Source organism: Blautia liquoris, assembly GCF_015159595.1.
In the GTDB taxonomy this organism is placed as follows: domain Bacteria; phylum Bacillota; class Clostridia; order Lachnospirales; family Lachnospiraceae; genus Novisyntrophococcus; species Novisyntrophococcus liquoris.
On the sequence record NZ_CP063304.1, the window covers coordinates 1,153,433 to 1,268,775 of the forward strand.

The following is a 115,343-nucleotide window of genomic DNA, read 5'->3' on the forward strand; positions in this document are numbered from 1 at the left end:
CATCTGGTTTGTGTCTGTTTCAGGCGATTGAGATTTTGAATATGGCCACTGATGACTCTTTTGAATCTATTTATCAGGTTTCAAAGATTAAAAATATTGCTGAGTATAGTATGAATATGCATATTGCAGATAGTTTTTATGCAAACTTTTCGGATTGTTCTCCAACCCCCGGGCGTTCCGGAGTAAGGGAATTCCTTTATGGGAAGAGAACTGGAAATCAGGAACTGATGCAGTTTGCAGCCGATGACCACAGAAAAGAAACCGAAATCACAATGAAGGCATCTGAGAATTTATATTATCGGCTTCAGGCAGCTTTTACTGAACAGGAAATCAGGGATTTTGATCTCAAGAGGCCTGCAAGAACTAAAGATATTTATTATGATAGCGTTGGAATCTTAATAGCCAGAGATGAGAAGCTGTTTCTTGCCGTAAAGGCAGGATGTAACGATGACAGTCATAATCATAACGATACTGGAAGCATTACTGTGTATAAGAATGGAAAACCAGTTTTGATAGATGTCGGAGTGGAGACCTATTCGAGAAAAACATTTTCTGAAAAACGTTATGAGATCTGGACCATGCAGTCGATCTATCATAATGTTGTAAATTTCGGTGGAACAGGACAGCTTCCGGGAAGAGATCGAAAAGCTGTAGTAGATCATGTGATGTTAAACGACAAGACAGCTGAGATTTCTATGGAACTTTCATCTTGCTATCTGAAAGGAGATATAGACAGATATACAAGGACAGTTACTTTTGATAAAGGAAATCAGATTAAAGTTGTGGATCAGTGTAGTCCAAAGGAATCAGAGGCAGTACTTACGCTTATGACACTGAAAAAACCAGAGGTTTTGTCAAATGGAGATTCAGGGAAGAAACAGCTGGCGGTCAATGATTCTGTTATTTCTATCAAGGATGTCAAGTCCCTGGATACGGAAACGATTGATTTAGTCGATCCAAAACTACAGGCAGAGTGGGGAGATAGGATTTATAGAACAGTGATTCGGTTGAAAGACGGACGCTGTACTTTTTATGTTGAATAAGAACATGTGTAAAGGAGCTGTTTTAATATAAAGAGAGGGATTACATTATGGGGAAAAGAAAATGGAACATCATACTTGGAACAATGATATTGGGGTTTGGTCTTATCTTAACGGGATGTGGAGAAAAGCAAAAAAAGTCAACTGACACAGGAGATCAGAATTCGGAGAAAAAGTTGACGGTTGCAATACAAACCAGTAGTTTTGTTACTGATTATGAGGATAATTTTTTTACAAAATATCTGGAGAAGAAAACAGGAATTGATTTGACCTTTTATCAGATGCCTGCCGATGCATCTGAATTTCGCACAAAAGTTTCTCTGATGGTGACAAATGGAGAGGAAATGCCAGATGTAATTATCTGTGATAACTGTCTTACGCCAGAGACAATACTCGATTATGGGTCGAAAGGGGCATTCATCCCCTTAAATGATTACATATATGATGAAAAGAAATCCCCAAATTTCAATAAGATTCCAAAGGAAGATCAAGATGTTATTCTTCAGGCAATTACAAACGCAGATGGGAAGATTTACAGTCTTCCCAAATATGAACCTGAGACATGGAACCTCACTCCCTATCGTATGTATATCAATGGAAGCTGGCTAAAGAAACTGAATCTTCAGCCACCTGAAACAACAGAAGAATTATACCAGGTTTTAAAAGCATTCCGCGAACAGGATCCAAATGGAAATGGACAGAATGATGAAATTGGGGCATATGGTTTCTTGAATGGCGGGTATGGGGAAGCGTCACCTTGGGCGTTAATGAATTCATTCGTGTTTTATAATGGCGGCGGTCAAAACGGAGGTCTTTCACTTGATGAAAATGGAAAGGTCATAGCACCATTTACAACGGAGGAATGGAAAGACGGACTCCGTTACATGAATCAGTTATATGAAGAAGGCCTGATGCCGGCATCAGTATTTACAGATGATGACACGCAGTTTAAAGCTACGCTCAATGCTGAAACGAATGTCGTAGGATTTGTCAGTTCAGGGAGTACTAGTGTATGGGGTGATGCAACGAAAAGTATAAATTTCCAGGAGATGGATATTATTAAACCTTTGAAAGGACCCAAAGGAGTAGCGTATACACCATATAGCTCTTATTCTCCGTCGAATGCATTCTTCATAACCTCTGCCTGTAAAGATCCTGATTTAGCCTTTTTATTAGGAGACACATTGCTTGACAATGAGACTGGACTGGTAGCCAGATATGGAGAAGAAGGTGTTGATTGGTCCAGAGAAGAATCCGATATGGAAGGAAATTCATCTGTGGCGGTGTATTCTGGAATGTATGATAAACTTTCCCTTGTTACGACAAGTAATCTGTGGGTTGAACAGCAGAATCAGACATGGAGAAATGTGAATCCGAGATATGCTTCACTAAAGCAAGGAACAACGGTTGGCAATAAACTGATTCCATTCGATCCGGACTCCAAGAACGATCAGTTGGGACTTGTAAACCTTGAGAACTATTATCCTGCACATCCTGAGGAGATTTTGCCATTACTTCATTATAGTGAAGAAGAGGCGGCTGCGGTAACTCAGGCCCTTACAAGTATTCCAGACTATATCAAGCAGTCCACTTCGGAATTTGTAATTGGGCAGAGAAATATTGACAGTGATTGGGAAAATTATAAAAAAGAGCTAGACAGTATGGGCTTAAGTGAATGGATTAAAAACGCACAGTCTGCATATGAGAGAATGAAGAAACAAGAAGCGAAATAAATGGTATCTTGATTCAGGGACAGACTATTGTTTAAACAATAGTCTGTCCGGTTAAATTCCACAAGAAGGAGGCGTATCAGAAATGAATAACACTTTAAAGAAGATCAAAAGCAGATGGCAGATTTATCTGATGTTGTTAGTCCCACTTGTCTGGCTGATCATATTTGCATATGTTCCCATGGGTGGATTGATACTCGCGTTTAAAAAATATAATTTTCAGCTGGGAATATTTAAAAGCGAATGGGTAGGGCTAGATAATTTTGTGAAGTTTTTTCAGTCTTTCAAATTTCCAATTATACTGAGAAATACACTTACCTTATCTATCTATAGTTTGCTTGCTACATTTCCCATTCCTATTATTTTTGCACTTTTTCTTAATTCCATGCTTGGAAAGAGATATAAGAAAATAATACAAACAGTCACTTATATTCCTTATTTCATCTCAATCGTGGTTATGGTGGGACTGTTATTTCAACTGCTAAACAATCGAATTGGAGTATATGGAAATCTGTATCGTCTTTTTACTGGACACTCTGCGCCCGATATTCTGGCTGAGGGAAAGAATTTTAAACATATATACGTTTGGTCGGGAGTGTGGCAGAATACGGGGTACAGTGCAATTATATATATTGCCGCACTTTCCGGTGTTGATAGTTCTCTTCACGAAGCTGCAATGATAGATGGAGCATCAAGGTTTCAGCGAATGATCCATATTGATATTCCAGCTATTTTACCTACTGCAAGCATTATGCTTGTTTTAGCGGTAGGCAATATAATGAATATAGGATTTGAAAAAGTGTTGTTGATGCAGAATAATCTAAATTTGAATTACAGTGAAATAATATCTACTTATGTTTATAAGGTTGGATTGGCAAGTGGAATCAATGACTTCTCACTTTCGACAGCAATTGGACTTTTTAACTCTGTTATCAATTTCGTTCTCCTGGTTATTGCCAATACAACAAGTAAGAAATTAAGTGGAAATGGAATTTTCTAATAATGGGAGGAAAGATATGAAAAATTTCAGGAATTACAGTCGTTCTGACAAGATGTATTATATTCTGACAACAGCATTTTTAACTCTTTTCTTTATTATCGTTCTATATCCATGTATATTTGTAATTGCAGCATCGTTTTCATCCGGAGATGCCGTTCAGGCCGGAAAAGTATTTTTTTGGCCCGTTGATTTTTCACTGGAAGGATATAAATCTGTGTTTGGCACAAAGACAGTATGGATTGGATTCCGTAATTCTCTCTTTTATATGGTTGTCGGCACTATTATAAATGTCTGCATGACAATGGTAAGTGCCTATTGTCTTTCAAGGCCAGACGTTCCCGGAACGAATGGTATCATGTTACTATTTACTTTTACAATGTTTTTCAGCGGCGGAATGATACCGAGCTATCTGTTGGTTCAAAAACTTCATCTGCTTAATACCATGTGGGCACTGATTATTCCCGGGTCTATCAGTGTATATAACTTAATTGTTGCCAGAACATTTATTAAAAGCAGCATTCCTATAGAATTAATGGAAGCTGCAAGAATGGATGGATGTAGTGATTTCAGATATTTTATAAAGATAGTTCTGCCATTATCGAAAGCAATTATAGCTGTGTTAGTGCTTTTTTATGGTGTGGCACATTGGAATTCCTTCTTTAATGCAATGATCTATTTGAACAAACGAGAGTTGTTTCCCCTGACCTTATTCCTGCGTGAGATATTGATGGCAGATCAGATTGATCCTTCTGCCATTCAAGATCCGGAATTGCAGGCACAATTTGCAAAGGCCGCAGGGGTAATAAAGTATGCCCTGATTGTAGTAAGTTTGATACCGGTAATGGTTATATATCCTTTTGTACAGAAATATTTTGTAAAAGGTGTAATGATCGGTTCTGTTAAAGGATAGAAAAAAGAGAAACCTGCGGGGGGATGCAAATGGAAAAGTTAAAAAGAACGCTGCGGTCGAAATCGTTACTTAAGTATTTTCTAATCTATCTGTCTTGTTTTATGATGATCCTTGTTATTTTTCTTGGTATGATTCGTGAATCGTATCGTATCCTTAAGAAAAATGTGATGAAGTCTAGCAACAATTATCTTGAGGAAAAGATAACGAGATTAGAGAATGACATCTCAAAACTTAGTAAATCCTCAGATGCATTATACAGAAGTCAGTCTTTTGCTCTATTGCAGCATACAGACGGCTCAATGGATAAAGCAAATATTCTGGCTGTCAAGAATGTGCATGATCAGTTTCGGAGTCTTAAGGAAGCAATCTCCTCCGCGTCACAAGAGCAAATGGTTCCTTATGGGCTCCTTTTGTTTCGATCAAATGATATTATCGCCGATACTGAACGATGTTCAGATCACTATAAACTGTATTATAATACATTTTTGACGGTTGAATACAACAGTAGACAACTCAACGCAGAAGAATTTAAAGATCTTCTTTTTGAACCCACAGATGATTTTAGAAGGTATATAAAACTAGATTCTATTACATTCCCCAATAAAGCAGGTAAAATATTGACCATAAAAGAAGGAATTTTGATACCTATTGGAAACTTGTCAGACAGAAATACGGCAATGTATATTCTAATGTCTTCTGATGCACTATACCATTCATTCATGGAGCAATATATAACTGGCGGTTATATTCGGGTTTTATATAAGGGGAATACACTTGTAAATAAAGGAACAGGAAACGAAGCAGATAAGAATTCAAAAGAAAAAAATGACTACATTTTTAAGAAGAAATCAACGGTTTTAGGCTGGGATATTGAGATGGGCCTTGATGAAAAGATCATTGATAATCAGATGATTCATATAAAATATATTCTTGGCAGTTATATTGTTCTGGGTATCGCCGGAATGTTTCTTTTAGCGTTTTTAATGAGTTATCGCCAATACTTAAGTATTCAAAAGTTATTCGATTCCTTCGATGGAATTCCTGATAATTCTGGAGGGGGAAATGATTATATTCGACTCGGAAACATGATTGAGAATATTTTGACGCAGAATGACAATTATCAGCAATTGGTAGAAGAGTCAATTCAGGAAAATGAAATTATCCTGATGCAGGACTTGATACTACGAGGGGTCAGTTCTCCAAACATTGTGAAGTTGATAAATAAACATTTTAATAATAGTCTGGAATTCTTTTGTGTTGTGGTTATTCAAATGCCCCGGAATATGGATCGAGTTCAAGTTCTTCATATGTACCTTGATGAGAAGATCAAACAATTTTCAGACAGGGAATATGATATTGTACAAACTTCAGAGGGAGAGTTAACTCTTATATTATCTATGAGCGCTGGTGAAGAGCCAACCACTTATCTTGTAGAGAAGCTGCTTACCGATATTATGAAAGATCTGACTGACATAGGAACAGATGAAACGTATCAATTTGCAGTCAGTTCCATAGGGACATGTATCAAAAACATTCATACATGTTACAATCAGGCAAAACAGATGCTGATTTACAATATCAACAAGAACCAAAGTTTTGTGGTGGCCTACAAAGTTGATGATAATTCTATGCGGGATAACAATGTTAATATAGAGAATCTGAATAGCTTTTATAGAACACTTATCAATGGAGAAAAAGACCAGGCACAACATATACTGGATAAATTGATTTCCAATTATAAAAAAATGCCATTTCGATTCGAAAATAGTAAGCAGACAGCTTTTTATTCCGTTTATAATACGATTCAATCTGCAAGCCAGAATTATCCGGAAAAGTATTTTGCAGACCTTGAAGTTTGTCACCCTTGCGACGATTTTGATATTAATGAGTTTGAAAACATGTTAACCAATTTTGTAGAAAAGTATTTTCGCGCGATAGCAAAATATAAACTGGATTCAGATAATAACTTGGAGAAACGACTGGTTTCATACATCGATAATAATTATCAGCGCGCAGATCTTACGATTTCCATAGCATGCCGCGATAATTCAATAACCCCAACATTGATGAATGAGACTTTAAAAAAATATTGTGGGATGACTTTTGCGGCCTGCCTTGAAAATAAAAGAGTGCAGGAAGCAAAATCCTATCTTAAATACAGTGATTTTTGCAATGAAAAAATAGCCGATAAAGTTGGCTTTGGGGCAGTAAACACCTTTTATCGGGTATTTCAGAAATGTACATATATGACGCCGGGACAATATCGAGAGCCACATACAGCAGAGAATCAGCACAGTAAATAGGTAAAAAACATTACTCTCAACAACGCTTAGGAGAATAGCATAGTGGAAAGAAGAATACCCTGTCGTTTAATGAAAGATTCATTCAGCGGCAGGGTATATATCTGTCCTTATGCATGAAATAAAGAAAGACATATTTGTTGGCTGCAGTAGTTTTTTTGACATTATGCCAGTAGTGATATAAGATAGAAGTAGAAACAGAAGACATACCGCCGCAGGGAATTGCGAAAGACCCATTATGAATAGGGGATAGGGGTGAAAGTCCTATCCTCCGCAAGAGATAGGAAGGAGAGTATGATTATATGTTTTTACAAATATCATACAGGATATAAAAATGAGGGTAATTGGAAAAGAAGTCAAACACAAAGCCTTTGGGCAGGGAACAATAACAAGTCATTCAGGAAATATCGTTACAGTCTCCTTTTCAAAAGAAGATAAAAAGTTCATATATCCTGATGCATTTGACAGCTTTTTAACGTTTAAAAACCAGTCTGATCAAAATGAAATAAGTATCATATGTAACAGCAAGTTAGAGAAGGAGAATGCGCAAAAAAAGGTATTGGAGGAAAAACAGGAGCACCGTCAAAGGCTTCTTTCTCTAAAGATCACACCAAAATCTCAGGCGGCTTTTAACATTGATTTGAATGATTTAAATGAAATCTTTTCATCAGGCACTATCTCAACCGGATATTATCTAAGTGGTCATTCAAAGGGGGAACCGCGCATTCCAAGTAAGCTAAGGCCTAACTCTGCCTGCTTGCTGACCGGACGCTCTTCTAAAACTACGGAAAAAGAGCGGCGGATACTGGGAGTTATTATGGTAAAGGATGACTTTTGGGGAGATTCATGTAAAAATGGAATTGTAGAATTACACGACAAGTATAGAATACGCTTGGATCCAAAAAAAAGTATGCTGTATTGGGACTATTTTGATGGTAGTGATCCTCTTCCACGTTGGGGAAATACAGCATTCAAGTATTTTTCAAACAGTACGATGCAGCGAATTCTGCTGGAAATAAAGAAAAAATCCCGGAATGCCGAAAACGAGAAGGAAATTAACGCATTCTACCAATATTTCAGTGACATTAATCATTTATAAAAAAGAAGTCAGAGACTGTCCGGCGTATAGCAGGTGAGCGACTTAATGCAGTGCGCTGGGGAATTAAACATGTTAGAATGGTTATAGACTATGATGTTTCGAAAATATATTATGGGGCAGCAAGGCTGCCCCATAATATATTAACAATATCAGCATCCATATAGATAGGATTTTGTGCCTTTATCAATGTAAGCCCTCCAGATTGCAAAATTGTAGGGGCAATTCCAGTCAATTTGTGTCTGTGGATTTTCAAAAACTTGGTTTAATTTGTTATGGTTAAAGATAATTGATCCATGTTGATCAAAAGATACCCCGTCTACCCACATCATCCAGTCATCAGAAACAATTTCACGAAATTCGCAATTTCTGGTATTATAAACTCCAATTCCTTTCTTTTCTTCCATGGTATAAAAGATATTTCCACGATTATCACCGCACATGCCATCGGTTGTCGTTCCTTTGCTTCCCAGAGCGCAAACACGGCAGTCGATCTCTTCTAGAGGAGTCCCGTAATCACGCAGCAAAGCAGTGTCGATGGCATATAGATTCCTGGACGGAACCGAGCAATAATATAGTGTGCAGTGGTCAGCGGATAAGGCAATGCCATCAACTCCAAATTCGACAGGTTTGTCACTATATACACGTCTGGTGTCAATATCGAACTGGAAACCGGGAAGCGGCTGTGTGCTTGGCTGTTTATTAAGTACTCGCCGGAATGTTTTTGTTTTCATATTGTAAATGATAATTCCGCCAACAATCGGATGATTCTGCCATCCGCTGCCTGAATCTGTAATATAGACAAATCCGTTCTTATTGTCCACAACAAGGTCATTTAAAAAAGATGTTCGGTAAGGGGCTGCTTTATCGGGAATGATTATCGAATCTATCATCTTATTCGAGTTCAGATCCCACAAAAGCAATTTTTGTGAGCCTGGTTTCGATGGCTGATAGGCAATTTTTCCCTGATCTAAGATCCACATTCGGTTGTACTCGTCAATCTCATAACCCATGACAGACTGCAGTGCATCTACATTTCCTGCCTGGTTCCATTTCCAGCTTGGAAACGGCTCCAGAATAGCTTTGCCATCTTTCATAGCGATATAATTCAAAGTTGAGGGTATTCCATCTGTCCAGCGTGGAACAGCAGCGTAGAAGACGCCATTTTGATCAACCTTTATCCCAGTCGGAATAGCATGTTTCCAATATTGATTCTTTTCAAATTGTGCTTTCGTGGATTCGTTAGTAAAATTCCAGTATAACCGGTTCCAAGACAGTAACATTTCATAATTCATATAGCATATTCTCCATAATATACGCTGATTCAAGAACGTATGGTTCCTTTATAAGCTATGATATGCAAAATGGGATTATGATTTATCAAATATTATTATCTAAAGAATATGATGATTTTATTTGCATTTGTATGCGATGATTGTCACTTTCCCCTTTCCAGGATGCTTCTTGATCATGTATTTCTCGGGAAATGCTTCGAGTAGTTTGGTCAGTTTGATGAAGCCAAAGGTTCTCACATCAAAATCTGGTTTGGCTCTTTTGATATACTGACCGGCAAGGCTTACATTGACATATCCATCATCGTCCTGGAATTTATCTGACGCAATTTTTAACAGCTTGTGTATTTCATTGATATCATTTGTGCTGTCATTGTTATCGATTGTTTCTTCGGCTTCAGGAGCATTCCCTTTTGCTTTTTCATTGCCGGCATCTCCTTTTTTTGCGGATTTCTCTGATTCTGTATTGAGATTTTCCAAAAAAATAAATTCATCACAGCTGTTTCTGAATGCCTCTGGTGTTTTCTTTTCACCGACACCTATGACGTATACACCGGATTCATGCAAGGTGATCGCAAGTGGGGTATAATCGCTGTCACTTGCAACAATCACGAATCCATCATAAAGGTCTTTATGCAGCAGAGAGATGGTGTCAATGACGAGAGCCATATCCGTTGCATTCTTTCCGGAGGTGTAGTCAAATTGCTGCTGAGGTCTGATTGCCAGCCGCATGATTTCGCTTTCCCAGTTTTTTAAAGTATTCTTTTTCCAGTTTCCATAGGCTCTTTTGACTACAATACGGCCATGTGTTGAGATTTCCTGTATGACATCTTCCAGCTTTGACAATTGTGTGTTGTCAGCATCAATTAAAAGTGCAATTCGCTTTAAATTTCTCATGTTTCTCCTATTCCAAATAATAAATGATTGTTTTTGCAAAAGCTGCTCCATTTGAGCAGCAAGCTTACCCTTATTGTAAATGACAGCGATACGAAAAGCAATAAATAAATTTGTAAATTGTCAGCTTCTAGCTGGAAAGAAATGCAGTCAATATAGGTTGCTTTTATATAACACAATCTATTTGGGTTGCATTTATATCTTACTGTGTTATACTGTCCATGAGGTGAAGGTATGGAAAAATATTCTGCATTAATTATAGATTTGAAGAAATCCAGATCATATTCGCTTAATGATCGGAATTCACTACAAAAGTACATTCTTAAAGTGATAAAACATTTGAACAGCTTGTTTTCTCATTCGCTTGTAAGGGAGATTGAGTTCAGTGCCGGCGATGAGGTTCAGGGGCTGTTTATTTCTCCGGAGGCGTCGTATCTTTATTACAGATTGTTTGCCATGATTGTTTATCCGGTTGAAATCAGGGCCGGAATTGGTGTGGGTGAATGGAATGTCCAGATTATACATGCAAGTACTACAGTACAGGATGGACCGGTATATCATAATGCGCGGCATGCAATCAAACATGTAAAGGACACACAGGGATATCCGGTGCTTTTATATTCGGGCAATGAGAATGACAGATACGTCAACACAGTCATTAATTCCCCTTTTGCATTTACTGATAAGAATACAGAGTATCAAAATGATATGATGTTGATGTTGGAGCTGTTGTATCCGATAGACTGCAGTCATTCCATAGACTGCAGTAAAATCGCTCCGATCTTTCCACTTTTAGCATCAAAAAAAGAAATTGATTATTATACAAGGTTTCGAAAGGAAAAAGCTGTCAGAAACTATCCCTTTGATGTGGCCGAGAGCACACATGACAGCCCCATTTGTACAGATGCCGCAGAATTGACAAGTGGCTTTTTTACTACTTCCGGAAAAAAACGAGGAATGACAATTCAGCTTTCAAGAATGCTCCTTGTGAGCAGACAGAGTGTGGATAAGACTATAAAAACGGCTAATGTCTATGAAGCACGAAATTGTACTATTACGGCACTACAGTTTATGAATCAATATTTCTGAAAGGCTGGGTTTGATTATGATGATATATATTTTACTGGCGGCATATTTTCTCGCTGATTTTTCTTTTCAGCCTGCGAAACTGGCCATAAGAAAAAGAAAGAACTTCAGTTATCTGGCAGTCTATTCTGCTGTCTATGCAGCTGTATTTTTTCCGATTCTATTTGTTCTGGTGAAAGTTCGATATGCCTTTTTGGCGTATTTTTTCATAGTGATTTTACATCCGTTGATTGACAGAGGTAAAATATTGCTGGAAAGAAAATATGAGGATAAAACCTGTAAGTTTATATTATTTCTTGTGGATCAGGTCTTACATATCTTGCTTATCTCGGTAGTCTGCTTTACTTTTCAACTGGAGGAGCATACAAGTCTTATTTACGGAAAGCTGATGGAGTGGAATCATTTCAGGGAACTTGTTATCTACGTTTTGATTTTTGCTATTATATGGGATCCAGCCTCCGTATTCATAAAGAATTTGTTTCAATACTTGGATCGTTCAAATAGTGGTATTGCAGCGGATGAAGAGCCACAGATAGGAAGAATCATTGGAAAACTCGAAAGACTTATCATCTCCATCTTGATTCTGTGCGATCAGTTTGGGGCAGTTGGATTTGTGCTGACGGCCAAGAGCATAGCAAGATTTAAACAGTTGGAAGATAGGGATTTTGCAGAGAAATATCTGGTCGGTACATTGACCAGTACGGTAATTGCCTTTATCGTTACCCTTGTTTTGGGGCTGGCGATATGATTGCTGCCAGGGTCCTGAACATAAATTCTGCCATCCATGCCGGATGGCAGAAAGTGTCTGCAATATTTACTTTTTGTTTCGACCACAGATCGCATTGACAATCCAAAGAAGGATTACCGCGCCTAGAATGGAGACGAGCAGACTCCAGATGTTGAATCCGGTAATCCCCGTTCCTCCAAAGAAGTTCATAATAAATCCGCCGATAAGGCCTCCGACAATGCCGACGATAATGTTGGCAAGAGCACCCATACTTGCGTTATTCCCTGTTATCATACTTGCGAGCCAACCTGCAAGAGCTCCGATGATAAGCCAACTGATAATGCCCATAAAATCACCTCACATTCTATTTTCATGGTTATCATTTCCAAAAAATTACTTTTTGATTCACAGATATTTAATTTATTGAATTTTCACTTTACGCATGCTATAATCAGAAAACACAATATTCATCTATATCTCAATTTCAGGAAAGGATTATAAAGAAGCTATGAAAATAGCAATATTGGGTTACTCAGGAAGTGGAAAGTCAACCTTGGCTCATTTTTTATCAGAAAATATAAGAACGGAATGTCTCCATCTTGATCAAGTGCACTTTTCAAATAACTGGATTGAACGCCCGGATGCAGAAGCCAAATCGATGGTCAGTGATTTTATGGAGAAAACAGATTGGATCATAGATGGGAATTATACAAATCTTTACCATTCGAAACGACTGGAGGAAGCTGACCAGATTATTTTACTGCTTTTTTCCAGATGGGCAGCACTCAGACGTGTTCTTGCACGATATAATAAATTTCGTGGACAGACACGACCGGATATGGGCGATGGATGCAATGAAAAAATAGATTGTGAATTTATCTGGTGGATTTTGTATAAGGGACGCACAAAGCATAAGCAAGATCAATACAATAATATCCAGAAAAAATATCCTGATAAAACCATTATAATTCGAAACCAGAGGGAACTGGATAAACTATATCAGGAAATGAAAAATCGAAACCAGACCTAAGGCTTACATGAACAGATTTCAACGGATGTAAGTCTTTTTCATGCTTTTATATCCCCCCCATAGGCTTGTGTATACTCAATAAACAGGATACTATATAGGATGCAGGGATTGTTACGCACTTGTGCTCTCACAATCCTGAAAACATCTATGGAGCGAGGAAAAAATGAACGAAAATTATAATCAGGTTTTATATCAGGAAGAGGATCCGAAAGCATATATTGAAGACTACTGGACAAAACGATCCGAAGGATTTGCAAGTCTTCGAAAAAACGAATTACATAGTGACAAATATCAAAGATGGGAGAAGGAGATACTCACACAGCTGCCTACAGGAGATAATCTCAAGATACTGGATATCGGCTGTGGGGCCGGCTTTTTCTCTATTATCCTTGCCAAACACGGTCATCAGGTTGTCGGCATTGATCTGACAGAAAGTATGATTGCGGATGCTAAGATACTTGCTGCAGAGGAAGGGGTAAAGCCCACTTTTTGTACGATGGATGCTGAGAATCTGGATTTCGACGATGAGTCTTTTGACGTGGTGATATCAAGAAATCTCACGTGGACCTTGCCTCATCCACGAGATGCATATAGGGAGTGGATGCGAGTGCTGAAAAAAGACGGAGTTATGCTTAATTATGATGCGGAGTATGCCAAAGATCAGAAGACATCGAAACTGTCGGGCAGACATGCTCACGACGATATTTCAAAAGAGCTGATGAATCAGTGCAACGAAATCTATCATATGCTGGACATCAGCGAAAAGCACCGCCCCGAATGGGACCGTCTGATTCTGATGCAGATGGAGGTAAGTGAATGTGAAGTGAATCCGAACGTGGGGCAGGATATCTACAAAGAGAAGGATATGTTCTATATCCCAGTGCCTATGTTTCGAATCCGTGCGGTAAAAAGGGGATAGAACTTATGCTGCGCTATATTGGAAAACGCATGCTTTCATTGATACCGATTCTGATCGGGATCACGTTTCTTTCATTTGCGCTGATGCACACGACATCGGCGGATGCAGTGGATATCATGGAAAACAATACAGGAATGGTTTTGTCGGAGCAGGCGAAAGAACAGGCAAGAAAGGATATGGGCCTTGATAAGCCGTTTCTGGAACAATATATGATATGGCTAAAGAACCTTTTATCAGGCGATATGGGTAATTCGTATGTATCAGGAAAACCAGTGCTGCAGACAATATTGTCGAAACTTCCGGCGACGCTTTTACTGACGCTGACTTCCATCCTCACAACAGTCTTTATTTCAGTGCCTCTTGGAGTTTTGTCGGCTGTAAAAAAGAATTCTGTCTTCGACTATATACTGAGGTTTTTCAGCTTTATCGGGAATTCTATGCCGGGATTCTTTGTGTCGTTGCTGTTGATTTATTTTTTCTCTGTGAAAATGAAGCTTTTCCCGGTCATGGGAAGTCAGGAAGGACTTAAAAGCATCATTCTTCCGACACTTACGCTGTCGATTGCCATGTCCTCAAAATATACAAGACAGATTCGAGCGGTCGTATTAGAAGAGATGAATAAAGATTATGTTCTCGGGGCGAGGGCAAGAGGCGTGAGTGAAAAGACAATTCTTTTTGCCAGCGTGTTAAAATCCTCTATGATGACGGTTATCACACTGCTATCACTGTCTGTCGGTTCTCTGCTTGGAGGAACAGCGATTGTTGAGACGATCTTTATGTGGGATGGGGTTGGAAAGATGGCAGCTGATGCAATTATGATGCGCGATTATCCAGTGATTCAGGCATATGTAATCTGGATGGCAGCGATTTATGTGATTGTAAATCTTGTAAGTGATATCTTCTATCATGCCTTGGATCCGCGTGTTCGACTGGCAGGGGAGGAAACATGAAGCAAAAGATGAAAATATCAAGATCAGTTTCCAGTCAGAAAAAGAATCATGTCAAGCTGATTATTTTGTTGATCCTTCTTGGGCTTATGCTGTTTTGTGCTGCATTTGCAAAATATTTGACGCCATATGATCCTTATGAACAGGACTTATCGCAGGCACTGAAAGCACCGAATAGCAGTCATCTGCTCGGCACAGACCGCTATGGCAGAGATATGCTCTCCAGAGTGATTTTGGGTTCGAGGAGTACAATTTTTTCTACTCTTGCCCTGGTTAGCGTGATCAGTATTGTGGGAATCGCCGTGGGGACCTTCTGCGGATATGTCGGAGGCAGGGCAGACTCCGTGATTATGAGAATTTCGGATGTTTTTTTGGCATTTCCCGGGATGGTATTTGCCATCGCAGTTGCTGGCGTCCTGGGCGGGGGCATCTCAAATGCCGTGATTGCCCTGGCCTGTATCTCATGGCCGAAGTATGCCAGACTTGCAAGAGGTCAAGTACTGACACAAAAGAATATGCCTTATATTGAGGCGGCAAGGCTCTCAGGATGTGGGACGACAAAGATCATCTTTCGTCATCTGGTTCCAAATGTTCTGGGACCGATTGTGGTGACGGCCTCTCTTGATGTCGGGACGATGATGATGGAAATCGCCGGCTTGTCATTTCTGGGTCTCGGGGCAGTTCCTCCGGCAGCGGAATGGGGATCTATGATGAGCAACGGCAGGAGTATGCTGCAGACATCACCATGGGTAATTCTGGCTCCTGGATGTGCAATCTTCCTCACGGTTGTACTGTTTAATCTTCTTGGAGATACTGTACGGGATATTATGGATCCACGGGATGCACAGACATAAGTGAGAACGAAAGGTTTGGGAGAATCAATATGATAAAAAAGAAAATAACAGGAGTATTCCTCCTGACAGCTTTGATAACATCGACTCTTTTGGGGTGCGGGAGTGGTGAGCCTTCAAAAAGAAACGAAAAGACGGAGGAATCTGCTTCCAATCATACAGAATCCAAGAATGGAAAAAAAGTCTTTAATTATGGAACAACCGCATACGGAGTTGAGATGGGCAACACGGGTTTAAATCCGCATGACAACTATTCCGGATGGTCGACGGTTCGGTATGGGGTTGGAGAGACTTTGTTTAAGTTTACTGAAAACATGGAACTAAAACCGTGGCTTGCAAAAAGCTATGAGCAGGTGGATGAAAATACTGTGAAGATCACGCTGAAGGAAGGAATCAGATTCAGCAGCGGAAGATCTCTGGATGGACAAGCAGTAAAGGAATGTCTTGAGGATCTGATTGCCGTCAATGACCGTGCACCGGAGGACCTTAAGATATCATCGATCACGGCGGACGGACTTGATGTGACCATTTCATCTAAGGAGAAAGTACCGGCACTTTTGAATTATCTTTCGGATCCCTATGGTGCGATCATTGATATGAAATATGGGGTGACAAAGGATAAAAATGTTGCCGGCACAGGGCCGTTTATTGCCACCTTTGTCTCGGACGAGCAGATCAGTCTGAATAAAAATCCCGATTATTGGGGAGGACAAGTAAAGATGGATGAAGTCAATGTAAAGGAGATCGTGGATGGCGATACGTTGACGATGGCGCTTCAGTCCGGTGAGATTGATGCTGCCCAGGGACTTCCATATGCAAGTCTTGAGCTGTTTCAAAACAATGATGATTTTAAGATCAGCACGGCTGATACTTCACGTACTTTTTTTACACAGCTAAACCAAAAGACACCGGCACTTCAGGATCCGGATGTGAGAAAAGCGATCGCTATGGGAATTGACAAAGAGGGATTTACGAAGACTTTGCTTCAGGGAAATGGCTCTCCGGCAACGGGTCCTTTTCCGTCGAATTTTACATTCGGTGACGAGCAGGTGACGGCAGAGAAGTACAACCCTGACAAGGCGAAGGAGCTGCTTACAAAAGCAGGTTATGAAGATTTTGATGGTGACGGATATCTGGATAAAGATGGAAAGACTCTGACTCTTCGGTGGCTGACTTATCCGGGACGCCAGGAACTTCCTCTTTTGGCCGAGTCCGCTCAGGCGACTTTGAAGAAGATCGGAATTAAAGTAGATATCAATAACACCCAAAACAGCCAGGATTTTCTGGATAAAGGGGAATGGGACATCTATGCAAGTGCATTTGTCACTGCTCCGACCGGAGATCCGGAGTATTTCTTCACGACACATTGTCTGAGGGAATCCGCAAAGAACAGGGGTGATTATTTTAATGATGAGCTTGAACAGCTGGAAGGACAGCTTCATAATGAATTTGATGTAGAAAAACGCGGGGAATTGGCGGTTTCGATGGAGCAGTTGATTTTAAATGATAACAGCTTTATCTTTGCATCTCATCTTAAGATGTCATTTGTGATGAAATCCAAGGTGAATGGGTTTGAAGCACATCCTTCCGATTATTATGAAATTACGAAAGATCTGGATTATAAATAAAAGGAGTCAAGATGGATCCGATCCTTAATGTCAGACATCTGGAAATTAAATATGGGGAAATGCCTGCTGTATCTGATGTAAGTCTGGAGCTGATGCCGGGTGAGGTCCTTGGTGTCGTGGGTGAATCAGGAAGTGGGAAAAGCACACTCATACGTGGAATCATGGGACTTTTAGGTGCGGGGTCCCAAATCACAGAAGGTGACATCTGTTTTCAGGGAAAAAAGCTCCTGGATCTCGAACAGCGAGAACGCAGAAAACTTATGGGTCAGCAGATGATGATGATTTTTCAGAATCCCCAGGCTTCTCTTGTTCCGATACGGACAGTGGAAAAGCAAATTTACGAGGCAATATCAGAAGGAAGCAGGAAAAGAGCGGGTGTTTTAAACCGCAAAAAAGTCAGGGAGCAGGCTCTTGAGGCATTTGCAAAGATAGGACTGAAAGGTGGAGAACAGATTTTGAAATCCTATCCTTTTCAGTTGTCCGGTGGTATGAATCAGCGTGTCTGTATTGCGATTGCAATGATGCAAAGACCTCAACTGCTCTTTGCGGATGAGCCGACCAGTGCACTCGATGTCACAGTACAGTCCCAAGTTCTAGATGAGCTTGTAAAACTTAAAAGCCTTTCTGGAACAGCAATCGTAATTGTAACCCATAATATTGGTATCGTAGAGCGTATCGCGGACAAAGCAGCCGTGATGTATCAGGGAAGATTGGTTGAATACGGCTCGAAAGATGAGGTAATACAACATCCCAGAGAAGAGTATACGAAAAAACTATTAAACGCAGTTTTGCACTTGGAAAGGGAATAAGATGAAGACGGTTCTGGACGCAAAAGATCTGGTAAAGACTTATCATAAAGGTAAATCAATGCTATGTGCTGTTGATCATGTCAGTCTTACAATCCATCAGGGAGAGTGTCTTGGACTGGTGGGGGAGAGCGGAAGTGGAAAAAGCACACTTGCCAGGATGATCACCAGCCTTGTCGAGTCGGATCAAGGAACGATTCTCTTGAATGGAAAAGTCCATATGGTATTTCAAAATCCGCAGGATTCCTTTGACCCGAGACGCACATTGGGGGATGGCATTATGGAAGTGTTCAGGAATCACGGTGTTTCAAAGGCAGATGCCAAACAGCAGATGAACAAACTTCTTTCGATTGTGGAACTTCAAAGCGAGATGACTTCCAGGTATCCACATCAGGTAAGCGGTGGACAATGTCAGAGAGCTGCAATTGCACGGGCGATCGCCATGCATCCGGATCTTGTCATCTGTGATGAGGCAACGAGCGCACTGGATGTCACAGTTCAGGCTCAGATCATAAGGCTGCTTAAAAAATTGCAGAAAGAAAGCGGGATTTCCTATCTGTTTATCAGCCACGATCTTGCCCTCGTACAGGCAATGTGTTCAAGAGTTGCCGTGATGCACAAGGGAAAGATTGTGGAGCAGGGAAGTGTTTCCAAGATCATAAAACATCCAAGGTCGGATTATACCAGAACACTAATTAATTCTGCAATTTAAATAAAAACCGAAAAATTTTAAAAAATCTCTTGACAATGATATATCGGACGTATATAATACAACATAATTCAATAAAAAAAACAAACCGTTGAAGCGAAGATAACAGCTTATCGTGCATTCACAGAGAGCCTGAGGTGGTGGGATTCAGGTAAACGCAGTTTGCTAAATGGATCGCTGAGGGCATGAGGGAAAGAGCTGTAAGGCTTTAGTATAGCATGACGTATGGGCGTACGTGAGTCGCCGGAGATATGATAGTATCTTGCTAAGCGCACAAGGGGGATTTTTCTCTTGTGAATCAAGGTGGCACCGCGAATTGACTTTTCAATCCGTCCTTGACATTACTTAAATTGGTAATGTCAAGGGCGGATTTTTTGCTCTGACAAGAAGGGAGGGTCTATGAATGAGACACAGATGACAGAAGCTAAAAGGTTGGCAGCAACTGGAAGATATCATGTGATGCCGGTGACAGAAGAAATGTTGTCAGATCTTTACACACCGGTTGGGGTGCTGAGGACACTGCAATATGTGAGCAGTCACAGCTTTATACTTGAAAGTGCTGAGGGTGAGAAAACCTGGGGACGCTACAGCTTTCTAGGATTCGAGCCAAAACTGGAATTCTGCTGTAAGGATGGGATCTGTCGGACACGGGAACTGTGTCCGACGGGTGAGGGACGGGTAAGCATTCAGACTTCATGTCCCGAAAGGTTAATCCGGGAGCTGATTGCGAAGTATCGGTCTCCCAGGATCGAAGGCCTCCCCCCTTTTACCGGTGGTCTGGTCGGGTATTTCTCCTATGATTATATCCGGTATGCCAAGACAGGTCTTGATATAGAAGCCGTTGACGATGCGAATTTTAACGATGTGGATCTGATGCTGTTCGATCAGGTTATTGCATTCGACCATTTGAAACAGAAAATTATTTTGATGGTTGGGATGTCGCTGGATGGCGATATTGATAAGGACTATGAACATGCGAAAATCCGTCTGGAAAGGCTGAAAGGGCTGGTACGAGGCCGCAGGGAGAAACATCCGGAGACCTTGAAACTTTTGACACCCCCCCAGGCACTTTTCACGAGAGAAGAATATTGTGAGATGGTCTGTGAAGCTAAGAGATATATCTATGAGGGGGATATCTTTCAGGTAGTGCTTGCCAATCGGATATTTGCAAGGAAGGAGGGGAGCATCTTCGATGTGTACCGTCTGCTTCGGAGCTCGAACCCTTCTCCCTACATGTTTTATTTATCCGGAGATGACATTGAACTGGCTGGGGCCTCGCCGGAGACACTGGTCAAACTGAAAGAGGGAATCCTTCATACTTTTCCTCTGGCAGGTACCAGAAAGCGAGGCGAGACAAGAAAAGAAGATGAGAAATTGATGCAGGAACTTCTTTTGGATGAAAAAGAACTTGCTGAGCATAACATGCTTGTAGATCTCGGCAGGAATGATCTGGGAAAGATCAGCAAGGTCGGCACCGTATGTCTTGAGAAATATCAGAGCATCGAACGTTTTTCTCATGTGATGCATCTTGGATCCACAGTGAAAGGAGAAATTGCTGAGGATAAGGATTTCATGGATGCGATTGGCGCTGTACTGCCGGCAGGAACGCTTTCCGGAGCTCCAAAGATCAGAGCCTGTGAGATTATCGATAAGTTGGAAGGACACCGGAGGGGAATCTATGGCGGAGCTGTTGGATACATCGACTTTACCGGAAATCTGGATATGTGTATTGCAATCCGTATGGCTTATGCAAAGAAGGATGAACTTTATGTGTGTTCTGGAGCAGGAATTGTGGCAGAAAGTGTTCCGGAGAATGAGTACCAGGAATGCCTGAATAAAGCGATGGCGGTTATGGAGGCAGTGGAAGATGCGGGAAAGGAGATGGATGTATGATTCTTTTGATTGATAATTATGACAGCTTTACCTATAACATCTATCAGATGCTGGCCGATAAAGATCAGGTAATTGTGATCCGAAACGATGAAAAGACAGTCGAGGAAATAATTGAAATGAAACCGGACGCCGTTGTTCTGTCACCCGGACCTGGGAGACCTGAAAACGCCGGAGTTTGTATCGATGTGGTGCAAAAGTTAGCCGGTAAACTTCCCATTCTGGGTGTGTGTCTCGGACATCAGGCCATCTGTCAGTCATTTGGAGGAATAGTCACACACGCGAAACACCTCATGCATGGAAAGTCCTCGGAGATTATCGTGGATCCAAAAAGTACGATTTTTTATGGCTTATCAGATAGATTGTTGGTGGGAAGATATCATTCTCTTGCAGTAAAAAGAGAGGGACTGCCAAAAGAGCTGAAAGTGACCGCATATTCCACAGACGGCGAGGTGATGGGTGTGGAACATCAAAGATTTCCGATATATGGACTTCAGTTTCATCCGGAGTCTATCCTGACACCAGATGGAAGCAAAATGCTCCAGAACTTCTTGAATGTCGGATAACTCTTGTTGTGCGACAGGTGAATAAGAAATCGATCGTCATTGAAATCAAACAGAAAAAGAGAGGAGTAGGAAATTATGATCAAAGAGGCGATATTTAAACTAGTTAAGCGGGGTGACTTATCCTATGAGGAGGCACATCAGGTGATGGATGAGATTATGGAGGGAAAGGCAAGCGATGTACAGATGAGCTCCTATCTGACGGCACTTAGCATGAAAGGGGAAACGATTGAGGAGATCACTGCATCGGCGGCTGGAATGCGAGAGCACTGCATCAGACTTCTCTCTGATGTAAATGCTCTGGAAATCGTGGGAACGGGCGGAGATGGTTCGAATTCTTTCAACATATCCACCACGTCAGCACTTGTCATCGCCGCAGCGGGTGTTCCGGTTGCAAAACATGGAAACCGAGCGGCTTCGAGTAAATGCGGAGCAGCCGATGTGCTCGAAGAACTGGGTGTGAATATCTGCATTTCTCCTGAGAAAAGTGCCAAACTTTTGGAGGAAATCGGGATTTGCTTTCTCTTTGCACAAAATTATCATTTTGCGATGAAATATGTGGCACCCGTAAGAAAAGAGCTGGGAATCCGGACCATTTTTAACATACTCGGCCCTCTTGCGAATCCGGCAGGAGCAGACATGGAGTTGATAGGGGTCTATGATGAAACTCTTGTCGAACCGATCGCTCATGTGCTGAAAAACCTTGGGGTAAAAAATGCTATGGTCGTGTATGGACAGGATAAACTCGATGAAATATCTATGAGTGCCCCGACTTGTGTGTGTGAGATCCGTGATGGCAAATTCAATTCTTATACGATTACCCCGGAGCAGTTCGGATTTGTCTTTTGTACAAAAGATGAACTGACAGGCGGAACGCCGGCAGAAAATGCTCGAATTACCCGGCGGATCTTATCCGGTGAGGAGAGGGGAGCGAAACGAAATGCCGTGCTTTTAAATGCCGGTGCCGCACTCTATATTGCAGGAAAAGTGCAGACGATGAAAGAAGGCATATTCCTTGCGGCAGAGATAATTGACAATAAAAAAGCTTTTGAGAAGCTGGAGCAGTTTATTCAATCTTCCAACGAAGGAGAGGAGGATAATGCAGCGGAATGATCTTAGATGAGATTGCAGAGAAAACAAGAATAAGGATTTCCGAGAAAAAGAAACAGGTACCGCTAAGCGAAATATGCAGGGTAGCTCAAAAAAGGACAGCTGTGGAAAAGGGAGCAAACGGCGGCTTTACATTTCCGTTTGAAAAAGCGATTGGCAGTGGCGGAATCTCTTTTATCTGTGAAGTGAAAAAGGCGTCCCCATCAAAAGGTGTCATTTCTGAAGATTTTTCCTATCTTCAGATTGCAAAGGAATACGAGAACGCGGGGGCCGATGCTCTTTCTGTGCTGACAGAGCCATATTACTTTCAGGGAAATGACAGATATCTGCAAGAGATTGCAAAAGAGGCAAGAATTCCAATTTTGAGAAAAGATTTCACAGTAGACCCATATATGATTTATGAAGCGAAACTGATGGGAGCCTCGGCGGTACTTTTAATCTGTGCCTTACTCTCAGATGAAGAGTTGAAAAATGATATCAAAATCTCACATGGTCTGGGGCTTTCCGCATTGGTTGAAGCCCATGATGAAAAGGAGGTATATCGTGCGATTGCCTGCGGGGCCAGAATCGTCGGTGTCAATAATCGCGATCTGAATACGTTTCAGGTAGATCTGAGTACAAGTGTTCGCCTGAGAAGTCTGGTGCCAAAATCCGTTTTGTTTGTGTCGGAAAGTGGAATAGCGAACCCATCGGATATAAAAAAACTGAAAGAGAACAAAACAAATGCGGTTTTGATTGGCGAGACGATGATGAGAAGCCAGGATAAAAAATCGTTGATAAAAGATCTGCGGGAGGTGTGAACATCCAATGAAAATTAAGATTTGCGGTTTAAGCAGAGAGGAAGATATTGATGCTGTGAATACTGTTCTTCCGGATTATGTTGGATTTGTATTTGTACCGGGAAGCACAAGATATGTCAATTATGAGCATGCCCAAGAATTAAAAGGAAAACTTTCAAAGAAGATTTCTGCGGTAGGGGTATTTGCTGATGAGGAACCTGAGATGATCGAATGTATGGCAAGAGACGGAATCATCGATCTGATACAGCTTCACGGAGATGAAGGGGTAAACGATGTTGAAACGTTGAAGAGAGTATGTGGCATTCCGATAATTAAGGCTATATCCATGAATTCTTATAAACATCGGGAGAGCATAAGAAAGTTTGAAGAGAGCAGCGTGGATTACCTGCTTTTGGACAGTGCAAAGGGTGGAAGTGGTCAGATGTTTGATCACAGGTGCATATCTAATATAAAAAAGCCGTTCTTTCTCGCCGGAGGACTTACATCTGAAAATGTCGGTGAAATATTAAAGGATGTTCCAATCGTGCCATATGCTGTGGATATGAGCAGCGGAGTGGAGACGAACGGCAGAAAAGACAAGGAAAAAATTTGTAAAGCAGTCAGGAGGATGAGAGATGTCGAGAGGTAGATACGGTGAATTCGGAGGACAGTATATTACAGAGACACTGATGAATGAATTGATTAAATTGGAGAAGAATTATGAGTATTATAAGCAGGATCCTGCATTTTGCGGAGAACTGACAGAGCTGTTAAATAATTATGCAGGGCGTCCGTCCCGTCTTTACTATGCAGGTAAAATGACGGAAGATCTGGGTGGGGCGAAGATCTATCTGAAGAGGGAGGATTTGAATCACACAGGATCTCATAAGATCAACAACGTGCTCGGACAGGTGTTACTCGCGAAACGGATGGGTAAGACGCGTGTGATTGCAGAGACTGGGGCGGGGCAGCATGGTGTGGCTACAGCGACGGCGGCAGCTCTTCTGGATATGGAGTGTGAAATCTTCATGGGAAAGGAAGATACCGATCGTCAGGCATTGAATGTCTACCGAATGGAACTTCTGGGTGCAAAGGTTCATCCGGTTATCAGTGGTACGCAGACCCTAAAAGATGCGGTCAATGAGACCATGCGAGAATGGTCGACAAGAGTGGAAGATACCCACTATGTTCTGGGATCTGTCATGGGACCACATCCATTTCCTATGATGGTGAGAGATTTTCAAAGTGTAATCAGCCGCGAAGCAAGAGAGCAGATCTTAAAAGCAGAGGGAAAGCTGCCAGCGGCCGTGCTCGCTTGTGTAGGCGGCGGAAGTAATGCGATGGGTATGTTTTATAATTTCATAGCGGATAAAAAGACCCGTCTGATCGGATGTGAGGCGGCGGGAAGAGGGGTGAGTACCGGACAGACTGCAGCGACAATGTCCGTTGGGACCATCGGTGTTTTCCATGGGATGAAATCCTACTTCTGTCAGGATGAAAATGGGCAAATCGCACCGGTTTATTCAATATCAGCAGGGCTCGATTACCCTGGTATAGGGCCTGAGCATGCTCATCTTCGAGATATAGGAAGAGCGGAGTATGTGCCAATCACCGATGACGAAGCCGTTGATGCGTTTGAATATCTGGCAAGGACAGAAGGGATTATCTGCGCAGTAGAGAGTGCTCATGCAGTGGCTTATGCTAGAAAACTGGCACCGACAATGGATAAAGATACTAGTATGATCATCTGTCTGTCCGGACGTGGAGATAAAGATGTTGCAGCGATAGCGAGATATAGAGGGAAGGAGATTTATGAGTAATATAAAGGATGCATTTTTAAATGGAAAAGCTTTAATCGCGTTTTTGACAGCGGGAGATCCATCACTGGATAAAACAGTGGATTATATACTGGCGATGGAACAGGCAGGTGCTGATCTGATTGAAATTGGAATTCCATTTTCTGATCCGACGGCAGAAGGAGTGGTGATTCAGGAGGCGGATATAAGAGCTCTTAAAGCAGGGATGACCACGGATGGAGTATTCGAGATTGTAGAAAAAGTACGGGAGAAATGCAAGATTCCGCTAGTATTGATGACGTATCTGAATCCTGTCTTTCATTATGGCTATGAAAGATTCTTTGAAAAATGTGAGGCTTTATCGGCTGATGGAATTATTGTTCCGGATCTTCCCTTTGAGGAGAAGAAAGAGGTATCTGAGGTTGCTGAAAAACACGGCGTGGATGTTGTATCCATGATCGCACCAACTTCAAAGGAACGAATTCAGATGATTGCAGAGGATGCAAAAGGATTTCTCTACGTTGTCTCATCTATGGGAGTGACCGGGGTGAGAACGAATATTGAAACAGATCTATCATCTATTATGGCATCGATCCGGGAGGTGACAGACCTCCCGGCAGCAGTGGGATTTGGCATCAGCACACCCAAGCAGGCCCGTGAGATGGCAGCGGTATCCAATGGGGCGATCGTAGGAAGTGCAATTGTGAAACTGATTGAAAAATATGGGGAAGATGCACAAGAACCATTGAAAGAATATGTCAGAGAAATGAAGGCAGCCATGAGAATGCAGCCCGATTAGAAGGGATTTGAATTCGAGATGTTAAAATAATGCATCTGCTATGATCTGTTTTATTAATAAGCAGGACATAAAGTGATTGTGAGAAATAATGGATACAATGAGAATCCGGAAGCTCATCTTCGGGTTCTCACTGTATTCAGGGATGTAAATTAAGAGTTTATCCATCTCCGGGTATTTTCTATCATCCACTTACCTAGCTGGCCCATGCCTTCTCCTGTTTTTGCGGAGATGAAGATAATTTCTATATTTGGATTCCTCATTCTGGCGTTTTTGATCAGCTGTTGTTTGTCAAAGTCAAAGTAATCCATGACGTCAATTTTATTGACGATCAGCAGATCACATTTTTCATACATCAAAGGATATTTTAATGGTTTGTCATCACCCTCTGGCACGGAGAGGATTGTAGCGTTTTTCGCTGCACCAGTATCGAATTCAGCCGGGCAGACAAGATTTCCTACATTTTCCAGGACCACCAAATCCATATCTTTTGTGCCGAATTCTGACAGACCCTGTCTTGTCATATCAGCATCGAGGTGGCACATTCCTCCGGTATGTATCTGGATCGATGGAATTCCGGCATCTTCCATAATTTTGGCATCGACGATAGAGTCAATGTCTGCCTCCATCACGCCCATATTTAGTTGACCTTTTAGCTCTTTTGCAAGAGCCAGTAAGGTTGTTGTCTTTCCGGAACCCGGTGAAGACATCAGGTTGAGAAGAAATGTCTTCTCCTCTTTCATCTGCTTTCTTAATTTTATTGCATCCTTGTCATTGTCTTCAAAAATACTTTTTTTGACTTCGATAACACGAATACGGTCTTTTGTTATTGCATCACTCATGTTAGTCCCCCCTATTTCGCCTATGATTGACGAACTGATTTATCTTACAGCGGTTCATATACCTGGTAAGGCTGAGCACTGTATACTATTGTTTCCTTAATAATAACATTCAAACCCAGTCTAATCAACCATTGTAGAAGGATTTTGAGTATAAAGATTGTGAGAAAGAGGGAAATTAACACACACATCATCTGGTAATGTGTTATAATTTTATGTAAGATTATATAGAAGAGCGAGATAAAGGATTAGAATGAACAATATAGTATTAAATCTTGAAAATGCAGTGTCAACGGGACTTTTTGATCAGTCGGTTCGATCCGATGACACTCTTCGTCCCCGACTACTCTACAATGATATACACAAAGGAAACAACATTTTAGTCGAACTGGAACAAAATCTTCTTGATTGTGATTCCTTCTGGTTTTCAGTGGCATTTATCACAAAAAGTGGATTGGTTGTACTGAAGGAAACACTTCGTGAGCTGGATAAAAATAATATAAAGGGACATATTTTGACGACGGACTATCTTTCATTTAGTGAGCCAGATGCCTTCCGTGAATTGCTTAGATTTTCTAACTTAAAGGTCAGGGTTTATACCAGAGAGAATTTCCATACGAAAGGCTATATGTTTACCAAGGACGGCTTGCGGACTTTTATTGTTGGAAGCTCGAATCTGACACAAGGTGCGCTGAAGGCGAACAAAGAATGGAATCTGAAGATCACATCTCTTGAACAAGGAAAGCTGATACAGGAGACGGAAGATGAGTTTCAGGTCATGTGGGATCAGTCCGTGACTTTGACAGAGGAATGGATTACGGATATCTATGAACGGGTTTATATTAATAGGAAGAAAGAACGAAAAGCTCAAAAGATAGAACGTATTCGTACTTACACACTGGAGCCAAATATGATGCAGCGTGAGGCAACAAAGGCTCTGATAAACCTTCGTAAAGAGAATTCGAAAAAAGCGATATTAATCAGTGCAACTGGCACAGGGAAGACATATCTCTCTGCATTTGACGTGAGAAATTTCAAGCCTCATAAGATGTTGTTTTTGGTACATAGAGAGCAGATTTTAAAGCAGGCAATGGAGAGTTTTAAAGACGTTCTTGGAGAACATATCGATGCCGGTTTATTGTCGGGTAATTATCATGATTTTAAATCAGATTATCTCTTCTCAACAATACAGACGATGTCAAAGAGTGAAATGATGAAACGCTACAAGCCGGATTATTTTGATTATATCGTGATTGACGAGACTCATAAGGCAGGAGCGAATTCGTATCTGAAAATTATCGACTATTTTAAGCCGAAGTTTTTGCTTGGCATGACAGCAAGTCCGGAACGCACGGATGGATTTGATATTTTTTGTCTGTTTGACCATAACGTTGCATATGAGATTCGTCTGCAGCAGGCGATGGAGGAAGACCTTCTCTGTCCGTTTCATTACTTTGGAGTCACTGCTCTTACAGTTGATGGAAATACGATTGATGATAATACGGAGTTTCGTTATCTGGTTTCTGAAGAACGTGTCACCAATATTATCGAAAAGGCAGAATTTTACGGTTTCAGTGGAGATCGCGTGAGAGGGCTCATTTTTTGTAGTAAAAATGAAGAAGCAAGGGAATTATCTCATTCGTTTAATAAAAAAGGATATCAGACAGTTTCCCTTTCCGGTGCTGATAGTCAGGAAAAGAGAGAGATCTGTATAGACCGTCTGGAGAAGAGGGAGAGGGAAGGCGGACTTGATTATATCTTTACCGTAGATATTTTCAATGAAGGTGTTGATATTCCACAGGTGAACCAGGTGATTATGCTCCGACCGACGGAATCGTCGATTATCTTTGTACAGCAGTTGGGACGTGGTCTTCGAAAAGCAGAAGATAAGGAATATGTGGTAGTCATTGATTTTATCGGAAATTATCAGAAGAACTTCCTGATTCCGCTTGCGTTATCAGGAGACAGAACGTATAACAAGGATAGTATACGAAAGTATGTGGCTGAGGGAAATCGTGTCATTCCAGGATGTTCTACAGTCCATTTCGATGAGATTACAAAAAAGAGAATCTATTCGGCGATTGACGCTGCCAATTTCAATGATATTCGTTTCCTTAAAGAAAATTATCAGCAGCTGAAATATCGCCTTGGCAGAATTCCAAAGATGATTGACTTTGACAAATACGGTGAAATGGATGTCATGCATATCATAGAAAATAAGTCCCTGGGATCCTACTATAAGTTTCTGATGAAATACGAAAAGGATTATGAGGTTCGCTTAAATCCGAAAGAGGAGAAAACCATAGAGTTTATTTCTAAGAAATTTGCTTCTGGAAAGCGTATTCATGAGTTGCTGCTCTTAAAGAGGATGATATATTATCCAAATAACCTGTTTGCACTTTTGAAAAGAGATCTGAAACAATATTATCAAATTGAAATGGAGGAGAAGACAGTAGTTAATATAGAAAACATTATGACTAACGAATTTTCCACTGGTTCTGCCAAAAAGACATATCAGGATTGTGTGCTGATTCGACCAGATGGAAAAGATTTTTCCATATCGGAAAGTTATGCCGAGATGTTGGGAAATCCGAATTTCCATCATATTGTGGAAGAAATCATTGATTTTGGAATCACAAGGTACAATGCGGGATATTCTGACCGGTATATGGATACGAATTTGCAGTTGTATTGTAAATATACATATGAAGATGTCTGCCGTCTGCTGGATTGGAAAAAAGGAGAGGTCCCTTTAAACATTAGTGGATATAAGTACGATGAAGATACGAAAACATATCCGATATTCATCAATTATGATAAGGAAAATGATATTCAGGACACCATTCGGTATGAAGACCGCTTTCAGGACTCATCGACATTGCTTGCGATTTCAAAATCAGGGCGCACGATTGAGTCAAAAGATGTTACGATTGCGTTACATGCAAAGGAACTGGATGTTGATCTGGAACTCTTTGTCCGAAAGAACAAGGACGATAACATTTCGAAGGAATTTTATTATCTTGGAAGAATGTATGCAACTGGTAAAGTGAAAGAATTCACCATGCCAAATACCAGCAAAACGGCTGTAGAGATTCAATATAAATTATGCACACCTGTACGTGATGATCTGTACGAATATATAACAGGTTGAGACGAACGCACGAATATGAGGGTATGAATTATGGCTGAGAACGAAGAAAAAGTTAAAACAACAAATTACAGAAAAAACAAATATAGGATTTATATCGGAACCTATGACAAACCTCTTATGACAGGTGACGGCTCTATATTCCTCGGAAAGGGAGACGGAATACAGATTCTTACCATGGATGCAGAGGCAGGCAGGGTTATTTATCAGGGTCGAAACCGGGAGACATCGAATACTTCCTGGATTAATTGTGCTGTAGATGGGAAGATACTATATGTGGTGAATGAACTGGACGAATTCGAGGGAAAAGAGACTGGGGCAGTCAGCTCGTTTTCCCTGGAGGATAATGGGGAGATAAACGTGCTTCAGACAATTTCCTCAGAGGGACGGGCTCCCTGCCACTTAGGGGTTAGTCCAGACGGACATGGGATGGCCGTGGCAAATTACAGCAGTGGAAATATTGTGCTTTATCGGTTAAAGGGTGATGAAACGTTTGAACATTCGCAACAGATTCAGTTGGATGGAAAAGGACCGAACAGCATACGACAGGCAGGTCCGCATGCACACTGTGTTCTGTTTGACCGAACCGGGTCACACCTGCTGGTCACGAATCTGGGGAATGATACCATTCGTGTATATACATATAGAAAAGATTTAATTCAGATAGATGAAAATTCCATCTTTGTTTATAAAGGCAAACCTGGATCAGGACCGAGGAGTATGGATTTTTCTGCAGATGGGAAGTATCTGTATGTGACCAATGAATTGGACGGATCGATATCGGTTCTCTCTTATCAGGAGACTTCAGGGCAGCTGACATGCATACAGAATGTACCTGTAAATGAATGGAAAGATGAAAGCGAAAAGGATGCCGCAGGCCTTGCTATTTCACCGGATGGTCGGAATCTTTATATGACAACACGTAATATCAATCAACTGATGGGGTTTCACAGAGACCCAAAAACTGGTTTGCTAAAGCATATTCAGTCCATTGAAACCGCAGGCGCCAACCCCAGAAGTCTGGCAATTTCGCCAAATGGGAGATGGTTAATTGTGGGAAATCAGGATACGGATAACATTACAATTTATGAAAGAGATCCGGTGGATGGAAGACTACATATTACAGAGAAACTACAGGTTAATACGCCTGTATGCGTTCAGATCTTTTAAAATTATGAGAAAGGGGAAGATATATTATGGACTTGAACAGTCAGCGAGTAAGAGCACTGGCACCTGAAAATGATCCCTTAAAGATGGGGATGGGTTGGAGTGCCTGCGATTTGAATAAGCCACAGATTATGGTGGAGAGCACATTTGGCGATAGTCATCCCGGAAGTGCACATCTGAATAAGTTTGTGGATGAGGCGCTAAAAGGAATCTCCGATATGGGAGGAAAAGGTGCCCGGTATTTTGTTACGGATATCTGTGACGGAATCGCTCAGGGACATGATGGAATCAACTTTTCACTTGCTTCCAGAGATATGATTGCAAATATGATTGAAATTCACGGAAATTCGACTGGTTTTGACGGCGGTGTCTTTATCGCCAGCTGCGATAAGGCAGTTCCTGCTATCCTGATGGGACTTGCTCGACTTGACATGCCGTCGATCGTGATCACTGGCGGTGTCATGGATGCGGGTCCTGACTTACTTACGCTGGAGCAGATCGGCGCATATTGTGCTATGTATCAGAGAGGTGAGATATCAGAGAAAAAACTCACCTATTATAAACAGCATGCCTGCCCATCCTGCGGAGCTTGCTCATTTATGGGAACGGCTTCGACAATGCAGATTATGGCGGAAGCACTGGGACTTATGCTTCCGGGATCGGCATTGATGCCGGCAACCAGTGAAGATTTGAAAAAGATGGCTTACAAAGCGGGTAAACAGGTTATGAAACTTGCTAAAAAACATGTCAAGGTAAGTGATATTGTGACGATGGATTCCTTTGAAAATGCAATTATGGTACATGCGGCAATTTCGGGCTCTACGAATTCACTGCTCCACATTCCGGCTATGGCCCATGAAATGGGATTTGAAATTGATTCCGATACCTTCGACCGCATGCATCGTGGTGCACATTATCTCCTGGACATTCGCCCTGCGGGGAGATGGCCAGCCGAATACTTCTACTATGCCGGGGGTGTACCTGCAGTCATGGAAGAAATCAAGTCTATGCTGCACCTTGACGCCAGAACGGTGACCGGAAAAACGCTTGGAGATAATCTGGAAGAACTAAAGTCAAATGGATTTTATGAAAGATGCAGGGATTATCTCAAGAAAAAAGGACTTGTACGCACCGATGTCATCCGGACATTTGGCAATCCAATCGGAAGAGACGGAACCGTGGCGATCCTAAAAGGCAATCTTGCTCCGGAGGGCTCTGTGGTCAAACATTCAGCAGTTCCGAAAGAGATGTTTCAGGCAGAGCTTCTTGCCAGGCCTTTTGATTGTGAAGAAGATGCAATTTCAGCGATACTCTCTGGAAAGATCAAGCCGGGTGATGCTGTCTTTATCCGCTATGAGGGACCAAAAGGTTCCGGTATGCCGGAAATGTTCTATACAACAGAGGCTATTTCCTCCGATCCGGAACTGGGACGCAGCATTGCACTGATCACAGATGGAAGATTCTCCGGGGCATCCAAAGGTCCCGCAATCGGCCATGTATCTCCGGAAGCGGCCGCAGGCGGACCCATAGCGCTTGTTGAAGAAGGAGATGTGATTCAAATCGATATCCCCGCACGTTCCCTGAACATTATCGGAGCAAAAGGCAAAAAACTTCCGAAGGAAGAGATTACAAAGATTCTTGGAGAGCGGAAAAAGGCATGGGAGCCAAAAGAAGAAAAATATAAAAGTGGTGTCCTGAAACTCTATTCACAGCACGCAGTATCGCCTATGAAAGGCGGATTTATGAAATGATCCAACATCAAAAAACAGGGTTTTATCATACTTTTTTTAAACTTAGTTTTTTTATAATTCTTCAGAATGTTGTGACGATCAGTGTGAACCTATTGGACAATGTGATGCTGGCTCGTTTCAGTGAACCCGCTATGGCGGGTTCATCCATTGTAAATCAGATACAGTTTGTCTATCAGCAGGCGATCACGGCACTTGCTGAGGCTGCGGTTATTATAGGAAGCCAGTATTGGGGAGCGAAGAAAGAGAAACAGAATCGGGACATCGTCCGCTGTGCTCTGAGAGTGGGAATAGTGGTTTGTATCGTGATGTTTGCAGTAGTCAGTATCTTCGATCGACAGATTTTGTCATGCTTTACGAAAGACACAACGATTTTGTCTGAGGCAGAGAAGTATCTGTCAATTATACGAATCACGTACATATTTTCCATGATCTCTACGATACTCCTTGGATTCTTAAGAAGTAGGGAGATCGTGAAGATCGGATTTGTGGTTTCTGTGGCTGCACTTTTGACAAATGGTTTTCTCAATTATCTGCTGATTTTTGGAAAGGCGGGTTTTCCCCAAATGGGTATCAGGGGCGCTGCAATTGCTACGCTGATCTCACGTATTGTCGAGCTTTTCATCGTTGTGATTTATACGATAAAGAAAATCCATAAATCAGAGAATCAGTCATCTGTTCATACGTATGATGTGTACAGTAATCCGATTACCCCAGGTCTTTTAAACGATTATGTGAAATGCTTACTACCTCTTATGGGCACAGCAGTTTTATGGAGTCTGAGTTCAGCTCTTCAGACGGTGATTCTGGGTAATATGAGCAGCGTGGCCCTTAGTGCGAATGCAGTATCCTCAAACCTCTTTTTAATGGTAAAGGCGGCTGCGACAGGAACGGCACTTGCCGGCGGAGTTATGATCGGAAAAGCAATCGGTGAGGGAAATGAACAGGCGGTGAAAGTGACTTCAAAAAAATTACAGATTGCATTCTTCTTAACAGCGCTTGTCGGGGCTTTAGCTCTCTATCTGATCCGAATTCCGGTACTCAGATTCTATCATATCTCTCCTGAGACGAAACATCTTGCAGATCAGTTTTTGATTCTTATGAGCATCATCTATATCGGAATGGGATATCAGATGCCTGCCAGTGAAGGCATTATTAAAGGCGGCGGAAGTCCTTCTTTTATTCTGGTTATGAATCTGATCAGTATATGGGGCATTGTACTGCCGCTTTCCTGGTATCTGGCATTTGAGAAACAGGCTGCGCCAATTGTAGTATTGGCAGTACTCAATTCAGATCAGGTATTCAAGTGTATACCGGTTTTTATCAAGATAAATTATGGACATTGGATGAAGAAATTGACGAGAGAGGAATCAATATAATTTCAACAGTTCCGTAAGGTCATTCAGGTCTTCCTGTATCTGCTGTCCGATATCGGTATCTTTCACCATCACGCGTTGCTTTTCTTCTTCTACAATAACGGAATCAGAGTCGATATCCAGATTTTCCGTGATGGCCTTTTGCACGCTCTCGAAAGGTTGGTGGGCCTTCAGACGAAGACCGTGTGAGTTATAGATCAGTGTGTATCCTGCGATTCCTGTCGTGTCATGGTAGCGTCTGCAGAAACCACCATCGATTACAATCAGCTTTCCGTTTGCGCGGATCGGAAGTTCTCCGTCTTTCGCGCGGACGGGGGTATGACCATTGATGATATGTGATTGATCGGAATAAAGTCCAAAATCGCGCAGAATCATATTACATGTCTTCTCATCTTTATAAAATGAATAGTAGGGATTCTTCTCCTCGTCCCACGCCGTCGAATCAAGCAGCCAGGTTCGCTCGAAAGTTCGAATTCGCCGTCCTGTTAGAGGTGATTTAATGCTGCCCCAGAGAAACCACATGAAATCAATTGCATTTTTATTCCCATTCCATGCTTTTCGAATCATGGAGTCAACATAATCAAAGTAGTCTTTTCCTTTATATTTCTTTCCATACAATTCAATTATATCGAAATTCCCCTGATCATCCAGCGGAACACATCCGTGATAGAGTAAATTCTGATTATAGACTTTGTAGACACTGCCTTTTTCGTATAAAAATGTCATGTGTTCCTTTAACCTGGAACTGTGCAGAAAATCCAGACGCAGATTTTCCATAATTTCATCTTCCTTAAGCGTCAACTGATATGGATTTGACTCGTCAAGTGTCGGAAAGTCGGTTTGACGCATGTTATATGTTTTGCCGTCTTTTGAAAAGTCTCCCATATCGGGATTGATATATTCGAGCAGCAGACGGTCGGCCATGCCGTATTCGGGATGATCTTTCAAAAGAGAACCTTCCAGTTTGAATAAAATAACTGTCATTGCCTGAAAGGAAGCCTTCATCGGATCAGATTCCCGATATGTTTTCTGCGCAAAAATCACAAGTTCCCTCAGGCAGATGCCGTATTCATTTTCAAGAATTGAAGGGTTCTGATACTTCAGATTGCTTTGAATAACCTGTGCTGCACAGACAGGATTGCCACAGGCGGCCCCCATCCACAGAACATCGTGATTTCCCCACTGAATGTCTATGGAGTGGTGAGCCATCAAAAGATCCATGATCTTGTCAGCACTTGTGCCGCGATCGTAGATATCGCCGATTATATGCAGATGGTCAACGGCCAGCCGTTTAATCAGATCGGCGAGAGCAATCAGGAATTCATCTCCATTATGTATCATCAGGATCGTATCCATAATTTTTAGATGATAATGTACTTGATTATCGTCTTCATCTTTTTGCACATGAAGCAATTCATCAATAATATATGAAAAATCGGCAGGCATGGCCTTACGGACTTTCGAGCGGGTATATTTAGATGACAGCAATTTAGCAATCTCAATCAGCTGGTATAGTGTCATGCGGTACCAGTCATCGGATAAAGCCTTCTGATTTTCAAGCAATTGGAGCTTTTCTTTTGGATAGTAGATCAATGTACACAATTCCTGCTGTTCCAATTCACTTAATTTGTCATCGAAAAGATAACGGATCTTTTCTCTGATCACACCGGAGCAGTTGTTGACGATATGATAAAATGCCTCGTACTCCCCGTGCAGATCACTCATGAAATGTTCTGTTCCTTTTGGCAGATTCAAGATAGCATTCAGATTTATGATCTCGCGGCAGGCAGCCTGCCGTGTGGGATATTTTTCAGCTAAGACTTTTAAAAATTTATTTTTTATATCCATGTTTTTCCTCACTACATGTATTTGTACGTATTTGTACTTATTTCTTCATTATACCTTTATACGCTATACAATGGTAGAGATTATTGATTTTTTAATGGAAATACTGTAAAAATGCATAAAAGCATTTATAATGTATTTAGATTGTGTGAGCACTAAGTGCAAAGTAATCGCAGTCTCATAATATAAAAGGGTGCAGGGAGGAAGCAAAGATGTATCGTGTATTATTTGCAGAGGACGAAATGTTGGTCAGGCTGGGTATGAAGAATTCAATTCCCTGGGACGAGTTTGATATGGAGCTGACAGCTGAGGCAGATAACGGGGAAGACGCCTATGAATTATTCCTGAAAATCAGGCCCGACTTAGTGATCACCGATGTGCGGATGGACAAGATGGACGGTTATGAATTGATACAAAAAATAAGAGCAGTTGATGAAGAGTGTGCGATTCTTGTTGTGACATGTCTGGATGATTTTGAGACAATCCGAAAGATGATTCCGTACCATATTATGGGATACATATTAAAAGCAAGCATGAATATGGACGAGATCTTTGAGGCATTGAATAAAGTCAGAGAATACTTGATCAAGATTGGGAGAATTGGTGTAAACGAAAAAAAGGAAAAACTACAACCAGAAGAGCAGATTAAAGAATTCTTGGCAGGGAAAACAGAGAGACTTTTATGGCCGGGTGAAAATCGGATGAAGGAAATGATGATTTTCTCTCTTGAGGAAGAGGAGCAGCAGAAGATAAATGAACTGGCAATGAAACTTATCCGTGAACTGATAGAACGTCAGATCTCGGATAGTATCCTGATCGAAACAGGGGACAAAGGCCTGTGCCTGTTTTCTGAGAAGCAAGTGGAGGATTTTGGACGTGTTTCAGAACTTATGATTCGTTCTATAGAGACTTTTCTGGGAGTTCATTACAAAATAAAAGAAGGAAAACGGAATAAAGATGAAAATTTAAAAGACTGGTATCATAGATTGCAGCGAAAGAGTGAAGACCATATTGAAACAATCAAATGCGATAAATTAATTAAGGATGCGGTCGAGTATATGCACAAGAATCATGAGCAATCGCTCACCCTGAACGAAATATCAAAAATTATGGGAATTAGTCCCAGCTATTTTTCTCATCTGTTTAAAAAAGTAACTGGAAAAAATTATATCGAATATTTGAATGACATTCGTTTGCAGGAAGTGAAAGCCGAGCTGCTCGTCAGTGATCAAAATATTTCAGTAATAGCGGAAAACCACGGATTTCATAATTTAGAGTACTTTAGTCGATATTTTAAAAAAGCTGTGGGTATCTCTCCGGCAAAGTGGAGGCAGCAGAATCGATGAGTAATAAAAATAAGACGGACTGGAAATTGAAGTTAATGTTATCAATTTTGATAGGAATGATATCGGTAATTGTTTTGCTTTTCGGGATCACATATGGATATTTTGTGAAAAAATTGTCCGCTAATAATGAGCGTATTGTTAATATGTCCTTTAAAGAAACAGAAAAAAATCTGAAGGAGATGATTGAAAATTCAGAGCTGGAATTAAATCATCTGATCAATAATCCGCTTATGTGGGAGTTCTCCGAGTATAACTTTTCTGATGTCCTAAAAAAATCGATTAATACAAAAAATGTCATTCATGAATTTGATGAAATCCTGTCAAAAAACTCGGATTACTATGGTGTGGCAGCTCTCTGCGGTGACGAACGAACGGTGGTATCGACCAGTGAGAAAAAAAGCAGATCAGGTCAGACGTATATAACGGAGGAGCTGAAGCAGATGATGAAAGAATGTAAACATACCTATCCGTATGCTGTCTGGGTAAGTTCCGAAGACTTGAGGATACCAGATCATAGCCCTCTGCAGATGATCATCAATCGTCCTGTGCTTTTGGGTATGAAAGCTATGGAAGAGAATGATACAGTAGAAAAAGACAGTTATCTGATCATTGCAATAGACGAGAATGAGGTCCAGAAAAGTTATGAACCGGTTGTATATAATCATAGTAAGGCAGTTCTTACAGACAGAGAAAATAAAATTATATCAGCTACGGATAAGAAAATGATCGGAACAGGATTTAATCCAGATGATGCAAGTCAAAATATAGAATATCAGCTTTCGTATATGGGGTGGAAATTAGTAAACATGATTCCGAAAGAAAGTTATCTAAAAGATGCTCATGATCTGAGAAATTTTGGCCTTGTGATCATTGTATTGGCTTCAATCGGAGTGTTGATTGTTGCCATTATATGGTCAAAAAAATACAGTACACCGATTGAATGGCTGATGATCCAGATGGAACAAGTTAGAAACGGTCAATTAAATATTGAGAAACCAGCAGCAAAAGGATGGCCGGAACTGGATCGGCTGAATGATGAATTCTACTACACAATCGACAAGCTAAAAAAATATATTGAGAAATTAAAGGTGGTGGAACAGGAAAAAGCAAAAGAAGAGCTTCTGGCCTTACAGTATCAAATTAATCCCCATTTTTTGTACAATTCATTGAACTCGATTCGATGGATGGCTATGATGACAAATAATACAAAAGTAGCAGATTCTTTGGTTGTTCTTACAAAGATTATTATGCCGATTATGAAAGATCCAAGTTTTACCTGGAAACTTTCCGAGGAACTGGAATTTATAGAAAATTATATGGTTATGATGCAGCTGAGATATGGAGATACCATGGACTATCAGCTTGACTGTTCAAAGGGGTTGTATCATGAAATGTTTCCTCGTTTTATTCTTCAGCCGGTGATAGAAAACTGTTTTGTACACGGAAGTTCCCCGGATAACATACTTCATATTCATGTTTCTGTAAGGAAGACGGAGATGTTTTATATATGCGTATTTAACCGCGGGGCATCTATGAGTAAAGAACGTGTTGACAAAGTTAATCAAATGCTTGGGAACAGCCAAAACTCAATAGAAAACATTGGGTTGTCTAACATCAGCAAACGTCTGAGACTACTTTATGGATATAGTGACGTATGGATTGAATCAGATGTAGAAGGCGTTCGGGTAAATATTCGTTTTTGACTTATTTATTCATCATAATTACTGGGAATCGAAAAATAAGTCAAATAAAAGTGACAGATTAACGAACTTCTTAAGATAGGACAAATGTATGGAAAGAAAAATCATGTAAAGTTCCGCCATAATAAGATATTATGATACCAGAGTCAAAATATTATGTGATTTAGAGACTTAAGAATCTAAAACTTCGTTTGGGAAGAAAAAGGAGGATTTTATGAGAAAAAGAAAAGCAGCTTTGGTATTGTTATGTTCTGTAACACTGGCAGCTGGTTTATTGGCCGGATGTGGATCGGATACGGGTGGGAAGAAGTCAGCAAAGACGGATAAAAAGACGGATGATTTATCAAAACATGTAGATCTGACACTGGGCGGTATTGGAATGACTGACTCTGATTCGATAGACGGATGGCCTACAGAAGTTGTAGAAAAATTAGAAAAGAAATTCAACGTGACTTTGAAAGAAAAGCAATATGATAACGAAAGCTTGAATCTGGATTTGTCTGGTGGAACAACAACGGATATCGTCATGATCAATGATGATCATATTTCGGGAGTGCTAAAAGGAAAACATGCGGTTAACCTGGAAGAGTATAAAGATACTCTGGCAAAGAACATTTTTTCTGATAATATGGAATTTCGAAATAAGATTATGCAGACCTATAAGAGTGATGGGGATAACAAACAATTTTTTGTTACGCCTCGTGTGACGTTCGGCGATACGACAGCAAATTACGGGACTGTTTTGAATAATGGTTATGTTGTGCGATGGGATCTGTACAAACAGATTGGCTGTCCGGAAATTGACAACGATGACGACTACATAGATGCACTGAAAGCTATGAAAGAAATATATCCAGAAACAGAAGATGGTCTGCCCGTCTATGCAATGAGTGCTTACAATGATTCTCAACTTCATACATACTTTTATAAGGGATGTCTGGCAGAAGGATTTATTAACCTCGAAGGAGGAATTTACGTACAGAATGCACAGACAAATGAGTTGTATCCCGACATATATGATGTTGACAATCCTGAAGTTCTGACTCCTTTCTGGTCAGGTGTGAAGTTTTATAATAATTTGTATAAAGAGGGGCTTTTAGACCCCGACTGCTTTATTACAAAAACTGAAGATTTGAATGAGAAGTATACAAAAGGACAATATCTTGGCGGCAATGTAAACTGGCATTATGGAAAATATAATGATAATCAAAGAGCTTTGGATTCGGAAACATTAAAAGAGTACGTCACACTCCCCGCAAAACTCGGATGGGCTAATGAAAAGAACCTCGCCGGGTGGTTCGGAAAATACTTTTTTGTCTCTTCTCATTCGCCAAATGTAGATCGGGCCGTTATGGTTTTGGATTATCTGCAAAGCGAAGAGTTCTCGAGGGATGTTGATTCTGGTGTAGAGGGACGATGGGAAAAAGGTGAAGACGGGAAGCCTGATTTAACAGAAGATACGATTAGCATGAAAACAGATGGCAGCAGATTAGATGAATGGAAGAAGGCAGGGATCGGAACACTTGGTGACACTTGCGGTGAAGATTATTATAATATTGCCTCCGATGGAGGAAGAATTGATCTCTGGTTTGAGGATGACGTTCTGCCAAAAAGTATGACGTTTGCAGAAAAGGATATGTGTCAGACCTTAGAATTAAATTTGCCCAGTGATACATTAAAAAAGAAAGTTGAAGCAGGAACAAGTATTGATCTCGGCAATTGTCTGAATGCAATTCAGATGGGAATGGAGACAACACCAAAAGACATTGTTCGAATTGACAGCAATTGTGAGGAGATTACGATGAATGCAATTCCTAATCTTGTTCAAGCGAAGACAGATGAAGAATTTGAGTCAGCAAAAGCAGATCTTATGAAAGAATTGGAAGGTGCAGGTGTGAAGGACTCCGTCAAATGGTGGAGCGATGGATGGGAAAGTGCCAAAAAAGGTATCGAAGAATTAAGAAAATAATATCAGGGCTGCAAGAGTAACTGCCCCAGGTTATAAAGTAGGAAGGAGAGCGTTGTAATGCCTAAAACAGCCAGAACAGTGAGAAGACCAAAAAAGCAGTACAAATTGTTGTTGTTGGTTCTTCCTTTTATGCTAATTGTACTCCTGTTTAATTATGTTCCTATATTCGGATGGATATATTCTGTGTATGACTATGTGCCCGGTTTGCCCATATTTGACTGTGATTTTGTCGGATTGGAATACTTCAAGATGATCTTTCGGGATGCAAATGTACTTCGGACATTAAAGAATACGGCTATATTTGCAGCGATCAGCATCATCTTAACACCTTTGCCAATGATATTTGCTATTTTGTTAAATGAAGTAAAAAGTGGTCCGATGAGAAAGTTTGTACAAACGTTTACCACTCTGCCGAACTTCATCAGCTGGGTAATTATCTTTTCACTGGCATTTGCGTTGTTTTCTACAGATGGACTTTTGACTAGTCTTATGGGAAAAGCAGGGCTTATTGGTGCGGGAAAGTCAATATTGAGTTCTAAGAAATCTGTATACTGGTTTCAGACATTTCTTGCACAGTGGAAGACGCTGGGCTGGAATTCGATTATCTATCTGGCAGCGATTGCAGGCATTGATCAGGAGCAGTATGAAGCAGCCCGTGTGGATGGTGCAGGATATTTTCGATGTGCGCTTCATGTCACACTGCCGGCAATGATGGAAACTTATGTGGTGCTGTTTATCCTGAATATTGGGAACTTCCTGAATACGGGTTATGAGCAGTACATGCTTTTCAAGAATTCAGTTACCGCACCTAATATTGAAGTATTGGATTTATATGTTTATCGCATTGGACTGGAAAACATGGACTATTCTTATGGTGTGGCGATTAGTATTGTAAAGTCAGTGGTAAGTATCGCACTCGTTGCCATTGCCAATTTGGCAGCAAAGAGAATACGTGGAAATACAGTGATTTAGGAGGGATTGTATGAAGAAAAATAAAATCAAGACAACTCCATCCAGAAAGGTATTCCAGTTTTTTAACTATATCTTTTTGCTGATGGTTACATTAATCTGTATTTATCCATTTTGGTATATTATTATTTATACATTTAGTGATCCTGGCATTGCAGATGTAAATCCCCCAGTATTGATACCGAGAGGCTTTTCACTGAAAAATTATAAAGATATTTTTGAATTGAAAGGTTTCTTTCACGCTGTTTTTATTTCTGGCTTAAGAACCGTTATCGGAACGGCAGCCTCTGTGGTTGCCTGTTCTTTTTTGGGATATCTTTTTACAAAGGATGAGATGCCGGGAAGAAAGTTTTTATATCGATTTTTAATTATGACGATGTACATTAGCGGAGGGATGATTTCTACATACATTGTTATAAAATCATATGGCTTATTGAATAATTTCTGGGTATATATTCTTCCTATGATGATATCAGCATACAACATTGTTCTGATCAAGACCTTTGTTGAGCAGCTTCCTCCATCACTGGAAGAGTCGGCCCGACTGGATGGAGCGGGATATATTACTGTTTTTACCAAGGTGATCATGCCATTATCAAAACCAATCATTGCGACTGTTGCAGTTTTCGTGGCCGTGGGCCATTGGAATTCATGGTTCGATAATCATATTTATACAAGAGGGAATCCGCAATTGACTACACTGCAGTATCTCTTGTATAATTATCTCAATGAGGCACAAAGACTTGCCGAACAAATTAAAAATACATCAAATTTAAATGGTTTGAGCCAGATGGTGTCATCAATTTCGCCAAAAGGAATACGCATGACGATTACTGTTCTTGCAGCACTTCCAATCTTTATGGTGTACCCTTTTATGCAAAAATACTTTGTGAAAGGTATCATGGTTGGTGCGGTTAAGGGCTAGGTGCCTCAAAAAAATTTTGATGAGAAGGAGTTTCAGAAAATGTATATTTTACCGAAACCGGCTGTAATTGAAGAAAAGGATGGGGCTTTTTTACTGAATTATACGGCATATCTGGTGCTTGACGATGAATGCTCCAGGAGAAATTGGCGGCAGACGCAGATGCTGGCGGAGAAGATAGAGGAATACACAGGGTTTTCGCTCCATCTGACAAAAGGCCAGTCGCGGAAAGGTGATATCCAAATTGGCATGTTGCACGAAGAAAATAATCCGGAGGGATATTATAAGCTGCTGATTGAAAAGGACCGGGTTCAGATTCTCGGGACGGAGGCAACGGTGCTTTATGGCATACAGACTCTGCTCCAGATCATTGAGCAAAGTGGTGCATTACTCCCATGTCTGGAAATCCAAGATTATCCGCAGCTTGCAAATCGTGGATTTTATCATGATGCCACCAGAGGCCGGGTGTCGAAGTTATCATACCTGAAGAAACTGGCTGACCAGATGATGCGTTATAAACTCAACCAGCTGCAGCTTTATATGGAGCATACATATCTGTTTCGTGATTTCAGTGAGGTCTGGAGAGATGATACACCATTGACACCGGAAGAGATTATGGAATTGGACGATTACTGCTATGATCGTGGAATAGAACTTGTTCCGTCCATCTCTACCTGTAGCCACTTGTATAAATTACTGCGCACAAAGCAGTGGCAGGATCTGTGTGAACTCGATAATCCTGATCAGGAGCGCTACACGGGATGGGGGAAACAGACGCATCACACTATAGACATTTCAAATAAAAAGAGTCTGGATCTGATCAAGAATATGATCAGCGAATATCGCCCACTTTTTAGAACAGAAAAGTTCAATATTTGTGCGGATGAGACGTTTGATCTCGGAAAAGGAAAAAGTAAAGAGTATTGCGATCAAATGGGCCTTGGAAAGGCTTATGTGGGATACGTAAAGAAACTTTGCGAACATGTCCTCTCACTTGGCTGCACACCTATGATGTGGGGGGATGTGATTCTGAATTATCCGGAAATGCTCAAGGAGTTCCCGACCGAGACTATTTTTCTAAACTGGGCTTATCACAGCAATGTGACAGATGAGAATACCAGGATATTTGGGGACAAGAACGTAAAATTTTATAATTGTCCTGGAGTCAGCGGATGGTGCAGGCTTTGCAACGATTATGAAGGTGCCTACGAGAATATCCGGCGTATGGCTGAATACGCGAAAGAAAATCATGCGATCGGACTCTTGAATACGGACTGGGGTGATTATTACCATACAGTTCACCCGGAATTTTCACTGATTGGGATGATCTATGGTGCACAGTTTTCATGGTGTGAAAATAAAACCAGAGAAGAATTAAATAAAGAGATATCCAGTCTTGAATTTGGGATTTCTGACAGAAATTTGCCTGAGCTTTTGACGGAGATCAATAAGAATGCGCTTTTTCAGTGGAATGAACTTTGCATATACCAGGAAAATGCATATGATCCATCGAATCTGGCTTTGGCGAAAGATGCAAGAGAGAGGATTTTGAAAAAATCGGTTGAACCCAAACAGTTTAACCATGCACAGGAACGTCTGCTGGAGATTAAGAGACAGCTTTCAAGGATTATGGCAGAGGTAAAGCCTGAGCATAGACAATTACTGGCGGCCTATGAGATTGCAGTGGATGGATGCAGATATCTAAACCAGCTTGGCAATTCTATTCAGATACGAGAAGATTTAAAAAATGAGGAAACAGATAGTGAAATAACTAAGAAGGATCGTGAGAACTTAAAAGTTAAAGATCAAGAACTGGCTACAGAGTTGGAACAGTGGTTCTATTATTATAAAAGGTTGTGGAGAAGTGTCAGCGAAGAATCGGAATTATCCAGAATTCAGGCCATTATGGATGAGTATTGCGATTATTTACGCAGTTGATTCTTCATTCAGATGAACCCGCTGGATCTACGATGAGAGGGAATCTGGCAGTTTTTGATGTGCACAGACTAAGGATGTAAAGGGGGATCTTATATTGTTGAAATATTTACATGAAGCGGCGAATGTGAAGCCGACGAAGAGACAGCTGGGATGGTTTGAGATGGAGATGTATGCATTTATCCATTTTGGACCGAATACATTTACAGACAGAGAATGGGGTGATGGAACGGAGAAGGAATCCGTCTTTAATCCAAAAAATCTGGATTGCAATCAATGGGTCCGGGCAATTAAGCAAGCCGGTATGAAAGGCATGATTTTGACGGCGAAACATCACGATGGATTCTGTCTGTGGCCTTCAAAACACACGGAGCACTCTGTGAAAAACAGTCCTTATCAAGGGGATGTAGTGCAGGAAGCAGCCGAGGCCTGCCGGCGCGGCGGTATTAAATTTGGCTTTTACCTGTCCCCATGGGACAGGAACAGTAAATACTATGGAACACCCGAATATAATGACTATTTTTGCAGCCAGCTCGAAGAGTTGCTGACGGGGTATGGAGATATCTTTTGCGTGTGGTTTGACAATGCCTGTGGAGAAGGGTTAAATGGCAAAAAACAGGTCTATGACTTTCCAAGATATATTAACCTGATCCGGAAATATCAGCCGGAAGCCGTGATTTTCAATGATTTCGGACCAGATGTCCGCTGGTGCGGAAATGAAGTCGGAACGGCACGTCATGCAGAATGGGCAGTTGTTCCGTCCGAACTTTGCTTTCATAGTGAAGTCCAGACAGGACCGGGACCGATGGCAGAAGATGGAGATCTTTCGTATCTCTATAATACAGACCAATATCTCGGTTCCATGCCAAATATCCTATATTCCAGGGGCCTGACATTTACTCCCGCGGAGATTAACATGTCGATACGGCCTGGGTGGTTCTGGCACGAGAATGAGGGACCACATTCTCTGCAGAGACTATTTTCGACGTACCTGACCAGTGCAGGTGCAAATAGCTGTCTGAATCTGAATATTCCGCCCAATCAGGATGGACTGATCGATGAACGGGATGTGGAGCGTCTTCGGGAATTTGGTGATTTGATATATCGGGAATTTGGTCAGGAACTTCTCTGTGATGTAAAAAAGGAAGATGAACCGTTGACACAGCCGGTATATACGATCACACTGGAACATCCGGCCGATGAAATACGATATGTGGTTCTGCGCGAAGAGATTTCACAGGGACAGAGGGTGGAAAACTTCCGTATTCTGGCAGAATCCGCAGGAAAAGGTCAATATCCGCTCTATCAGGGGACCTGTATCGGACATAAGAAAATCTGCCAGCTGCAGGATCCTTTTGCAGGACAAAATCCTCTGCTGGATGACAGTGAAGAAAAGATAACTAAAATTAAGGTGCAGATTACAGCTGCAAGAGATGAAGTATTCATAAGAGACATCAAGGTATACGGATGATACGAGGATTGCACAAGTAAAGATTCAGGCATAATGGAGGAATGGATGATAGAAAAATCTGTAAGGCCGGTAAAACTATCGAATATTAGAATTAATGATGAATTTTGGGGCAGTTATATCAAGCTGGTGCGAGAGCAGGTGATTCCCTATCAGTGGGAAGCTTTAAATGACCGCGTTGAAGGAGCCGATAAAAGTTACTGTATTCAGAACTTTCGGCGCGCAGCGGGTATCGAAGAAGGAGAGTTTAACGGATTTGTATTTCAGGACAGTGATCTTTACAAATGGATCGAGGCGGCAGCGTTTTCTCTGGAAATGCAGCCGGACAGTGAGCTTGAAGAGTGGGCTGACAGTGTCATTGATCTGATGGAAAAGGCACAGCAGCCGGATGGATATCTGGATACCTACTATATATTAAAGGAACCTGATAAGAGATTTACGAATCTGATGAATAATCATGAATTATATTGTATGGGACATATGGTCGAGGCAGCTGTCGCATATCACAATGCAACCGGCAAAGATCAGATGTTGAATATCGCCAGACGTTTTGTAGAGTGCGGCATGACCCATATTGGACCGGAGAGGGGGAAAATCAAAGGGTATCCCGGTCATGAGGTTCTGGAACTGGCACTAATTAAGCTATACGATCTGACAAGAGACACCCGTTATAAAGACTTTGCAAAATATTTGATTGATCAGCGTGGACAAAAACCCTTATATTTCGAAGAAGAAATACAAAAAAATAAAAATGATTTTGGGTGGCAAAACAGTTATAATAAATTTCAATACTATCAGGCAGGGCTTCCGGTACGCGAACAGAAGGTGGCCCAAGGTCATGCTGTTCGTGCTGTTTATCTCTATTCGGGCATGGCGGATGTCGCAGCGGCAAGCGATGATGAAACGCTTTTTGAGGCCTGCCGGACGCTCTGGGACAATATCGTAAACAAGCAGATGTACGTGACAGGCGGAATTGGAGCAACTTCGAATGGTGAGGCATTTACCTTTGATTATGATCTGCCAAATGACACAAATTATGCAGAGAGCTGTGCATCAATCGGGCTTATATTTTTTGCGAGAAGAATGTTTGAAATTTCAAAAGATGCCAGGTATATCAATGTAATGGAACGAGTCCTCTACAATGGTGTGATCAGTGGAATGTCACTGGACGGGAAGAAATTTTTCTATGTCAATCCACTTGAAGTGGATCCAAAAGCATGTGAACAAGATCCCGGAAAGACTCATATTAAACCGGAAAGGCAGAAATGGTTTGGCTGTGCTTGTTGTCCTCCAAATATCGCAAGGCTGCTGTCATCAATTGGAAATTATGCATATGAACAGGACCGCAATCGACTGTATATGAATCTTTTTGTGGGCGGCGAGATACACACGAAATTAAAAAATGCCGATCTTGAGTTTAAAGTGGAGACGAACTATCCCTGGGACGGGAAAATATCAATTACAAACAATAAACCGGCCGATTATGAGCTTGCCATCAGGATACCTGATTGGTGTGAAGCCTTTACACTTACCTCTTCGGGAAAAAGTATCCCATATGAGACGGAAAGAGGATTCGCTGTCATTAAAAAAGAATTTGATTTCGGTGAGACAATAGTTCTTGATCTTGTGATGGAAACGAAGCTGATCGCTGCAAATCCCCGCATACGTGAGGATATCGGAAAAGCAGCAGTGCAGAGAGGGCCACTCGTCTACTGTATTGAGGAGAACGACAATGGTCCTTTGCTTCAGGATATTTATCTTGATCCAAAGGAAAAGATCCATGTCGTATATGAACCTAAGCTCTTGGGCGGGGTGAACGTTCTGACGACAATAGCGAAACGTATTTCAGTTGAAGATTGGGGCGATGAGCTTTACAGGACATATAAAGAATATACCTATAAGGATCAGGAGCTCCGGATGATTCCGTACTATGCATGGGCAAATCGCGGGATTGGAGAGATGATTGTGTGGGTGAAGACATTTATGTCTAGGGGGGATGTTATTTAATGGATGCGGCCAATGGAGAAAATTATCCAGAGGCCGCATTCTTGATTCAAACCACGCGAGTAGGCTATGAGACTATTTGTAATCTGGAGTTATTTCACCGACCCGGTAATTCCTTCAGTGAAACTCTTCTGGAGACAGAAGAATACAATTGCTGTAGGAATAGTACAGATAAATACCCCGAGCATCAGCACTCCATAGTCTGTTTTATATCCTCCCTGCAGGTTGGAGACCAGCATCGGCATTGTGATAGAGGAATCATTTTGCAGGACGACTTTTGGCCACAGATAGTTATTCCATGCGTTCATAAAAGTAATTGTCATTGCAGCGGCGTAGGTTGATCGCATGGTCGGGATAAACATGCGGAAGAAGATTCCGATTTCACTGAGGCCGTCCATGCGGGCTGCCTCTATGATATCGTGTGGAAAAGATCTTGCACTCTGTCTAAACAACATGATTAAGAATGGTGTTGATATTGTTGGCAGCATGAATGCAGCCATTGTATTGACAAGTTTCATCTGTGCAAACATGCGAAACAGTGGGATCATAATTGCTGCAAAAGGAATCATCATAGCCATCAGAAGTATTGTCATCACGACATCCTTTCCTTTGTCATGGAAAATTTCAAAACCATATCCGGCTATGGAACAAACCAGCAAAGCCAAAGCGGTGAGAATTACAGCGTTTCGAAAAGAATTCCACAGAGCTCTTCCGAGGTTTTGATTGGCAATTAGGTTTTGAAAGTTTTTCAGCAGATAAGTTCCTGGGATCAGCCGTCCCGTGACTACATCTGTGCTTTTGTTGGTTGCGCCGCAGAGCATATAATAGAGCGGAAAAACAGAAAACAGGGACACAATCGTAAGAATAGTATATTGAGCGATTTTTTTGCCTTTACTCATCTCTTGTCACCTACTTTCATTTGAATGACTGCCAGAATAGCTACCATAATCAGTATAATGATCGACATTGCAGCAGCGTAACCAAACTTTGGTGTCTGGACAAATGATGTGTTATAAATATAATGCGATAAAGTCATGGTGGATTTTCCGGGGCCGCCCTTTGTCAGATTTATGGACTCATCGAATAGCTGCAATGTTCCATTGGTTGACATGATGGCAGTTAGTAATATAGTAGGTTTTAAGAGCGGTACCGTAATCTTAAAAAATGATTGTATAGGGTTGGCTCCGTCGATTCGGGCTGCTTCATATATAGAATATTCAATATTTTGCAGACCAGATAGATAAAACACCATATTGTAACCCGTCCATCGCCAGATCAGTGCAATAACAATGATGATTCGAGCTGTCCATGCATTGGAAAACCATCCGACAGGAGCTGCACCAATCTTCTTTAAGATAGTGTTGATCAGACCATCGTTTGCAAACATGGCACGAAAGATCATAGAGTATGATACGAGGGATGTTGCACAGGGGAGAAAAATTGCTGTACGGAAGACGCCCTTAAACTTTAAATCTTTGTTGTTAAGCATAGAAGCAAGAGCCAGAGCCAGAATCAGCATGACCGGGACCTGTATAACTAAATAAAAAAAGGTGTTAAAAAGGGTTTGCTTAAAAGTTGGATCTCTCAGAATTCTGGCATAATTTCGGATCCCATTGAACTTTAAGTTAACTCCGATGCCAGATTTCAGTGAAAGAATGAATGCCTGTATCATGGGATAAAAGCTCATCCAGCAGATCAGAAGCGCCGCCGGGAGAAGGAATCCCCATCCGATCAGGTTTTTCTTTTGTTCTAGTGTGAGACTGCGTTTTCTGTCGTTCATATAGTACCTCCTATCCTTCCATGTTGAATTCAGCTGTTTCTTGGGCGGTGTCTATCTCAGTATCAAGATCTGCCCCCTGCTGTGTGACATTAGATAAAGCAACACCAACTGCATCTCTTGCATCATAGTAGAAAGGACCTGGATAATTAGACGGTGTCTGCGTGCCATAATCTACAAGCATAGAGTTGACTTTTTGTCCACTGAAAAAATCAGATTCTTCTGCGTATGCATCTGATTCTCCGGCCGGTGCCCAAGTTGCCACGGCACCTTTTTGGATAATGTCATCGTAAAGTTCCGTGCTGCCGGCAAACGTTTCACTAAAAAAATCAAACGCCAGTTTTTTGTTCTTACAGTTTGATGTGACTGCCCAGGAAGAGCCTCCGTTGTTAGAGTGGTTTGTCGCATTCTCCACATCATCTAATCTGGGCATCGTGGTGAGCTTCCATTTTCCAGCCTGATCTTCCTGATCAATAACAGATGCCATGATCCAACAACCATTAATTGTAGATACAACGGATCCGTTATTCAGGGAACCTATGTATTGGTCATTGTCTGTTACTTCCCGAAGTGTTCCGTCTCTTACCATCTGTGCGTAGATTTCCATACTTTGTTTTAGTGCTTTGTTTCCCTTTATATTTACACTGCCATCTTTTTTAAATAATGACTGTCCGCAAGACTGAAGCATCATCATGATAATATCCGGTGATCCGGCTTGAAGTGTTAACATGGGAAGCCCGGTCTTTTCCTTTACTATTTTTGCTTTTTCCAGATAATCCGACCATGTGATATCTGTGAAATCATCGAGAGTATATCCTGCCTGTTCCAAAAGATCAGTTCTCATGGCATTTATTACGGTTGCATTGTCAAAGGGAATCCCCAGGTGTTTATCATCTATAGTGGAATAGGCTGTTTTTGCCTTGGCAAACTGGGAAAAATCAATGCCTGAATCTGTCAGGTCGGTAAAGATATCAGGATAGTTAGAAGCGTACTTTTGAAACGAATTATCCTGCATTAAGAAGACATCAGGAAGTAGTTCCAGTTCATTCGATGAAACAAAAGTCGTAAGCTTTGTCTCGATGTCTTCTGATTGGATTTCAGAGACATTAACTTTGAACCCTTTGTGATCTCGCTCATAAATTTCAGCGGCCTTTTTCATTGCGTAGATATTAAAGTTCGGGTCCCAGCACCATACGTTTAATGTGTTTTTGTCTTCTGCTGCACCCTCTGTGGCACCTCCGGAACCAGAGCTGTTTCCGCCGCATGCAATTAAAGAAAGAGACAACACGGTAATCAGAGCTGCTGCAATAATTTTATTTTTCATGTGCTTTTCCTCCTGGTATTGCTTTCTATATATTTTGGCCAAAAATATATGCAAAGTTTAAAATGACAATAAATTAACATTAAATTCTTTCCATAAATGAAAAAAATACTTAGTATTAAGCAGAAAATAAAAAAGTATATGACATAGTATATAATGTTATCTGAATAAACGCAAGATAAAAAGACAAATATACTATATTTCGTTTGATGATTTTCTTCTTTAAATATATAAAATCTATAGGCAATCTATTCTTAATTAATTGAGATTAGACAAAAATCTACGATACTAAGGATATACCCTTGACTATCTCTTAAAACGTGTTATACTAAAGATAAAGCAAGATACCCATTGGGGGTATATGACGAATGTAAGGAAAGGAAGTTTAGATGCTATGCAAAAAGAATATTATGACATCACGGGTATGTCTTGTGCGGCCTGCGCTAACAGGATTGAGAAAAGTGTAGCTAAGCTGCCAGGAATGGATGAAGTTTCCGTCAACCTGTTAAAAAACAGTATGATGGTTTCATATGATAAATCTGTAACTGGATCTGAGGCAATTGTTCAGGCTGTTGAAAGTGCAGGATACGGGGCAGCACCTCGAGTAAAAATCGATACGGCTGCAAAACAAAGTACCTCAAAGCCGGCAGCAAATGAAGCACAGAAACAATATAGTAATATGAAGAAAAGACTAATATGGTCTTTGATTTTCACAATTCCGCTGTTCTATATTTCGATGGGACACATGTTCGGATGGCCGCTTCCGTCAGGGCTTTTGGGAATGGAGAATGCGATGACATTTGCATTTACCCAGTTTTTGCTTTTAATTCCGATTGTATTCATCAATTTCAGTTATTATAAGAATGGTTTTAAGACATTGTTCCATGGGGCACCAAATATGGATTCGCTGATTGCTCTTGGATCTGGAGCTGCTTTAGTCTATGGAGTATATGCGATCTTTAAGATTGGATATGGACTTGGTCATATGGATATGAAGATGGTTGACAGCTTCATGATGGATCTTTACTTTGAATCAGCAGGAATGATTCTGACATTGATTACATTAGGGAAAACGATGGAGGCCAGAGCAAAGGGAAAAACATCAGATGCAATCACAAAACTCATGGACCTGGCTCCAAAGACTGCAGTTGTTGAGCGAGACGGCAGAGATATGGAGATACCGGTAGAGCAGGTTCAGTTGGGAGATATCCTGATTGTAAAGGCAGGAGTCTCCGTTCCGGTTGACGGTGTGGTTGTGGAAGGAAATTCTGCTATAGATGAATCGGCATTGACTGGAGAGAGTATTCCGGTAGAAAAAAATGAAGGTGATACAGTAATCGGAGCTACAATCAATAAATCCGGATACCTGAAGATCAAAGCAACAAAGGTCGGAGATGATACGGCACTGGCACAGATCATACAACTTGTGGATGAAGCGACAAGCTCAAAAGCACCAATTGCTAAAATGGCTGATAAAGTCAGTGGAGTGTTCGTACCAATTGTAATCACAATTGCAGTCATCTCAGTGATTGCATGGCTGATTGCCGGATACAGTTTTGAATTTGCATTATCAGTCGGTATCTCAGTTCTTGTGATTTCCTGCCCCTGTGCACTGGGTCTTGCGACACCAACAGCAATCATGGTCGGAACAGGAAGAGGAGCAACACATGGAATCCTGATCAAATCAGCTGAGGCGCTGGAGATGGCACATAAAGTTAATACCGTGGTACTAGATAAAACAGGAACAATCACACAGGGAAAACCGGTTGTGACAGATTTGGTCACAAGTGAGAACGTATCCGAATCGGAACTTTTACAGATGGCTGTATCACTGGAAAAACTCTCGGAACATCCATTGGCAGATGCGATTGTAGAGGATGCTGCAAAGAAGAATATATCTTTGCTTTCTGTAACTGATTTCGATCAGATCGCCGGACAAGGGATCACTGGCAGAATAGACAACAAGATCTGTTATGCCGGAAACAGACGGATGATGGAAGAAAACCATATTCAGGATCAGGGGCTGTTTGAAAAGGCTGACCAGATGGCTGAGGACGGAAAAACACCTTTATTCTTTTCAAAAGATGGAAAACTATTAGGTGTGATCGCAGTGGCCGATGTAGTCAAACCTACCAGCAGACAGGCAATTGAAGAACTCAAATCTATGGGGACAGAAGTTGTTATGCTGACAGGAGACAATAAGAAAACTGCTGAGGCTATCCGACGTCAGGTGGGCGTTGATTGTGTGGTATCGGAAGTATTTCCACAGGATAAAGAGAAAGAGATCCGCCGTCTGCAAGATGAAGGCAAAAAGGTTGCGATGGTTGGCGACGGTGTCAATGATGCACCGGCACTTGCAAGATCTGATGTTGGAATCGCCATCGGTGCGGGCACAGATGTGGCAATTGAATCCGCAGATATTGTCTTGATGAAGAGTGATCTGTTGGATGTTTCTACGGCGGTACAGCTGAGTAAAGCTGTTATCCGAAACATCAAACAGAACCTGTTCTGGGCATTTATCTATAATATCATTGGCATTCCGATTGCTGCAGGAGTATTCTACACAGCATTTGGTCTTAAGATGAATCCGATGCTTGGAGCACTGGCTATGAGTTTCAGCTCAGTATTCGTTGTCTCGAATGCATTGCGGCTTCGCTGGTTCAAGTCAAAACACACAGCGGCTGCAGGTGGACAGACAAGTACGCAGCAGAGTTCCTTTCAGAAGCTTAATACGCCAAAGAGCAGTGACCAGCAAAATACAAACCAGGAATGCGATGTACAACATAACAGGAAAAAAGAAAACGAACAATCAACTAATCAAACAAGTAAAGGAGATTCAGAGATGAAAAAAGTAATTAATATCGAAGGAATGTCATGTAATAACTGTGTAAAACACGTGACAAAGGCATTATCAGGAGTAGACGGGGTGAAAAATGTTTCAGTAAGCCTGGAAGATAAGAAGGCAGATGTTGAGGTATCCGCGGATGTCTCAGACGAAGCACTTAAGAGCGCTGTTGAAGAAGAAGGATATGAAGTTGTAAGTATCCGGTAAATATGCGACAGAATAATCTCTGCTAAAATCTGTTACACTTCTTGGTTGAGAAGGCTTCAGAATCAAAGACCTAACGGTAAAGGGTTCTGGAGTCTTTTCTTGTGAGGAGTTATCTGAATAAATGCAAATGCCTCTTTTAGAGGTATTTGTTTTTTTTGCAAATAACAAGCATGAATTAGAAGTGTTGAGCATAAATCTATTGTAGTACTATAGGTTGGACAACCTTTAAAGTCAGAGGAGAAGGAGTATATTATGAAAAGAAAAGTATTGGCTATGGTTTTGACAGCTGCTATGGCAGTTGGCATGATGACTGGTTGTGGGGAATCTTCTGGAGAAAGTAAAGATACTGGTGATAAATCAGATATATCGAAATCAGCATCTTTAGAATCGTCAAAAAGCAAATCTGATGAAAACGAAGACGAAGACGTAAATGAAGATGGTACGGTTAATAACCCGGAGGCTGTTAAAGTGGATAAAAACAAGCTTGTTTTTTGGTCCCTTTTCAGCGGAGGCGACGGTGGGTTTATGGACAAGATTATTTCCGACTATAATGGGACAAAGCCGACAAAAGAAGTGCAGTCTATTATGTTGGTATGGGGAGATTACTATACAAAACTTCAGACAGCAGTAGCAGCAAAGAAAGGACCAGATATTGGAGTTTCACATGCGTCGAAACTTCCGGAGTTAGTAGATCAAGGTGTTGTGGAACCAATTGACTCTTATCTGAAGGATTTGAATGTTGATTTAAGCTCCATGTATTCCCAGAATTCTCTGGACTCGGTTACTTTTGACGGAGAAATTTATGCAATACCTTTGGATACGCATGCCGAGATCCTTTATTTTAATAAGGATATTCTTGAAAAAGCCGGAATTAGTTTAAATGCTGACGGACAGCTAGATATTAACAGCGAACAGGAATTCAAAGATATATTAGAAAAATGCAAAGCAGTTATGGGAGATGGAGAGTCAACGATTGCCCTGACCAATAATGGCGATGACCCTTACCGTATCTGGTGGGCTTCGTATTTCCAGATGGGCGGGAAGCCTTTAGTTAACGAGGATGGAAGCAAGGTTACTTTGGATAAGGATATTGCTGTAAAAGCGGCAGAATTTGTAAAATCTCTTTATGAGGATGGATATGTCGCGGAGGGAATTGATGATCATCAAAAGTTCTTTCAGAGTGGGAAAGCAGCATTTCTCTTTGGAGGAACCTGGGCGACGGGAGCTCTTGAACAAACAGAGAATCTGAATTTTGCTGCCCAGCCGTGGCCAATGCTTTTTGAGAGTGATGACTGTTGGGCTGATTCACATACCTTGATTCTTCCAGTTAATCAAAATAGATCGAAAGAAGATACAAAGGCGGCAGTTGAATTTATGGTGGGTGCGTCCAAAGACGGTGGCCTTACCTGGGCAGGGTCCGGGCAGATTCCCGCTAACAAGAATGTTCTAGACAGTCAGGAATATAAGGATATGCCTTACAGAAGCAGCTATATGTCAGAACTTGACAAAGCAGTTTTGCCATCCAAAACCCCTCATTTCTATAGTATGAAATCCGGGATGATAGATAGCTTAAATACATTATGGTCCGGGCAGACAGATGCAAAATCAGCGATTGATGCTCTTTATGATCAGCTGAACTCAAGCTTGGAATAAGTACTGTTTATTTCATGGGGGGAGCCTTGTGGCTCCTCTGCTTTCTTTAAGAACAGGAGGGTATAGGATGAGTAAAGCTAGGAAAAGAAAGTCATTATTGACAGCAATGTTTTTCATACTTCCTTTTTTTACTTTATATACAGTATTTACTATCTGGCCGGTGATTCAGGGGTTTTATGTGAGTTTACATAAATGGGGTCTGATGGGGAAAATCAAGTATATAGGTTTCGATAATTATTCAAAATTTGTGGGAGACAAGTTCTTCTGGGCAGCATTGAAACACACAGCATTTTTTGCGCTCATCACAACACCGATGTTAGTCATTACATCTATGGTATTGGCACTCTTGGCAAACCGGGCGACTAAGATGAAGAAGGGTCTTCGAATTATATTCTATCTTCCAAGTGTACTATCTGTATCAGTTGCATCTTTCATTGCAAAGTATACATTTACTCCGTACACTGGGCTTGCGAATGGGATTCTTCATTCCTTGAGAATCTTACCACAATCAAAAGAATATCAGTGGTTTCAGAATCCGCATCTGGTATGGATTACAATTTCCATCATGACGGTGTGGTGGACGATTGGCTTTTCAATGATGCTTTATATTTCAGCACTACAGGATATATCTGCGAATGTCTATGAGGCATCAGCAATCGATGGAGCTACAAAAACACAGCAGCTATTTAAAATTGTACTTCCTTTGTTGAAACCGACAACATGGCTGATTCTGCTCCTTCAGGTTATAGCCTGTTTTAAGGTCTTTGGACAGATTTATATGATTACCGGAGGCGGACCGGCGTCAAGTACAAGACCTTTAATTCAGTATATCTATGAACATGCATTTCAGAAAAATAATATGGGATATGCTGCGTCTATGTCTTATGTTCTGTTTGGTATTCTTTTAGTGCTTTCATTGGCACAGATGATATTGCAAAGAAAGGGGGACAATTGAGATATGAGAAAAAAGACTATTGGTTACTGGATCTTAAATGTTATTTCTGTTCTTTTATCTGTCGTCTTTCTGGCACCGATTGTCTGGGCTTTGTTTGTTTCATTTCAGCATGAAGGAAAACAGATTCAATCTGTCACAGACTGGTTTTTGCCACCTTATACAGTAAAGAATTATCCGGAAATTATACTGAATTCTAATGTTCCTACCTGGCTTTTGAACAGTGTATTCATCGCCGTTATTGTAACTTTTTTGACAGTAGTAATTTCGGCATTGGCTGCCTATGCAATTGCGAAGATTCCATTTAGAGGGAGTCACGGGCTTTTCGTCTATTTTCTGTTAGGACTTATGGTGCCTGGTGAGGCTACTATTGTTCCTTTATTTATCACAGTAAATAACATGAATCTGATCGACACTTATATGGGGATGATATTACCCTCGATTGCAGGTTCCATGAACTTGATTATAATGGTGACTTTTTTTAAAGGGATTCCAAATGAATTATTGGATGCGGCCAAAATTGACGGAGCGGGAGAACTTGCTACGTTCATTAAAATTGTCATTCCGCTTTCCAAAACAATTATTTCTACAGTCAGTATTTTTTCGTTTGTAGGAAGTTGGAATAACTATCTGTGGCCGTTGCTGTGTGCGATGAGCAGTGAACTTTTTACGTTGCCGATTGGCATTCCCACTTTTGCAGGCACCTATACGGTTGATTATGTAAAACCAATGACGGCAAGTATGGTTGCTTCTATACCTGTAATAATAATTTATATCATTTTTGAAAAACAGATTGTTGCGGGAATCACCAGTGGTGCCATTAAAGGATAATTTATTGACGCTTTCAAAAAACAAGCTTATAATGGTTCCTTAGACAACTTTTATGAGGAGACATTATTTTGGAAAATTTGAAAAAGAATTTAAAGCTCGGTGATTATCTGGTGATCGGATCTATGTTATTTGGTCTGTTTTTTGGAGCTGGTAATTTGATATTCCCGGTTCATCTGGGACAGGTGGCAGGGGGGAATGTCACATGGGCGAACCTGGGATTTTTGGTGACAGGTATTGGACTGCCCTTTCTCGGTGTCGTTGCGATCGGCATTTCTCAAAGTGAGGGTGTATTTCAGCTGGCTGAACATGTTGACCGTCGTTATGCGTATATATTTACGATTTTGCTCTATCTCGTAATAGGACCGCTCTATGCAATCCCCAGACTGGCGACAACTTCGTTTGAGATTGGCCTTGCACCTTTTGTATCGGAAGGAAAGTCGGTGCCTGCACTTGCCATATTCAGTTGTGTCTTTTTTTTCGCAGCATGGCTGCTTGCAAGAAAGCCAACAAAACTGTTGGATTACGTTGGAAAGATCATCAATCCACTATTTTTGATATTGCTTGGGATATTATTAATTATGACTTTTGTTCATCCGATGGGACCGACTTTGGGGGCAAAGGTTCAGCCTGATTACAACGGGAATGCCTTTTTTAAGGGTTTCTTGGAGGGATACAATACACTGGACGCTCTGGCATCCCTGGCATTTGGTATTATCATCGTTTCGACCATCCGCGGCCGAGGTGTGGAAAAACCGGGTGAGATCGCGCTTGATACAATTAAATCAGGTATCATTAGTATTATTGCGATGGGAGTCATCTACAGTCTGCTGGCATATATGGGTACGATGAGCCTTGGAATATTGTCTGTCAGTGAAAATGGCGGAATTGCCCTTGCTCAGATTGCAAATAATTATTTTGGCACATATGGAAACATCATTCTGGCTTTTATTGTTATCTTGGCCTGCCTGAAGACTACAATTGGATTAATCTCAGCGTTCTCAGAGACGTTTACGCAGCTTTTTCCCTCGCAAAATTATATTGTTTTTGCGACGGGGGTAAGTCTTTTATCCTGCTTGCTTGCGAATGTTGGACTGACAAAGATTATCAATTTCTCGATTCCGGTTTTGATGTTTATCTATCCCCTTGCGATGACATTAATTTTACTATCCATTATCGGAATGTTATTTAAAAATGATTCACGCGTATATAAAGTGACAAGTTACTTTACGTTGTTTGCTTCGATTATAGACGGTCTTAATGCGAGTCCGGATGTCATTCGTCAGACTGGATTTGCACAGGCACTGATACATTTCGGAGAAAAATATCTGCCCTTTTTCAAGATTGGAATGGGATGGGTTCTTCCGGCACTCATTGGGTTTTCCATCGGACTGATTTGGCACAGGATAAAAATAGATAGGCGGTTGGCTCATTAGAGGTCAAAAAGCAGTGAAACTGAGAGGTATGATTCAGTGTTCGCTGCTTTTTTCTCGACTGTCTCCAAAATTCCACTGTGAATATCCGTGGATACCGTTTGCAATCAGAGCCTGCATCAAAATAAGGATTTCATCTGAATCTGTTTTTTGACCGGTTTCATGCCAATAGCTGATGATTCCGCTCATACTGGAAATGATGAATGTGAGAAGATACTCTAGTTCATCTGAATCTTTTCGGAGATCTAATATATCGGCGAAGGAGCCCTTTATTTTTTGCCTTAGTTTCTGCTGAAACGATGGATCACCTCTCTCACTCAATAATATAAATATCTTATCGTTATTTTCAAAAAAGAAGGGTGATAATTCATGAGCAAATTCTTCAAATTTAATTTTCTCTTTTTTGTGGACTTTTGAAGCCAACCAAGCTGCAATTTCATTTAGAAGATCATTCTCTATTTGATCAAGCAAATCGTATACGTCATTGAAATACTCATAAAATGTTCCTCGATTTAGATGAGCGTTCTTTGTGATGGAAGAGACTGTGATCTTTTCAATTCTTATATTTTTATAAACTTCCCAAAAGGCATCCATGATTTTTTTTCGTGTTTTTTCCCGTAATTCCGGTTGCTTTTTCATTTCGCAGCTCCTTTTGTTCCAACAGTAGATGACAATTTGTTGGTTGATAAATATTTGAAAATCAATATAATAATATCGTACAACAAGTTGTTGAATAATACAAGACAGGAGGGATACAAATGTCGATCATTGATGTGTCAAACCTGACAAAAGACTACGGGCATGGAAGAGGAGTATTCGACGTTGCGATATCCGTAGAAAAAGGAGAATGTTATGGATTTCTTGGACCCAATGGGGCTGGGAAGACAACAACGATTCGTCATCTCATGGGCTTTTCAAAGCCGCAGAAGGGCAGCACTTCTATCATGGGAAGGGACAGCTGGAAAAATTCAGCCATGCTGCAGAAGATGATTGGATATCTTCCAGGTGAAATAGCACTTCCCCAGGGAATCACCGGTACGGGGTTTCTTAATATGATGAAACGAATGCGTGGATTAGGGGATGACTCCTATTTGAAGATGTTATTGGAGAAGTTTGAACTAGACCCGAATATTGGAACAAAACAGATGAGTCTTGGAGTAAAGAGAAAGCTTGCCGTTGTCACTGCTTTTATGCATGATCCTGATATTCTGATTCTGGATGAGCCAACCTCAGGGCTTGACCCAATTATGCAGCAGATTTTTATCGACTATATTGAAGATGAGAAGAAGCGTGGAAAGACGATTTTTCTTTCTTCTCATATTTTTCATGAAGTTGATGCGACCTGTGATAAAATTGCAATTATCAAGGATGGAAGGGTGATTTCCAAGTTTGTAGCGAATGATCTCAAAAATAAGAGTGATAAAGTTTACAGAGTTACATTCAAAACCATAGAGGATTATAGGAAATTTGAGAAGCTTCCCTACCAGTTTGCTTCAAAAAACCCCGATAAACTGCGGCTTAGAGTACATGTTCTCGATGATGATGTTAATCAGCTTATCACTGACATCTCGAATCTGGGTATTGCCGATTTTCATGAATTTCCCACAACGCTGGAGGATTACTTTATGAAATTTTATAAGGAAGACCGTGTATTTGAGGGGGTGAAGTAATGGAAGACACCATTATTCAAGTACGGAATTTGTCAAAGGATTACGGACATGGAAGAGGAATTTTTGATATAAATCTCAATATTGAAAAAGGTAAGGTATATGGTTATGTTGGAACCAATGGATCCGGGAAAACCACAACGATACGAAATATGATGGGATTTATAAAACCTGACCGGGGAAATGTCACAATCCAGGGATTGGATTCATGGAAGGATGCAACAGAAATCAAGAAATCTGTCAGTTATGTTCCTGGTGAAATTGCTTTTCCATCGCTGGCAACTGGTACAGATTTTTTGAAACTGCAGGCAGACTATCTAGGGATACATGATTTAACATATATGAATCATATTATTTCTATGCTGCAGTTGGATCCTACTGCAAACTTAAAGAGAATGTCAAAGGGAATGAAACAGAAAACTGCAATCACCGCTGCACTGATGGGAGATAAGGACCTATTAATACTTGATGAGCCGACAACTGGATTGGATCCGCTGATGAGGGATTCATTCATTGAGTTGATTCGTGAAGAAAAAGAAAAGGGAAGAACAATCTTCATGTCCAGCCACATCTTTGAAGAAATAGAACATATATGTGATCAAGTGGCTATGATCAAAGACGGCAGGATTGTCGATACCATTGATTTATGGAGTTTGAGACATTGGAAGACAAAAATTTTTGACATTCGTTTTAAAGGACTGGATGATTACAAAAAGTTTCTTGCCAAGTTTCACCAAATCAAAGATACAGATGAGGATGAGCTGCTGTGTCAGGTGGAAATGCCGGTATCTGAAATAGAGCAGCTATTTTATGTTTTGAAGAAGTTTTCCGTTGCATCTATCAAAGAAGAACATATTACTTTGGAACAGTATTTTAGAAAAGTTTACGAGAAAGGACGTGGTTGACATGAAGGGAAAAGTGACAAAGTTCTATTCGGGACCGCTGATGAAACAAAATATTAAATCTAATTATATTCTCACAATTGCTATTGTTGCAGTTATGTGTATGATGAGTGTCGTAAGCACATATGCGACAAGTATTATGGAAGAGAGTAATAAAAGAATGGACACGCAGGAAGCGCAGGCCGATTTTTATTCCTATCTTTATATTATGGCTTCCTATAATGAGGCAGCAGGAACAAACCTTTCTTATGATGATTTTGAAAAGGCGGATGATACAGCCTCATATGAAGCTGCATTCGAAATGGCGAATCAGCAGTCAGATAAGATGCATCTTACAACGAAGGGACTTAAAAAGGCTGCCGCAGCACTTAAAAAGACAGATGTTTCCATTGATACCTATGTTCATGAATTTGAGTACACTTATGCATTAGGACAGGTGAAAGGGTGCTTTACAGGGAAGGATCTGGACATGGAGGATCTGGTTTCCACAATGTTTGAGACTATGGGAATTGACCCGGATATGATGGATACTCTTGCGAATATGGACACGACAGCTATGTTTAACCAGATGGATTACACAATTATGGGATTATTGCCTATCTTTATTTTCATTGTAGTCGTTGGGAATTCTCTTGTAGTTGATCAGGTAGACCGTGGATCTATGGCTTATGTTCTTTCAACACCGACAAAACGATCAGCGGTTGCTAATACCCAGGCTATTTTTCTGATTGCAACTCCTTTTCTCATGATTGCAGTGACATGTGCTTCAAGGCTGATTGCTTCGCATATTTTTCTGGATAGTGTGAATACAAAGGTTGTACTTGTCATGTACCTGGGCATGTATATATTGGTTGAAGCGATCTGTGGAATCTGCTTTCTCGGTAGTTGTATCTTCAATCAGAGCCGAAAGGCTATGGGATTTGGCGGTGGAATAACAGTCTGGTTTTTCATTGCTTCTCTGCTAGGACTGTTTGGATCGAAAGATATGGTCAAGATGGGGTTCGGAGCAAAACAGCTGGATTACTTCAATAACATGACATTGGTCGGATTATACGATGTAAAAGCGATTTCAACGGTCGGAAACGGTTCGGTTAATCATGCATTTATCTGGAAACTTGCTGTATTGGCAGCTATCGCAGTAGTATGTTATATGGCAGGAGCCATTAGATTCCAGAAGAAAGATTTGCCACTTTAAGTATCTTCCGTTCGCATGGGAATCTGAAAAGAAATACAGGTTCCCATATTCTTTTTACTCTGTATATGAAGAGCGCTGTCTGGTCCGTAATTTAATATCAGTCTGCGGTTAATATTGGTGAGGCCGATATTCCTGCTTTTTGTGTTCGAAATTCTCTCATATAATTCATGGATTTCAGTTTGAGACAGTCCGATGCCATTGTCAAGTACAGCAAATAAAACTTTATCGTTACGCTTGTGGATTTTGACCTTAAGATAACCGATGGAGTCAATTCCTGAGATTCCGTGGCTGAGACTATTTTCCAGTAAGGGCTGAAGCATGAGACGGAAAACGGGAAGTGTCATCGAGTCTTCTGCAACCTCATAATAGATAATAAACCTGTCACCCAGACGTTCTTTCTGTATCTCCATGTATTTCTTCAGATGATCCAGTTCATCCTTTAAAAGTACTGGGGTTGAAGGATCTTCCAGGGAGTATTTCAATATATCGGATAGATTATGCAGCATACGGTTCAGTTTGCAGGGGCCTCCAGCAAGTTCTAAGGCTTCAAAATCTAATACCTGCAAGGTGTTAAACAAAAAATGAGGATTAATCTGGTGCTGCAGGGAAGCAATTTCCGTCATTTCCTGTTCATGCTGACGTTCACTTAGCTGATGCTTCAACTGTGTGGAATGAAGATAGACAGATATCACATTATTCATAATGACATCATATTCATCGTGAACAGCAGAGGAAGGCATAGGAGGAATTTGCCCTTTTTCTGCCTCATCAAAAGTATGTATAATTGCATTGATCTGCTGAAAATTTCTTTTTGTCACCTGGTAAGCCAAAAATAAACTGATCAGACAGTTTGAAATCACAGCGGCAGTCAGGACGATGAGTGTAGGGAGAAGCTGCCTGCACACATACTGGAACGGCACATAGGATGAGAATGTAATATTGAAAGAAGGCGATGTTACGGTTTGTGAAAGATAAAAAGAGTCCTTATATTTCGTCCATCTGGATCTTTTCTGTCCGGAAATTAATTTGTCCGGCAGAATATCTCCCTGATTACTAGCCAATACATTGCCTTCCAAGTCGGATAAAAACAAGAGACTGCCATCTAGTCCGGCACTGCTAAGGAGTTTTTCAAATTTGCTGCAGTCGATATTTACAACAATAACACCCTTCACATTTGACATTCGCTGAAACATGGTAATATATCGCGTGGGCTTCCTGCTCCGATAAGGTGAAAACTCTCTTTTTTCAATCCATAGATGTTTTCCGCTATTTTCTGACAGATACATATCTTTCCATTCTTTGTCCTTATTTGCAGACAGGCTCGTGATTCCAGCTTCTGATGAGAAGTAATTATCATACCCATCCAAGTATAAATAGACGCAGTCAATATAGGTGTGTGCCTGTGCAATTGCACTTAAAGAGGCCTTTACACTGTTCAGAAAGATTACGTCAGTATACTCAAATTCTTCATTATTCAATAGTTTTTCCATAGAAAGTACCATGCGAGGATTATATGTCAGCAATTCGTACTGGTAGGTGGAGGTAGAAAGTACCATCTCCAGGTTGTCCCTGACAACTGTAAGAGAATCACCAGATGCCTGTATAATGGATTTTGTATTTTGTCTATACAAGAAAATCGTTGAGATGATCGTTAAAATTATAATTGGAATCAGCATGATCAGAAAAAAAGATTTGCATCTTTTGATCAGAAACCTTTTCATCATGATAGTGGCACCCCCTTCTAGTGTAAGTATTTCTCTCTGTATTCTCTGGGAGATATCTTATAATATTGTTTAAATGCTCTCGAAAAGTTCTTTGGATTATCATATCCAATGCGATAGGCAATTTCGTAATGTTTATATGTAATATCGCATAACATGTCTGCTGCTTTCTTCATTCTCAGTTCAACTAGATATTCCGAAAAACCCGTTCCGGTTTTTTCTTTAAACAGCTTGGAAAGGTAATTCGGACTCAAGTTTACTTGAACTGCGGCCTCTTCGAGAGTTGCATTTTGATAGTTGTTTTTCAGATATTTTTTTACATTTGCAATTATTTTTCCATAGTAAGAAGTCATTTCCTGAACTTGACTCTCTTTGTGATAGCGCAGATCGAGATCCGATCGAATTCGCTCAAAGCAGCTATATAATGCCTCATACTTGACTGGTTTCAGAAGATAATCGAAAGCATGGTTGACGATCGCAGTATGAAGATAAGAAAAATCCTGATAGCCAGTCAGAAAGACAAATATGAGATCGGGAAAATCGGAACATAGATGATCACTAAGTTCAATTCCTGACATAACAGGCATACGTATATCGGTCAGCACGACATCGATGGTATGCGTCCGGATAAAGGACAACGCTTGTTGTCCATTCGAAAATTGCCCGGAAATTTTAAAGCCATTCTTCTCCCATGGGAATAAATTTACAAGTCCCTCACTTATTTTGTTTTCATCATCTACGATAATCAGTGAATACATACGAATCCCTCCAAAGCATTTGTCTCAGGCTGATAAGTTAAGTATACTATATCGGAGAAAATATGAACAGAATGATATTTTGAATCGTAAGAAATGAATACATAAAGTAACATATGTGGAATTGCACGGTGTAGTTTGTAATAAATGAAGAAATATAGTAATTGAAAGGATTGGAAGAACACATATTTTTCGATAGAATAATACGTAGAACTTGTAGAAGAAAATATTCAATATGTATGGAGGGATAAGGATGAAGAAGAAAAAAGTAATGGCGATGATGTTGTCAGTTTTGATGGCAGCCACACTTATGACTGGCTGCGGAGGATCCGATGATGCAAATGGAGGTAAGTCAAAAAGTGAAAAGTCAGACAAGGGGGAGCAGGTCACACTGAGATTCAGTTGGTGGGGCGGAGATGAGAGAAATGAAGCAACACTGCAGGTAATTGATAACTATGAAAAGGAACACCCAAATATCAAGATCGAGCCTGAGTTTGGCGGAGATGAAGGGTATCTGGAAAAGCTTTCTACATCGCTTGCAGGCGGACAGGCTGCAGATATTATCCAAAACGGAACGGGTTGGATGCCGGGATTCGTAGAAAAAGGAGACTTTTTTGTCGATTTTAATGACTATAAAGATGATATTGACTTATCCGGATTTTCTGATGAGTATCTGGACAATACCTGTGTCTTTGATGGGAAGCTGCTTGGACTTCCAAGCGGTGTTGCCACCACGGCACTCCTGGTCAATAAGACATTGGCTGATGAAACAGGTATAGATCTCACAAAAGATGTGACCTGGGAGAGTCTGATTGAGATGGGAAAGAAAGTGCAGGAACATGATAACAGCCAATATCTTTTGAATATAGACACCAGTTTTCTTGTGACAAATGTCTTTCGGCCATATATTATGCAAATGACAGGAAAACCGCTGATTGATGATGATACAAAAAAACTCACCTGTTCTGAAGAGCAGCTTGTATCGGTATTGGCATATATTCAGTCTCTTTACGAAAATCATGTGACTCAGCCAGCTGGTGAGACAGCGTCTTTTGAAGATGCACTTCAGACGAATCCGAAATGGATCAACGGAGATTATGTGGCGGTTATGACGAATTCTTCTCAGATCAACAATTTGACAGCCGCAAATGAGAATGTCGAATATATAGTAGCTTCAATGCCTGAGATGAGTGACAAATCCGTACAGAAGAATGATGGGTATTATGCGAATCCCCCTCAGTTGATGTGTGTGAATAAATCCGGTAAACATGTCAAAGAAGCTGTGAAGTTTTTGGACTACTTTTACAATAATGAAGATGCAGCTAAGATTCTAAAGGATTTGAGATCTGTGCCACCGACTGAAAATGCAAGAAAAATCTGTGAGGAAAACGGACTAATCGGCAGTCTGGTGACCGATTCAGTTAATAAAGGTCTTGAAAAACATGGGGTCAATGAGATGGGTCTTACAACAGACTCGGAGGTGGAGTCTGTGATAAAAACCATGATTGAAAGTGTCAAATATGGAGAAAGTACACCTGACAAAGCCGCATCTGATGGAATCTCTATGTTAAATAACATTCTCTCAGAGAAATAAGCATTAGGTGAGATTCAGCTGCCTCGACCGCTGATTTCTAGCGATCGGGGCAGCTGATCAGAAAGGTATCGTATTTCATGAGACTAAAAAAAATAAAAAAATATAGAAAAAAAGACTATATGGGGCTGGTATATATTGCCCCCTGGCTGATTGGCTTTTTACTGCTTCAGCTTTATCCTTTCTTGAGTTCTTTATACTATTCGTTTACAGATTATCAGTTTTTTAATGATCCGTCATGGATCGGGATCCAGAATTATAAAAAACTCTTTACAACAGATCCAGAGTTTTACAACTCGCTTAAAGTCACAATAGTGTATACACTTTATACAGTACCCGGAAAACTGATTATGGCATTGTTTATCGCAGTTTTGCTGAACCAGAATCTGAAGCATATCGGTGTTATCCGGACTATTTATTATCTGCCTTCTCTTTTTTCAGGAAGTGTAGCTGTCGCAATCTTATGGAAACTTCTTTTTATGGATGAAGGAACGATCAACAGTTTACTGACAAGTATTCATCTTCCAAAGGTGCAGTGGTTAGGGACAACATCAACGGCATTGGTGACAATATGTCTTCTTGAGATCTGGCAGTTTGGGTCATCAATGGTGATGTTTCTTGCGGCTTTAAAACAAGTTCCCGTTTCACTATATGAAGCAGCCTCTCTGGATGGTGCCGGAGCAGTTAAAAAGTTCTTTCATATTACAATTCCTCAGATTTCACCGATAATCTTTTTCAATATTATCATGCAGTCGATTACCGCTCTTCAGAACTTTACATCCTCATTTGTAGTAACAGGAGGCGGACCCAATAAAGGAACCTATGTCCTTGGAATGAAACTTTATACAGATGCGTTCACTTATTTCAAGATGGGTTATGCAAGTGCAACTTCCTGGGTGATATTCGGGATGATTCTGGTGATTACGCTTTTATTGTTCCGATTTTCTTCAGGAAAAGTGTATTATGAAGATGGAGGAGACTTTTAAGAGAGAGGAGTTTGCATGAGAAAGATAAAAAAGAATAAGGTTTTGATATATTTGATCATAGCACTGGTTGGTGTTCTTATGATCTACCCCATTCTCTGGATGTTTCTTGCGGCGTTCAAGACAAACAGCGAAATCTTCGGGTCTGTAAAACTACTTCCTGGAAGTTGGTCGTTTGATGCATTTGTGAATGGATGGAAGGGAACAGGAAGATATTCATTCGGAAAATTTTTCCTGAATACATTTGCCATTGTTGTGCCCACGACATTGCTGACTGTTGTATCTTGTATGATTGTTGCATATGGATTTGCCAGATTTAATTTTCCCGGAAAAAAACTGCTGTTTGGAATTCTGATTGCAACATTGATGCTTCCAAATACTGTGATTATTATCCCACGTTACACGCTTTTTAATAAGTTTGGATGGCTGAACACGTACCTGCCTTTTTATATACCGGCACTTTTGGCGTGCTATCCGTTCTTTATTTTCATGTTGATGCAGTTTATGCGCGGTATTCCCAGGGAACTGGACGAATCAGCGTATATGGATGGATGCGGAACCCTTAGAACGTTTATCAGCATTCTATTGCCGTTGTTGAAACCAGCGTTGTTTTCAGCAGGGTTATTCCAATTTCTGTGGACATATAATGACTTCTTTAACTCCCTGATTTATATTAACAGTGTTGAGAAGTACCCGATATCACTCGCACTTCGATCAGCGATTGATGCAGAAGCAAATGTGCAGTGGGGACAGATCATGGCGATGGCTTTCATCTCTGTCCTGCCGCTTATGATTTTGTTCTTTGTCGCACAAAAGTATTTTGTAGAAGGTGTGGCGACGAGCGGGCTGAAAGGATAATATATATCAGATATTGCAAATGAATACTTAATGATTTATGATAGGATATAAGGGGTAAAAGGTTATGCGTTTCATGAATAAGACACTTAATCTAGGTATTTCTAAAAACATTGAAAGCAGGAGGATTTAAAATGGCAGTAAAAATGATCCCAAAGACGATGACAGGTGCTGTTCTGCCCGGAGACAGTTCCGTGGAAATGAAAGAATTCGAGATTCCGAAGCCGGGTTATGGACAGGTTTTGGTGAAGACAAAGGCGACAACGATCTGCGGCAGTGACATTCGATGTATATATCGCGAACACACAGGTAAAGGTCCGGAAGCTTATATTCCCGGCACGATTGCAGGACATGAACCCTGCGGCCTGATCGTGGAAGAAGGGGAAGGTGTACGCAGATTTCACAAAGGTGACCGTGTAATTGTTTATCATATATCAGGATGTGGGGTATGCTATGACTGTCGCCGTGGCTATTACATATCCTGCAAGAGTAAATATCGCAAGGCTTATGGTTGGCAGAGAAATGGCGGGATGGCTCCGTACATGCTTTGTGATGAGAAAGATCTGATTGCACTGCCAGATGAGCTTACCTACAAAGATGGTGCTCAGGTGGCCTGTGGATTCGGTACAGTCTATGAGGCAATTGAGAAGATAGGAATTTCTGGAAATGATGCAGTGCTTGTGACAGGGCTTGGGCCGGTGGGTCTTGCAGCGTTGATGCTCGCAAAGGCACTCGGCGCGAATCATCTGATCGGTGTGGAGATGAATGACTATCGAATTGATCTTGCGAAAAAGCTTGGTCTCGTAGATGAAGTTTTTAAACCTGACAAAAACACTCTTGAGAAGATATTGAAGGTGACTGGCGGGCATGGTGTGGAAAGAGCTATTGATGCCAGTGCCAATGATTCAGGAAGACAGCTTGCAATTCGTGCGACCAGAGATTGGGGAAAGATTGCATTTGTAGGAGAAGGCGGAACTTGCACATTTAATCCCAGCCCCGACATCATTCATGGTCAGAAATCAATCTATGGATCCTGGGTCACAAGTCTTTGGCGTATGGAAGAATTAGTCGAGAAATTAGTCCGCTGGAATATTCATCCGGAAGACCTGATTACGGATGAATTCGCAATTGATCATGCCGGCGAAGCATATCAGCTGATGGCAGGAGGACAGTGCGGAAAAGTTGCGGTAGTATTTGGTGATCAGGATGAGCGCTAAAGAAATTAAAGTTCCTTCAAAGACTTTATACACGGGTGCCAAGATGCCCGCCATCGGTCTTGGAACTTTTGGATCTGATAAGTATTCTTCCGATGATATTGCCAGAGCAGTATACGGTGCGGTAAGTGCGGGCTACCGTCTGATAGATTGTGCTTCTGTCTATGGAAATGAAGCAAAGATCGGGGTGACTTTGGAAAAACTCTTTCAAGATAAGATTGTTTCAAGGGAAGAGCTTTTTGTCACAGGAAAAGTCTGGAATGATATGCACGGTGATGGACAAATCGAAAAATCATGTAAGAATAGTTTGAAAGATCTAAAAATTGATTATTTTGACTTGTATCTTGTACATTGGCCGTTTCCCAATTATCACGCACCGGGCTGTGATGGTGATTCCAGAAATCCAGATTCTCGTCCGTTTTCTGTGGAAGAATTTATGAGTGTCTGGAGACAGTGTGAGTCACTAGTTGACAGGGGACTGACAAAGCATATCGGTATGTCGAATATGACAGTGAAGAAACTGGAAGAGGTGTTTCCACTTTGCACAGTGAAACCGGCAGCAATTGAGATGGAGCTGCACCCTGGTTTTCAGCAGCCTGAATTGTTTCAATTTGTCACAAGTCATGGGATTGTACCGATTGGGTTCTGTCCGCTGGGGTCTCCTTCCAGACCCAAACGTGACCGGACGCCGGAAGATGTTGCAGATACACAGATGCCGGAGATTGTAAAAATAGCAAACACTCATAATATTCATCCGGTGGAAGTATGTTTAAAATGGGCGGTCCAGCGGGGACAGATTCCGATTCCGTTTTCCGTAAAAGAGAAGCAATATGTATCAAATCTAAGATGTATTACAGAAGATCCGCTGACTGATGAAGAAATGGATGAGATAAGACAGGCCGATAAAAATTGCCGTCTCGTCAAAGGACAGGTCTTTCTCTGGCCCGGGGCCAAAAGCTGGGAAGAGATCTGGGATCTTTAAAGCAGGAAACAAGGGACTGACTTTCATGGTCGGTCCCTTAAGTGGATTCTATGTTATGATTTATTAAGAGGAAGTTATTATGTTAAAAAATGTAGATCTATATTATTTTAGCCCCACAGGAGGGACAAAGAAAGTCGCCCTGATGTTTGCTAAGGGGCTTGCTAAAAAAGTGAATCTGATAAACTTAGGAGATAAAAAGGTATTGAAAGAGCCGGAGAGTGATCTGATCGTGGTGGCGGCACCTGTATTTGGCGGGCGTATTCCAGCTCTGGTCTCGGATAAGATCCGAACGCTTGACGCTGCCGGGAAAAAGGCGGTTTCTCTGGTTGTATATGGAACGAGAGCATACGAAGATGCGCTGCTGGAATTGAATGATGCATTAAAAGATATTCAGGTCCAGATAATTGCCTCAGGCGATTTTGTCGCACAACATTCAATCGTGTCTGAAGTTGGAAAAGGAAGACCGGATAACAAAGATATCGAAGAGATTAAAACATTTGCAAAAAATGTCCTGGATAAGATGGAAGATCGAAACAACGATAACGACACTGAAAAAGAGATCAAGGTACCAGGAAGCCGACCATATAAAACTGCAATGAAGATTACAGACACGCCAATATCAACGAGCCGCTGTACATTATGTGGAACATGTGAAGAAGCCTGTCCTACAGGTGCGATCTATATCGATGGAAATGAACTGACGACTGATCTTAGAAAATGCATTCTCTGTATGGCATGCACATATGTCTGCCCGGAAGACGCCAGGGTGCTTCCAAAAAAGTTACAGGAAAGCGATGATGAGATGCTGAAACCTCTTATCGGGATATACCGGGAGAATGAAACTTTTTTATAAAATACTGCAGAGTGTGAAATGGAGAGAAAATTTATTATGTCAAAATGTTTGATTGTTGTAGACTACCAGAATGACTTTGTATCGGGGTCTCTGGGATTCGAAGGAGCGGAACTTTTAGACGCCCGGATCGCAGAGAAAATCAAGCAGTATCGTGCATCGGGTGACACTGTGATGTTTACCTTTGATACACATACGGATGATTATCTGAATACTCAGGAGGGAGAAAATCTCCCTGTACCACATTGTATCAAGGGCACGAAAGGACATGAGTTTTACGGGGAAACCGCGAAATTGATTCGCGATACGGACAAATGCTTTTACAAACCAGGTTTCGGGTCAGATGAGTTATATGAGTATTTAAAGGATATACCCTTCGATAGTATCGAACTGGTCGGACTTGTGACAAACATCTGTATCATATCCAATGTTGTTCTTGCAAAGACTGCACAGCCAGAAACACCTATTATCGTGGATTCCACATGCATCGGCTGCAGTGATCCAAAACTTAATGAGGAGACACTCCATGTGATGAGGGGACTTCAGGTAAAGGTGATTGACTGATCCATAAAGGGAGGACGGGAAAACCCGCCCTCCCTTTATGGTATTTAAAGTCTGCATTTTAACTGGCAAAGAGCTTCTTGAATATCTTTGACTGCTGCTCTGTTGTCACAGATGCTGTTATCGATATCTTTTAATGCACATCTGATCTGATCAGCAGCACACTCCGTATTTTCAAGAGAACGAACAGCGTTGGCAAGAGCTGCCTCCATTCTGGCTATTTCATCGTATCCGCATGTACAGCCACTTCCACGGGAATATGCAGGACCGTATCCGCGATTATTTCCACAATTTGACATCTTTTAAATCCTCCTTCATAAATTAATGAGAGACCAAAGGGTTTCGAATTTCATATAAGGAAGAACCTGAAGGGTTCTTTCACTATATTATATGAAAGGTGATGAAAAAGTGTGTATTATGTCAAAAAATGTTATTTTATGATTCTTTCCAGAAGATATGGAATCGCCTCTTCAAAGTTAACGCCATACCAACTTCGATTATCATCGTTTACCGTGAGCTGGATACACCTGGCTGTGTAATCGGCAGCAATTGGGATGGCCTCTTTCCATGTTTTTTCTCTGGAAAGTGCGCCGGTAAATGTGCTGGAGAAGATATCGCCAGTGCCGTGGAATACCGCATCAATTCGTTTGTTTTCATAATAAAAGTATTCATCTTTCTCACGGTCGTATCCCATGACTCCAATTTTATCTTTATCAAAGCTGACTCCGGTCAGGATAGATAGTCTGGCACCGAGTGCTGAAAGCTTTTTCATCATTTCGCGGATGTAGCTCTCATCGTAGTTTTCTTTGTAATCCATTCCTGTCATGAAGGATGCTTCTGTGATATTTGGGACGATAATATCCGCTTTTTGACAAAGTTTTGCCATATTAGCTGAGAATGCCTTGTCAAATCCGGGATAGAGTTTTCCATTGTCGGCCATGACCGGATCGACGATGATCAGATTATCAGTTGTCTTAAATTCTGAAAACAAATGGGAGATCAGATCGATTTGTCTTGCAGAGCCTAGATATCCGGTGTAGATGCTGTCAAAAGTAATTTTCTCTTTCTTCCAGTGTTCGGTGATAGGAACGATGTCATCCGTCAGATCACGGAAGGTAAAGCCGTCAAACATCGTATGGGCAGAGAGTACAGCAGTCGGAAGGACTGCTGTCTCTACGCCGAAAGCAGAGATAATAGGAAGCGCAACGGTAAGTGAACATTTTCCAATACACGAGATATCCTGAATGGTAAGAATTCTTTTCATGATATTTTTCTCCTTAGGGTGAGTAGCGCACCGATTGCCATGACAACAGCAAATACGATGAGGAAAGCAATGACAGCGGTTTTATGTGAGATGCAGGCAGCAATAATCATAAAAACACAGCTTGCCAGAGAAATACAGGGCATAATAAAACGTTTAAAAACACTTAGATCCTTTTCTTTTCTGATAAAGTTGATAAAGATCGGAATGTACAGTGCATATACTGTGACAATCGGAAGCTCAGAGGAGTCAAAATCAAAGAATCCAAACCACCCATCTGTCAGGTTGGCACCGTAAAAGTAAAAAAGCCATATAGCACATAACAGAACACTAAAGATTGCTGAGTTGACAGGCATGTTAGTCGTGGGGTCGATCTGGCTGAAAATTTCTGGTTTTGGTCCATTTCCTCTTGCCGCCAGTGAGTAGATTCCACGGCTGCATCCCATCATCAAACCGTTCAATGTACCAAGGCAGGAGATGACAACCAAAACAAAGAGAAGTGTTCCGCCTGCGGATGAGAAGACCTTCTCGAATGCAAGCTTTGCACCTTCTTCACCTCCGGCCATCATTACTTCATTCTTTACAGTTCCGGCGATGCCAATGTAGTAGAGAACGTAAACTGCCATGATTACGAAAGTACCTGCAACAAGAGCAAGCGGAAGGTTTTTCTTGGCATTTTTAAGCTCCGCGTTAATACTTGTCGCTATGATCCAGCCTTCATAGGCAAAACTTGCAGCGATAATCGCCGCAAATAGTCCGCCAGATGAACTTTTGTTTACGTAATGTGTAAAGTTATATTTCGTCATGCCACTATGAAGACCAATAATTGTTCCGACGATTGCCATCAAAAAGATTGGAATGAGCTTAATCACAGTGGTGCTTACCTGGAATTTTCCGGCCAGTACCGGAGACAGTGAGTTCAACGCAAAACTTGCAACCAGATATACACATGCGATCGTCATACATTCTCCGCCAGTAATCGAAAAACCTAATAAAACACAGGTATATCGGGCAGAGGCCCAGGCGAGAACAGAGGTGATGGCAGGATAATATATTATCGCCATGAACCATCCGACGTAATAGGCGTATTTTGTGCCCATCGTGGCTTCAGCATAGTCAACCAGTCCGTTGACATACTGATACTTTGTAGCCATAACGGCAAATGTGTAGGCACAGGAAATCATGATAACTCCGCCGATCAGCCATGCGAGAATGCCCTGCTTCAGATTGCCTCCTGTAGCTGTCAGGATTTTTTCTGCTTTGAAAAATACTCCGCTGCCGACAACGGTACCGATTACCATCGTGACAGCTGTAAAAAAGCCGTATTTTTTTTCCAGTTTTGGTTCCATAAAAATAGTCTCCTCCAGTTTCTATAGTAAAATCCTCTCACTTTCTGAGGTATAACCCCCTTTGAGAGTTGAAAATAGAAATTCTTTTGATTGTACCATAAAATGAAAGAAATTTCATCTGTTTTTTATTATAGTCTTAATTCGGATTGAAATGCTATCATACAAATCATTGATGCAACCTGCAGTTTACATTTGGAAACCAAAAAATGGTGGGCATTTTCCTGAAAATCAGGTATGATAAGAGCGCTAATACGAATTTATAACGGAGGTCGCATGTATGACAACGGGAGAAAAAATCTCAAAGCTTCGCAAGGAAAATAACTATACACAAGAACAGTTATCCCATATCCTTGGAGTTTCAAGGCAGTCAATCAGTAAGTGGGAAAGTAATATTGCGTATCCCGAAACAGATAAACTAATACGCATAAGTGAACTCTTTGTCTGCTCTTTGGATTATCTTCTGAAAGAGGAAATGGAAGACGATAGCAGACCACAGGAATCGCAAATCTATTCCTCATATCTTCTCAGGAGAACGATTCGTGAAAGAAAAAGTAAGAAAACGATATGGGGATTACCTGTATGGCATATCGGAAAAAATGCAAAAGGGATTATTTCTATTGGCTTGAATGCGAAGGGATTGATTGCCATAGGATTGAGAGCTCAGGGGCTGATCTCTATTGGAATGTTGTCACTGGGTGTTTTCTCTTTTGGAATGTTATCTTTAGGTCTTATTCTTTCCATTGGATCAGTTGCTCTTGGTATTTTCTCAGCAGGCGCTTTTGCAGCAGGTGTTTTTTCAACAGGTGCGATCAGCTTTGGTATCATATCTCTCGGATCAATCGCAATTGGTGATTTCTCTGTTGGACCACTGGCAATTGGAAAATACTTTGCAGCTGGTGATCATGCCAGAGCAATGATTGCGTTAGGAGAAACGAAGGCATATGGAAGTGCTTTTCGGAAGATCGGAAAGTTAAGTTCAACAGAGATTACAACGGTTAAAGCTCTGTTAAGTGCTAATGTTCCCTCATATCTTATATGGGCCAAAAATATGATCCAGGTGTTTATCAGCTGAAAAATTACGATAGAGAATTATAATAGTGAAGCCTCCGCTTGACACTTTTAACCAGTCATGTTAGATTATTAGTATCATTAACAAGAAAGAGGTGAAAGCATGATTATTATTTCTTGCAGATAAGAACAACTTTAAACGCATGTTCTGTGACGAGCAAAGATTTTCGGGCATTGAGTCTGCTATACCATGAGACATCTGTTCCGATTGTATCTGTTTGTGGGCATGCACTGCAGGAAATATACATGCACTTACTTCATCCTATAGTTATTTTCAAGGCGGGTTATACTGCTTTGAGGACGACGCACCCTCATGGCGCGGAGAGTATATATGTATACTTTCTGCGCTGTTTGTATATGTGAGGAGAAAGTTATGGCACAGATAGATGTACAAAATTTGACTTTTTATTATGAAGGGAGCACAGATGTAATCCTTGATCATGTTTCCTTTCAGATTGACACAGACTGGAAACTGGGGTTAATCGGAAGGAATGGAAGAGGAAAAACCACATTTTTGAACCTTCTGCTTGGAAAGTATGACTATCAAGGCACGATCAGCTCCAGTGAAGTCTTTGATTATTTTCCCTATCCCGTAAAGGACAAGACCAGAAATACAATTGATGTCATAGAAGACACAGATCCCATGTATGAGCTTTGGAAGGTTTGCAGAGAATTGAATTTGCTGGAGATTGATTCGGATGTTCTTTATCGACCGTTTGAGACATTGAGCAATGGAGAACAGACAAAAGTTCTGCTTGCGGTCTTATTCGCAAGAGAAAATCATTTTTTGTTGATCGATGAGCCCACGAATCACCTGGATATGGAGAGCCGCAGGAAACTTATGGGTTATCTGAATTGTAAAAAAGGATTTATTTTAGTCTCTCATGACCGTGCTTTCCTGGATGGATGTATTGATCATGTTTTGTCGATCAATAAATGCAACATTACAGTCACAAAAGGAAACTTTACCACTTGGTGGGAGAATAAAGAGCGGCAGGATATCTTCGAACTGGAGCAAAAGGAGAGGCTGAAAAAAGACATTCGGAAGCTGGAAAAAAGCTCGAGAACAACCGGTGAATGGGCGGGAAAGGTAGAAAGATCTAAAAGGGGAGCGGCGGATAAAGGCTATGTCGGACATAAGGCTGCTAAAATGATGAAACGGTCCAAAATTCTGGAACACCGGGCAGATCAGGCACTGGAGGATAAATCATCACTTCTTAGAAATATCGAGGAAATGGATGATCTGAAGCTTTGTCCGCTTATGTATCACAAAGAAACATTGATTCGTATGGAGGACATTCGGATTTCCTATGGTAATTCTAAACCTGTTTTGGAAAATTTCCATATGGAAGTGAAAAGGGGTGAGCGAGTAGCCTTGCAGGGAAGCAATGGCTGTGGGAAATCAAGCATTTTAAAAATAATTATGGGAATAAATCCAAATTTTCAAGGCCGGGCGGAACTGTCATCGGGAGTGGTTCTATCCTATGTTCCGCAGGACACGTCTGGGATATCCGGTACCTTAGGTGAGTTTGCCGAGTTAAACGTACTGGACGAAACAATATTTTTTACGGTTCTTCGAAAGCTTGGTTTTGAGAGAACACAGTTTGAAAAGCAAATCGAGGATTTTAGTGAGGGGCAGAAGAAAAAGGTACTGATCGCAAAGTCATTAAGTCAGCAGGCACATCTGTATATCTGGGATGAACCGCTGAATTATATTGATATTTATTCGAGAATGCAGATTGAACAGCTAATTCTTGAGTTTCGACCTGCAATGCTGATGGTGGAACATGACAGTCATTTTATTGAATGTGTAGCGACGAAAGTGATTCGAATGTAGCTGGTAAAGATATTGGGATGGAGATAAAGGAATTGAAAAAAAGACAAGAGGTATTGAGTTATGGCATGAAATTTACAGGAGCATATCTGGATACACCGTTCCACGACGATAACTGGGTATTGGTCAGATACAGACCGAATAAGCGGGCTTTTGTCTGGACATATGAACGTCTTGGGAATATTTGGGTGAATGTCAAAGTAGAACCACAGTGGAGGGATTTTTGGAGAAATGCCTATGAGTCTGTGTTTCCCGCCTATCATCAAAATAAGGAACATTGGAATTCAATCATACTGGACGGAAGTATTCCAGATGAAGAGATTAAACGCATGATTGCAGAGAGCTACGATCTTATTATGAAAAAATAACGGGAAAATTGACTGCATGTGTCGTAATAGCGCTTCACGACTTTCGTTGGGATTTCAGTTTAATGAGTTAAGGATTGGCTTTATTTCATTCAGAGAATCAATAACGTAGTCTGGTTGAACATCGGAGGTATTTTTAATATGATCATGATTAAACCAGATGGTTTGAATCCCGGCATTAATCCCACCTTGGATATCAGAGGTTAAGCTGTCACCTATGATCACAGATTTGTCCTTACTAAAAGCTGGAATCTTTGCGAAACAGAAGTCGAAGAACTCTCTTCTTGGCTTATTGAATCCAATCTCTTCAGAGATAAATATATCCTGACAATAGTCTCGAAGTTTGGCACTTTGAATCCGGCCTTTTTGTACATCTGCCATTCCGTTCGTAACTATGTAAAGTCGGTATTGATTGTGCAGAATCTGAAGCAGTTCTTCGGCGCCATCCAGATAGTAATGTCCGATGCCGAGATTCTTTTCATAGATTGATTCTGCAAGATCGGCAGAGCAATCAATTTCGAATTCATCAAACAACAGAGCATAACGGCCTGTTTTGACTTCATCGCGGGTAATCTTTCCACGTTCAAGCAGTTTCCATTGAGCAAGATTGATTTCACTGTATCTTTTCATAATCTGTTCTGTGGGTTCAATATTAAGAGCGCGGAATGCTTTAGTCAGCGCTATTTCTTCGGCTTTATCAAAGTCCAGAATTGTATTATCTAAATCAAATAAAATAGTGTCGATCATCGTTATACTCCTTTGTAAAATAATAGGTTTTCTTTCTGTTACGAATTAGATACAAGACTCATTATAACTTTTCTTTATAATATACACAAGCAAAATGAGCAATCAGGTAGCCCAAAATGCAGAATTGTGGTATTATAAAAATAAAAATTACGGTGTTCTGACACCTTATATTTATATTTTTTTGGAGGTGTTTATGAGTATCAAACGATGCAGCTGGGCTGACAAGTCCAAATTAGAGCAGGAATATCATGACAATAAATGGGGAAGACCTGTTCATGATGATCATGAATTATTTAAAATGCTGATCCTAGAGGGACAACAGGCCGGGCTTAGCTGGTCTACAATTCTAAAAAAGATGGATGCACTCTGCGATGCCTATGATGACTTCAGACCGGAAAAACTAGCCTTATTTGATGAGGCAAAAATGAAAAGGCTGCTTTCAAATAGTGGGATTATAAGAAATCGGCTGAAAGTAAATGCTGCCGTAAATAATGCCAAGATGTATTTTAAACTCTGTGACAACTATGGATCGCTGGATCATTTCTTATGGTCTTATGTGGATGGCCGTCCGATTCTAAATCACTGGGAAACGATGCAAGAAGTGCCGGCAAATACGCCGCTCTCTGATGAAATCAGCATACAACTGAAAAAAGAGGGGTTTAAGTTTGTCGGGAGCACCATTGTTTATTCACTTATGCAGTCAGTTGGAATGGTCAATGACCATCTGGCATCCTGCAGTTTTCGATTTCCAGAACTTAAAAAACTATGAAAGTATGATATCGCAGGGGTTATATACTTTATGAAAATCAAAAATCGAGGAAACAAAGAATGATCAGAAAAGCATTGATGAGTGATGTAGCAGAAATTCAGAAGGTTTATGATAGTGCCAGACAATTTATGTATTCTCATGGAAACAAGACACAATGGGGCGAAAATTATCCTGGAGAAGATTTAATAATTCACGATATTGAAAACGGAGATTTGTACGCCTATGAAACTGATGGAAAAATCCATGGTGTTTTCGCATTTTTCATTGGGCAGGACCCAACTTATCAGAGGATAGAACAGGGATCATGGCTGTCCGACACCCTCTATGGGACGATTCACAGAGTTGCAAGTGACGGTGCCAAAAACGGAATTATGCAAAAAACTGTATCTTATTGCGAGAACAAGATACCACATATTCGGATAGATACTCATGAAGATAACAAAATAATGCAAAATCTGATTCAGGAAAATGGTTTTAGGCAGTGTGGAATCATTTATACGGAAGATGGAAGTCCCAGAATTGCGTATGAAAAAATTTAATAATATGGATCACGAAGTATCAGTTTGTATATATTCTGACAATTCGACGGTGATCTGATACTATTGTAAAAATGACATTTCCGTGATATACTGAATAAGTAGTAATTGATTATGCTTTCTTAAGACAGATCAACCGAATACTTGGCTGGCGAAAGATGAAAGAGGTGAAAGATTATGAAAGACTTAAAACTGTATTTTAAGCATTCCTGCCCGTATTGTCAGAAAGTTCTCCGGTACATGGATGAACATGATGTAAAAGGGGTACAGCTGATGGATATCAAGGCGGATCAAAAAAATCAGGATGATCTGGTGAGACTTGGGGGGATGGATCAGGTTCCTATGCTTTTGATTGACGGAAAACCGATGTATGAATCTGATGATATTATACAATATATGAAAGACGAATTGCAGGACTCCTAAGATTTTACCGTTTAGTGAGTCAATGGGATGGCTTCTTTTTGTGGAATGCTAAAAGGCTTTTTCTGCAAAAAGAAGCTCTTTTCTTAATTTGTGCTTTATCTGGTATTTATCAGGGAAATCATGTATAATTTAGAAATAACGAGAAGGAGGTATTATTTATGGTACTTTGGATTGTACTTGCAATTGTGGTAGTTTTAGTCATTTGGTTTGTAAGTTCCTATAATGGATTTATAAAACTGAGAAATAAAACGGAGGAGGCGTATTCAGCGATGGATGTGTCTCTGAAAAAGAGATACGACTTGATACCGAATTATGTGGAAACAGTCAAAGGATATGCAAAACATGAATCAAAAACATTGGAGAGTGTGATGACTGCAAGAAATGCGGCATTGAACTCAACAACAGCCGAAGATCGGATTGCGAATGATAATATCTTAAGTGGTACGCTGAAATCTTTGTTTGCGGTCTCTGAGGCTTATCCGGATTTGAAGGCGAATCAAAACTTCCTACAGCTTCAGGATCAGCTGCAGAGAATTGAGGAAGAGATCGCAGGGTCCAGACGATATTATAATGGAGTAGTTAATCGTTTTAACACAAAGACAGAGACTTTCCCCGGAAATATTGTTGCAGGAATTTTTAACTTTAAGAGAAAACCACTGTATGAGGTGAGCACAGAAGAGCAGAGAGAAAATGTTGAAGTGAAGTTTTAATCGCTAAAAGGAGTCTTCATGAAGATAATTAAAAATATATTTTCACGACCTTTTCTTCTGGGAGTTCTTATATGGATCGTTTTGCTGTTCATTTCCGGTGGGCTTCATAACTTTTCTTCAGGCAACAAATTAACGGAAGATTTGGCAATAAAAACAGAGAGATTCAATACGGATATCATAGTTGGCGAGGATCAAAGTTATGAGGTGAACGAAAAAATCGCTGTGAATTTTCAGGATACAAGACATGGTATTTTTCGATATGTTCCTTATAAGGGAAGTGTCCTCTCATTTGACAAGAATGGGAAGAAACGCAGGGTTCCTTATTTTGCCAAGATAACAGATGCAAAAGCGGATGACGTTCTGGAGGTTTCCAGAGAATCAGGTTCCTGGGTGGGGCGTCTGGGGGATGAAGATGAGGTACAGTTTGGAGAGTGCAATTACCATCTTTCCTACAAATTCATCCCGAGATTCCAGATAAAATCTTATAACAATGCTTACTATAATGTGTTTCCGAATCAGTGGCAGAATCCTATTCCAAAGGGAAGCAGGTTCACAGTCACATTTCCAAAGAGTTTTGATCATAGTATTTTGAAGTTTTACTATGGACAGCAGGGTGAGAGCAGGAATGCTGCAGAAATACTTGATATCTCCTGGGAGGGTGATAAAGTGACTGGGACACTGCTTGCAGATTTAAAGCTTGGTGAGGGTGTTACTTTTTATGCACCTATGAAGGCTGACTATTTTTCGAAGACAAGGAATGTGAATTTCCTATCTGCATCGCTTTTACTACCGGGAATTATCATCTGTTTGACAGTAGTTTTGCTGTATCTGTTATTTGGCAGAGATGAAAATATCATTCCTTCGATTCAGTACCAGCCGCCGGAAGGATTGGACAGTGCTGCGGTGGGATATATGATAGACGGCCAGGTTGATAATGAGGATGTAATTTCCCTGATTGTCTACTGGGCAGACAAAGGATACCTAAGGATTGAGGAGAAGAAGAAGCATGGTCTGGTTCTGGTTAAACGAAGGGAATTACCAGAGGATGCACCAGCTTATCAGATTACAGTCTTCCGTAAGTTATTTGAGAAGGATGAACAGACTAAGATCAGTCGTCTGAAATATAAGTTTGCAGGTACCATGGAGATCGCAAAGGATCAGATTAGAGAACGTTTCAGTGATGCATCAAACCACGGTGTCTTTACAAGAGCATCAAAAATTTCAAGAATTATCGCGATGGCTATCTGTACTCTTCCTTTCGTTTGGTTCATGCTGCTGACCGGATATTATTCTTTACTGGGAACAGGCAGGCTCATAGTATATGTCCTGTTGTGCTTCCTTCTCTTTGCAGGGATGATTGTAATCTGTCTGGGAGTTGATAAATGGTATGCAAAGTCATCAAAAAGCAGAAAACATCTGGTATATACGGGAATAGGAATGTGCGTTGTTTCAACTTCACTCTATACGGGAGATTATCTCTCACGTGCAATGGAAGATGAGATTTTTAATTATACCTGGCAGCTGGCTTTTATTCTTGTGATGACGATAATTAGTATCTGGTTGGCTGTATTCATGAAGAAGAGAACTGAAAAGTCGACGGAATGGATGGGAAGAATTGTGGGACTCCGCGATTTTATTGAGACCGCCGAACTGGATCGCATGAATGAACTGGCAAAAGGCAATCCGGAATGGTTTTACCACATTATTCCTTATGCATATGTATTTGGACTTTCCAATGTCTTTGCAGAGAAATTAAAAGATCTCTCACTTCCGGCACCTGAATGGTATGTACCAAGAGGAAAATATACGTATTTTGATTATTATACGTTTAATCGGTTGATGACGAGATCTCTGAATGATGCAACGACAACACTTACTGTTCCTAAGCCCAGCAGTACATCTGGCAGTTCCGGCAGTAGCGGGGGAAGCTTTGGAGGATCCTCTGGTGGAGGCGGATTTTCCGGGGGTGGCTTTGGAGGCGGAGGCGGAGGAAGCTGGTAACTTAATAGGGTCTGAGGTGATAGGATTGGGAAGAGGAGGAAGGCATTATCGATATCATAGTTAAATTTTTTCAGATGAGAATGGTGACAAATATTGTCGCCGGAATTGTTTTACTTTATGTGCTGCGCAGATTCCTTAACTGGATCTTAGAGATGAGAAGCATAAGAGAAGTTAAAAAGGCAAATGAAAAGATCAATTTTTTGTTGAAACCTTATGTTTCCGGCGGAGCATTCCCTCCTCCGGAGACATACTATGCGATCAAAGAAACAGTAGCTTCAGATTATCATGTGGCGGTCCAAGAACTGAATACATTTGCCGAATGCATCAGAGGTTTTATTGAAGAAATCTTTGAGGATGCGTATATTCCCGCAGATCAAAAGATGGAATATACGAACAATCTGCAGGTGCAGCTTGAGGCATACGAAGAATTATCATCCGGCGAGGAAATCTTGCGGATTTCCGGCACATCAGCGCCAGGCAATGGTATCTTTGACGGTGACAATCAGCTGAATATTTGCCTATTGCTTTCGGGCTTTTTAGTAGCGCTTTTCGGATTCTTAAGTGGCACTTATAATATTTTTCAATCTTTTGGTATTTTTCTCGGCGTTTGCTTTGCACTTGTAATTTTTACGGACTTGTGTTTAAAGAAGAAAAGATATCTGGAGATTCCGAGATGGTGGAGCAATGCAAAACAGAAGATGGCAGTTTCATGGGAAAGTATTATGAATAATCACAGAAGAACAAAGAAAGAGCGAGAACAGGATGAAGTTGTTCGCCTGAAAAAACAGCTGAAGGAAGAAAAGGACAAACTAAATCAATGGTCAGATGAGCTATTGCAAAAACAAAGAGAACTGGAAGCAAAAGAAAAGAATTTATCCACAGACGGCAGGGAAACCTCTGGGCAAAACAATAAAGAAAAAAGAAAATACCAGTTTAAAACGAGACTTGAGACTCAAAGACTTATTTTGAGACCCTGGGAGGAAAGTGATGCCGAAGAGTTGTATCGCTATGCCCAAGATGATAGAATTGGACCGTCTTGTGGGTGGCAGGTACATACCAGTATGGACAACAGTCATGAAATTATTCGCGATGTGCTTTCTAGTGTGGGAAATTATGCGATTGTCTTAAAAGAGACAAATCTGGTAGTCGGAAGCATTGGACTGATGATTGGAGAAAACAGCAATCTTGGTGTTTCAGATACGGAGGCGGAAATCGGTTATTGGATCGGAGTTCCATACTGGGGACAGGGACTGATTCCCGAGGCAGTATGTGAACTGATGCGTTATGCATTCGAAGAGCTGGGCCTTAAAAAGCTCTGGTGCGGATATTATGAAGGGAATACAAAATCCAAAAGGGTACAGGAAAAGTGTGGATTTCATTATCATCATACAAATGTAGGAGTATATGTAGACCAGATGAATGAGGAACGGACAGAACATATTTCCTGTATCAATCGGGATGAATGGGAAAGTAAGTATCAGAATGCTTCTTGACAGAACAAAAAGAAAATGGTAAACTCAAGATAGTTAGTGAGTACTAACTAATTTGTGTGAAGAAAGGCGATGGTTCTCATGGCAACAGCATTGATTTGTCTGGTGCTTATTGTTATAGCTGTATTTGGAATTAGAAGTTACAGAAAAAAGCTCACTTCCGGATGCTGCAGTCCCTCGGATGACACGGCTGTAAAAAAAACGAAAATAAAAGATAAAAATATTTCACATTACCCATACCATAAGGTCTTGAAAGTGGATGGTATGACCTGTGAAAATTGTGCCAATCGAGTGGAGAATAGTTTGAATCAGCTAGGGAATGTATACGCGCGTGTTGATCTATCGAGTGAGAGTGCGGATGTCTACATGAAACAGGACATTGATGAAAGCAGATTAAGAGAAACTGTGAACAATGCGGGATACAGAGTTTATCAGGTAATAAACAATCCGTAGTTATAGTATTATATAATCAAGATACCTTTTTTAATCTGTCATCATATAAAAAGCTATGTTTATATTCGATCAGAGAGGATCGATAAACATAGCTTGTACTTTTTTATGCAGGCATGAAACGTATAAATGAAACGCATAACCTTTTGATCCATCATCATATGGGGTCAAAAGTAATTTGACCCCATATGATACACGGATTGTTACGCTCTTCGAGCTCTCACAAGTCTCCGCTCCGCTTCGGTCCGTGCTAAACGAACATCCACTGGATGTTCAGCACCCTACAAACATTCGAAATACACCCTAATCGGGTTGCTTTTTCATGTTTGTTCGGGTCCCAAAGTTATGCTTTTTCATGCAAGCATGAAACGCAGGACCTTTTGCCCCTGGTATCATAAAATTGTATTAATAAAGATTGAGTTATTCTTCAAAATAGTTTATGATATAGGGTGTAAACATTAGTAGTACCTATAAATCATGAGAAGGAGAATGAGGTATGGAAAAGTTTTTCAAATTGAAAGAGAACGGCACTACGATCTCTACGGAGATCCTCGCGGGGTTGACAACTTTCTTCGCCATGGCGTACATCTTGTTTGTCAATCCATCGTTACTTTCACAGACGGGAATTCCCTATGGAGGTGTATTCCTTGCTACAATCTTTGCCGCTGCAATTGGAACTTTGGTGATGGCTTTGTTTGCAAATGTTCCCTACGCGCAGGCACCCGGTATGGGGCTGAATGCATTCTTTACTTACACAGTTTGCTTCGGACTCGGATTTACCTGGCAGGAGGCACTGGCTATGGTGTTTATCTGCGGAATTGTCAATATTATTATCACGGTTACGAAAATTCGTAAAGAGATAATCCGTGCAATACCAGAGAGCCTTCAAAATGCAATCAGCGGTGGTATTGGTGTGTTTGTTGCCTATGTTGGGATCAAGAATGCAAACCTTTTAAGTTTCACTGCCGATCCCGGTACATATACACAGACTGAGGGAGGGAGTGTAATCACCAATGCCAGTATCGTTCCGGCTCTTGCCAACTTTAATAAAGCCGGTATCATTCTGGCAGTGATATCACTTATTATCACTGTGATTCTTGTCCTGAAAAATGTTCCCGGTGCTATCTTTATAGGCATCGTTGTTTCAACAATCATTGGGATACCTCTTGGCGTTACCGATGTCAGTCAGATCGGCGTGGAAAATAACCTTTCCAAATCTTTTTCAGAGCTTGGCATGACTTTCGGTGCAGCCTTCAGTTCAAAAGGAATGGGGTCTTTGTTCAGTGACCCTGGAAAGATTCCGTTGGTTCTTATGACCATCTTTTCATTCAGCTTATCAGATACATTTGATACATTGGGTACATTCATCGGAACCGGAAGAAAAACCGGGATCTTCAGTGAAGAAGACCAAAAAGCTATGGATAACTCCAGTGGGTTCAAGTCAAAGATGGATAAAGCCTTGTTCGCGGATTCTATTGCTACTTCCGTAGGAGCAGTTTTGGGTACATCCAATACGACGACATTTGTTGAGAGTGCTGCAGGTATTGGAGCAGGCGGACGAACCGGTCTGACTTCTTTTGTAACGGCATGTATGTTCCTGCTCAGTATGTTTTTTGCACCGATTATTGGCATTGTTCCGGCAGAAGCTACGGCACCGGCTTTGATCATGGTAGGAATTATGATGTTATCTTCGTTCAAGGATATTGAATGGACAGAACTTGAAGAGGCAGTTCCTGCTTTCTTTGCTACAATCTTTATGGGTCTGTGTTACAGCATTTCCTATGGTATCGCGACCGGATTCATCTTTTTCTGTCTGGTTAAGATACTGAAAAAAGAAACAAAAGACGTTCATCCGATTCTCTGGATCAGCACGATCTTGTTTATTCTCAATTTTATATTGCTCGCATATATGCAGTGATGCAAATCATGAATCACCCATATTCATAATTCGTGAAAAGGGCACCACAGACAATAGTCAGATTGTCTGTGGTGCCCTTTGCGTGGTGGTCATTATCACGATATCCGATTATGTACTATATCTAAAACATAAGGAAAATGTATTGTATCATAAAAAGAGAGTAGTATAATCTACGATAGAGTATTTTGAATTTATAGATTGAAGAAAGGAGATGCAAAGGACAATTTTTTCCTAAAGGTCACTTTGCTGTAATTGTATGGAGTTGATTACATTATTGATCTTATTTCCACTGCTGTCTTCTGTTTTGGTGTTTTTTGTAAGAAATGAAAAATTTAGAAATGGTATTATGAGGAGTGGAGCATTGGTGACAGCTGTATTGACAGTGCTGACGGTTGTCAAGTACTTCGGAAATGGACTTGTTCTTTCGTTTCAACAAACCGAAGTGATGGATGTCTTAATGTTGGCTGTCGAAATTGGAATGGCTGCTTACATTATTATAACAGGTTTCAAAGAAAAGAAATATCTGCTGGCTCTGTTTTCGATCATACAGATTGTGATGATTGTCGGGTTTGAGTTTACAGAGAAAAAGGGGATTGAAGTACATGATTATATTGTCCTGGACAAACTTTCGGGCATTATGGTGCTGATCGCAGGTATTATTGGCAGTTTGATTTCTATTTATGCGGTAGGCTATATGAAGTCCTATCATGCTCATCACAAAGAAGTGAAGGAAAGAAAATCCTTTTTCTTTTCTGTGATTTTTATTTTTTTATCGGCTATGTTCGGACTTGTATTGAGTAATCATCTGATGTGGATTTATTTCTGCTGGGAAATCACAACTTTCTGCTCCTATCTGTTAATCGGATACACAAAGACAGATGAGGCAAAGCACAATGCACTTCAGGCACTGACAATGAATGTTGGCGGAGGACTTTCATTTGCCGCGGCAATTGTGATTCTCGGAACAAAATTTCACACATTGGAATTATCGGCCCTTACATCCATGAAGCCCAATACAATTGTTTTAGTATGCGTATTTTTACTATGCCTGGCGGCACTTACGAAATCGGCACAGCTTCCGTTTTCATCCTGGCTGTTGGGGGCTATGGTTGCACCGACACCATCTTCAGCACTTCTTCACTCTGCCACGATGGTGAAAGCAGGTGTTTATCTGATTATCCGTCTTGCTCCGCTTTTGGGGGAGTCAGTAGTCGGACGCGTGATGACACTGATTGGAGCAGTGACGTTCCTTGCTTGCTCGATGATGGCGATCACTCCACATGACGCAAAGAAAGTACTCGCATATTCAACGATAGCGAACCTTGGACTGATTGTCATGTGTGCAAGTGTAGGAACACAGGAATCCTTGTGGGCAGCTATTTTACTGGTTATCTTTCATGCCGTTTCGAAGTCTTTGATGTTCCTCACGGTTGGCTCTATAGAGAATGTGATCGGAAGCAGAAACATTGAAAACATGAATGTCCTGATGCAGGTTTCAAGGGGACTTTCTATCGCGCTGATTATCGGAATCTGCGGAATGTTTCTCGCACCCTTTGGCATGCTGATTTCAAAATGGGTCGCGATGAAATCCTTTATCGACTCAAAAAATATCTTAATTGTGGTTATACTAGCCTATGGAAGTGCTGCCACGATGTTTTACTGGGGGAAATGGCTTGGAAAATTAAACTGTAACCGAAAACCAAAGGGATACGAAAAGAAGATGGAACTTCGAAAAGATGAAAAAGCCCCGATTTTCTTCCTGACGGCAATTGTTCTGGTTTCGTGTCTGGGATATCCGCTTGCCTCCAGATATGCAATTGTGCCCTATCTGGTGAAGATTTTTGGAACTCCGCCGGTGATACCGATCGGAACCGGTGATCAGATCCTTATGGTCCTTATGATCTTCATGGTAAGCATGCTTGTTCTGGTGCCAATGGGTCACGTGCCGACAGGCCTCTTCCCGAAGAGAAGAGAGACACCGATCTATATGGCGGGAGAAAATTCAGGTGATGATCAACATTTTATAGGATCCTTTGGAATTGAAAGAAAAAGCGATCTCAGTAACTGGTATATGGAGGAAGTACTGAATACAAAAAAGATCACCTTTTGGTGTAATATTGTCTCAGTAACGTTACTTGGTGCCGGCATGATCTTATTGATTGGGAGGTGGGGAATGTAATGTTAGCCATTAAAGTTATCTTAATTATTATTCTCACACCGCTGGCCGGCGGCCTTCTGGTGGGATTTGACCGGATGATTTCAGCGAGAATGCAGGGCAGACAGGGTCCGCCGGTTTTACAGCCCTTTTATGATGTATGGAAACTTCTTTCGAAAGAGACAATTGAGGTTAACCGCTTTCACCGATTCTATGTATATCTTTCACTTATGTTCATCATACTTACTGCCGTTGTCATGTTCTCGGGCGGAGATATTCTGCTTGCTATCTTCATACTCTCCCTGGGTGCTATGTTCTTCACACTTGGTGGATATGCCTCTTGGTCACCTTACAGTGTCGTGGGTGCGGAGCGAGAACTTTTGCAGATGATGGCCTATGAGCCGATGATGTTTATCGTTGCTGCAGGACTTTATTATGTGAGCAATTCATTTTTTGTCCGAGATATTATAAATCTGGAAAAACCAGCAATCGTTTACCTTCCGGCAATCTTTGTCGGGCTTGTATATATTCTGCCATTTAAGCTTAGAAAATCCCCATTTGATCTGAGTGTAAGCGAAGAGGCGAACCAGGAAGTAATACAAGGAATCTCGACAGAGTATTCGGGCAGGGCATTGGCCGCGATTGAAGTCACACACTGGTATGAGACTATCATTGCGCTTGGATTTGTCTATGTTTTTTTTGCGGCAAACAGTACACTTAGCCGTGTACTTGCAGTTTTAGTCTGCCTGATCGTCTATCTGTTTGAGATGATTGTTGACAATTCCACAGTCAGAGTGAGATGGCAGAAGGCATTATCTTCAGCGTGGATTGTATCGGGTGTTTTGGGAATAGTAAATCTTACAATCTTATCGTTTTTTAACTTTTAATAATAAGAAAAAGCCCGGGCAGGGCAGATAGGAGAAACTATGAACAGTAATAAAAAATCTCCCTGGGTTTTGCACTATGATGCCACCAGCTGTAATGGCTGTGATATAGAGGTTCTCGCCAGTTTTACACCGGTTCATGATCTGGAGCGTTTTGGGGTCGTTAATACGGGCGATCCAAGGCATGCAGACATTCTTTTGATCACCGGAAGTGTCAATCAACAGAGTATACCTGTGATTAAGCAGCTGTATGAACAGATGCCGGATCCAAAAGCAGTCGTGGCGGTGGGAATTTGTGCGACATCCGGAGGAATCTTCAAAGACTGTTATAATGTGGTCGGAGGAGTTGACAAGGTATTGCCGGTTGATGTCTATGTTCCCGGATGTGCCGCCAGACCACAGGCAATTATTGATGGAATTTTGAAAGCAGCTTCTATACTGGAAGAAAAAGAAAAAGCTTTAAAGGAAAGGTAGGTTTTCTCGTGGAAGAACAAAATATCAGACAAATATCAGCGGAAGCGTTGCTGATTGAAACAAATCATCTTCGAAGTGAAGGCTATCGTCTTGTGGCTGTTTCTTGTACCTATAAAGATGGTGTGGAACTGACGTATTCATTTGACAAAGAGTATGATTTCATAAATTTGAGAATCAATATGAAAGATGATGAGAAAATTGAGAGTATCACACGCATTTACCCCTATGCATTCCTCTATGAAAATGAAATAAAAGAGCTTTTTGGTGTAAAGATTACAAATATTGTAGGAGACTTCCATGATAAACTATATCGAATATCGGTGGATGCTCCATTCAAAAATAAGGAGGAGGAGTAATGGCAAAAAGAACGGTTATTCCTTTTGGACCCCAGCACCCGGTGCTGCCCGAACCTATTCACCTGGATCTTGTACTCGAGGACGAGAAAGTGATAGAAGCAGTTCCGCAGATCGGCTATGTACACAGAGGTCTGGAGAAACTGGTCGAAAAAAAGGATTTTAAACAATTTCCCTATGTGGCCGAAAGAATTTGCGGAATCTGTTCTTTTTCACATGGGATGGGATATTGTATGTCCATCGAGAGCATGATGGGGATCGAGGTTCCTGAGCGAGGCATGTATCTTCGAACGATCTGGGCGGAAATTGCCCGCATGCAAAGCCACCTTCTATGGCTGGGGCTGACTGCGGACGCCTTTGGATTCGAGAGTCTTTACATGCAAACCTGGAGAGTTCGTGAACAGGTTCTTGATATTCTGGAAATGACAACAGGAGGCAGGCTGATCTTCTCTGTCTGTGATATTGGAGGGGTTCGAAGAGATATGGATACTGCCATGCTCCAAAAAATACTTGCAATCTTAGATGATCTTGAAAAAGAACTTCGGGAAGTGACAGAAGTGTTTTTGAAGGATGATACGGTCAAACATCGTACGGTTGGTCTGGGAAAGCTGACAAAAAAGCAGGCACAGGATCTCGGTGCGATTGGACCTTTTGCTAAGGCGAGTGGAATCAATCATGATATGAGAACACAGGGATATGCGGCATACAAAATGCTGAATTTTGAACCCATTATGGCAGAGGAAGGGGATTGTTATGCGCGCATGGAGGTGAGAATCGCTGAACTTTTTCAGTCTATTGATCTGATCAGACAGGCAGCTGCTTCAATACCGGATGGTGAAATACTTTCCGCTGTAAAAGGAAATCCCAAAGGAGAGTACTTTACGCGTGTCGAACAGCCTAGAGGAGAGGCAATCTACTATGTGAAGGGAAACGGAACGAAGTTTTTGGATCGTTTCAGAGTTCGAACGCCTACATTTGCAAATCTCCCCGCACTTCTGGAAACTCTGAAAAACTGTGATCTGGCTGATGTTCCGATTCTGATACTAAGTATTGATCCTTGTATCAGCTGTACGGAGCGATGATTGGAGGAATAAAATGTCTGTTTTGAGTATGGCAAAGCTGCTGATAAAGAATTTTTTTCATGGTCCGTATACAAATCAATATCCAAAAAAGCCAAGAGAAAATTATGAGAGGACGAGGGGCAGCATCGACAATGACATTGAGAGTTGTATCTTCTGCGGCATGTGTATGAGGCGCTGTCCCACTTCGGCGATTACGGTGACAAAGCCAGAGAAAAAGTGGAGCATTGAACGGATGCAGTGTATCCAGTGCGGTTACTGTGTCAGTGTATGTCCGAAGAAATGTCTTTCAATGAGAAACCAGTACACGTCACCGGATACGCACAAAGTAAGGGATGAGTATACAGATGCACGAGTATCCGATCACTAAAAGAGTGATAGAGATTGCGGAAGAGTTCGCAAAAAAGAATCAGGCCTGTGAGGTGAAACAGATTCATCTGGTTGTAGGAGACTATTGTGGCTATGTGGGAAGTTCGATAGAGCTGTATTTTGAAATTATTGCACAGGACAGTATCTGTAAACATGCTTCTCTTCACATTGAACGTGTAAAGCCAAAACTAAAGTGCAAAACATGCGGGGAATATTTTGACCGGAAACCGTTTTCCTTTACCTGTCCTTCCTGCGGTGGTGATGGTGAACCTACGGAAATCGGGAGAGAATTCTATGTGAAGTCTATAGAGATTTGAAAGGAGGCATTTTGAATGCCCAAAACAAAAGAAATTGATGTCATGGAATCGGTTTATGATAAAAATGAAATGATCGCAAAAGAAACGAATGAAAGATTGACAAAAAAGGACATTTTTGCTGTCAATGTGATGGGATCTCCGGGAGCTGGAAAGACTTCTTCCATTAAGAGAATTGCAGAGAAAATCGGTGAGGTCATTCCCTATGTAATCGAGGGAGATATCGAATCAGATATTGACACCAGGGCATTAAATTCACTGGGAATTAAAACGATTCAGATCAATACCGGCGGTGCTTGTCATCTGGATTCTCCCCTGATCGAAAATGCCGTGAATGATTTGGATGTATCCGATGGTGTGCTGTTTATTGAAAATATCGGGAACTTGGTGTGTCCTGCTGAATTTGAGATCGGTGAGCATGTAAAGATGCTGATTTCCACCACGACAGAAGGCAGTGATAAGCCATATAAATATCCCCTGGCGTTTGAAAAGGCCGATATTATTCTGATCAACAAATGTGATTTAATCCCGTACGTTGATTTTGATGAGGAGTATTTTATGAAGGGTGTCAGAGCTTTAAATCCGACAGCCCCGGTTATGAAAGTCTCGGCGAAGAATGGTGAGGGATATGAGGAAGTTGTCTCATGGATAAAAAACAAACGAGAATAAAAAAAATCCATATTTCGGGAATTGTACAGGGGGTGGGTTTCCGCCCCCTTACTTTTCATCTGGCTAAAAAGCATCACATTCACGGAACCGTCCAAAATCTGGGCGGCGTAGTAGAGATTATTACTGAGTCGGCAGAAGAAGATTTTGGGCGATTCCTTAATGAATTAAAAAGGGCAAAAAGTGGCGGATGTAAAATTACAAGACTTACCGTTGCTGATATCTCGGATAAACACGCGAAGCATTACGATGAGTTTAAAATTATCGAAAGTTCAGACAGCCCCGTGGTTTCGATGATTCCGCCGGATTTTGCGGTCTGTGATGCGTGTAGGGCAGAGATGAATGATCCGGATAACCGCAGATACCGACATCCATTGATCAGCTGTATGCACTGCGGTCCCAGATATACCATCATGGATCATCTGCCTTATGACAGAGATACCACCGTGATGGAGGATTTTCCCATGTGTCCACAGTGTGAAAGCGAGTACCGATCACCTTCCGACCGCAGATTTCATGCACAGACGATCTCTTGCCATGACTGTGGCCCACAGTTGTTGTTTAGCGAGACAGGACAGAAAAAGCTATCGAATGGTAAATCTGCATATGAACGTGCGGTAAGCATGCTCAGGAACGGAAGAATCATTGCGGTAAAGGGCGTCGGCGGTTATCATTTTGTGTGTTCTCCATTTCGTGAGGAGACTGTTCAAAACTTACGAAAACTGAAAGGGCGCGAAGAAAAGCCTTTTGCAGTCATGTTTACTTCCATTGAGGAGATTCGGCAATACTGCACAGTGACAAAGAAAGAGCAAAGCCTTCTGGAGAGCAGTGCAAGGCCAATCGTTCTCCTTGCGTCGTCGAATGAAAAGATGGCGCCATCCACTTATAAAGGCAGCGAATACTGTGGGGCATTTCTGCCGTATACACCGCTTCAGATTATGCTTTTAGGAGATCTTGGACCGCTGATTATGACCAGTGCCAATCTCTCGGATCAGCCGATTATAAAAAGCGACGAGAAAATTTTAAGCTTAGATGACCCCCTTCTTTCAGGAGTGCTTTATCATAAGCGGAGAATTCTGCGGTCTGTAGATGATTCTGTCGCCCGCATCGTGGATCATAAACCGCTGATGATCAAAAGGAGCAGGGGATATGTACCTTATCCGGTTTTTCTGCCGGTCGAAGAAACCGGAAAAAACGTACGCATCTTTGCCGCCGGCGGAGACTTAAAAGCTGCTTTCTGTCTGTATGAGGACGGCCGTGCGGTTGTATCTCAGTATTTTGGCGATCTCGTGGAAGCACAGATATTCAAGGAGTATCAGAACTCTATGGATGACTTAAGATCTCTTTTGCAGATGAAACCAGATCTGGCAGTCTGTGATCTACATCCAAGGTATCTGTCCGCCAGATATGCCAAAACTCTTGGAATCCCTGTTTTTTTCGTCCAGCATCATCATGCTCATATTGCATCGGTTATGGCAGAACATCATTTGACCGGAAAGGTCTTGGGTATCGCCTTTGATGGCACAGGATACGGTACAGACGGAAATATCTGGGGAAGTGAATTCATGATCTGCCAAGAAGATAAATATCAAAGAGTTGCACACCTGCAAGAGATTTCAATGCTGGGAGGGGATTCCTCCATGCGTGATGCGAAGAAGACGGCAACTTGTTTTTTACTGAACTATGGGCTTTGTGAGTTTATTCAAGACAGCAGATGTGATATGATAAAGAAAGCACTGGATAATCATATGAATACGGTGTTTACATCAAGTATGGGAAGATTATTTGATGCAGTCTCCAGCATACTTGGGATCGCCGAGGAGAACACATATGAGGGAAAATGCGCCATATTCCTGGAGAAGGAGGCTCATATGGCACAGAAGGAACATCTGGAAGCCAAAAAGATGTCCTTTGATATTATGAAGTCAGAGGATCAGCTGTTGATTGATCCTGCACCAGTGCTTAAAATCATTGCAGGAGAGTGGCACAACAGAACAAAAGAGACAGAAACCGATCTTAGAAAGGCTCTGGCTTTGGGATTTCATGAAGCTCTTGCGGACATGATTCTGGTGATTTGTGAAAATGTCAGAGAGGAGCAAGGGGTTAACTGTATTGCAATAAGCGGTGGTGTCTTTCAAAATGTTTTGTTGACTACTCGCGTGATAAAACTGCTGAAAGATCATCGTTTTGAGGTCTTTCGCAATGAGGTAGTTCCGCCAGGCGATGGCTCGATCAGTCTTGGCCAGACATACCTGGCACTTGCGAAGATAAGAAATAGTCAGGAGGGATAGATATGTGTGTTGCTGTACCTGGAAAGGTGATAAAGATAAAAGATCAGACAGCAAACGTGGATGTACTCGGAAATACTTGTGATGTCAACGTTCGGCTGGTTGATGTGAAACCTGGTGACTATGTGCTGATACATGCGGGTTGTGCAATTGAGGTGCTGGAAAAAGACACCGCAAAGGAAATCCTGGATCTGTATCAGGAGTTGGAGGATGAGGTAAATCATGACTTTAGATCAAATGATCGAAAAGCTTGCAGCGTATGACGGTGAGGAAATCAAAATTATGGAAGTCTGCGGAACGCATACTTCCAGTATCTTTAAAAATGGAATCCGAAGTCTGCTTTCACCTAAGATCAAATTGATTTCCGGACCTGGATGCCCAGTCTGTGTGACTCCGACTGTGTACATTGATAAACTTATTGACATTGCCATGCACAAGGAACATTGTGTGCTCACCTTTGGAGACATGATGAAAGTGAAAGGCAGCCGGATGTCCCTTACCAGTGCTGTCTCGCAAGGTGCGCATGTACAGGTTTTGTACTCGCCGCTGGATGCTATAAAAATTGCAAAGGAACATAAGGATGTTCAATATGTATTCGCCGCTGTAGGATTTGAGACGACAACGCCGGTTTACGGCGTGCTGTTGGACGAAATAGAAAGCAAAAAGATAGAAAATCTGAAACTTCTGACGTCTCTTAAAATTATGATTCCGGCTATCTCCTACGTGTGTGAAAAGGAAGATAAGATCGATGCATTTCTCGCACCGGGCCATGTCAGTGTCATCATAGGAAGTGATGTTTATAAAGATCTGGCTAAAAAATATAAGAAACCTTTTGTTGTCGCCGGTTTCGAAGGGGAACATCTTCTTGCGGCGATATACGAAATCGTGAGGCAGAAGGAACAAGGGCAGTATGAGGTGAAAAATATGTATAAGAATGCTGTTTCAGATAAAGGTAATCAGGCTGCACTTTCTGTCATAGAAAAATATTTTGAATTGGAAGACGATTTCTGGAGGGGCATCGGAGTGATCAAAAAATCGGGCCTGCATCTAAAGGATGCATATCAGAAATACGATGCGGGAAGTGATTTTGATGAATATCGGGAGAAGATGCCGAATGGATGCAGATGTGCTGATGTCATATTAGGGAGGATCACCCCGCCAAAATGTCCGCTTTTTTCAAAGATATGTACACCTATGGATGCAGTTGGGCCCTGTATGGTATCAACGGAAGGTGTCTGCGGAATCTGGTATAAGAATCGAGGTAAAGCATGAATATTGATTTATCACATGGAAGCGGCGGGAAACAGACCGACGAATTGATCCATGATATTTTTATCAAAAATTTTGACAATGAAACTCTGAATAAACTCGAAGATTCGGCAGTCCTTACTGTTCAGGGAAGGATTGCCTATACGACGGATTCTTTTGTGGTGACCCCTATGTTTTTTCGAGGCGGAAATATCGGCAAACTTGCAGTGTGCGGAACGGTCAACGATCTGTCAATGATGGGGGCAAGGCCGAGATATCTCACTTGTGGGTTTATCCTGGAGACAGGGGCTGATCTTGATTTACTTGATCAAATTGCCCACACGATGAAGAACACTGCCACAGAGGCAGGCGTTGAGATTGTTGCCGGCGACACGAAGGTGATCGAAGGGGATGGAAATATCTTTATCAACACCTCAGGTATCGGCGAGATTTTAAGAGAAGATGTGAGTATCCATAACTGCCATCCAGGTGATATGATTCTGTTAAACGGAAATCTCGGAGAACATCACGCTGCCATAATGTCGGGAAGAATGGGAATTGAGAATACAATATCAAGCGACTGTGCTCCCTTAAATTCCATGGTATCAGATTTAATTGAGCATAAAATCGATATCCGCTGTATGCGGGATGTGACTAGAGGTGGGCTTGCGACCGTTTTAAATGAACTTTCCGAAAGTTCCGACTGCAGGGTTGATATTCGGGAAACTTCGCTTCCGGTCAGCCGGGAAGTGACGGGATTCTGTGAGATCCTGGGCCTCGATCCACTGTATATGGCGAATGAGGGGAAGATGATCGCAGTTGTTCCAAAAGCTCAATCGGATCAGGCCCTCACGGTTATGAGAGAAAATAAATACGGGAAGAATGCCAGCATTATCGGAACAGTCACAGAGGGCAGAGGCGTCTATATGACGACAAAGCTTCACGGAAGTCGGATTATCGATATTATGTACGGAGAAGGGCTTCCCCGCATCTGTTGATAATCTGAATTGAATATTCATTGACAGAGCGATTTTTGATACTGCATCGGTGAGAGGGATACATATTTCTTAAATGTCCGGCAGAAATTAGTATACTCACCAAAACCGGATTCTTCACAAGCCTGCAGACCATTCGCACCATTTGCAAGGGATTCTTTTGCCAATGCAATTCGTTTTGTGATGATGTAGTGATAGGGCGAGGTACCTGTGTGTTTCTTGAATTCATGTCCGAGATAGAACGGATCGACACTTAATTCACAGGCAATGATTTCAAGAGAAATTGGTTCGGATATTCTGTCGTTGATTATTTTTAAAGCATCCTCGATCAACTTAGGAAATGGCAGGGCATGTGTATTTGATTTCGAAAATTCATCATTTCCAAGTGCCAGCAGCTGGAGAAGATAACTTAATGCGAGCAGTTCATCACTCGATTTAGGACTTTTCAGGGCACTGATCATGTGTGTGATCAACTCATAACACTTATTTGAAGAGGCCTTGTCAAGTTCCGCGATATTGCAGTTGTCGATTCTGGTATTTTGAAAACAAGCGAGAGGATTATAAGCATTGAGTGGAAGAGAGTGAATCAGTGCCGGATTGAAGTTTACTGTCATCCGCTCATAAGGGGCAGAAAAATCGGGAAATACACGGTGGATCTCATTCGTATTCAAAAAAAGAAGACTTCCCGGGTGAAGCAGATATTTCCTGGATGTGACAAACATCTGGGCTTTTCCCGATATAAAAAAGAAAATTTCATAGGTATCGTGAAAATGAAAATCAAAAGTAGTACTTTCTGTGGAGATGTTATGAGCTGCAGAGAGTGCTATTTTTTTGTTGTCATGCCATACATTCATAAGGAGAGTTCCTTTCTCTTTCGGGTTTTTGATGCTTATTTTAACTTATCAAATCATAGCACAAGAAACGCAAAGAATCAAACAAAATCAATAAAGAATTGACGATCTCAATGTGGTATGATACAAGAGTCAAAGGCACGGAGCAATCCGTGTATCATAGTATAAAAAAGGATTGATTTTTCTAGTCGCTTTTATGACAGAACAGGAGGGTTTTATGAAACTAGGGGCACAGCTTTATACACTTCGAGATTTTACACAGACAGAGGCGGATCTTGCGGATTCACTAAAAAAGATCGCTGACATCGGCTATACAGAAGTTCAGATATCCGCGATTGGTCCGATTGCGCCGGAAAAAGTAAAAGAATTATGTGATGAGAATTCCCTTAAGATCGTGCTGACACATACGAATCCGGAACGAATCATGAATGATACGGATGCAGTGATCAAAGAACATAAGATTATGGGGTGTGATTATATCGGAATCGGATCTATGCCGGGAAAATACAAAAGTGAAGCGTGGTATGATCACTTCCGGAAAGATTATATCGAGGCAGCTAAGAAAATTGCTGCATCCGGAAAACTTCTTATGTATCACAATCACAATTTTGAGTTCGGTAAGATTGACGGAAAGAGAATCATCGAACGCATCTTGGACGATTTTAAGTCGGATGAACTAGGAATCACACTTGATACCTACTGGCTGCAGGCCGCAGGAGGGGACTGTCTGGAGTGGATTGAGATCTTAAAAGACCGCCTTCCCTGTGTGCATCTGAAAGATATGGAGATGTATAACGGTCAGGCAATTATGGCACCTGTATTGGAGGGAAATATGAATTTCAAGAGTATTCTGGGTGCACTTGACAATAATGGCGTTACAAAACATATCCTAGTGGAGCAGGATACTTGCAGGGAGAGCCCGTTTATATGCCTGAAAAAGAGTTATGACAATGTTGCAAAATTGGGATACAAATAAGCCAAACGAGGGAAGGTAACAGGAATGAATAAGTTAAGAATGGGGATTATCGGAATTGGAAATATGGGAAGTACCCATGCAAAGAATATTGCCGATGGTAAAATTCCCGAGATGAGACTTACTGCAATTGCCGATCTGAAAGAGTCAAGAAGAGGATGGGCAGTTCAAAATCTGCCGTCAGATGTGAATATTTTTACCACCGGAGAAGAACTGATAAAAAGCCATATATGTGATGCAGTTGTGATTGCCACGCCACATTACCAGCATCCAACTCTGGCTATGCAGGCATTTGGTGAAAAACTTCATGTACTTAGTGAAAAACCAAGTGGTGTCTACACAAAGCAGGTTAGAGAGATGAATGAAGCGGCGGATCATAGTGACGTGACATTTGCCGTCATGTTCAATCAGCGGACGAACCCTCTTTATCAGAGGATGCACGAGATGGTGAGCAGCAAAAGATACGGCGAAATCATGCGTGTCAACTGGATCATTACGGACTGGTTCCGCACACAGATTTACTACGATTCGGGTGAATGGAGAGGGACCTGGGATGGCGAGGGCGGAGGTGTTCTCTTAAATCAGTGCCCGCATCAGCTTGACCTGATTCAGTGGATTTGCGGGATGCCCTCATCGGTTCGAAGCTTTATGAAGAATGGAAAATGGCATGATATCGAGGTGGAAGATGATGTTACAACGTATCTGGAGTATCCCAATGGGGCATCCGGTGTATTCATCACCTCAACCGGTGATGCACCGGGGACGAACCGCTTCGAGGTGACGATGGAGGGCGGAAAACTTGTCTGTGAAGATGATAAACTGACATTTTATGAGACAGCGGAAAATGTCCGTAAGTTCTGCCAGACGGCGGCCGATGGATTCGAAAAGCCAAAGGTTTCCAAACGGGAGATTGAGATTACCGGAGACAACCCACAGCATATCGGTGTCATGAAAGCATTTGCCGGGCATATCCTGCATGGGACTCCTCTGGTGGCAAAAGGGCAGGAAGGAATCCATGGGCTGATGCTTTCTAATGCGATGCATCTGTCGGCCTGGATGGATCAGACCGTGAAGCTTCCGATCGACGAAGATCTGTTTTTAAGTGAACTTGACAAGCGGCGAAAAACTTCTGTCAAGAAGAAAGCAAAAGAAATCACGTTCAATACGGAGGGCAGTTATTAGAATGAAGAGACATGTGATACTTACTGGATTTACAGACGAATTGGCGGACAGCTTTGATGAGCAGATAACGGGTGCCAAAAAAAACGGACTGACACATATCGAAATTCGTGCCATTGACGGTAAAAATATTGCCGACTGTAGTAAGCATGAAATAGAGAAGGCAAAACAGAAATTGGACACTGCGGGTATCAAGGTTTCCACGATTGGTTCACCAATTGGGAAGATTGATATCAAAGAGCCTTTTGAGAAACATTTTAACCAGTACCAGAAGATGGTAGAATACGCGAAACTTTTTGATACTCCTTACATCCGCATGTTCAGCTTTTATATGCCGGAAGGCGAAGACAAATATAGTTATGAGGATGAGGTGATGGAGCGTCTCTCGAGACTTGTAGATTATGCTGCGGATCAGGATGTGATACTTCTGCATGAAAACGAGAAGAAAATATTCGGAGATGACGCCAGGGGCTGCAAAAAGATTATGGAGCGTTTCTACGGGGATCACTTGAAAGCAATCTTTGACTTTGCTAATTTTGTGGAGTGCGGGCAGGATACGCTGGAAGCATATGAGATATTGAAAGATTATGTTTCTTATATTCACATCAAAGACGCACAGTGGGATTCCAAGCTGGTAGTTCCCGCCGGTATGGGTGATGGAAATGTTCAGGAGATTCTAAGACAACTGAAAGCAAAAAACTTTGAGGGATTCCTGTCCCTGGAACCCCATCTGACCCATTTCTCAGGAATCAAAAAACTGGAGGATGAGGATGCACACAGCACAGATAAGGAACGTTTGCTTGCGGATCGGCCGTTTGCCTTTGATATCGCGGTACATGCATTGAAGGCGATACTCTGGGATCTGGACTGGGCTTAAAGGAGGTTATTTTATATGAAGGTTTGTGTTGTGGGGTGCGGCACAATTTCCAACATGCATCTAAATGCTGTAGGCAGTATGAAGCATGCCAGCCTTGTGGGTGTCTGTGATGTCAAGATGGATAGAGCCACGGACGCCGCAAAAATGTATGGGGGACATCCATATCAATCTTTGACAGAAATGCTTGATGCTGAAAAACCGGACGTGTTACACATCTGTACACCACATTATCTGCATGTTCCGATGGCAGGCGAAGCGGCAAAAAGAGGAATCGCCGTGTTTACTGAAAAACCACCGGCGGTAAGCAGAGAACAGTTTAAAGCTTTGAAAGAATTCAGCCGTGATATTCCGATTGGGGTCTGCTTTCAAAACAGATACAATGCTACAAGCCGATTTGTCAAAGAAAGGATCGATCAGCATGAGACAGGAGGATTTCTGGGCGGAAGAGCATTTGTGACCTGGTGTCGTGACAAGAATTATTATAACGGAAGTGACTGGAGAGGAGAATTAAAGAAAGAGGGCGGAGGGGCACTAATCAATCAATCGATTCATACGCTGGACTTGCTCATCTATTTTCTCGGAAAACCTGAGTGCGTAACGGCCCAAATGCAGAATTTTCATCTGGATCAGGTGATTGATGTCGAGGATACTGTGGAAGCCTATCTGCAATATAAAGAAAACGCCTCCTGCCTGTTTTATGCGACAACCGCTTACTGCACCAATTCCCCGGTTTACCTGGAACTGATCTTTGAACATATGACGATAAGACTTCATGATAATGAAGTGGAAGTTTTGGAAGAGGGGAAAAAGGATGTGAAATATCAGCCGGCTAAAGAGAAAACCGCAGCGGGTAAAAGTTACTGGGGCAGCAGTCATGATGCCTGCATTGCTGATTTTTATCACGCACTTAAGACAGACGGGAAAGTTCCGATCGGAGTCTGTGATGTCGAGAACACAATGGACGTGCTGTATGATATCTATGAGCAGACGGGGTATGTCTGCGAAACATGCCAACCTGCGAAGGCACAGCTTTAAAGTATGGATACCGCATAGTTATGGGCTATGGAAGTATCATGGGGCAAAATGCTTTTGCCCCATAGGTTTACACAATAGCCTTTGCCACTGCAGCAAACAGAGAACAGATGAGCATGCCAGTGGCTGTCGGTATGAGCACGGACAGCAGGGTCCATTTGACACTCTGCGTTTCTTTTTTGATTGTAAGACAGGTCGTTGAGCAGGGCCAGTGCATCATTGAGAACAACATGACACTGATAGCAGTAATCCAGGTCCAGCCGTTATCTATAAAAAGCTGTCTCAACACGGTAAGATTTCCAATATCTAATATGCTCCCTTCGGCCATGTAGGTCATGATCATGATCGGGATCACGATTTCATTTGCCGGGAACCCGAGAATAAAGGCCAGCAGTATAACGCCATCCATCCCAAGAAGTCTTCCAAATGGATCCAGAAAATCAGAGCAGTGAAGGAGTACGGTCTTATCACCGATGACGATGTTGGCCATAAGCCATATGATAAGTCCGGCGGGGGCTGCGACACTGACGGCGCGGCCTAGGACAAATAAAGTTCTGTCAAAGATGGAACGTACAACCACTCTGCCGATCTGGGGTTTTCGGTAGGGAGGGAGCTCTAGAGTAAAAGAAGAAGGGATTCCCTTTAATACTGTCTTTGACAATAGCTTTGAAGTGAGAAAGGTTATTGCAATCGACAGAACGATAAAAAGTGTCATAATGCCGGCGGATAGTATGGTTTTGCCTGCTCCAGCGGCTGTTCCGATGAAAAACATGGAGATAATTGTAATTAATGTGGGAAATCTTCCATTACAGGGTACAAAGTTGTTTGTCAAAATTGCAATCAGCCTTTCCCTTGGTGAATCTATGATGCGGCAGCCCACAACTCCGGCGGCATTGCATCCAAACCCCATACACATTGTAAGCGCCTGTTTTCCGCAGGCAGAACATTTTTTGAAACATTTATCCATATTAAATGCAATCCGGGGCAGTACTCCAACGTCTTCCAACAGGGTGAACAGTGGAAAGAAAATTGCCATCGGCGGCAGCATGACGGATACCACCCAGGCGAGTACCCGATAGACTCCGTGGATGAGCATGCCTGTGAGAATACCAGGGACTTTCATCCAATGAAAGAAATCTGTAAGTTGGTCTTCAATCCAGAAGAGAAATGTACTAAGCCATTGTGACGGATAGTTTGCACCTGTAATTGTCAGCCAGAATATCCCCATTAATGCCAGAAACATGATTGGAAAAGCGGTCCACTTTCCAGTCAAAATCTGATCAATCTTCGATTCCTTCTTCCAGTAGTTTTTGTCTTCATATGTAACAGCACCATCGCAGATATCTTCAGATGTGGACACAACTGCCGAGGCGATGTCATCAAACTCGGAATAGGGAATTCGGATTGTTGGGTTTTCAGGACTTAGGATTATTTTATGGACAGCTTCCATTAGGCGGTCCAGACCATCACGGCTTCTTGCAGCGGTACCGATGACTGGAACACCTAAGCGTTTGGACAGAAGTCCAAGATTAATCTCTATTTTCTTCTTAGCCGCTTCGTCCATGAGATTGACACAGACGACAACTTTTGAGGTGATTTCCAACGTCTGAAGTACCAGACTCATGCAGCGCTCCAGACAGGTGGCGTCACATACGATTATCACGGCATCAGCCTTGTCACTGCAGATGAAATCACGGGCTACTTCCTCTTCGGCAGAGTGTGCCATCAATGAATAACATCCCGGAAGATCCACGCAGACATAGCCATTTTGATGATATTCAAAATAACCCTGTGCACTTGTCACCGTCTTTCCTGCCCAGTTTCCAGTATGCTGGTGACTGCCACAAAGTTCGTTAAATACTGTGCTTTTGCCGACATTGGGACTGCCACCTAACGCAATGATTTTATCTGTTTCATGCCTTTTTCGGATCACGAGTCCTGTGTCTACGGCATTCATTGCCATGGAATCTTTATTTAAACCCACTTTTACATCTCCTCACTATACATGATTCGGATACAAGAGGAATCTTCAACGCGAAGAGCAATAATTGCACCTCGTATTTGATATGCGACAGGATCGCCAAGTGGACTTTTTCTAATACAAATTACTTCAGTCCCTTTAATCAGACCGAGATCCTGCAATCTTCGGCGCATACTTTCCTCGGGGTAGTCGACCGCTGATACGATTGCCTTTTGTCCCTCTCCTAAATCTGATAACATGCCAATATGATTCATATATCCACTCCTTGAGATAAGATGTTTTCCGAAAAAAAATTACTCTACGATTAAGTTATGCAGCCTTCTTCAGGAGTGCTACCTTTATCTGCAGATCCGTGGTATTATAGAAGATAAAAAAAGAAGGATGGATTTATCTGAAATGGAATATCGTATCGAAAAAGACTCTATGGGAGAGATGAAAGTCCCGGCAGACCGTTACTGGGCAGCCCAGACACAGCGGAGTTATCAAAATTTTAAAATTGGCGGAGAGCGGATGCCGAAAGAAATCATAAGTGCGTTCGGAGTGCTGAAAAAAGCTGCCGCAATTACCAACTTTCAGCTTGGAAAACTGGATGAGCAAAGAGAACAGATAATCTGTGAAGCAGCACAGGAAGTAATTGACGGAAAACTGATGGAGCATTTCCCACTAGTTGTATGGCAGACCGGAAGTGGCACCCAGTCGAATATGAATGCGAATGAGGTTGTGGCAAACCGCGGAAATGAGCTTGCAGGGGAGAAGCTTTTGCATCCAAACGATCATATCAACATGTCACAGAGCTCCAACGATACATTTCCGACAGCTCTTCATATTGCGGCCGTACTTGGAATTGAAAATCAGCTGTTTCCGGTGATGAATCAGCTTATCAAAACTTTTGTAAGACTTGAAAAAGAAAATGAAGGAATTGTGAAAGGAGGGCGGACACATCTGCAGGATGCCGTTCCAATTAGATTTTCTCAGGAAATCAGCGGCTGGCGGAATATGCTTGAGAAGACGAAGAAGATGCTTTTGATATCCCTTCCAGGGCTAAAAGAACTTGCTCTTGGCGGAACAGCTGTTGGAACAGGGCTAAATACCCCAAAGGGATTTGACCGGAAAGTGGCCAAAGCCATCAGTGATTTGACGGGAAAAGATTTTGTGACAGCCGATAATAAATTTCACGCACTGTCCGCAAAGGATGACATTGTATTCGCGCACGGTGCTTTAAAAGCATTGGCCGCAGATCTCATGAAGATTGCAAACGATGTGAGATGGCTTTCAAGTGGTCCCAGAAACGGCTTGGGCGAGATTTATATTCCTGAGAATGAACCGGGAAGCTCCATCATGCCAGGAAAAGTGAATCCAACGCAGTGTGAGGCGCTTACGATGATTGCCGTGCAGGTTATGGGAAATGATGCCGTGATTGGATTTGCTGCTTCACAGGGAAACTTTGAACTGAATGTATTCATGCCTGTCATCGCTTATAATTTCCTGCAATCGCTCAGACTGCTGACAGACGGAATACGCTCCTTCGATGATCACTGTGCATCAGGGATCAAGGCAAATCCAGGTAAAATGAAGAGTAATCTGGAACAGTCATTGATGCTTGTCACGGTGTTAAATCCTTATATCGGATATGACAACGCTGCAAAGACAGCAAAGAAGGCATATAAAGAGAATATTACTTTAAAACAAGCCTGCGTAGAACTTGGATTCCTTTCTGAAAAAAAATTTGATGAGGTATTTCATCCGGAGGAGATGGTATAAAAGAGGGCGGGATATCCCGCCCTCACATGGAGTGATTTAAGTCTGAAACTTCAATTCGCACAATGTTCTCTTGGATAATGTAATACCAGACCGGCCTTTCTGATATCACTATATACTATGTATGATGTTGAAAAAGTGTGAAATATGTCAGGCCATGTAAAAAAATGTAGATAGACAATCCATACTGAACAGGAATTGGATATAAAAAACCATTGTTCCCCCTCTCAAAATCTGGTATGATGAAATCAGATTACGAAGGGGGATTTTTATGCTTTCTAATTACGAAAAGTTAAGTGAAATTTGGAGAGAAAAATTCATGCAGTTAGACCAGAGCACTTTTGCCCGTAAGCTTTTGGGTGTGAGACTTGAGAAGGAGCAGGTTTTATTTTCTTATTTTGGAAGAAATTATAGAATCAATCGTTTTAATGGAGAGATTTCAGGAGAGAGCAAAAGTGTGCCGGATGCGAAACTGAAACTACTGTTTTATAATCTGTTCTGGTATTCGAAAGAAGGAGCAAAGCTCAGTGGTCACTGGGTGCCTTTTCGTCAAGTAAAGAATGCTTCCCCGTTTGGACCAGCATTCGAAACACATGTTTTAAAACCGTTTGCCAGAACCTTTAATGGACAGTTGGCTAACCTTGAAGAAGCTGCGGAAAAACTGGGTGGTACCAAGTTACGTCAGGGGGACGCAGGATATCAAATTTCTTCCTTTGACTGTATTCCAATTCAATTTTTGTTCTGGGATGGGGACGATGAATTCGAGGCACAGGCCAATATTCTTTTCGACTATAGTGTCACAGATTTTATTCATGTGGAGTCCACAGTTTCTTTGGCATCCGATGGTGTTGCGCGTCTGGCTGAAGAAGCAGGGCTTCAAGTTATAGGAAACTTTTGACAGAGCTTTTCCACTTAAATAAAGAGAGGCATCTTATATGGAGATAAAAAAAGGAGAAAACCGTTTTTATCTGGTCGATGAACAAAAAAGAGAGGCCGGGGAGATTACCTGGCACCTGTTTGAGGATCATGTCTGGGTGATTGATCGGACATATGTGTCGAGTGATTTTCGAGGACAGGGCATTGCGGGAATTTTGCTTGATACACTGGCAGAATATGCACGAAAAGAAGATATCAAATTGATTCCTATGTGTTCTTACGCTGAAAAACAATTCAAGATTAAGAAAGAATATCAGGATATAATCTATTGAATACAAAAAGACAGAAGAAGAAAAAATGGTTGAAAAGAATCATTGCGGTCCAGGTGGTCTTTGCTGCTCTCTTTTTTGTTGTCTGTAATATTCTTGTTGATGTTGCACTTGTGCCTGAGAAGATGGAACAGACGGATGCATTCGAGGATATCACAGAGGAGAGCATGGAAGCATTGGTACATACGGATGATATACAGGAGAACCGCATAAAGGCGTCTGATGAGACAGATGCATGGGTAAAACAATCCCTGTCAAAAGAGTGGTCGTTGACTACAAACGATGGATATCAGCTGATTGGAAAGGTCTTTTTCAATGAGAAAAGAAGCCACAAGTGGGTACTTTTGCTTCATGGCTACACAGGATGGAAAGAGGAGCTTTATCCAATTGGTCATCAATATGCCCTGCAGGGTTATCAGGTACTGGCGCCGGATATGCGGTGCAGTGGTGAAAGCGGAGGCAATTTTATAGGTATGGGCTGGACAGACCGAAAGGACAATCTGCTCTGGATACAGAATATATTAAAGCAGGATCCAGAGGCTGAGATCGTGATTCATGGGCAGTCTATGGGTGCTGCGGGGGCACTTATGCTCGCCGGGGAGAATCTTCCATCTAACGTAAAAGCAGTGGTCTCTGACTGTGCTTATACAGATGTATACAGCATTTTTCAAAAGCAGATTAAGGAGTGGTTTCACCTTCCTGGATTTCCGATTATTGATGGGGCGAACCTGATGCTTCGGATGCGTGGCGGATACAACATCAAAGATGCGTCGGCGATTCAGGCCGTGAAAAAGACGAAATTGCCGATACTTTTTATACATGGGGATCAAGATGCTTTTATCCCCGTGAAAATGGCACATGAATTATATGAGGCCGCTAATGGGGATAAAAAGTTATTGATAGTAAAGGGAGCAGGACATGCTCAGTCACAGGATAAGAATCCCGCCAGGTATTATGGAACGGTATTCTCCTTTCTGGAAAAGTATATTGAAAACGGGAGTCAAAAAGCTCTTTGACCCAACATATGGAGGAAAAGTATGAGAGAAGGGAAAGCTAGGAAAACTAAATTTGTTCTAATTGCACTGCTTTTGACTTTACTTGCCGGATGCGGAAAGAATTCAGACAGTACAGATGGTGCAGCTGCCCCATATAGCAAAAACTATGCATTTCAGGATCAGCAAAGCCAGACCGAGACAGGAGATATGAAAACCACCGAAAAATCTTCAGCGGCCCACGAAGGCGACTCACAGAACAGCAAGACCCAAAGTGTGGATTCTCTTGAGGCATCGGATCCGCAGAGAAAACTTGTCAAGAGGCAGACATACGAGGTACAGACGAAGGAATACGACAAGTTTCGAAAACTGCTGTCAGAGCTGATCGATAGTTATGCCGGGTATGTAGAACTTTCGGATGAATCAGGACAGGCATATGAGGAGACTGGAAATCGCTATGCGAGTTATACAATTCGGGTTCCTGCTGAGCATCTGAATGAGTTTAAGGATAAAATCAATAAAGAAGCGATTGTTGTGAACTTTTCTGAGCAGGTGGAAGATGTCACATTGCATTATGTGGATACAGAAAGCCATATCAAGGCACTGAAGACCGAGCAGGAAAGTCTGATGGAACTACTCTCCAAAGCAGATAAGCTGGAGGACATTATGGCGATCCAAACACAGCTTACGCAGGTGCGCTATGAGTTGGAGAATTATGAATCACAGCTTCGGACGTATGATAACTCTATTGAATACGCCACAGTTATATTGAGAGTCAGCGAGGTGGAGCATGCTGTAAAAACATCATCATCATTCGCAGGCCGACTCAAAGAACGCTTCTCGGATAATCTGTATCATATTAAGAGTGGTTTTACTTTATTTACAGTCTGGTTTTTAGGAGCGGCCCCATACTGGCTTTTGCTTGCGGCTGCAGCTGTGATCTTTGTATGGATCATGAAAAAGGTCAAACGACGTGACAGTTTTAGGAATACGGACGACACTCGGCCATCTGATGAAACAAAAACCAAGAGGGAAACGGAAACAGAAAAAAAGGAGTCATCCCAAAACCATGAATAATGCAGTTGAATCTGCACATCCTATAATTGAATACAAGACTTTTTGAAATTGAGGTTTAAGAGATGATAAATAATGAAGAACTTCCGATTGGCTTTACGATGGAATTGGCGCAGCATTCAGATATTCTGAATTTATTTTCGAAATTGGATGAGGCCAGTAAGCAGGAATTCATCAATCGTGCCAGGGAGATTAAGAACAGAGATGAAATGCGTTCCTATGTTGAAAGCTTAGGCGATTTCATATCTGGATGAAAAAGCATAATATTGGACCTGACAAACATTTGAGAGAAGGGCAGATTTCACCAAATATATGGGGAAATCTGCCCTTTTATGTATTTACTTATGTATATGAGTGTGGTAAAATAAACACGTTATTCAAAAGAAAATATAACGTTATTTGGAGGCAAATATCATGAAGCTCATTCGAACAGAAGATGCTGTAGGCCAAGTTCTGTGTCACGATATCACGCAGATTATAAAGGGTGAGAAAAAGGGTCCTGTGTTTAAAAAGGGACATATCATTCAGGAAGAAGATATTCCGGTGCTTTTAAGTGTCGGGAAAGATAATATCTATATCTGGGAGAAGGAGGAGGGGATCCTTCACGAGAATGAAGCCGCTGAGATTCTCTGTAAGATGTGCATCAGTGATCATATGACCAGAAGCGGTGTATCAGAGGGAAAGATCGAGATCAGGGCAGACTGTGACGGACTATTAAAGATCAATCGTGCGGCACTGAAGGTGGTAAATGGTTTCGGACAGATGATGATCGCTACGGTTCATGGTGATTTTCCGGTTCAAAAGGGTGATAAGCTTGCCGGCACGAGGATCATCCCGCTCGTGATTGAGGAGGAGAAGATGCGGCAGGTGGAAAAACTTATCGGAGAGAAGCCGATTCTTCAGCTAAAGCCATTTCCGGGTAAAAAAGCAGGGGTTGTCACAACAGGAAATGAAGTTTTCTATGGAAGAATTGAAGATACATTTACACCTGTAATCGAGGAAAAATTGAAGGAGTATGGGGGAGAAGTATGTGCACATGATGTCTTGAATGACGACCATACAAAGATTACAGAGAGTATTTTAAAAATGATTGATGATGGGGCCGATATGGTACTGTGCACCGGAGGAATGAGTGTAGATCCGGATGACAAAACTCCTCTCGCGATTAAAAATACAGGGGCGCGAATTGTCTCTTACGGTGCACCGGTTCTTCCCGGAGCGATGTTTTTACTGGCATATTATGAGAAGGACGGTCGCAAGGTTCCGATTATGGGGCTCCCCGGATGCGTGATGTATTCGAAACGTACAATTTTCGATCTGATTCTTCCGAGGGCGATGGCGGACGATGAAGTAACCGCAGATGAACTTGCTTCCCTCGGCGAAGGAGGGCTCTGTCTTTCCTGTATGGTTTGTACGTTTCCAAACTGTGGATTTGGGAAAGGGGTGTAATATGCCTGAATTTAGTCATTTTGACGAGAGCGGCAATGCTATTATGGTTGACGTTTCAAAAAAGTGTGAGAATAGAAGAGAGGCCACTGCCAGCGGATGGATTACGATGAGCCGAGAGTGTTTTCAGAAGGTGAAAGAGGGATCTATGGGGAAAGGAGATGTCCTTGGAACTGCTCGTGTAGCCGGAATCATGGGTGCAAAGCGAACTTCAGACCTTATTCCATTGTGTCATATTCTGAATCTGACAAAGCTTTCCGTGGATTTTGTGATGGATGATGACAATTGCAGAATTCAGGCAGTCTGTACGGCAGCCTGCACTGGAAAGACAGGAGTCGAGATGGAGGCTCTGACCGGTGCATCTGTAAGTCTTTTGACGATTTATGATATGTGTAAAGCAGTAGATAAAGCCATGGAGATTTCTGGAATACATCTGGAAGAAAAGTATGGCGGAAAAAGCGGCGATTTTAAGCGCAAAGAATATCTGCAAAGTAGAGAAACGGAGGAATAAATTTTGAAAACGGTAAGAGCGGTCTGTATCAGTGAAAAAAAGGGGACCGGAAAGCATCCGATACCGGAGGGAAAGTTTATAGAGAATTACGGACTTCAAGACGATGCGCATGCCGGAACATGGCATCGTCAGGTCAGCCTTTTGTCTTACGACAAAGTAAAGGAATTCAATGAGCGCGGAGCAAATGTAAAAGACGGGGATTTCGGAGAAAATCTCCTGGTTAACGGCATAGATTTTGCGGCTCTTCCGGTTGGGACAATCCTACAAGTTGGGAATGAAGTTATATTGGAAATGACACAGATCGGGAAAGAGTGTCACAGTCACTGTGCCATCCATAAACTTGTCGGTGACTGTATTATGCCAAGAGAAGGCGTGTTTGCAAGGGTGTTGAAAGGTGGAATCGTCCGACCGCAAGATGAGATCAGTATAGAACCGCCGAGGGCAGACCGTCCGTTCACTGCGGCAGTTATTGTGCTCAGCGATAAAGGATCTCGTGGTGAACGTGTAGACGAGAGCGGGCCGGCAGCAGAGAAAGATCTGGAGGATAGAGGATATCTTGTTGTTGAGAAATTCGTCCTGCCGGATGAACCGAAATTGCTCGAAAAGGAATTGATACGTTTAAGTGACAGTCGACAAGTTGACGTTATATTTACCAGTGGGGGAACCGGTTTTTCACTGAGAGATCAGACGCCTGAGGCAACTCTTGCAGTAGCCGACCGAGTTGCCCCGGGTCTTGCCGAGGCGATCCGTCTTGGATCTATGAAGATCACGAAACGTGCGATGCTCGGTCGGGGTGTATCTGTGATTCGAAAAAAGACGATTATCGTGAACCTTCCCGGAAGCCCGAAGGCCGTCAGAGAAAGTCTTGATTTTATACTAGATGATCTTCCCCATGGGATTAAAATTCTGAGGGGAAGTGACGGGGAGTGCGCCCGATAAAAACAACAACAAAAAAGAGAGAGGAAAGAAAAAAGATGAACAGAAAAGCAGCAGCAGTACTCATAGGAGTGATGACAGCGTCAATACTTACTGGATGTGGTAAAGGAGGGAATGATAATATGGATACTAACTCAAAATCGAATACATCAGCGTTAAGTTCCGGGGAAGATGCAGCGGCCTCAATATCGTCTTCGTCAAAATCATCAGACGATATTGAGCAGACAAAGATTTTAGTCGCAGCTGCGGCAAGCCTTAAGAATGCATATGATGACAAACTGATTCCTATGTTTCAAGACCAGAATCCGGGGATTCTTGTAGAAGGAACGTATGATGCGTCTGGAAAACTTCAAACACAAATTGAAGAAGGGCTGGAGGCAGACATCTTTATGTCAGCGGCACCGAAACAGATGAATGATTTAAATGACAAAGGGCTGATAGAGTCGGACACAATGACGGACTTGCTGGAGAACAAGATTGTACTTATCATTCCGGAGAATGATGCCTCTGATATCACGAGTTTCGAAGATATCGAGCGTGCCTCAAGCATTGCAATCGGGGATCCCGCTTCCGTTCCTGTCGGACAGTATTCCGAGGAAGCACTGACAAACCTTGGTATCTGGGACAAGATACAGGACAAAATCAGTCTTGGAACGAATGTGACGGAGGTTCTGAATCAGGTTGCGGCTGGAAGTGCTGATGCGGGAATTGTCTATGCCACAGATGCGGCCTCTATGCCAGACAAGGTAAAAGTAGTGGCAGAAGCTCCAAAAGACAGCGTCAGCAAGGCAATCTATCCCGTAGCTGTTGTAAAGAACAGCAAGCACACGGAAGAAGCGAAGGCGTTTGTAGATTTTTTGAAGACTCCGGAAGCAATTAAGGTATTTGAGGATTATGGATTTACCAATGCACTTTCGTAAGAAAGAAGGACGAACATGGACTGGTCACCTGTATGGATTTCACTGAAAACTGCATCGGTATCAATCTTCATTACATTTTTTGTGGGGATATTTGCGGCATGGGGCGTGATAAGCACGAAAAAAGAAGGAACAAAAGCTTTTTGTGATGGCTTACTTACCCTGCCGCTTGTACTCCCTCCCACGGTGGTCGGATTTTTCCTGTTATACATTTTTGGTGTCAATGGTCCGCTGGGGGAATTTTTTATGCGTGTGTTCGGTGTAAAGATTGCTTTTTCCTGGATTGCAACGGTATTGGCTTCGATCGTAGTTTCTTTTCCACTGATGTATCGCTCTGCCAGAGGAGCTTTTGAACAGGTGGATTCGAATCTGGTGGCAGCTGCCAGGACTCTCGGCATGAGTGAATGGACAATTTTTCGAAAAGTTCTCTGTTCGAATGCACTTCCGGGAATTATATCCGGCGGCGTACTGGCCTTTTCCAGAGGCCTTGGAGAATTCGGAGCTACAGCGATGATTGCCGGAAATATAGCAAAAAAGACAAGGACACTCCCCATGGCAATTTATTCGGAAGTGGCGGCGGGAAATATGGAAAAGGCCTATGGATATGTTGCAGTTATAGTCGCACTGGCTTTTGCTTCCATTCTGGCGATCAACTGGATGGGAATTCGCGAAGAGAAGCGAAAAAATCAGTAATTTTATTATAAGGATTGCCGGTGACACAGATGTGTGCGGCAATCCTTACGTTATATAGAAAGGACGTAGACGAATATGTTGGAAGTTGATATAATAAAAAAACTGCGTCAGTTTACGCTCGCCCTCTCTTTTTGTGTGGACAAAGGCTGCCTTGGAATTCTTGGCCCTTCCGGCTGCGGCAAAAGTATGACTCTTAAGGCGATTGCCGGAATCGTAACTCCGGACAGTGGAAGTATCCAAAATCATGATCGGGTACTCTATAACTCCAGACAGAGGATTAATCTAAAACCACAGAGACGAAAAGTCGGGTATTTGTTTCAAAATTATGCATTGTTTCCCAATATGACAGTGGAACAAAATATTGGCTGTGGCCTTGACCAAAAAAGTCCAAAGAGGTACGATAAAGTCAAAGAGATGATTAGCCGTTTTCAACTTGAAGGGTTAGAGAATAGTTTTCCGGCACGTTTATCGGGAGGGCAGCAGCAAAGAGTGGCACTTGCTCGTATCCTTGCATATGAACCAGAGGTTTTACTGCTTGATGAGCC

Annotated in this window: 106 protein-coding genes (2 of these 106 running past the window's edge); 88 read left to right on the forward strand and 18 right to left on the reverse strand. The window is 41.6% G+C overall.

The window, feature by feature from the left end; translation table 11 throughout:
- The 6 genes from INP51_RS05190 to INP51_RS05215 form a co-directional block, all read left to right on the forward strand.
- On the forward strand, positions 1 to 1,043 hold the 3' portion of the coding sequence (locus tag INP51_RS05190; protein WP_193736664.1) for a heparinase II/III domain-containing protein. It extends 775 nt beyond the left edge of the window; only the last 1,043 of its 1,818 coding nucleotides appear in the window; the start codon falls outside the window, past its left edge; its stop codon occupies positions 1,041 to 1,043.
- Between the two features lie 47 nt (positions 1,044 to 1,090).
- Positions 1,091 to 2,773, forward strand: coding sequence for a type 2 periplasmic-binding domain-containing protein (locus tag INP51_RS05195; RefSeq protein ID WP_193736665.1), 1,683 nt, complete (start codon positions 1,091 to 1,093; stop codon positions 2,771 to 2,773).
- Between the two features lie 82 nt (positions 2,774 to 2,855).
- Positions 2,856 to 3,770 carry an ABC transporter permease gene (locus INP51_RS05200; RefSeq protein WP_193736666.1) on the forward strand — a complete coding sequence of 305 codons (915 nt, stop codon included), beginning with the start codon at positions 2,856 to 2,858 and terminating at the stop codon, positions 3,768 to 3,770.
- Between the two features lie 16 nt (positions 3,771 to 3,786).
- Positions 3,787 to 4,680, forward strand: coding sequence for a carbohydrate ABC transporter permease (locus tag INP51_RS05205; RefSeq protein WP_193736667.1), 894 nt, complete (start codon positions 3,787 to 3,789; stop codon positions 4,678 to 4,680).
- A 29-nt stretch (positions 4,681 to 4,709) separates the two neighbouring features.
- Positions 4,710 to 6,983 carry a helix-turn-helix domain-containing protein gene (locus INP51_RS05210; protein WP_193736668.1) on the forward strand — a complete coding sequence of 758 codons (2,274 nt, stop codon included), beginning with the start codon at positions 4,710 to 4,712 and terminating at the stop codon, positions 6,981 to 6,983.
- A gap of 331 nt (positions 6,984 to 7,314) precedes the next feature.
- On the forward strand, positions 7,315 to 8,079 hold the full coding sequence (locus INP51_RS05215; protein ID WP_230406883.1) for a hypothetical protein: 765 nt from the start codon (positions 7,315 to 7,317) through the stop codon (positions 8,077 to 8,079).
- A 149-nt stretch (positions 8,080 to 8,228) separates the two neighbouring features.
- Here the strand turns inward: INP51_RS05215 and INP51_RS05220 are convergent, their stop codons facing one another.
- Both INP51_RS05220 and INP51_RS05225 read right to left on the reverse strand, forming a co-directional pair.
- Positions 8,229 to 9,371, reverse strand: a complete 1,143-nt coding sequence (locus INP51_RS05220; protein WP_207736898.1) for an L-dopachrome tautomerase-related protein — start codon at positions 9,369 to 9,371, stop codon at positions 8,229 to 8,231.
- Positions 9,372 to 9,488: 117 nt separating this feature from the next.
- Complete coding sequence (locus INP51_RS05225; RefSeq protein WP_193736669.1) at positions 9,489 to 10,265, reverse strand: NYN domain-containing protein; 777 nt, start codon at positions 10,263 to 10,265, stop codon at positions 9,489 to 9,491.
- 231 nt (positions 10,266 to 10,496) lie between these two features.
- Here INP51_RS05225 and INP51_RS05230 point away from each other — a divergent pair, with 231 nt between their 5' ends.
- Both INP51_RS05230 and INP51_RS05235 read left to right on the forward strand, forming a co-directional pair.
- A complete protein-coding gene (locus INP51_RS05230) occupies positions 10,497 to 11,351 on the forward strand; it encodes a SatD family protein (RefSeq protein ID WP_193736670.1) in 855 nt (284 codons plus the stop codon).
- A gap of 16 nt (positions 11,352 to 11,367) precedes the next feature.
- Positions 11,368 to 12,096 carry a DUF3307 domain-containing protein gene (locus tag INP51_RS05235; protein WP_193736671.1) on the forward strand — a complete coding sequence of 243 codons (729 nt, stop codon included), beginning with the start codon at positions 11,368 to 11,370 and terminating at the stop codon, positions 12,094 to 12,096.
- Between the two features lie 66 nt (positions 12,097 to 12,162).
- On the opposite strand, the gene INP51_RS05240 is transcribed toward INP51_RS05235, so the two are convergent.
- Positions 12,163 to 12,423, reverse strand: coding sequence for a GlsB/YeaQ/YmgE family stress response membrane protein (locus INP51_RS05240; protein WP_193736672.1), 261 nt, complete (start codon positions 12,421 to 12,423; stop codon positions 12,163 to 12,165).
- A gap of 160 nt (positions 12,424 to 12,583) precedes the next feature.
- Between INP51_RS05240 and INP51_RS05245 the strand changes: the two genes are divergently transcribed.
- The 14 genes from INP51_RS05245 to trpA all read left to right on the forward strand — a co-directional run bounded on the left by INP51_RS05245 (position 12,584) and on the right by trpA (position 25,902).
- Positions 12,584 to 13,105 (forward strand): P-loop NTPase family protein, encoded by a 522-nt coding sequence (locus INP51_RS05245; RefSeq protein ID WP_193736673.1) that lies wholly within the window; start codon positions 12,584 to 12,586, stop codon positions 13,103 to 13,105.
- A gap of 163 nt (positions 13,106 to 13,268) precedes the next feature.
- Positions 13,269 to 14,024: a class I SAM-dependent methyltransferase gene (locus INP51_RS05250; protein ID WP_193736674.1), complete on the forward strand. Its 756-nt coding sequence runs from the start codon at positions 13,269 to 13,271 to the stop codon at positions 14,022 to 14,024.
- A 5-nt stretch (positions 14,025 to 14,029) separates the two neighbouring features.
- Entirely contained in the window at positions 14,030 to 14,974 is a 945-nt protein-coding gene (nikB, locus tag INP51_RS05255) for a nickel ABC transporter permease (RefSeq protein WP_193736675.1), read from the forward strand.
- Positions 14,971 to 15,825 (forward strand): nickel transporter permease, encoded by an 855-nt coding sequence (gene nikC, locus INP51_RS05260; RefSeq protein WP_193736676.1) that lies wholly within the window; start codon positions 14,971 to 14,973, stop codon positions 15,823 to 15,825. The genes nikB and nikC overlap by 4 nt, the downstream gene beginning before the upstream one ends.
- A 29-nt stretch (positions 15,826 to 15,854) precedes the next feature.
- The gene (locus INP51_RS05265) at positions 15,855 to 17,450 is read left to right on the forward strand and encodes an ABC transporter substrate-binding protein (RefSeq protein WP_193736677.1); all 1,596 of its coding nucleotides are present in this window, start codon (positions 15,855 to 15,857) and stop codon (positions 17,448 to 17,450) included.
- 11 nt (positions 17,451 to 17,461) lie between these two features.
- A complete protein-coding gene (locus INP51_RS05270) occupies positions 17,462 to 18,259 on the forward strand; it encodes an ABC transporter ATP-binding protein (RefSeq protein ID WP_193736678.1) in 798 nt (265 codons plus the stop codon).
- A gap of 1 nt (position 18,260) precedes the next feature.
- Positions 18,261 to 18,968 (forward strand): ABC transporter ATP-binding protein, encoded by a 708-nt coding sequence (locus INP51_RS05275; RefSeq protein ID WP_193736679.1) that lies wholly within the window; start codon positions 18,261 to 18,263, stop codon positions 18,966 to 18,968.
- Between the two features lie 396 nt (positions 18,969 to 19,364).
- Entirely contained in the window at positions 19,365 to 20,858 is a 1,494-nt protein-coding gene (locus INP51_RS05280) for an anthranilate synthase component I family protein (RefSeq protein ID WP_193736680.1), read from the forward strand.
- Entirely contained in the window at positions 20,855 to 21,421 is a 567-nt protein-coding gene (locus INP51_RS05285) for an anthranilate synthase component II (protein ID WP_193736681.1), read from the forward strand. The genes INP51_RS05280 and INP51_RS05285 overlap by 4 nt, the downstream gene beginning before the upstream one ends.
- A 75-nt stretch (positions 21,422 to 21,496) precedes the next feature.
- Positions 21,497 to 22,531, forward strand: coding sequence for an anthranilate phosphoribosyltransferase (gene trpD, locus INP51_RS05290; RefSeq protein ID WP_193736682.1), 1,035 nt, complete (start codon positions 21,497 to 21,499; stop codon positions 22,529 to 22,531).
- Positions 22,528 to 23,328, forward strand: coding sequence for an indole-3-glycerol phosphate synthase TrpC (gene trpC, locus INP51_RS05295; RefSeq protein ID WP_193736683.1), 801 nt, complete (start codon positions 22,528 to 22,530; stop codon positions 23,326 to 23,328). Before trpD ends, trpC begins: the two co-directional genes overlap by 4 nt.
- 7 nt (positions 23,329 to 23,335) lie before the next feature.
- On the forward strand, positions 23,336 to 23,956 hold the full coding sequence (locus INP51_RS05300) for a phosphoribosylanthranilate isomerase (protein ID WP_193736684.1): 621 nt from the start codon (positions 23,336 to 23,338) through the stop codon (positions 23,954 to 23,956).
- A complete protein-coding gene (trpB, locus tag INP51_RS05305; RefSeq protein WP_193736685.1) occupies positions 23,943 to 25,127 on the forward strand; it encodes a tryptophan synthase subunit beta in 1,185 nt (394 codons plus the stop codon). Before INP51_RS05300 ends, trpB begins: the two co-directional genes overlap by 14 nt.
- Positions 25,120 to 25,902 (forward strand): tryptophan synthase subunit alpha, encoded by a 783-nt coding sequence (trpA, locus tag INP51_RS05310; protein WP_193736686.1) that lies wholly within the window; start codon positions 25,120 to 25,122, stop codon positions 25,900 to 25,902. The genes trpB and trpA overlap by 8 nt, the downstream gene beginning before the upstream one ends.
- Positions 25,903 to 26,051: 149 nt before the next feature.
- On the opposite strand, the gene hypB (INP51_RS05315) is transcribed toward trpA, so the two are convergent.
- Entirely contained in the window at positions 26,052 to 26,741 is a 690-nt protein-coding gene (gene hypB / locus INP51_RS05315; RefSeq protein WP_193736687.1) for a hydrogenase nickel incorporation protein HypB, read from the reverse strand.
- Positions 26,742 to 26,991: 250 nt separating this feature from the next.
- On the opposite strand from hypB (INP51_RS05315), the gene INP51_RS05320 reads away from it, so the two are divergent.
- From INP51_RS05320 to INP51_RS05335, 4 genes are read left to right on the forward strand one after another with little or no spacing between them, the layout of a single operon-like run.
- Positions 26,992 to 29,889: a DUF3427 domain-containing protein gene (locus tag INP51_RS05320; RefSeq protein WP_193736688.1), complete on the forward strand. Its 2,898-nt coding sequence runs from the start codon at positions 26,992 to 26,994 to the stop codon at positions 29,887 to 29,889.
- 30 nt (positions 29,890 to 29,919) lie between these two features.
- Positions 29,920 to 31,056 carry a lactonase family protein gene (locus tag INP51_RS05325; protein ID WP_193736689.1) on the forward strand — a complete coding sequence of 379 codons (1,137 nt, stop codon included), beginning with the start codon at positions 29,920 to 29,922 and terminating at the stop codon, positions 31,054 to 31,056.
- Between the two features lie 26 nt (positions 31,057 to 31,082).
- Positions 31,083 to 32,804, forward strand: coding sequence for a dihydroxy-acid dehydratase (ilvD, locus tag INP51_RS05330; RefSeq protein WP_193736690.1), 1,722 nt, complete (start codon positions 31,083 to 31,085; stop codon positions 32,802 to 32,804).
- Positions 32,801 to 34,180 (forward strand): MATE family efflux transporter, encoded by a 1,380-nt coding sequence (locus INP51_RS05335; RefSeq protein WP_193736691.1) that lies wholly within the window; start codon positions 32,801 to 32,803, stop codon positions 34,178 to 34,180. The genes ilvD and INP51_RS05335 overlap by 4 nt, the downstream gene beginning before the upstream one ends.
- Here INP51_RS05335 and INP51_RS05340 read toward each other — a convergent pair.
- Positions 34,172 to 36,025, reverse strand: coding sequence for a fructose-1,6-bisphosphatase (locus INP51_RS05340; RefSeq protein ID WP_193736692.1), 1,854 nt, complete (start codon positions 36,023 to 36,025; stop codon positions 34,172 to 34,174). The two genes, INP51_RS05335 and INP51_RS05340, sit on opposite strands and share 9 nt — an antisense overlap.
- 209 nt (positions 36,026 to 36,234) lie before the next feature.
- Between INP51_RS05340 and INP51_RS05345 the strand changes: the two genes are divergently transcribed.
- The 8 genes from INP51_RS05345 to INP51_RS05380 all read left to right on the forward strand — a co-directional run bounded on the left by INP51_RS05345 (position 36,235) and on the right by INP51_RS05380 (position 48,338).
- Complete coding sequence (locus INP51_RS05345; RefSeq protein ID WP_193736693.1) at positions 36,235 to 37,368, forward strand: response regulator transcription factor; 1,134 nt, start codon at positions 36,235 to 36,237, stop codon at positions 37,366 to 37,368.
- Entirely contained in the window at positions 37,365 to 39,071 is a 1,707-nt protein-coding gene (locus INP51_RS05350) for a sensor histidine kinase (RefSeq protein ID WP_193736694.1), read from the forward strand. Before INP51_RS05345 ends, INP51_RS05350 begins: the two co-directional genes overlap by 4 nt.
- A 211-nt stretch (positions 39,072 to 39,282) precedes the next feature.
- Positions 39,283 to 41,037: a type 2 periplasmic-binding domain-containing protein gene (locus tag INP51_RS05355; RefSeq protein WP_193736695.1), complete on the forward strand. Its 1,755-nt coding sequence runs from the start codon at positions 39,283 to 39,285 to the stop codon at positions 41,035 to 41,037.
- 57 nt (positions 41,038 to 41,094) lie between these two features.
- Positions 41,095 to 42,009 carry an ABC transporter permease subunit gene (locus tag INP51_RS05360; RefSeq protein ID WP_193736696.1) on the forward strand — a complete coding sequence of 305 codons (915 nt, stop codon included), beginning with the start codon at positions 41,095 to 41,097 and terminating at the stop codon, positions 42,007 to 42,009.
- A gap of 10 nt (positions 42,010 to 42,019) precedes the next feature.
- Complete coding sequence (locus INP51_RS05365; RefSeq protein WP_193736697.1) at positions 42,020 to 42,931, forward strand: carbohydrate ABC transporter permease; 912 nt, start codon at positions 42,020 to 42,022, stop codon at positions 42,929 to 42,931.
- A 39-nt stretch (positions 42,932 to 42,970) separates the two neighbouring features.
- Entirely contained in the window at positions 42,971 to 44,866 is a 1,896-nt protein-coding gene (locus INP51_RS05370) for a beta-N-acetylhexosaminidase (protein WP_193736698.1), read from the forward strand.
- Positions 44,867 to 44,960: 94 nt separating this feature from the next.
- Positions 44,961 to 46,334 (forward strand): alpha-L-fucosidase, encoded by a 1,374-nt coding sequence (locus tag INP51_RS05375; RefSeq protein WP_193736699.1) that lies wholly within the window; start codon positions 44,961 to 44,963, stop codon positions 46,332 to 46,334.
- A gap of 45 nt (positions 46,335 to 46,379) precedes the next feature.
- Positions 46,380 to 48,338 carry a glycoside hydrolase family 127 protein gene (locus tag INP51_RS05380; protein ID WP_193736700.1) on the forward strand — a complete coding sequence of 653 codons (1,959 nt, stop codon included), beginning with the start codon at positions 46,380 to 46,382 and terminating at the stop codon, positions 48,336 to 48,338.
- An 89-nt stretch (positions 48,339 to 48,427) separates the two neighbouring features.
- On the opposite strand, the gene INP51_RS05385 is transcribed toward INP51_RS05380, so the two are convergent.
- Genes INP51_RS05385 through INP51_RS05395 form a run of 3 tightly spaced genes read right to left on the reverse strand, consistent with a single transcriptional unit; the run spans position 48,428 to position 51,436 of the window.
- Positions 48,428 to 49,234, reverse strand: a complete 807-nt coding sequence (locus INP51_RS05385) for a carbohydrate ABC transporter permease (protein WP_193736701.1) — start codon at positions 49,232 to 49,234, stop codon at positions 48,428 to 48,430.
- Complete coding sequence (locus tag INP51_RS05390) at positions 49,231 to 50,115, reverse strand: carbohydrate ABC transporter permease (RefSeq protein ID WP_193736702.1); 885 nt, start codon at positions 50,113 to 50,115, stop codon at positions 49,231 to 49,233. Before INP51_RS05390 ends, INP51_RS05385 begins: the two co-directional genes overlap by 4 nt.
- Before the next feature lie 10 nt (positions 50,116 to 50,125).
- Positions 50,126 to 51,436, reverse strand: coding sequence for an ABC transporter substrate-binding protein (locus INP51_RS05395; protein ID WP_193736703.1), 1,311 nt, complete (start codon positions 51,434 to 51,436; stop codon positions 50,126 to 50,128).
- Between the two features lie 391 nt (positions 51,437 to 51,827).
- Here INP51_RS05395 and INP51_RS05400 point away from each other — a divergent pair, with 391 nt between their 5' ends.
- The 5 genes from INP51_RS05400 (at position 51,828) to brnQ (ending at position 59,354) form a co-directional block, all read left to right on the forward strand.
- Positions 51,828 to 54,485: a heavy metal translocating P-type ATPase gene (locus INP51_RS05400; protein WP_193736704.1), complete on the forward strand. Its 2,658-nt coding sequence runs from the start codon at positions 51,828 to 51,830 to the stop codon at positions 54,483 to 54,485.
- Between the two features lie 252 nt (positions 54,486 to 54,737).
- Positions 54,738 to 56,138: an ABC transporter substrate-binding protein gene (locus INP51_RS05405; RefSeq protein ID WP_193736705.1), complete on the forward strand. Its 1,401-nt coding sequence runs from the start codon at positions 54,738 to 54,740 to the stop codon at positions 56,136 to 56,138.
- 67 nt (positions 56,139 to 56,205) lie between these two features.
- Positions 56,206 to 57,093: a carbohydrate ABC transporter permease gene (locus INP51_RS05410; RefSeq protein WP_193736706.1), complete on the forward strand. Its 888-nt coding sequence runs from the start codon at positions 56,206 to 56,208 to the stop codon at positions 57,091 to 57,093.
- A 3-nt stretch (positions 57,094 to 57,096) separates the two neighbouring features.
- Entirely contained in the window at positions 57,097 to 57,921 is an 825-nt protein-coding gene (locus INP51_RS05415; RefSeq protein ID WP_193736707.1) for a carbohydrate ABC transporter permease, read from the forward strand.
- 68 nt (positions 57,922 to 57,989) lie between these two features.
- Entirely contained in the window at positions 57,990 to 59,354 is a 1,365-nt protein-coding gene (gene brnQ, locus INP51_RS05420) for a branched-chain amino acid transport system II carrier protein (protein ID WP_230406884.1), read from the forward strand.
- 33 nt (positions 59,355 to 59,387) lie between these two features.
- Here the strand turns inward: brnQ and INP51_RS05425 are convergent, their stop codons facing one another.
- Positions 59,388 to 59,990, reverse strand: a complete 603-nt coding sequence (locus tag INP51_RS05425) for a TetR/AcrR family transcriptional regulator (protein ID WP_193736708.1) — start codon at positions 59,988 to 59,990, stop codon at positions 59,388 to 59,390.
- A gap of 119 nt (positions 59,991 to 60,109) precedes the next feature.
- Here INP51_RS05425 and INP51_RS05430 point away from each other — a divergent pair, with 119 nt between their 5' ends.
- Genes INP51_RS05430 through INP51_RS05440 form a run of 3 tightly spaced genes read left to right on the forward strand, consistent with a single transcriptional unit; the run spans position 60,110 to position 63,115 of the window.
- Positions 60,110 to 61,021 carry an ABC transporter ATP-binding protein gene (locus INP51_RS05430; protein ID WP_193736709.1) on the forward strand — a complete coding sequence of 304 codons (912 nt, stop codon included), beginning with the start codon at positions 60,110 to 60,112 and terminating at the stop codon, positions 61,019 to 61,021.
- Complete coding sequence (locus INP51_RS05435) at positions 61,021 to 61,923, forward strand: ABC transporter ATP-binding protein (RefSeq protein WP_193736710.1); 903 nt, start codon at positions 61,021 to 61,023, stop codon at positions 61,921 to 61,923. The genes INP51_RS05430 and INP51_RS05435 overlap by 1 nt, the downstream gene beginning before the upstream one ends.
- Position 61,924: 1 nt before the next feature.
- The gene (locus INP51_RS05440; RefSeq protein ID WP_207736899.1) at positions 61,925 to 63,115 is read left to right on the forward strand and encodes an ABC transporter permease; all 1,191 of its coding nucleotides are present in this window, start codon (positions 61,925 to 61,927) and stop codon (positions 63,113 to 63,115) included.
- Here the strand turns inward: INP51_RS05440 and INP51_RS05445 are convergent.
- Positions 63,112 to 64,839: a sensor histidine kinase gene (locus INP51_RS05445; protein ID WP_193736711.1), complete on the reverse strand. Its 1,728-nt coding sequence runs from the start codon at positions 64,837 to 64,839 to the stop codon at positions 63,112 to 63,114. The two genes, INP51_RS05440 and INP51_RS05445, sit on opposite strands and share 4 nt — an antisense overlap.
- A gap of 17 nt (positions 64,840 to 64,856) precedes the next feature.
- Positions 64,857 to 65,594: a response regulator transcription factor gene (locus tag INP51_RS05450; RefSeq protein ID WP_193736712.1), complete on the reverse strand. Its 738-nt coding sequence runs from the start codon at positions 65,592 to 65,594 to the stop codon at positions 64,857 to 64,859.
- A gap of 250 nt (positions 65,595 to 65,844) precedes the next feature.
- On the opposite strand from INP51_RS05450, the gene INP51_RS05455 reads away from it, so the two are divergent.
- The 7 genes from INP51_RS05455 to INP51_RS05485 all read left to right on the forward strand — a co-directional run bounded on the left by INP51_RS05455 (position 65,845) and on the right by INP51_RS05485 (position 72,630).
- Entirely contained in the window at positions 65,845 to 67,185 is a 1,341-nt protein-coding gene (locus tag INP51_RS05455; RefSeq protein WP_193736713.1) for an ABC transporter substrate-binding protein, read from the forward strand.
- A 119-nt stretch (positions 67,186 to 67,304) separates the two neighbouring features.
- On the forward strand, positions 67,305 to 68,168 hold the full coding sequence (locus INP51_RS05460; RefSeq protein WP_408610546.1) for a carbohydrate ABC transporter permease: 864 nt from the start codon (positions 67,305 to 67,307) through the stop codon (positions 68,166 to 68,168).
- A 15-nt stretch (positions 68,169 to 68,183) separates the two neighbouring features.
- Entirely contained in the window at positions 68,184 to 69,023 is an 840-nt protein-coding gene (locus tag INP51_RS05465) for a carbohydrate ABC transporter permease (protein ID WP_193736715.1), read from the forward strand.
- 131 nt (positions 69,024 to 69,154) lie between these two features.
- Positions 69,155 to 70,237 (forward strand): zinc-dependent alcohol dehydrogenase family protein, encoded by a 1,083-nt coding sequence (locus INP51_RS05470; protein WP_193736716.1) that lies wholly within the window; start codon positions 69,155 to 69,157, stop codon positions 70,235 to 70,237.
- Positions 70,227 to 71,216, forward strand: coding sequence for an aldo/keto reductase family protein (locus tag INP51_RS05475; RefSeq protein WP_193736717.1), 990 nt, complete (start codon positions 70,227 to 70,229; stop codon positions 71,214 to 71,216). Before INP51_RS05470 ends, INP51_RS05475 begins: the two co-directional genes overlap by 11 nt.
- Positions 71,217 to 71,295: 79 nt before the next feature.
- Positions 71,296 to 72,069, forward strand: a complete 774-nt coding sequence (locus tag INP51_RS05480) for an EFR1 family ferrodoxin (protein ID WP_193736718.1) — start codon at positions 71,296 to 71,298, stop codon at positions 72,067 to 72,069.
- Positions 72,070 to 72,105: 36 nt separating this feature from the next.
- Entirely contained in the window at positions 72,106 to 72,630 is a 525-nt protein-coding gene (locus INP51_RS05485; RefSeq protein ID WP_193736719.1) for a cysteine hydrolase family protein, read from the forward strand.
- A 44-nt stretch (positions 72,631 to 72,674) separates the two neighbouring features.
- Here INP51_RS05485 and INP51_RS05490 read toward each other — a convergent pair whose 3' ends face one another.
- From INP51_RS05490 to INP51_RS05500, 3 genes are all read right to left on the reverse strand, one after another.
- Positions 72,675 to 72,926, reverse strand: coding sequence for a hypothetical protein (locus INP51_RS05490; protein ID WP_193736720.1), 252 nt, complete (start codon positions 72,924 to 72,926; stop codon positions 72,675 to 72,677).
- 131 nt (positions 72,927 to 73,057) lie between these two features.
- Positions 73,058 to 73,891: a pyridoxamine kinase gene (locus INP51_RS05495; protein WP_193736721.1), complete on the reverse strand. Its 834-nt coding sequence runs from the start codon at positions 73,889 to 73,891 to the stop codon at positions 73,058 to 73,060.
- Complete coding sequence (locus INP51_RS05500; RefSeq protein ID WP_193736722.1) at positions 73,888 to 75,237, reverse strand: APC family permease; 1,350 nt, start codon at positions 75,235 to 75,237, stop codon at positions 73,888 to 73,890. Before INP51_RS05500 ends, INP51_RS05495 begins: the two co-directional genes overlap by 4 nt.
- Positions 75,238 to 75,514: 277 nt before the next feature.
- Here INP51_RS05500 and INP51_RS05505 point away from each other — a divergent pair, with 277 nt between their 5' ends.
- The 3 genes from INP51_RS05505 to INP51_RS05515 all read left to right on the forward strand — a co-directional run bounded on the left by INP51_RS05505 (position 75,515) and on the right by INP51_RS05515 (position 78,507).
- A complete protein-coding gene (locus INP51_RS05505) occupies positions 75,515 to 76,309 on the forward strand; it encodes a helix-turn-helix domain-containing protein (protein WP_193736723.1) in 795 nt (264 codons plus the stop codon).
- Between the two features lie 369 nt (positions 76,310 to 76,678).
- Positions 76,679 to 78,142 carry a ribosomal protection-like ABC-F family protein gene (gene abc-f, locus INP51_RS05510; RefSeq protein WP_193736724.1) on the forward strand — a complete coding sequence of 488 codons (1,464 nt, stop codon included), beginning with the start codon at positions 76,679 to 76,681 and terminating at the stop codon, positions 78,140 to 78,142.
- Positions 78,143 to 78,174: 32 nt separating this feature from the next.
- Complete coding sequence (locus INP51_RS05515) at positions 78,175 to 78,507, forward strand: MmcQ/YjbR family DNA-binding protein (protein ID WP_193736725.1); 333 nt, start codon at positions 78,175 to 78,177, stop codon at positions 78,505 to 78,507.
- A 54-nt stretch (positions 78,508 to 78,561) separates the two neighbouring features.
- On the opposite strand, the gene INP51_RS05520 is transcribed toward INP51_RS05515, so the two are convergent.
- A complete protein-coding gene (locus INP51_RS05520; protein WP_193736726.1) occupies positions 78,562 to 79,251 on the reverse strand; it encodes a YjjG family noncanonical pyrimidine nucleotidase in 690 nt (229 codons plus the stop codon).
- Positions 79,252 to 79,444: 193 nt separating this feature from the next.
- Between INP51_RS05520 and INP51_RS05525 the strand changes: the two genes are divergently transcribed.
- From INP51_RS05525 to hypE, 20 genes are all read left to right on the forward strand, one after another.
- Positions 79,445 to 80,020, forward strand: a complete 576-nt coding sequence (locus tag INP51_RS05525; RefSeq protein WP_193736727.1) for a DNA-3-methyladenine glycosylase I — start codon at positions 79,445 to 79,447, stop codon at positions 80,018 to 80,020.
- Positions 80,021 to 80,097: 77 nt separating this feature from the next.
- A complete protein-coding gene (locus INP51_RS05530) occupies positions 80,098 to 80,559 on the forward strand; it encodes an N-acetyltransferase (protein ID WP_230406885.1) in 462 nt (153 codons plus the stop codon).
- A gap of 174 nt (positions 80,560 to 80,733) precedes the next feature.
- The gene (locus tag INP51_RS05535; protein ID WP_193736729.1) at positions 80,734 to 80,979 is read left to right on the forward strand and encodes a glutaredoxin family protein; all 246 of its coding nucleotides are present in this window, start codon (positions 80,734 to 80,736) and stop codon (positions 80,977 to 80,979) included.
- A gap of 158 nt (positions 80,980 to 81,137) precedes the next feature.
- Positions 81,138 to 81,689 (forward strand): LemA family protein, encoded by a 552-nt coding sequence (locus tag INP51_RS05540; RefSeq protein ID WP_193736730.1) that lies wholly within the window; start codon positions 81,138 to 81,140, stop codon positions 81,687 to 81,689.
- 18 nt (positions 81,690 to 81,707) lie between these two features.
- Entirely contained in the window at positions 81,708 to 83,690 is a 1,983-nt protein-coding gene (locus INP51_RS05545; protein WP_193736731.1) for a DUF2207 domain-containing protein, read from the forward strand.
- Positions 83,691 to 83,764: 74 nt separating this feature from the next.
- Positions 83,765 to 85,183 (forward strand): GNAT family N-acetyltransferase, encoded by a 1,419-nt coding sequence (locus INP51_RS16595; protein WP_331463513.1) that lies wholly within the window; start codon positions 83,765 to 83,767, stop codon positions 85,181 to 85,183.
- A gap of 78 nt (positions 85,184 to 85,261) precedes the next feature.
- A complete protein-coding gene (locus INP51_RS05555) occupies positions 85,262 to 85,633 on the forward strand; it encodes a heavy-metal-associated domain-containing protein (protein ID WP_193736732.1) in 372 nt (123 codons plus the stop codon).
- 493 nt (positions 85,634 to 86,126) lie between these two features.
- A complete protein-coding gene (locus tag INP51_RS05560) occupies positions 86,127 to 87,548 on the forward strand; it encodes an NCS2 family permease (RefSeq protein WP_193736733.1) in 1,422 nt (473 codons plus the stop codon).
- 256 nt (positions 87,549 to 87,804) lie between these two features.
- On the forward strand, positions 87,805 to 89,727 hold the full coding sequence (locus INP51_RS05565) for an NADH-quinone oxidoreductase subunit 5 family protein (RefSeq protein ID WP_193736734.1): 1,923 nt from the start codon (positions 87,805 to 87,807) through the stop codon (positions 89,725 to 89,727).
- Entirely contained in the window at positions 89,727 to 90,590 is an 864-nt protein-coding gene (locus INP51_RS05570; protein WP_207736900.1) for a respiratory chain complex I subunit 1 family protein, read from the forward strand. The genes INP51_RS05565 and INP51_RS05570 overlap by 1 nt, the downstream gene beginning before the upstream one ends.
- Before the next feature lie 39 nt (positions 90,591 to 90,629).
- Complete coding sequence (locus INP51_RS05575; protein ID WP_193736736.1) at positions 90,630 to 91,061, forward strand: NADH-quinone oxidoreductase subunit B family protein; 432 nt, start codon at positions 90,630 to 90,632, stop codon at positions 91,059 to 91,061.
- 8 nt (positions 91,062 to 91,069) lie between these two features.
- Positions 91,070 to 91,417: an NADH-quinone oxidoreductase subunit C gene (locus INP51_RS05580; protein WP_193736737.1), complete on the forward strand. Its 348-nt coding sequence runs from the start codon at positions 91,070 to 91,072 to the stop codon at positions 91,415 to 91,417.
- The gene (locus INP51_RS05585; protein WP_193736738.1) at positions 91,417 to 92,496 is read left to right on the forward strand and encodes a hydrogenase large subunit; all 1,080 of its coding nucleotides are present in this window, start codon (positions 91,417 to 91,419) and stop codon (positions 92,494 to 92,496) included. Before INP51_RS05580 ends, INP51_RS05585 begins: the two co-directional genes overlap by 1 nt.
- A gap of 13 nt (positions 92,497 to 92,509) precedes the next feature.
- The gene (locus INP51_RS05590) at positions 92,510 to 92,863 is read left to right on the forward strand and encodes a 4Fe-4S dicluster domain-containing protein (protein WP_193736739.1); all 354 of its coding nucleotides are present in this window, start codon (positions 92,510 to 92,512) and stop codon (positions 92,861 to 92,863) included.
- Positions 92,841 to 93,179, forward strand: coding sequence for a hydrogenase maturation nickel metallochaperone HypA (gene hypA / locus INP51_RS05595; protein WP_193736740.1), 339 nt, complete (start codon positions 92,841 to 92,843; stop codon positions 93,177 to 93,179). The genes INP51_RS05590 and hypA overlap by 23 nt, the downstream gene beginning before the upstream one ends.
- 15 nt (positions 93,180 to 93,194) lie before the next feature.
- The gene (hypB, locus tag INP51_RS05600) at positions 93,195 to 93,845 is read left to right on the forward strand and encodes a hydrogenase nickel incorporation protein HypB (RefSeq protein WP_193736741.1); all 651 of its coding nucleotides are present in this window, start codon (positions 93,195 to 93,197) and stop codon (positions 93,843 to 93,845) included.
- Positions 93,821 to 96,133, forward strand: a complete 2,313-nt coding sequence (gene hypF / locus INP51_RS05605; protein WP_193736742.1) for a carbamoyltransferase HypF — start codon at positions 93,821 to 93,823, stop codon at positions 96,131 to 96,133. The genes hypB (INP51_RS05600) and hypF overlap by 25 nt, the downstream gene beginning before the upstream one ends.
- Positions 96,134 to 96,135: 2 nt before the next feature.
- The gene (locus INP51_RS05610; RefSeq protein ID WP_193736743.1) at positions 96,136 to 96,393 is read left to right on the forward strand and encodes a HypC/HybG/HupF family hydrogenase formation chaperone; all 258 of its coding nucleotides are present in this window, start codon (positions 96,136 to 96,138) and stop codon (positions 96,391 to 96,393) included.
- A complete protein-coding gene (gene hypD / locus INP51_RS05615) occupies positions 96,353 to 97,402 on the forward strand; it encodes a hydrogenase formation protein HypD (protein WP_193736744.1) in 1,050 nt (349 codons plus the stop codon). The genes INP51_RS05610 and hypD overlap by 41 nt, the downstream gene beginning before the upstream one ends.
- A complete protein-coding gene (gene hypE / locus INP51_RS05620; protein ID WP_193736745.1) occupies positions 97,399 to 98,376 on the forward strand; it encodes a hydrogenase expression/formation protein HypE in 978 nt (325 codons plus the stop codon). Before hypD ends, hypE begins: the two co-directional genes overlap by 4 nt.
- Positions 98,377 to 98,393: 17 nt before the next feature.
- Here the strand turns inward: hypE and INP51_RS05625 are convergent, their stop codons facing one another.
- The gene (locus INP51_RS05625) at positions 98,394 to 99,227 is read right to left on the reverse strand and encodes an AraC family transcriptional regulator (protein WP_193736746.1); all 834 of its coding nucleotides are present in this window, start codon (positions 99,225 to 99,227) and stop codon (positions 98,394 to 98,396) included.
- Between the two features lie 214 nt (positions 99,228 to 99,441).
- Here INP51_RS05625 and INP51_RS05630 point away from each other — a divergent pair, with 214 nt between their 5' ends.
- From INP51_RS05630 to INP51_RS05645, 4 genes are read left to right on the forward strand one after another with little or no spacing between them, the layout of a single operon-like run.
- A complete protein-coding gene (locus INP51_RS05630; RefSeq protein ID WP_193736747.1) occupies positions 99,442 to 100,200 on the forward strand; it encodes a sugar phosphate isomerase/epimerase family protein in 759 nt (252 codons plus the stop codon).
- A 24-nt stretch (positions 100,201 to 100,224) separates the two neighbouring features.
- Positions 100,225 to 101,379 (forward strand): Gfo/Idh/MocA family protein, encoded by a 1,155-nt coding sequence (locus INP51_RS05635; RefSeq protein ID WP_193736748.1) that lies wholly within the window; start codon positions 100,225 to 100,227, stop codon positions 101,377 to 101,379.
- A gap of 1 nt (position 101,380) precedes the next feature.
- On the forward strand, positions 101,381 to 102,253 hold the full coding sequence (locus INP51_RS05640; protein ID WP_193736749.1) for a sugar phosphate isomerase/epimerase family protein: 873 nt from the start codon (positions 101,381 to 101,383) through the stop codon (positions 102,251 to 102,253).
- 15 nt (positions 102,254 to 102,268) lie between these two features.
- The gene (locus INP51_RS05645; protein WP_193736750.1) at positions 102,269 to 103,288 is read left to right on the forward strand and encodes a Gfo/Idh/MocA family protein; all 1,020 of its coding nucleotides are present in this window, start codon (positions 102,269 to 102,271) and stop codon (positions 103,286 to 103,288) included.
- A 67-nt stretch (positions 103,289 to 103,355) separates the two neighbouring features.
- On the opposite strand, the gene feoB is transcribed toward INP51_RS05645, so the two are convergent.
- Positions 103,356 to 105,269 carry a ferrous iron transporter B gene (gene feoB / locus INP51_RS05650; protein ID WP_230406886.1) on the reverse strand — a complete coding sequence of 638 codons (1,914 nt, stop codon included), beginning with the start codon at positions 105,267 to 105,269 and terminating at the stop codon, positions 103,356 to 103,358.
- A gap of 2 nt (positions 105,270 to 105,271) precedes the next feature.
- Positions 105,272 to 105,520 carry a FeoA family protein gene (locus INP51_RS05655; RefSeq protein WP_193736751.1) on the reverse strand — a complete coding sequence of 83 codons (249 nt, stop codon included), beginning with the start codon at positions 105,518 to 105,520 and terminating at the stop codon, positions 105,272 to 105,274.
- A 142-nt stretch (positions 105,521 to 105,662) separates the two neighbouring features.
- On the opposite strand from INP51_RS05655, the gene fumC reads away from it, so the two are divergent.
- From fumC to INP51_RS05715, 12 genes are all read left to right on the forward strand, one after another.
- Positions 105,663 to 107,027, forward strand: a complete 1,365-nt coding sequence (fumC, locus tag INP51_RS05660) for a class II fumarate hydratase (RefSeq protein ID WP_193737255.1) — start codon at positions 105,663 to 105,665, stop codon at positions 107,025 to 107,027.
- 268 nt (positions 107,028 to 107,295) lie between these two features.
- Positions 107,296 to 107,922, forward strand: a complete 627-nt coding sequence (locus tag INP51_RS05665; protein WP_193736752.1) for a DUF3786 domain-containing protein — start codon at positions 107,296 to 107,298, stop codon at positions 107,920 to 107,922.
- Positions 107,923 to 107,959: 37 nt separating this feature from the next.
- The gene (locus INP51_RS05670; protein WP_193736753.1) at positions 107,960 to 108,232 is read left to right on the forward strand and encodes a GNAT family N-acetyltransferase; all 273 of its coding nucleotides are present in this window, start codon (positions 107,960 to 107,962) and stop codon (positions 108,230 to 108,232) included.
- Complete coding sequence (locus tag INP51_RS05675; protein ID WP_193736754.1) at positions 108,229 to 109,245, forward strand: alpha/beta hydrolase; 1,017 nt, start codon at positions 108,229 to 108,231, stop codon at positions 109,243 to 109,245. Before INP51_RS05670 ends, INP51_RS05675 begins: the two co-directional genes overlap by 4 nt.
- Positions 109,246 to 109,266: 21 nt before the next feature.
- The gene (locus tag INP51_RS05680; protein WP_193736755.1) at positions 109,267 to 110,298 is read left to right on the forward strand and encodes a DUF4349 domain-containing protein; all 1,032 of its coding nucleotides are present in this window, start codon (positions 109,267 to 109,269) and stop codon (positions 110,296 to 110,298) included.
- Between the two features lie 62 nt (positions 110,299 to 110,360).
- On the forward strand, positions 110,361 to 110,549 hold the full coding sequence (locus tag INP51_RS05685) for a hypothetical protein (RefSeq protein WP_193736756.1): 189 nt from the start codon (positions 110,361 to 110,363) through the stop codon (positions 110,547 to 110,549).
- 160 nt (positions 110,550 to 110,709) lie between these two features.
- Complete coding sequence (locus INP51_RS05690) at positions 110,710 to 111,744, forward strand: molybdopterin-binding protein (RefSeq protein ID WP_193736757.1); 1,035 nt, start codon at positions 110,710 to 110,712, stop codon at positions 111,742 to 111,744.
- Between the two features lies 1 nt (position 111,745).
- Positions 111,746 to 112,252, forward strand: a complete 507-nt coding sequence (moaC, locus tag INP51_RS05695; protein WP_193736758.1) for a cyclic pyranopterin monophosphate synthase MoaC — start codon at positions 111,746 to 111,748, stop codon at positions 112,250 to 112,252.
- A 3-nt stretch (positions 112,253 to 112,255) separates the two neighbouring features.
- Positions 112,256 to 113,191 carry an MOSC domain-containing protein gene (locus INP51_RS05700; RefSeq protein WP_193736759.1) on the forward strand — a complete coding sequence of 312 codons (936 nt, stop codon included), beginning with the start codon at positions 112,256 to 112,258 and terminating at the stop codon, positions 113,189 to 113,191.
- 35 nt (positions 113,192 to 113,226) lie between these two features.
- Positions 113,227 to 114,108 carry a molybdate ABC transporter substrate-binding protein gene (gene modA, locus INP51_RS05705; RefSeq protein WP_193736760.1) on the forward strand — a complete coding sequence of 294 codons (882 nt, stop codon included), beginning with the start codon at positions 113,227 to 113,229 and terminating at the stop codon, positions 114,106 to 114,108.
- 15 nt (positions 114,109 to 114,123) lie between these two features.
- Positions 114,124 to 114,798: a molybdate ABC transporter permease subunit gene (gene modB, locus INP51_RS05710; RefSeq protein WP_193736761.1), complete on the forward strand. Its 675-nt coding sequence runs from the start codon at positions 114,124 to 114,126 to the stop codon at positions 114,796 to 114,798.
- Between the two features lie 75 nt (positions 114,799 to 114,873).
- Positions 114,874 to 115,343 carry the start of a sulfate/molybdate ABC transporter ATP-binding protein gene (locus INP51_RS05715; protein ID WP_193736762.1) on the forward strand. It continues 592 nt past the right edge of the window, so the window shows 470 of its 1,062 coding nt (coding positions 1-470); it begins with the start codon at positions 114,874 to 114,876; its stop codon lies off the right edge, out of view.

Excerpts from the sequence above, each read along its gene's own strand:
- INP51_RS05450 (WP_193736712.1), bottom strand. The coding sequence starts at position 65,594 with ATGTATTCACTGATTATCGTAGATGATGAAAACAAAATAAGTGAGGGA.
- INP51_RS05360 (WP_193736696.1), top strand. The coding sequence starts at position 41,095 with ATGCCTAAAACAGCCAGAACAGTGAGAAGACCAAAAAAGCAGTACAAA.
- trpC (WP_193736683.1), top strand. The coding sequence starts at position 22,528 with ATGATCTTAGATGAGATTGCAGAGAAAACAAGAATAAGGATTTCCGAG.
- INP51_RS05665 (WP_193736752.1), top strand. The coding sequence starts at position 107,296 with ATGCTTTCTAATTACGAAAAGTTAAGTGAAATTTGGAGAGAAAAATTC.
- INP51_RS05435 (WP_193736710.1), top strand. The coding sequence starts at position 61,021 with ATGGAAGACACCATTATTCAAGTACGGAATTTGTCAAAGGATTACGGA.
- INP51_RS05445 (WP_193736711.1), bottom strand. The coding sequence starts at position 64,839 with ATGATGAAAAGGTTTCTGATCAAAAGATGCAAATCTTTTTTTCTGATC.
- trpB (WP_193736685.1), top strand. The coding sequence starts at position 23,943 with ATGTCGAGAGGTAGATACGGTGAATTCGGAGGACAGTATATTACAGAG.
- INP51_RS05500 (WP_193736722.1), bottom strand. The coding sequence starts at position 75,237 with ATGGAACCAAAACTGGAAAAAAAATACGGCTTTTTTACAGCTGTCACG.
- modA (WP_193736760.1), top strand. The coding sequence starts at position 113,227 with ATGAACAGAAAAGCAGCAGCAGTACTCATAGGAGTGATGACAGCGTCA.
- INP51_RS05340 (WP_193736692.1), bottom strand. The coding sequence starts at position 36,025 with ATGGATATAAAAAATAAATTTTTAAAAGTCTTAGCTGAAAAATATCCC.
- hypE (WP_193736745.1), top strand. The coding sequence starts at position 97,399 with ATGAATATTGATTTATCACATGGAAGCGGCGGGAAACAGACCGACGAA.
- INP51_RS05670 (WP_193736753.1), top strand. The coding sequence starts at position 107,960 with ATGGAGATAAAAAAAGGAGAAAACCGTTTTTATCTGGTCGATGAACAA.
- INP51_RS05680 (WP_193736755.1), top strand. The coding sequence starts at position 109,267 with ATGAGAGAAGGGAAAGCTAGGAAAACTAAATTTGTTCTAATTGCACTG.
- INP51_RS05630 (WP_193736747.1), top strand. The coding sequence starts at position 99,442 with ATGAAACTAGGGGCACAGCTTTATACACTTCGAGATTTTACACAGACA.
- INP51_RS05465 (WP_193736715.1), top strand. The coding sequence starts at position 68,184 with ATGAGAAAGATAAAAAAGAATAAGGTTTTGATATATTTGATCATAGCA.
- INP51_RS05635 (WP_193736748.1), top strand. The coding sequence starts at position 100,225 with ATGAATAAGTTAAGAATGGGGATTATCGGAATTGGAAATATGGGAAGT.
- INP51_RS05470 (WP_193736716.1), top strand. The coding sequence starts at position 69,155 with ATGGCAGTAAAAATGATCCCAAAGACGATGACAGGTGCTGTTCTGCCC.
- nikB (WP_193736675.1), top strand. The coding sequence starts at position 14,030 with ATGCTGCGCTATATTGGAAAACGCATGCTTTCATTGATACCGATTCTG.
- nikC (WP_193736676.1), top strand. The coding sequence starts at position 14,971 with ATGAAGCAAAAGATGAAAATATCAAGATCAGTTTCCAGTCAGAAAAAG.
- INP51_RS05325 (WP_193736689.1), top strand. The coding sequence starts at position 29,920 with ATGGCTGAGAACGAAGAAAAAGTTAAAACAACAAATTACAGAAAAAAC.
- INP51_RS05275 (WP_193736679.1), top strand. The coding sequence starts at position 18,261 with ATGAAGACGGTTCTGGACGCAAAAGATCTGGTAAAGACTTATCATAAA.
- INP51_RS05285 (WP_193736681.1), top strand. The coding sequence starts at position 20,855 with ATGATTCTTTTGATTGATAATTATGACAGCTTTACCTATAACATCTAT.
- INP51_RS05525 (WP_193736727.1), top strand. The coding sequence starts at position 79,445 with ATGAGTATCAAACGATGCAGCTGGGCTGACAAGTCCAAATTAGAGCAG.
- INP51_RS05410 (WP_193736706.1), top strand. The coding sequence starts at position 56,206 with ATGAGTAAAGCTAGGAAAAGAAAGTCATTATTGACAGCAATGTTTTTC.
- INP51_RS05235 (WP_193736671.1), top strand. The coding sequence starts at position 11,368 with ATGATGATATATATTTTACTGGCGGCATATTTTCTCGCTGATTTTTCT.
- INP51_RS05280 (WP_193736680.1), top strand. The coding sequence starts at position 19,365 with ATGAATGAGACACAGATGACAGAAGCTAAAAGGTTGGCAGCAACTGGA.
- INP51_RS05355 (WP_193736695.1), top strand. The coding sequence starts at position 39,283 with ATGAGAAAAAGAAAAGCAGCTTTGGTATTGTTATGTTCTGTAACACTG.
- moaC (WP_193736758.1), top strand. The coding sequence starts at position 111,746 with ATGCCTGAATTTAGTCATTTTGACGAGAGCGGCAATGCTATTATGGTT.
- INP51_RS05490 (WP_193736720.1), bottom strand. The coding sequence starts at position 72,926 with ATGTCAAATTGTGGAAATAATCGCGGATACGGTCCTGCATATTCCCGT.
- INP51_RS05455 (WP_193736713.1), top strand. The coding sequence starts at position 65,845 with ATGAAGAAGAAAAAAGTAATGGCGATGATGTTGTCAGTTTTGATGGCA.
- INP51_RS05205 (WP_193736667.1), top strand. The coding sequence starts at position 3,787 with ATGAAAAATTTCAGGAATTACAGTCGTTCTGACAAGATGTATTATATT.
- INP51_RS05365 (WP_193736697.1), top strand. The coding sequence starts at position 42,020 with ATGAAGAAAAATAAAATCAAGACAACTCCATCCAGAAAGGTATTCCAG.
- INP51_RS05200 (WP_193736666.1), top strand. The coding sequence starts at position 2,856 with ATGAATAACACTTTAAAGAAGATCAAAAGCAGATGGCAGATTTATCTG.
- INP51_RS05195 (WP_193736665.1), top strand. The coding sequence starts at position 1,091 with ATGGGGAAAAGAAAATGGAACATCATACTTGGAACAATGATATTGGGG.
- INP51_RS05405 (WP_193736705.1), top strand. The coding sequence starts at position 54,738 with ATGAAAAGAAAAGTATTGGCTATGGTTTTGACAGCTGCTATGGCAGTT.
- INP51_RS05655 (WP_193736751.1), bottom strand. The coding sequence starts at position 105,520 with ATGAATCATATTGGCATGTTATCAGATTTAGGAGAGGGACAAAAGGCA.
- INP51_RS05575 (WP_193736736.1), top strand. The coding sequence starts at position 90,630 with ATGAACAGTAATAAAAAATCTCCCTGGGTTTTGCACTATGATGCCACC.
- INP51_RS05685 (WP_193736756.1), top strand. The coding sequence starts at position 110,361 with ATGATAAATAATGAAGAACTTCCGATTGGCTTTACGATGGAATTGGCG.
- INP51_RS05345 (WP_193736693.1), top strand. The coding sequence starts at position 36,235 with ATGTATCGTGTATTATTTGCAGAGGACGAAATGTTGGTCAGGCTGGGT.
- INP51_RS05545 (WP_193736731.1), top strand. The coding sequence starts at position 81,708 with ATGAAGATAATTAAAAATATATTTTCACGACCTTTTCTTCTGGGAGTT.
- INP51_RS05210 (WP_193736668.1), top strand. The coding sequence starts at position 4,710 with ATGGAAAAGTTAAAAAGAACGCTGCGGTCGAAATCGTTACTTAAGTAT.
- INP51_RS05565 (WP_193736734.1), top strand. The coding sequence starts at position 87,805 with ATGGAGTTGATTACATTATTGATCTTATTTCCACTGCTGTCTTCTGTT.
- INP51_RS16595 (WP_331463513.1), top strand. The coding sequence starts at position 83,765 with ATGAGAATGGTGACAAATATTGTCGCCGGAATTGTTTTACTTTATGTG.
- INP51_RS05250 (WP_193736674.1), top strand. The coding sequence starts at position 13,269 with ATGAACGAAAATTATAATCAGGTTTTATATCAGGAAGAGGATCCGAAA.
- hypA (WP_193736740.1), top strand. The coding sequence starts at position 92,841 with ATGCACGAGTATCCGATCACTAAAAGAGTGATAGAGATTGCGGAAGAG.
- INP51_RS05485 (WP_193736719.1), top strand. The coding sequence starts at position 72,106 with ATGTCAAAATGTTTGATTGTTGTAGACTACCAGAATGACTTTGTATCG.
- modB (WP_193736761.1), top strand. The coding sequence starts at position 114,124 with ATGGACTGGTCACCTGTATGGATTTCACTGAAAACTGCATCGGTATCA.
- INP51_RS05590 (WP_193736739.1), top strand. The coding sequence starts at position 92,510 with ATGTCTGTTTTGAGTATGGCAAAGCTGCTGATAAAGAATTTTTTTCAT.
- hypB (WP_193736741.1), top strand. The coding sequence starts at position 93,195 with ATGCCCAAAACAAAAGAAATTGATGTCATGGAATCGGTTTATGATAAA.
- abc-f (WP_193736724.1), top strand. The coding sequence starts at position 76,679 with ATGGCACAGATAGATGTACAAAATTTGACTTTTTATTATGAAGGGAGC.
- fumC (WP_193737255.1), top strand. The coding sequence starts at position 105,663 with ATGGAATATCGTATCGAAAAAGACTCTATGGGAGAGATGAAAGTCCCG.
- INP51_RS05225 (WP_193736669.1), bottom strand. The coding sequence starts at position 10,265 with ATGAGAAATTTAAAGCGAATTGCACTTTTAATTGATGCTGACAACACA.
- INP51_RS05505 (WP_193736723.1), top strand. The coding sequence starts at position 75,515 with ATGACAACGGGAGAAAAAATCTCAAAGCTTCGCAAGGAAAATAACTAT.
- INP51_RS05245 (WP_193736673.1), top strand. The coding sequence starts at position 12,584 with ATGAAAATAGCAATATTGGGTTACTCAGGAAGTGGAAAGTCAACCTTG.
- INP51_RS05540 (WP_193736730.1), top strand. The coding sequence starts at position 81,138 with ATGGTACTTTGGATTGTACTTGCAATTGTGGTAGTTTTAGTCATTTGG.
- trpA (WP_193736686.1), top strand. The coding sequence starts at position 25,120 with ATGAGTAATATAAAGGATGCATTTTTAAATGGAAAAGCTTTAATCGCG.
- INP51_RS05520 (WP_193736726.1), bottom strand. The coding sequence starts at position 79,251 with ATGATCGACACTATTTTATTTGATTTAGATAATACAATTCTGGACTTT.
- INP51_RS05610 (WP_193736743.1), top strand. The coding sequence starts at position 96,136 with ATGTGTGTTGCTGTACCTGGAAAGGTGATAAAGATAAAAGATCAGACA.
- hypB (WP_193736687.1), bottom strand. The coding sequence starts at position 26,741 with ATGAGTGATGCAATAACAAAAGACCGTATTCGTGTTATCGAAGTCAAA.
- INP51_RS05265 (WP_193736677.1), top strand. The coding sequence starts at position 15,855 with ATGATAAAAAAGAAAATAACAGGAGTATTCCTCCTGACAGCTTTGATA.
- INP51_RS05570 (WP_207736900.1), top strand. The coding sequence starts at position 89,727 with ATGTTAGCCATTAAAGTTATCTTAATTATTATTCTCACACCGCTGGCC.
- INP51_RS05230 (WP_193736670.1), top strand. The coding sequence starts at position 10,497 with ATGGAAAAATATTCTGCATTAATTATAGATTTGAAGAAATCCAGATCA.
- hypD (WP_193736744.1), top strand. The coding sequence starts at position 96,353 with ATGACTTTAGATCAAATGATCGAAAAGCTTGCAGCGTATGACGGTGAG.
- INP51_RS05460 (WP_408610546.1), top strand. The coding sequence starts at position 67,305 with ATGGGGCTGGTATATATTGCCCCCTGGCTGATTGGCTTTTTACTGCTT.
- ilvD (WP_193736690.1), top strand. The coding sequence starts at position 31,083 with ATGGACTTGAACAGTCAGCGAGTAAGAGCACTGGCACCTGAAAATGAT.
- INP51_RS05380 (WP_193736700.1), top strand. The coding sequence starts at position 46,380 with ATGATAGAAAAATCTGTAAGGCCGGTAAAACTATCGAATATTAGAATT.
- INP51_RS05300 (WP_193736684.1), top strand. The coding sequence starts at position 23,336 with ATGAAAATTAAGATTTGCGGTTTAAGCAGAGAGGAAGATATTGATGCT.
- INP51_RS05270 (WP_193736678.1), top strand. The coding sequence starts at position 17,462 with ATGGATCCGATCCTTAATGTCAGACATCTGGAAATTAAATATGGGGAA.
- INP51_RS05530 (WP_230406885.1), top strand. The coding sequence starts at position 80,098 with ATGAGTGATGTAGCAGAAATTCAGAAGGTTTATGATAGTGCCAGACAA.
- INP51_RS05475 (WP_193736717.1), top strand. The coding sequence starts at position 70,227 with ATGAGCGCTAAAGAAATTAAAGTTCCTTCAAAGACTTTATACACGGGT.
- INP51_RS05495 (WP_193736721.1), bottom strand. The coding sequence starts at position 73,891 with ATGAAAAGAATTCTTACCATTCAGGATATCTCGTGTATTGGAAAATGT.
- INP51_RS05335 (WP_193736691.1), top strand. The coding sequence starts at position 32,801 with ATGATCCAACATCAAAAAACAGGGTTTTATCATACTTTTTTTAAACTT.
- INP51_RS05425 (WP_193736708.1), bottom strand. The coding sequence starts at position 59,990 with ATGAAAAAGCAACCGGAATTACGGGAAAAAACACGAAAAAAAATCATG.
- INP51_RS05240 (WP_193736672.1), bottom strand. The coding sequence starts at position 12,423 with ATGGGCATTATCAGTTGGCTTATCATCGGAGCTCTTGCAGGTTGGCTC.
- INP51_RS05395 (WP_193736703.1), bottom strand. The coding sequence starts at position 51,436 with ATGAAAAATAAAATTATTGCAGCAGCTCTGATTACCGTGTTGTCTCTT.
- INP51_RS05390 (WP_193736702.1), bottom strand. The coding sequence starts at position 50,115 with ATGAACGACAGAAAACGCAGTCTCACACTAGAACAAAAGAAAAACCTG.
- INP51_RS05640 (WP_193736749.1), top strand. The coding sequence starts at position 101,381 with ATGAAGAGACATGTGATACTTACTGGATTTACAGACGAATTGGCGGAC.
- INP51_RS05585 (WP_193736738.1), top strand. The coding sequence starts at position 91,417 with ATGGCAAAAAGAACGGTTATTCCTTTTGGACCCCAGCACCCGGTGCTG.
- trpD (WP_193736682.1), top strand. The coding sequence starts at position 21,497 with ATGATCAAAGAGGCGATATTTAAACTAGTTAAGCGGGGTGACTTATCC.
- INP51_RS05385 (WP_193736701.1), bottom strand. The coding sequence starts at position 49,234 with ATGAGTAAAGGCAAAAAAATCGCTCAATATACTATTCTTACGATTGTG.
- hypF (WP_193736742.1), top strand. The coding sequence starts at position 93,821 with ATGGATAAAAAACAAACGAGAATAAAAAAAATCCATATTTCGGGAATT.
- INP51_RS05415 (WP_193736707.1), top strand. The coding sequence starts at position 57,097 with ATGAGAAAAAAGACTATTGGTTACTGGATCTTAAATGTTATTTCTGTT.
- INP51_RS05215 (WP_230406883.1), top strand. The coding sequence starts at position 7,315 with ATGAGGGTAATTGGAAAAGAAGTCAAACACAAAGCCTTTGGGCAGGGA.
- INP51_RS05430 (WP_193736709.1), top strand. The coding sequence starts at position 60,110 with ATGTCGATCATTGATGTGTCAAACCTGACAAAAGACTACGGGCATGGA.
- INP51_RS05555 (WP_193736732.1), top strand. The coding sequence starts at position 85,262 with ATGGCAACAGCATTGATTTGTCTGGTGCTTATTGTTATAGCTGTATTT.
- INP51_RS05400 (WP_193736704.1), top strand. The coding sequence starts at position 51,828 with ATGCAAAAAGAATATTATGACATCACGGGTATGTCTTGTGCGGCCTGC.
- INP51_RS05220 (WP_207736898.1), bottom strand. The coding sequence starts at position 9,371 with ATGAATTATGAAATGTTACTGTCTTGGAACCGGTTATACTGGAATTTT.
- INP51_RS05480 (WP_193736718.1), top strand. The coding sequence starts at position 71,296 with ATGTTAAAAAATGTAGATCTATATTATTTTAGCCCCACAGGAGGGACA.
- INP51_RS05645 (WP_193736750.1), top strand. The coding sequence starts at position 102,269 with ATGAAGGTTTGTGTTGTGGGGTGCGGCACAATTTCCAACATGCATCTA.
- INP51_RS05560 (WP_193736733.1), top strand. The coding sequence starts at position 86,127 with ATGGAAAAGTTTTTCAAATTGAAAGAGAACGGCACTACGATCTCTACG.
- INP51_RS05350 (WP_193736694.1), top strand. The coding sequence starts at position 37,365 with ATGAGTAATAAAAATAAGACGGACTGGAAATTGAAGTTAATGTTATCA.
- INP51_RS05370 (WP_193736698.1), top strand. The coding sequence starts at position 42,971 with ATGTATATTTTACCGAAACCGGCTGTAATTGAAGAAAAGGATGGGGCT.
- INP51_RS05535 (WP_193736729.1), top strand. The coding sequence starts at position 80,734 with ATGAAAGACTTAAAACTGTATTTTAAGCATTCCTGCCCGTATTGTCAG.
- INP51_RS05320 (WP_193736688.1), top strand. The coding sequence starts at position 26,992 with ATGAACAATATAGTATTAAATCTTGAAAATGCAGTGTCAACGGGACTT.
- INP51_RS05690 (WP_193736757.1), top strand. The coding sequence starts at position 110,710 with ATGAAGCTCATTCGAACAGAAGATGCTGTAGGCCAAGTTCTGTGTCAC.
- INP51_RS05440 (WP_207736899.1), top strand. The coding sequence starts at position 61,925 with ATGAAGGGAAAAGTGACAAAGTTCTATTCGGGACCGCTGATGAAACAA.
- INP51_RS05625 (WP_193736746.1), bottom strand. The coding sequence starts at position 99,227 with ATGAATGTATGGCATGACAACAAAAAAATAGCACTCTCTGCAGCTCAT.